This window comes from Vibrio pomeroyi (assembly GCA_041879425.1).
GTDB lineage: Bacteria > Pseudomonadota > Gammaproteobacteria > Enterobacterales > Vibrionaceae > Vibrio > Vibrio pomeroyi_A.
In genome coordinates this window covers 288,357-403,699 of the sequence record CP090855.1, presented here as the reverse complement: position 1 = coordinate 403,699, position 115,343 = coordinate 288,357, and the positions used below count along the sequence as shown (strand labels likewise).

Genomic DNA, 115,343 nt, shown 5'->3' with positions numbered 1-115,343 from the left:
AATTTCATCAAGGAATAGGGTACCGCCATCGGCTAACGCAAACTTACCTAAACGGTTTTTGTCTGCGCCAGTAAACGCGCCACGCACGTGACCAAACAGTTCACTTTCTACAAGGTTTTCAGGAATCGCAGCACAGTTCACGTAAACCAATGGATTGCGCTTACGCTGCGATTGATGGTGTAGAGTGCGTGCGACTAGTTCTTTACCTACACCCGTGTCACCGTGGATCAGGATGTTGAATTCAGACGGCGCTACCACAGCGATGTCGTTTTTAAGCGCGACCATGGTGTCACTGTTACCAATCAACTCGCCGCCGTCACGTTCCCACGCTTCAACGTTCAACTCTTCTAATAACTGCTTAGATTGTTTTGCTTGATGCTCAAGCTGAGAGAAGGTCAGTGCCATCTGCATGCTTGAAGCCGCAATCGCTGCTAGTACTTCAAGGTTACGTGCTGGAATATTAGCGAAGACATCTGGTTTCAGGCTGTCTAGCGTCAGAATCCCTAATAGCTTATCGCCGAACAGTAGAGGCAAGCCCATACAAGCGTGCATTGGCAGATCGCCATCATGGTCGATCAGCAGACCATCAAAAGGATCAGGGAGTGAGCTATCAGAATCAAAACGAACAGGAGAGCGAGATGCACATATCTCCGCAAAACGTGGGTGCTCTGAAATGATGAAACGACGACCGAACGTGTCTCGACTGAGTCCTTGCATTGCGATAGGTACTAGTGTGTCACCTTGAAGGCTTAAAAGCGCGACACAATCACACGTAATGGTTTTACGAATGGCATCGATGAGGCGATTAAAACGATCTTGATCGTTCACACCACTTGCAAGGCCAATGGTCATTTCCATGAGGGTAGATGCGGAGATATCTTGCATAAAAAACTCTAACTCTGTGTGTTTATATACATAATAGAGTCTTATTGACCTAAAAAAAAGGTCTTTTTGACATTTTTATAGGATGGGTTTTGAGAATAAAACCAGTAATGACGGGGATTGATAAACTTGGCATCGATTGTGCAAAAGAGTCATCGAAGCCCGATTATAACGCTGATTAAAAAGAGTATTCTTGATCTCAATCAATCAGGTGTCATTAATCAGGTTTTACGATTTTTTGAAACGAAAACGAGTCAAAATCACTCAGTTTCTAAAAATAACTAAGGTTTCAGAAAATCGAAAAGTCATTCTTAATTTTTCAAGTAGTCAAAATGACATATAGGTCATAAGACTCAGTGTTCGGAGTAAATTCATGCTTAACAACGCACATATCGAAATCATCAAATCTACTATCCCGCTACTTGAGAGCGCAGGCCCGGCTTTAACTCAGCACTTTTATCAACGTATGTTCACGCATAACCCTGAGTTGAAAGATATCTTCAATATGACTCACCAAAGAACAGGTCGCCAAGGCGTAGCACTGTTTGAAGCTATCGCGGCTTATGCAAAGAACATTGAAAACCTAGCAGCGTTAACAACAGCCGTTGAACGTATTGCTCAGAAACACACAAGCTTTAACATTCAACCAGAGCACTACCAAATTGTTGGTTTGCACCTGATTGAAACACTGCGTGAATTGGCAACAGAAGCATTCACTCCAGAAGTAGAAGAGGCGTGGACAGCGGCTTACCTTTTCTTAGCTCAAGTATTCATCGACCGTGAAGCAGAGCTTTACCTGCAGCGTAAGCAAGCGGTAGGTGGCTGGGAAGCAGCACGTACGTTCGTGATTGCAGATAAGATTGAAGAATCAGCTCTAGTAACTAGCTTCATCCTTCAGCCAAAAGATGGCGGTGACGTCCTGGATTACACTCCAGGTCAATACATTGGTATTGAAGTGAAACCTGAAGGTGCGCAATACAGCGAAATTCGTCAATATTCTCTATCTGACAAGCCAAACGGCAAGCAATACCGCATCTCTGTGAAACGTGAAGGTCACGGTCAAGAAACACAAGGTGTGGTTTCTAACCACCTTCACGACACCGTTGCTATCGGTGATGAAGTAAATCTTTACGCGCCAGCTGGTGACTTCATGTACCAAGAGCGCAGCAAGCCAGTAACGCTTATCTCAGCTGGTGTTGGTGTAACGCCAATGCAGTCAATGCTTGAGTTCCTAAACACTGAAGAGAAAAGCGAGCCAGTACTTTACCTTCACGCTTGTGAAAACGTAGGTCAACACTCTTTCACAACTCGTGTGAAAGACATTGTTGCTGATAAAGGTTGGGAAGCAAAAACGTGGTACATGGATAAAGGCGAATCGGCATGTGAAAACACGCACCAAGGTCAAATGAACCTAGCGTCTATCTCGGATACGAAAGGCTTTGAAGAGAGCGACTTCTACATTTGTGGCCCTGTTGGCTTCATGAAGAACATCGTAGAGCAGCTAGATGCATTGAAAGTTGACCGTTCACGCGTTTACTACGAAGTATTCGGCCCTCACGCTAACTTCTAAGATCTCCCGGCAGTTGTATTAACACTCGCCTGATCTACTAAAACCTTGCCTATTCAAAAGGCCTCACACTGTGAGTAATGCCAGTCAGTTAAGCTGACTGGCATTTTTTCTGTTCGTTGCATATTTTTTGGGTTTCAGTTTCACCCAACGAGGGTAACTTCTATCTTCTCTTCGAGGTGGCAGGGTAAACATGGATATTTGCTTGAGTAAGACTTCATAATGTTTAGGAAGTTTTCCAGGACTCGTTAAAGGTAAAGCCGCGAAGTATTGAGTCACAGCCATAGCACTACTCGTAAAGCTTAATTGATTTGGCCAGACGCTATCTAACTTAATCGCAGCCTTTGTCATAACTTGTCTTATAAGGTTATAGGCGAGCAAAATCCCCCAGAGCTCCTGCTTGACCATATCTGGGCGCTTACTTCGTAATGTATACTCACTATCAAGCAAGGTTTGCTTCATTTCCCGATAGCCTAATTCGATTTCCCAACGATAGCGATAAAGCTCTACGATGTCTTCACCAGGAAAGCGCAACCCATCACGCATTGATGTAAGCACCTGATATGTCTTTCCTTTGATAATTTTCGACACTAACCTTGCTTCTATTGTCTCAGGGAGATCACTGAACTTCTTTCTTGCCTGATGTGTCGTTTTTATATCAACGATAGCGTCACTCTGACTGTATTTATGAACGACTTCATACTGGAAGTCTTTTTTCACAGGGAGCATCCAATGCCTTTCTTTGCCTACCTTATTCCAGCGATTAAGTAGCCCTAGAGAGTAGTATCCTTTGTCAAAAATAGTCAACGAATGATCGGGGGTTTGTTCAATGAGTTCTTCTGCAAGGCGCATTTCGCTGGTGCGATAGTCAGAGAATGTACTATCGATTAGTTGATGACTTGTAAGCTCCATCAAGCAAACCATACGTACCTTAGGGTAAATATTCTCAGATGATTGATTGCTTTGTGCTTTAAACTCTTGATGATTTTCAGGTGTATCTGTCGTTCTCCAAACGACACCATCGACGGATAGAAGGTTTAGTCCACACCAAGTTTCGAAGTTAGACGATTGATAGCTATGCGCAGCCATCTTCTTAAAGACTTGCTTAACACCTTCTTCGCCTAATCTCTGTCTCGCTTGAACAACAGCACTTGGGGCAACAAAGCGCTGTTTGTCTGGCAGAACAAAATCGAGTTGGTTAGCGATATCCCAAACAGATTGTTGACGAAAGAGACTCATTCCAACAACGGACCAAAGTACAGCCTCCAAAGGTAACCGTCTTCTTCTAACGGTTGCGACGCCAGCTTGCTCAAAACCCTGCTGGATAAGCTCTGGACTAAGAATTTCAGAGTATTTTTCAAAGTGGTGAAAGGTATTACATGACTGAAAAGTATTGGCAAGTTGGCTTTCTAAAGACATAAAAAAATCCGATATTAGTTTCCTAATATCGGATTCTGAAGCCTTTTGAGGATCGGTCAAATGATCTCACAAATTTCTTAACTGATCGGCATTACTCACACTGTGAGGCCTTTTTTATCATTTTAAATGATGCTCTTTATCACTGTACGAAATACGATTCAGATAGAGTCAATGCAGCCTCAAATGTTTCGTTTCGTGTCATCTTAGGTTGATTTTACCGATTTACTTCTCTTGCGAATAACTTTTTTCTGTTCAAACCAATCATTTAAAAATCCGCGTAATTCAATGAAACAAATTTGTTTCATGAAATAAAGTGGCGGTATCTGCTTTGAATGTGCTCTTAACGTTCGATAAAAGCGTAGATATCGCCTGATTTCATTAATAAAACTGTCACACCAGTCATCTAGTCTTGCCTTCATCAATTAACGGGATGGATAGGGATAACGAGTGAATATCAAGGATGTGGCAGTTCTAGCGGGAGTTTCCCCTGCGACAGTCTCTCGATTCGTTAACACACCAGAATCTGTGGCTTCCGCTACAGCTCAAAAAATCGAGCGTGTCATCGATACGACAGGCTATCGCATTGATAGAAAGTCACAAGCCATTGAACTCAACAAAAACCCAACGATTGGCGTGCTGATTCCGAGCCTGCTGAACCCCGTATTCTCAGAAGTTGTTGCAGGTATTCAACAGCGAGCAAGGCATTTTGGCTACTCGACTTTAGTGGTGGATACCCAATATGACAGTGAACAAGAACAACAAGCTGCCATTGATCTTATTCGTCAAAGAGTAGAAGGCGTGATCCTAACGATAGCCGATGTGACTGATAATGCTGCACTCGAATTACTGCGAAGTTTTAAGTTCCCTTACTGTTTGCTTCATAACCAATCTGTTGAAAATGAACCTTGTGTGTTCGTTGATAATTACCAGGCAGGTAAGGATGTTGCGCAGAAAATTTTGGAGTATGGCCATACAAAAATAGGAATGGTTACAGGGCATTTTGCCTCATCCGACAGGGCTAAAAAACGTTATGAAGGATTTAAACAAGGTCTCAAAGATCGTGGGGTGGAGTTAAGCCAACTGCTTGAGGTCGACCAAAACAAGCTTATCCCGTTCACTACTTCTGAGATGAGGCTATTAAGTGCTGAGTGTAGCCCAACGGTTTGGTTTTGCAGCAATGACTTATTGGCGCTGAAAACAATGAATGCGTTGAAAAGTACAGGTAGACGGATTCCACAAGATGTTTCCGTCGTGGGGTTTGATGGTATGGGCCTTGGGCAATTAGTGAGTCCTAATTTGTCTACCGTGGCTGTTCCTCATTTTGATATGGGGAAAATGGCCGTCGATATCTTGTTTAACGCAAAAACAGGCTCAATCAAAAGGCGTGAATTTGCACTGAAATATGAATTACAAATGAAGGGATCGCTTGGTGCGGTTCCCGTTATCACCCAATTTAATTAACGGAAGATTCTTTGGAGAACATAATGGCATCACATCAACTATTACGAGTTAAAAAGTCATCAAAAACCAGAAAGTTAGCGGGCTTAATTCTTGGTTTTGCTGGCGTGGCGTTTCAAGCACAGGCATCTGATGCCATCTGTTACAACTGTCCACCGGAGTGGGCTAACTGGGGAGGGCAACTTCAGTTAATTAATAAAGAGTTGGGTATACGAGTTCCTATGGACAATAAGAATTCGGGTCAGTCTCTATCTCAGTTGGTAGCAGAGAAAAATAGCCCGGTAGCTGATGTCGTTTATTACGGTGTTTCTTTCGGTATCAACGCAAAAGAACAAGGCGTTGTTGATGCGTATAAGCCTAAAAACTGGGACCAGATACCAGAAGGCATGAAAGATCCTGACGGGAATTGGTTTGCTATTCACTCTGGTACGATCGGGTTCTTTGTAAATGTTGATGCTCTTGATGGCGCAGAGGTACCGACGAGCTGGGAAGATCTGCTAAAGCCTGAATATCGAGGCATGGTTGGGTATTTAGACCCAACGAGTGCTTTCGTTGGCTACGCTAGCGCAGTGGCGGTAAATGAAGCTATGGGTGGCGACATTGATAATTTCAAACCAGCCATTAAGTATTTTCAACAGTTAGCAAAGAATCGCCCAATTGTTCCTCGACAAACTTCTTATGCTCGCGTGATCTCTGGTGAAATCCCTATTTTAATTGATTACGACTTTAATGCTTATCGTGCGAAGTACAACGATTTCACTAACGCTGCCTTTGTTATTCCAAAAGAGGGTTCCATCGCAGTGCCATATGTAATGAGCAAAGTGAAGAGTTCACCAAACCCTGAAAATGCGAAACAGATATTGGATTTCGTATTGTCGGAGCAAGGCCAACAATTATGGGCAGATGCTTACTTGCGTCCGGTTATTGATGGTGTGATGAGTGAAGAAGCGGAAAGTAAGTTCTTGCCGGCTTCTGAATACCAACGCGTTGGTTCTGTTGATTTCGCAAAGATGTCTGAAAACCAGTCAGAGTTTGCTGATATGTACATTCGTGAAGTGAACTGATCGCTTTTTAACTCATTGGATGGCGAGGATCCCTCGCCAGTATTTCTATGAAAAATGACCGTATTTCTTTTTTGTTAATTTTGCCAGCCATCGTAATTAGTTGTGCATTTTTCCTGTTGCCAGTCGTACAGCTAATTACCGTATCCTTGGTTGATGGGGGAGCTGCTAGCTACTGGCAAATTTTAACTCGACCAATTTATCTCAAGAGTTTGATTTCAACCGTTGGGCTTTCTGTTTTAGTCACTTTGGTGAGCTTAGCTATCGCGACCATTAGTGGGTTGTTTTTAACCCGCTATGAGTTTCGCAGCAAGCAGCTGTTAGTAGCCATGTTGAGCTTTCCTCTAGCTTTCCCTGGTGTGGTGATTGGCTTTTTCGTCATCATGCTCGCAGGGCGACAAGGGTTATTTGCCCAACTAAGTTTACAGCTGACTGGTGAACGTTGGATGTTTGCTTACACGATGGCCGGGTTATTCTTAGGTTACCTCTATTTCTCAATTCCGCGTGTTGTATTAACCGTTATGGGGACAGCGGAAAAGCTCGACCTTAACTTAATTGAGGCGGGCCGCTCTTTAGGGGCTAACCGATGGCAAATATTCAAGGATGTTACTTTGCCCGCTTTAACTCCGGGGCTCATTTCTTCCGGGTCTATATGCTTTGCCACGTCTATGGGAGCCTTTGGTACTGCTTTCACGCTGGCGACCAACATTAATGTTCTACCTATGACGATATACACCGAATTTACGTTAAACGCCAACTTCGCGATGGCCGCTGCACTGAGCTTAATCTTAGGTTTGGTCACATGGATCTGTTTAGCGCTTGCTAAGCGTCACAGTAACGCATCAGTTGCAATGGGAGGTTAGCATGAAGAAAGATAAATACTTCTATATACAATTGATATTCACTTTGTTGGTTTGTGCATTCCTTATCGTGCCTGTGATCATGTCTGTAATGGCGGGATTGACCAATAACTATTTTGTTGGCGTTAAAAGTGGCTTTACCTTTCGATGGGTTGAACAAGTGTGGTCGCTATACTCTGATACGATTTGGCTAACACTTCAGATAGCGATTGCAACGACGCTAATCAATGTTGTGATTGGTGTACCTTGTGCTTATGTGCTCGCGAAGAGTAGGAGCCGTTGGGCATCGATATTCGATGAAATTCTAACCTTACCAATTGCGATACCAGGTATGGCTATTTCTCTGGGCTTGATATTGGCCTATGGGGGTTTTAATGATTTTCGTTCTAGCTGGATGTTCATTCTTGTTGGGCATGTAATCTTTACGCTGCCGTTCATGGTCAAATCTGTTCTTTCTATTTTGCAGAGCATTAACTTCCGTGTCTTAGAGGAGGGCGCTGCGAGTTTAGGTGCTAGCTTTTGGCAGAGGTTTTTTGACGTGATAGTACCTAACTGTAAAGCGGGCATAGTTGCTGGCATGTTGATGACACTTACGCTTTCTATTGGCGAGTTTAATCTAACTTGGATGCTACATACGCCATTAACCAAGACCTTACCCGTCGGTTTAGCGGACTCTTACGCATCCATGAGACTTGAAATCAGTTCAGCTTACACCTTGATCTTCTTATGTTTAATACTTCCACTTTTGGTTTTGGCTCAAGCCTTAAATAAAAAACCAGTTACTAATAATTAAGGCAGCACCAACATGTTAGAGCTAGAAAATGGCGTTGAGATATCGCTAAACAATATTACAAAAACTTTCCCTGATGGCACTGTGGCTCTGAAGCCAACCAACCTGAAAATTGAGGCTGGAGAAATCTTAGTTCTATTAGGACCCTCTGGATGTGGGAAGACGACAACGTTAAGGATGATTGCAGGTCTAGAGTTCGCAGATGAAAACGGTGGCAGCATAGTATTTGGCGATCACGACGTAACAGGGTTACCTATTGAACAGCGTAAAGTGGGCATGGTTTTTCAATCTTATGCGTTATTTCCAAACATGAATGTAAGTGAAAACATCACTTATGGTTTAAAAGTTCGTGGTGTCGGTGAGTCTGAACGAGCGCAAAAGCTCAAAGAAATGCTTGAGATGTTCGATTTGGAGAAATACGCCAACCGTAACATTCATCAACTTTCTGGCGGTCAGCGTCAACGTGTGGCGTTAGCAAGGGCAATTATAACGGAGCCAGATGTTCTACTGCTTGATGAGCCCTTGTCTGCATTAGATGCGTTATTGAAACAGCGACTTCGTGGCGATATTCGAAGTCTACTAAAAAAACTTGGTATTACAGCGGTATATGTGACGCACGATCAAGAGGAAGCAATGGCTATGGGCGATCGTATTGCCGTTCTCGATCATGGTGAAATTGCACAAATAGGGTCTGCGAAAGACATTTACCTAAAACCAGTAAACAACTTTGTTGCTGATTTTATTGGTCAGATGAACCGACTCGAAGGGCTGGTTAACGATGGAAAGCTGCTCCTTGATACTGAAAAGTACATTACGTTGTCCAAAGAGGCACAGTCGCAAGTGACTTCGGGCAAAGAAATCAGTGTGATGCTAAGACCGGAAGATATTTCATTACAAGATGTCTGTGGCGATGATGTCCTAACCGCAACAGTCAATAGCACCATATTTCTCGGCGATCGCACAAGAGTGCTCCTGTCTGGCGTGCAGAAAAGCAAAACGTTGATGGTTGACTGTTTTGAACGCGTGGAATATCACGTTGGCCAAGTTGTTGCTGTTACGTTTGCCCCTGAACGACTAATACCTTTAAAGAAGTAAGAATCATGCTAATTGCACAGCTGACAGACCTGCATATTAAGCAGGGGGGCAAACACGCCTACAGAAAAGTCGATACATTAAAATGTTTGCACGATGCCGTCGATCATATTAACCGTTTAAGTCCAAGGCCGGATTGCGTGGTGGTGACAGGCGATTTGGGTGACTTTGGAGTGTCGGAAGAGTACTTGTTGATTAACGAAGCTTTGTCTAAGTTCGAGATACCTTTGTATGTTATTCCGGGAAATCATGATGATAGGAATAACCTACGTGATGGTTTGTCCGATCTCGTTTCGTTTGATCATCAGGAGTATTGTAACTTCGTTGCTGAAGAACATGGGGTCGTATTAGTTGGTTTGGATTCATCCGTCATTGGTAAGCCTTACGGCTATTTAAGCAATGAAACGCTAGACTGGCTAAGGTCAGTGCTTATTGAGTATTCCGCTAAACCGAAAATGTTGTTTATACATCACCCTCCAATGAAGGTTGGGCTAAACCATATGGACGTTCAAAACCTTCAAAACAATGATGAATTTTATGATGTTCTTAAAGAGCATGAAAACATCGTCGGCATATGCGCAGGGCATTTACATAGACCCATTACCGCTGTTTGGAATTCGATCCCAGTTTGGGTCGGCCCCTCACATAGTCACTCAGTGACCTTAGATTTAGACCCTAACGCGTGCTCGTCATTTTCATTAGAGCCTAAAGCGATACAATTACTCACAGTGGAGGGTAACTCAGTTGTCTCTCATATTAGCTATATTGAAGACAGTGATGGTCCTTATCCTTTCTTTGACGAATCTGGTGCGCTGATTGATTAAGTACTAGCTATTATTTTGAGGGGGCGAGCAATTTGATATCGCCATTTTTTATAGAAAATGGCGATATTTTTGTATTAGATGAGTAGGAGATTACAGCACTTTTGAGTTAGCAAGATGTCATTAAGAGCGCTTCGTCTTTTTCGACATGTAGTGAGTATCAAAAAACTCGGGCCAGTACATCTTCACGTAACCGCCAGCGACCCAAATGACCAATATCGTAGCGATGGTCAACTCAAAGAAACCAAATTTGTGTAGCCAGTACCATTGCGGGAATTCAGCCCCGAAAAAGGTGGTTAAGCGATGCATCGCAATGGCGCTGATCACCGACGGGAAGGTAACCGCAGCAATGGATGGTTGGAACTTCAAACGCATCAAGCGGATATAACACAAGTAAATCAGCAGCGTCATGGTGATGGCGATGCCCGCCAGCGCGCCAGTAAGAATAGGATCTGGATTATCAAAGTTGACCAAGTAAGCGGCCAAAGACAAGTTTACTGGTGCGGCCATGATTGCCAGTGTTGGTCTTGCTCTGCGCGGTAGGTTGCCTTCAAATACTAAGCGGTATAGCACCACAGGCAACATGAAGAAGTAGATACCAATACATGTCGCTGCAAGCGTTTCTGAGAATACGGTGTGTCCAAACTGCGTACCCGCTAACGAACTACTGATCAAACCTACTGGGTACAGAAACCAACTCGGAACAATGTTAGACATTTTGAAGTTGATGATCTGAAAACCGAAGAACAACACCATCATCGTAAAGTGCAGTAATAACGCACAGAACCAAATCGGGTAGGCGATTATTGGCGATATCTCTGCTAAGTAGTCACACAGAATCAACAATGCCATGCTCATTGGCGCCATTAAGCTTCCGCTAAGTGGATGACGGATATCATTGATGAAAGTATTAAAGCTGGTGAGATAACGAAGTAAAACGGGCAGCAATAACAGCGCGCCGAATGCAGCAAGATAAGGGCGAATGATCTCGCCAACCCCTGGGAGGTACAATGCCCAAGCTTGCCCGAGTCCAATTACACCAAGTGCTAAAGACGCCTGAGAGGGAGGCACATTTTTTACTTGGGTTAATCTTCTCCAGTTCAACAGCTTGCTCCTATTATTTATAGAATGTGGGTTGGTTTTTAGAATGTCAGTACGTAATAGATTTTTTGCTCTAGTTAGAGCGTGCAGTTGTTCCATCAATAGATGTTGAGGGCATTCAACTAATTTTGAGTGGATGATACCAAGTTTAACGTTTGCTTTTTTGATTTTGATGCGGAATCGGGACATTAAGCACGTTGAATGTGTGCTTTTGTTTCATGAGTCATTTGTAATTAACGCACTTCCTCTTGCTGAGGTAGGTCTTGTTGTCTTAACTTCTCATTTTTCAGTGTACGGTTCAGTAGTTGGCTGTAGATCGGCTGACCACCTAACATCTGAGCAATGATTACGGCACCTAGACAAGTGATGATCAACGGCAGGATAAGGTAGTAGTTATTGGTCATTTCGATAACCAACAATATACCTGTAATTGGTGCTCGCACGGTTGCAGCGAATAAAGCACCCATTCCCGCAATCGCAAACATACCCGGTTCGATATTCAGTTCAGGAAAGAATGCCGCGGCGATAAGTCCAAATGCGTAACCAAAGAGTGTGCCGAGTGCGAGCATCGGCGCAAAGATACCGCCCGGAGCACCAGAGCCAAAGCAAAGTAGGGTGGTGATAACACGGCCTAGGAAGATCAGTAGCAATATGTTTGTGCTGTAACTGCCGTTAGTGATGTTTGGGATGATACCAATACCACCGCCAGTCAATTCAGGAATATAAAGCAGCAACAAGCCAAAGCAGCCACCAAGCAGGCTTCCAGTTATCAAGTAGCGTTTGCGGTCGTTCTTGTGTATGGCAACAAACATATCCTGCGAAAGTGTTATTAGCTTATTGAAGATCACGCCAAACAAGCCGAACAATACGCCGAGTAATAGGAATAACCAAAGCGCACTCAGCTCAGGTTGTTGGTACTGAGGCATGGTAATAACAGCAGATTGACCATTGATCGAACGAAATACAATGTTGGCTGAGATCGCAGAGATGATGACAGCTTTGATTGAAATGAGTGAATAACGAAATTGTGGTCTCATTTCTTCAACAACGAACATAATCCCAGCTAATGGTGCATTGAACGCTGCAGCCAAGCCACCAGCCGCACCTGAAGCAAGTAATGAGTGTCGAGTATCGTCATCTTTTACCCGGAATATGTCAGTGACCATTCGACCGATGCTTCCGCCCATTTGCACGGTTGGCCCTTCACGACCTAACACCATGCCAGAACCTAACGCGCCCATACCACCAAAGAATTTTACTGGTAATACTCTCCACCAACGAACAGGTCGCATACCGTCCATCGCGCCTTCTATTTCAGGGATGCCAGAACCGGCAGCTTCTGGAGCGAAACGGTGAACGAGAAAATAGCCAATGAAGGCGAATGCAGCACTGATGAGGAAAGCAGCAAGCCAAAGTGGTAAATAGCTACCGATTTCATCTTTCAGCCAATCGGTACGAGTTTCTGTGATGAAATGAACCGCAACTTCGAAATAGGTGCCCACCACGCCAGCAAGGATACCGACAATGCAAGAGAGGAAAAGTACGGAAGCGGGTGTTTTGTCTCTAGAGAGAAATTGGTTGATAGCATCCCTTGGCATTTTTGCTAAAAGGGATTGCTTAATTCTCTCTCTATTGGTCATTTAAGTTTGGTTCCTGAGTTAATGCGGGGAGGGTCTTAGTAAATTATACGCCTCCTCTGCATATCCTATAGCAGCAAAGATGCAAAGTTGAATTTCATTTATGAAAGAAGTGTATTACATAAATGGAATGTATGGACAATATAGTGGAATCGCCGTCACAGTTTTGATCGATTCTCTGGTAGCAACTTGTATTACGCCAAAAATGAACCATAGTTAAATCGTAAAGCAACATAACGAACCGCAAGGAGAAGTGAGGTTTTACACACAATTTGGATGGATTCAGAAACAAAGTTTTTAGTTCCTCGTTAAATGTTCAGGTCGATATTTAAGGCTTCCTGATTCGCGAACTCACGATTGAGTAACGAGGGTGAGGCGTACTGACAAGTACGCCTTTAGTCCGTCTGGAGCATCCAAAACTCAGCTTTCACTTCTATTATCTATTTATCTGCTCAACTCTTCACACTTCGCTAAGCGCTATATCTGTGTAAATCAGCCTCACCCTCTATTTGGTTAACCCATTCTTCTGCTCGCCAATCTGAGTATAAACAAGCGATTGGGGTCAACTTTTTGGTAATTGAGTATATACTCCCTAAAAAAGGAGAACTGATATGACCAAAAAAGTTCCTACAAACATAATTACGGGTTTCTTAGGTGTTGGTAAGACGACAGCTATTTTGAATCTGCTTAAAAACAAACCTGAGAATGAGAACTGGGCTGTTCTGGTTAATGAGTTTGGGGAGATTGGTATCGATGGCGCGTTAATGACGGACCAAGGTGCTTTGATTAAAGAAGTGCCGGGCGGATGTATGTGCTGCACAGCGGGCGTGCCTATGTCGGTAGGTATTAATGCTTTACTTCGCCAAAAGCCAGACCGCTTGCTGATTGAGCCAACAGGCCTTGGTCACCCAAAACAGGTGATCGCGACACTGACTTCAGACCAATACACGCCATACGTTGATCTAAAAGCGACATTAGGTTTGGTTGACCCACGCAATCTATCCAAAGAAAAATACACCTCTAATCAGAACTTTAATGATCAATTAGACAGCGCAGACGTGATTCTCGGCACCAAGGTCGATCTTGTGCATTCTGAAGACATCGATGTGTTTAACGATTGGGTGACGGATCAAACGCCAGCTAAAGTCTTCCACAAGCTAATTCACGATGGTGAAGTGCCATTAGAAGTGTTGGACATTGAAAGAGTACATGGCAGTGCTTCAACTCATATTGAATCGCACCATCATGATCACGCTGAACAAGAACCTCAATTCGAACTACCTCCGGGCGAAGCGTTCATACGCAAAGAGAACAAGGGGCAGGGCTACTACAGTTGTGGTTGGCTGTTTGGTGCTGAGCATAAATTCGATTTCGATGCGCTATTCTCAATGCTTTCTGATCTCACGGCTGAGCGAGTAAAAGCCGTAGTAAACACCGACCAAGGTTGCTACGCATTCAATGTGGCGAATCAAGTGGTGTCAGTGAATGAAATTTCCCTCGATGGCTTTGAATCTCGATTGGAAGTGATCGACTCGCAGTTAATGCCGTGGGGCGATCTCGAACAGATTTTACTCAAGCTGTGCGGCATCAAATAGGGTTTAATCTCTGTTTGAACTGAATAATCGGGTGTTTGCTTCGTCGATGGCGTGGTAAACACCAGATTAAATGAGAAAGTTTGCGTTATATCACGATAAATGTGAGATAAATCACTCTAATTACTTTATAGTGCTCGGCTGAAATAAGAATGTAGGCTGTCTGCTTAAGGAACCCGTAACAATGTCATTTTCCTCTCAAGGTTTTGCTCCTGAATTAGTCAAAGCGTTGACTGAGTGTGGTTATGAAAAACTCACTCCAATTCAACAAAAAGCGATTCCAATGGCTCGTAAAGGCCATGATATTTTTGCTACTGCTCAAACCGGTACGGGTAAAACAGCGGCATTCTCATTGCCTGTTATTCAGCACCTACTGAACAGCGGTAAAAAAGCATCTCGAGGAACAGCTCGCGGCCTTATTCTTGCTCCAACTCGTGAGCTTGCTGCGCAGATCGCTCAAAACATCAAAGACTACGTTAAATACACTGAACTAAGCGTTTCAGCGGTTTACGGTGGTAACAAGATGTCTTCACAGGTTCGTCAATTAGAACTGGGTGTGGATATTTTGGTTGCGACTCCAGGCCGTTTAGAAGAGCACTTAGAAGCGGGTAACGTGTCTATTGCTAACTTAGAATTCCTAGTATTTGATGAAGCTGACCGTATCCTAGATATGGGCTTCATCAATGCCGTTCGTAAGATCATGTTGGATGTAGAAACCTCTCCACAAATCATGATGTTCTCCGCGACAACATCGACTCAGTTAAACCAACTGTCAGTTGATATTTTACGTAAACCAAAACGTATCAGTGTTGAACGTGAAAACTCGACGGCTGCAACTGTCGGTCACGTGGTTTACCCAGTGGATCAAGAGCGTAAAACAGAATTGCTTTCTGAACTGATTGGTCGTAAAAACTGGCGTCAAGTGCTTGTGTTCGTGAACTACAAAGAAACAGCGAACGACGTGGTTAAAGAGCTTAAGCTAGACGGCATTAAAGCGGTATTGTGTCACGGTGATAAAGCACAAAGTGCTCGTCGTCGTGCTCTAGACGATTTTAAAGAAGGTAAAGCGCGTGTAATGGTAGCAACAGACGTTGCGGCTCGTGGTCTTGATATCGAAGACTTACCACACGTAATTAACTACGACATGCCTTTCCTAGCAGAAGACTATGTTCACCGTATTGGTCGTACAGGTCGTGCAGGTAAGCAAGGTCACGCTGTGTCTTTCGTTAACCGCGAAGAAGAGCTGACTGTGGTTCAAGTTGAAAAACTCATTCAACAGCGAATTCGCCGTGTTGAGCAACCGGGTTATGAACCGAAGAAACGTGATGCTTACATTGAAAAGCTGAACACTAAGTCGGCTTACAAAAACCGCCAAGGTCGAAAAAACAACGCGAACGAAGAGCCTCAAGATCAAGCAAGCGCAGAACGTCGTTTGACCATGATGAAGCGAATTAAAAACCGTCGTAAGTAAATTTACGGTTGGTAATGAAAAAGAGCCACTGTATTGTGGCTCTTTTTCGTTGTGTCGCTTAATACAAGGTCGCTCCTTACAAAGACAATTCAACAAGCTGAACACTCAAATAAAAATAAGTCGATAAGGTAATAATATGGATAGCGCGCTACTTTGGGCTTTTATTCCCACGTTTTTCTTTGTATCAATCACGCCCGGCATGTGTATGACCTTGGCGTTAACGTTGGGCATGAGCATCGGTTACAAGCGTACATTATGGATGATGGTCGGTGAACTGGCCGGAGTTGCTGTGGTTTCGGTCGCCGCAGTATTAGGTATCGCTTCGATTATGTTGAATTACCCATGGCTGTTTACAGGCTTCAAATTTGTGGGCGCAGGGTACTTGTTCTATTTAGGCGTTCAAATGTGGCGTTCAAGAGGCAAACTGGCAATCAGTACTGATAATCAAGAGGCTCAAGTGAACAATGATTGGGACTTGGTGGTTCAAGGCTTTGTTACTGCGATTGCTAACCCGAAAGGTTGGGCGTTTATGATCTCTCTGCTTCCTCCTTTTATTAACAGCAGTAAAGATTTAGCACCGCAGTTATTCATTCTAGTGTCGATTATTCTTGTCTCTGAATTTGTGTGCATGACTCTGTACGCGACAGGCGGTAAGAGTCTTAAACATATGCTCGGCAAGGCAGACAATGTGAAATTGATGAACCGCATTGCTGGCACGCTGATGATGGGCGTGGGTGTGTGGTTGTTCGTGAGTTAATTCTGGTTAGCCTACAACGAGAAGAGATCCCCGACTCAGTCGTTCCTCCTTCTCGAGGATGACGAGCAATTGGGATGATGAGATCGAGGGCTAGGGCTCTTGTTTCAACCTAAGATTGATAGAATAGAAAAAGAGCGATAGGGCAATTAGCCTTATCGCTCTTTTTGATTTTACTTAGCTAGCGAACAGAAGCTAGATAGCAGTGAGATTACTGGCCTAGCTAGATTTGCTTATTAAACCGCGATTTCACCACCGTCTTCACGGCGAATGACAACCGTTGATGCTCTTGGGCGAACATTGCCTTGAGTTTGCGCCGTCGCATCGTTTGATGATGGCCAGTTTGCAGGGTGTTGAATGTTCACAAATAGTGATTTGAAGTCTGGGCTGATAGTAAAGCCAGTCACTTCACATCCGTTTGGACCAACAAAGAAGCGTTTAAGCTGTGCTTGGTTGTTTGCATCAATCACCGTGCTGTTGCCTTTGTCATCCGTTAACTGAGATGGAACCACAGCAAGCATTTGGTCGTTGGTGTAGCCAGTAACTTCATCTGCGCCGTTATCAGTCTGAATCCACAGGATGCCACGAGCATCAAACGCTAAGCCATCAGGGCTCGCGAATTGGTTCATGTCTGTTAGACCAGAGCGGTTGATAGACTTGTCTTCCACTGCAGGTGAACCGAATACAAAGATATCCCAATCGAATTCGCCCGCCGTTTTGCCTTCATCCCAACGGATAACATGACCAAACTTGTTGTTTACGCGAGGGTTCGCTGAGTTCGCTTCTTTACGCTTGTTGTTATTTGTTAGCGTTAAGTAAGCGGTACCTGTCATCGGGTCAACAGAGCACCATTCAGGGCGATCCATTGGCGTTGCACCTACAAGGTCGGCTGCGCCTGCGGTATTAACGATAAGTGCCGCTTGAGAATCAAACGTATCACCTAGCTTGCCACCGTTGGTGGTCTTGCTGCTCAATGTTAATGGCAACCATGTACCTGAACCATCGTCGTTGAACTTAGCGACGTAAAGCGTGCCTTTGTCCATGTACTTGTCACCCGCGCTTAGGCGGTTTCTTGGCTCAGCGTCACGCGGGTCCCATTTCGCTTCAGAAACAAATTTGTACAGGTATTCGAAACGAGAATCGTGGCCAGAGTAGAATACGATCGGCTCGCCTTCAGTTAACTTACCAAATGTACAACCTTCATGACGGAAGCAGCCTAGAGCAGAACGCTTCTTCGCACGAGAGTTTGCTGTGTATGGGTCGATTTCAACAATGTAGCCGTGACCGTGAGCTTCGTTACGGTAATCGTCCATTGGTGAATCAGCGGTTGGTGTTACGTCAAAGCGTGCAAACTCATCCAAGCGTTCTTGTTTGTCACCAGAAAGCGTGTCCCAACCGTAACGTGTTTTATCTGTTGCGATACCGATACGCTCTTGAGCCGGTGTCGTTGTCCCTTTATTAACGAAGTAACCCGGCCAGTTCTCTTCACAAGTTAGGTAAGTGCCCCAAGGTGTGTAGCCGTTGCCACAGTTGTTTAATGTGCCGCGAGCTTGGCTGCCGTCTTGTGAGAATTTCGTTTTGGTAAACTCACTGTGAGCGACAGGGCCAGAAATATCCATTACGGTCGCGCCTGTGTAGCGGCGGTTAAGCGGATCGTTATCGACCATTACCCATTGGTTGCCTTCAAGCTTAACGCGAACCACACTCACGCCGTGAGCATTGATCTCTTTGCGTACTTCATCAATGTTAGGACGAGCGCCTTCATTGTATGTCGGGCCGTTAGCGTGCAGGGCTTTTTGGTCAATGTATTCGTGGTTGATCACCAACAAACCATCATTGCTGTTGCCAACAAGCGGGAAGAAGTGCATGCCATCGTGGTGCATTCCCAGTGCGTTGGCTTGGTCTTGTGCGTTGTTTGTACCGTCTTTTAACCAAGCATTACCTTGCTTGTTAAGTGGCGTGCCCCAAGGAACGAGCACTTGTGCTGTGTAGCCTTTCGGTACGACAACACTGTCAGTCAATGAGCCTTTAACCGATTCAAACGCTAGAGTTGCGGTGCTTTTCTGCGCGCCCGTTGCTTGCATTGTTGCGGCGTTAGCTGTGCTGTGACCCGCTAAACCAAACGCGCCAAAAGCGGTCATTGCACTGATGCCTAAACCTCCTTTTAACACGTTTCTTCTTGAAAGGTTTGCATCTAGAACTTCTTCGAAGGGTTTGTTTTTACTCTTGTTAAAACGAGTGCTATCAAATGTTTCCTTGCTCATCGCGACTGCTTCCTATTGGCTGACTTTATTATTCGTTATTTATGGCTTATCCATCTACTAACTAAATGGTTAATAAGTTGGGTAAATGTGTGACCAATCGTGAAGCAGTTAAGTGACAGATTTTTATAGTTTTTATTAAGCTTTTGTTTCTGTAGCACGATTTTTGCCATAACACTTCTCATGCAAGACAAAACACTTGGGGATTGGGTTAGAACTGTGTATAAATGCTTAATCAAATGAAAAGAGAGACAGTTATGAAATTAGATAAAATCGAAAACAAAAATCGTCGCCTACGCAAAAAGCTATACCTAGGTGAATTCGCGATTCTGGGTTTTGAAGTAAGCTGCAAGACATCGATTGCTGATTTTGACCAATACGATGTGTTCATTGATGAGTTCATCGATTTCATCGACAGCATCGGCTTATGCTTTGGTGGCGGTGGCCTAGAGCTGTTTGAAGGTTTCTTGTGTTCTATCGAGCGTTACCGTTCTGTCACTGAAGCAGAACACCTGCAAGTTGCACAATGGCTTGAAGCGCGTGCTGAAGTAACGAAAGTTGAAGTAAGCGAGCTTATTGACGCAAACTACGCGTTCTAAATTGATGTTGTGCTGTTAGCTTTGCTTAGAGGTCTACACGGCTTTTAGAACAAGCAACAATACACAAAAACAGAGGCCGAATCGGTAAATCGATTCGGCCTTTTTGCGTTTTGATTCTTTCCTATTTGCTTTTTAGTGTTTCCCTCTTGCTTTGTGATGCGACTAATTTCTATTAAATATCAGATAGCTATGGCTACTTGTCTGGGCTGTAATAAGTTTTGATAAACTTGTGAGACTTTTATGAGAATTCAATGAAGTTGCTGATAGATTTGATCGCCATTCTTAGAGTCAACAACACCACAGTTCGTGGCTGACTAGATAACACGTATTTCGATGTTATTGATTCACCGGTCACGAAAGGACTCGATAAAGGATGGAATCAAAATGAATAAACGTACTCAAATCAGCTTAGTGATTGGCTCAGCGATGTTCGCTTTTGGGGCTGTTCAAGCTCAGGCAGCCCAACTTGAGGTGACTGTCACCAATGCCACAAAAGGGATCTACTTTACGCCAATCTTGGCAGCGGCTCATGATTCAAGCTTGTTCATGTTTAGAGCGGGGGAGACAGCTTCTGCTGAGTTGGAATCCATGGCGGAAGGAGGAGACATCTCGGGGTTATCTGGTGTCATCGCCAATGCGGGTGGTGTCGTCGTTGAAAACCCTGCTAGCGGCATTCTTGACCCAGGTGTTGCGACCACATTTGATATTGATACTGGCGATCTGGCTTACTTGTCACTCGGTGCGATGTTGTTGCCGACCAACGATGGCTTTGTTGGATTAGACAGCTGGAAGATCCCAACTCAAGCAGGTACCTATAAAGCCACGCTCAATGGCTATGACGCAGGGACTGAAGCCAATGATGAGCTGGCTAGTAGTATGCCAAATCCTCCCTTTATTAGCTTTGGTGCTGGTGGTACAGGTGTAGAGACTGCCGTGTCTAACGCTAAGGTTCATATTCATCCGGGCAACATTGGTGATAGTGATGCTGCAGGCGGTATAAGTGACCTTGACAGCAGTAGCCATCGCTGGTTAAACCCTGTGGCAACCATCACGATCGTTGTGAAGTAAGGGGGATGTATGAAAGCTAGAATTTTATTTATCGCAGCTTCTGTTGCCGTATTGGCTGGTTGTCCTGATGATGACGATGATTACTACCGCTACGATGTGAGTGTTACCAACCTCACGCCCAACCAACCTATGTCACCACTTGCGGTACTGACGCACAACACCAGTTTTGATCTGTTTGAAATCGGCCAAAGTGCTTCCGTTGACCTTGAATACTTAGCTGAAGGCGGCAGTAATGCAGAACTCATCGCGCTCAGCAACAGTGACGCTAATGTTTATCAAGGCATCTCAGGCAATGGGCTGATTCTATCCGGAGAACAAGACACGGTGTCTATTCGTGTCGACCCTAATCAAGAAGGGTATATCTCTGTTGCTTCAATGTTAGTGAACACCAATGATGCGTTTGTTGGCGAATCTGGTTTATCGCTGAAATCGTTAGCGGTGGGCGACACGTTTGTTATGAATATGAACGTGTGGGATTCAGGAACGGAGCTCAATGACGAACTTGCAGCAACGATTCCTGGGCCTGCAGGCGGTGGGGAAGGTTTTAACAGTGATAGAAACGATAGCGATGTAGTGAGCTTCCACTCAGGTGTCATCAGCCAGGATGATGGTCTTGCGACCTCAACATTAAGTGGCAATCATCGTTTCCTTAATCCCGGTGCACGAATCACGATTACTCGCACAGAGTAACTGAGTGAACGCACGATGAAAGAATTCCTGCTCTGTTCCGGTCAATTGAAAGGTGGATAGACTCCGAATAGAGCAGGGATAATGAACAGTGCTGCGGTAAATTTGATGGCAAACATATTGTTGGTTGAAGACGATGATGATTTGGCTGAGCTAGTGCAGATGCACCTTAAGTTCCAAGGGCATGATGTTGTAAGAACCAACTCAATTGAAAAGGCTCAAGCGTTATATCAGGGAAGACAGTTTGATTTGATCGTGCTTGATCGAGGCTTACCTGACGGCGATGGCCTTGATTTCTGTCGATTGTTACGCCAGCAAGAAGACTGGACGCCTGTGCTAATGCTCACTGCAAGAGATACTGAGCTAGATAAGGTGTCGGGCTTAGAAGCTGGGGTTGATGACTACATTACTAAGCCTTTCAGCGTTCTCGAGTTTCAAGCTCGCGTGAGGAACGTGCTGCGTCGTTTAAGTCACTCTGAAGCGACAGTGAAAGAGTCGCAATCAACCGAACCCGTAATGAGTTTTGGCGGGCTTACCATCCAACCTGAGCGTCATCAGGTTTCATTGAACAATCAAGATGTCCCACTGACAGCAACCGAGTTTACGTTACTTCACTTTTTAGCCACCCGACCGGGGCGCGTCTATAGCAAAGATGAGCTACTGAATCACGTTTGGAATACCGATCATTCTGGTTATCACCACACGGTGTGTAGCACGGTTAACCGATTGAGAACCAAACTGGCGATGCCGAATAGCGACGATGACTTCATCAAAACCGTTTGGGGTGTGGGCTATAAGTTCGAATCGAAAGTTTAGGCCTATGTGTCGCGTCCTAAGTTTAAGAGCCATCGAGGAGAGAACATGAGTTTCAAATCGCGTTTAGTGCTATTTACCAGTTTGTGGTTTCTGCTCGTAAGTGTGGTGATTGCCTACACCTATCATTGGCAAAAAGAGACCATAGAACAAAGAACTAAACAGAGCTTACACAAAGAGCTCGCGGTTCACATGCGCGATGATAACCCGCTAATGATTGGCACGGATTACAACCCCAAAGCCCTTAAATCCATCTTTCACACCTTGATGTTGATTGGCCCAGACTTTGACATCTACTTTCTCGACAGTCAGGGCAATATCACGACGCACGCTGCGCCAGAAGGCACGGTCTTGGCAAGCCAGATAGACTTAGCACCCATTAAACAATTCTTAAACGACGAGCCTTACCCGATTCTTGGCGAAGACCCGATCAATCCTGATTCTCGTAAGGTATTTTCCGTTGCTGCGATTGAAGAGTTGGGTTCAACGGTGGGGTATCTGTATGTGTTGATTGGCAGTAACCGCCACACTGTGATTGCCAATTCACAAGTCGATACACCTTATATGGCGTTAGCAGGGCTTATGTTGATCTCTATCCTAGGTTTTGCGATTGGCGCTTATCTGTTGGTAAAACGTAGCCTGTTGAACCCTATTGAAGAGGTCACCAATAAGCTACAACAGCAAGCAGAACAAGATTTCCGTCTTGACCCTAATTTCATCCATCAAGTACCGGAGTTGGTGCCGATTGCTCGTTCTTATCAGTTGATGGCGAAACACATTCAACAGCAATTCTTACAGCTTGAGTATCAGTCTTCGCATCGTAGACAAAGCTTATTGCAGTTAAGCCATGATTTGAAAACACCGTTATCAAGTGTGTTGGGTTACCTAGAAACATGGAAGATCCAAAATCCACACTCGGATCCATTAATAGATGTGGCTTACCGCAATGGCAATAAACTGTCTGAACAATTGCATTCACTTCTCGATAGTGCCAAACATGACAATCCTGTTCCTACCTATCAATACGTGTCGATAGATTTGAATGGGTTACTGGGTGAGTGCTTAGACACGATTCAGAGTCAGTACCGCCATAAAGATGTTGAACTTAAGGTGCACATGCCTGATGGAGTAAAAGCGGCTGGTGACAGTGACTTGCTTGAAAGGTTGATTTTGAACTTATTAGATAATGCGTTGAGGCATAGCCCAAGTGGGACAGCAGTTTCACTGAGTGTTGATTTAGAACCGGATTCGAAGCGGGTGAGAGTCGTAATTCACAACGAGATAGAGCAAGAAGCACCGAATGGTTCATTGGGCATAGGAACCAAGATTGCTCAGTCGATACTGATGTTGCATCACAGTGTGCTAGAAACAACAAAAGCAGAGAACTCATTTCAACAAAGCTTTTACTTGCCTTCGATATAGTTCTTTCTGCCTGTGGTATTCGCTAGGCTGCTTTTGAATTGCAGCCAGCTAAAGGTTAAGCGAGGTTACGCGTCTTTCTTCTCTTCGTTGCCTTCATTTACTTTTGCGTAGAAGTGAAGCAACTCAGTTAACTCTTTAACCCAACCGAATGCATCTTTAGGTGCGTTCTTTAAGATCTTCTCTACTTTCTCGCAGTGCACTTCAATCGCAATAGCTTCTTCAAGGTTGAAAGAGATTGAGTAGAAGTGCCACAGCAGTAGGCGAGTCATACGCTCGATGTTTTGCTGTGAATTGTCTGACTCAGAAAACGCTAGGTTTACTTCGCCAAGTGCAATAGCCGTCATTCGTAGCATCGCATCGAATTTTGCCGACTGCATGCGCTCTTCGCTGGTCACTTCTTCTTGTTCGAACGTGAACAATTCTGTCATTGCGTCTTCAGGAACAAGGCGATGGATCATTCTTAAACTAAATTCTTCTAGTTCATGGCGAGGCATGGTGATTAAACAATTTAAGGTGTAGTCGCGTTGCATGGTGTTCTCTTGAATCTGCAAAAAGGTCGGACAGTTTAATGGAGAAGCGAGCTTAGAAAAAGAAGATTTTAGGTAAGCCTACCTTTGTAGGCTTATCTGGATGCCACGTACCTGAAAAGTCGCCATCGAATTGTTTGAAATGGTGAATATTAAAAGCGCTACGCTTTGCTATGACTTGGCGGCTGGTAATGCATGGATTGGTCGCTTCTCATGAAGATATTGCTCGCGACTAAGCTACCAATGCAAATAGAACCAAGGGCAAGCCAAGTCATTGCATCTGGTACTTCGTTAAACAATGGAATTGCCAATAGTGTTGCTACGGCAGGTGTCGCGCTTCCAAACGCAGCAGAACGCTCTGCCCCTAAGGTATTAACCGCATATAGGTAAGTGAATGCGGCAATCAAACCCGCTCCAACACCTTGTACCATTGAATGAATGGCTAGCTCTGCGAAAGGCCAGTGAGCGATAGGGGTATCCATTAAATGGCTAGGGAGCTTACCGGTGAGGATCAGAAGCATTAATAACAAAGTAGAGCAGAGAGAAATGAAACCCGCACTGACCAAAGCATTTAGGTTGGCAACACGAGCGGAGATAGTGAAGGTTGCCCACATCAAGCTCCCGCACAGGAACAGCAAGTGACCTTTGGTGTATTCAAAATTGAAGCTACTCAAACTGCTCCCCAAGAAGAACGCAATACCAAGTAACACCAAAGCTAGGCCAACGATTCGGTGGTGGCTGAGTGGTTGCTTGAAAAAGAGCACCGCAATCCCGGTAACAAACAGAGGTAGTGTTCCGGGCACTAAAGCACTGCCGTGAGAAACAGGAACAAACTGCATGGCTGTGCCTGCAACCAGCAGATAAGGCAGGCCACTACCGACAAACATACCTGCTAAGTAACGGTTAGGCACTGCAGTAATGGCACTACGCGCTTTCCACACCAAAGGTAATAGTACCAAGGCGGGAATAAGGAAGCGTGTGAGTGCGATATCTGCAGGTGTTAAAGCTGAATTCGCGCCGCCTTTTAGAGAAAGGAAAAAGCTCGCCCAGATCAGCAGAGTGACGGTAATTGATAGATAACCAAGATTCATAATAAACAATCAAAGTGAATGATGACTCATTATGAGGGAGAGTTCGTGCCTCAAGTTGGCAAGTTTCGTTCTAACTCACCCTATCGTTGAGGATTTTTGCTAATATTCTTTCAATTGTTAACGAATTTAACTAATGAATGGCTTTCACTATGGACAGAATTGATAGACATCTTCTCGAGTTGCTGCAAAAGGACGGTAGATTGACCACGGCAGAGTTAGCCGATGAAGTCGGCTTATCCCCGTCACCTTGCGCAAGACGTATCAAAAGGCTAGAAGAAAAGGGCATTATCGACGGTTATCGCGTGAGCTTGTCGCGAGAAAAGGTGGGTGTGGCGATGAGTGTGTTTGTCGAAGTGAGCCTAAACAACCACCAAGAAGTGTCGATCGATAAGTTCGAAGGTGCGATTGTCGAGATGGAGGAGGTGATTAGCTGCCATGTGGTGTCTGGCGCTTACGATTATCTGTTAGAAGTCGTTAGTCCGAACTTAATGGCCTATGAAGCGTTTACCAGAAAGCTTCAACGTCTCTCTAATGTTAAAGATATCCATACTCATCTCGCGATAAGACAAGTAAAAGGTAACGCGCCGCTTCCTGTTTATACCGACTAAGCAGAGGGAAAGGGTGAGTGTTATCGAGTAGAGTGAGCTGAAAACGAAATGGTTTGATCTTTGAATAACAATGCGAAGGTGACCAAAGATCTTTCCCAAAATGACAAACTCACGGCAATAAAAAACGGAGCACCTCGTGAAAGGTACTCCGTATATGATAGGTGCAAAACTTAGTGATACTTAAAGTGAGAGATTGAACAATCCCCAGTTTGTGCATTAATTCTGAATGAAAAAGCATGTGAATGGTAATCCACACCATCATTCCAAATTGTTTCTCCAAATATCTTACATAGCTCTAGCTCACTTACTGAACCGAACTCTTCCATGTGTTTAGCTACAGATAAAAGTTTACCTCTTATCTCTGCAGTCCATTCCGTGTTACTCAAGCAGTTGAAAGCCATAGTTTTTTGCATATTACCTAGCCAAAATGTTTCTTGTTATTAAGTTATATGAAGATTCATGATAACAATTTTCTGGCGTTTGTAAATCTATTTTGTGATGAATATCTCACATACTCGCTTGCATTGATTGGAAATTGAACTTTATTGTTGATAGTTAGCACATTAGCTTTACAACTTATTGATAAAGCATTGATTAACGATTTAGGGGAGTGTTTGGGTGAGAACGGTAGTCCGTTATCACAATAAATCCAGTCGCAAAGCAGTGAAAGTAGGGTTTGGATTTTAGTCTGGTACGTCGTTTTGGGTGGACTTTGAGTGGCGCGCTTCATCTATCATAGTGGCTTCTTGACGATACTTTGATGACAGCTGGCGGAATTTTTCGCTGAGTGTATGGAGATCTTGAGAAAGTGATTGTGAACTTGCCACATGCACCTGTGCGCTTTCTGATTGGCGCGGAAGCTTGGCCTTTGTGCAGTGCTTGGCGACAGCCTGCCATGAACGAGTGAGCGACTGAGCCCCTTCAAGCTCTGTAGATACAACGTATGCCTGCTTGAGCAAAACCTCAGACACATCATAAGCGGTATTCATGTGACTTTTGAGCTGCACATTAAACCTTTCTTCGTACTTTGCCCAAAGCTCAATGATCTGTGTTTTGGTGAAATGTTTAGAGAGTAGGGTTTGGGAGTCATAGGTGGAGAGAACTTGGTTGAATTCTTTGGTGTATTGATTGTAACGCCCTTCAAATGCCAATTGGCGATCCAACAGTATTTGCCAGTTTTCACGATCACAATGGCTTGCGAACGCGAGATTAGCACTTAAAGGTACACTCACAATTATAACCTTCACCCAAAAACGCATGACTTTCCTCTACTTACCTTGTTCTCATTAGAGAGTATAGATGAGTGACAGCATGAGTTGATGTACACTTGAACCATACCTAAAACGGAAGAGCTGGTGGATTTGATGAAAAAAGCGCTGATCGCTTTACTTGTGTTGTTAGTACTGGGCGGAGGAGGAGCTGCGTATTACTTCTTCGTTATGAAAAAAGACCCAACACCACCAGAAAAAATTGAAGAACCCGTTGCAGAAGTTGCTCCACAGTCTGACGTAGACTTAGAACCGATCATGGAACTTAAACCTGAGCCACAACAGACAGAGTTTTACGTTCAAGATAGAAAACTAGAAGTGGTAGAACAGCCAGAAGTTGATGGCTTGATAACCGATTACCTCTATAAAGGCGAAAAAGTCGAAGTATTAGAGAAGCAGGGGGAATGGGCTCGCATCTCAGATTACATCGTCTTAAAAGAAGGTGGTCCACAGACTGCTGAATGGGTTTCGATGTCTGGCTTATCTAACGATGAAGTGATTATTTCTGAGAAAGAAAACAAAGAGATACTGGACTCTTACTTGGTTAAATCCGACGACCTTAAGATCCATCAAGAGAAGTTTCGTAATACGGTCGCTAAGCTGATCTCTGAAGGCGAATGTGCCCCAAGTGATTTCGAAGAATTAGGCGGCTGGGTGAAATCGGTGAAGTACAGTGACCGAGATGTCTATTTTATCTATTGCGGTGGTTTATCTCTTGAAAATAAAATTTATTTAGATGTAAATACAAATGAAATATTTACTAAGTAAGATCCACTCCGTTATTAATATTAGATGTATTAATAGCGATTAATCTTTCTATTTATTGATTTAGACCGAAAGCCGACTCTCAACGAGAGTGGGCTTTTTTATTGCCCATATGTTTTTATCACCTAATCAAACAGTTAGTGACTATGAATTTAAGCATTAAATTATATTGAACTCGATATAGGTTAGCTTCGATAGATTTATTAATAAGAAATAATGGGCAGGTTATTATTTGCACCGTCAATTGTTTAATTTTCCAATGTTGCATTATTCTTGAAATAAGTTAGAGAACGTCATTTTATTTATGATAAACAATGGCTTATCGGCTTGGTGATATAATTGAAGTTAAATAAAAGTACATAATATCAGTAGCTTACTGATATTTACATGCTCATAACATTTCATGGGTTTTGAGATGCAAGTCAAGTTTTGAGTCATAACATCAAAATATTTTGTATTTGTAATAATACTTTTTGATTTTGAGATGTAGGGTTTAATTAAAGCAAAACGTAAAGTTTAATTATCAAATAAGACATTATCTTATTAACACCATTGTTATTTAATTGCTTGTAAGGGATGGAACCATTAATGAAAAAGCTTGCTTTAATTACAGGATCAAAAGGCGGTATCGGATCAGCAATATCTTCGAAATTAGTCGCGGATGGATATCGTGTGATCGCGACCTATTTTACTGGGAATTATCAATGTGCATTAGATTGGTTTAATGAAAAACAATTCACTGAAGATCAGGTGAGACTGTTTGAATTAGATGTAACTAACACCGCTGAATGTGCATTGAGCTTAAGCAAGTTGTTGGAAGAAGAAGGCACGGTTGATGTGTTGGTAAACAATGCTGGTATTACGCGTGACAGTGTATTCAAAAAGATGGATGCGGAAGCATGGAAAGACGTGATTGAGACTAACCTCAACAGTCTTTTCAATGTAACACAGCCTCTGTTTGCGCCTATGTGTGAAAAGGGCAACTGCCGAGTCATCAACATTTCTTCAGTGAACGGTCTTAAAGGTCAATTCGGGCAAACTAATTACTCGGCGGCTAAAGCGGGAATGATTGGTTTCTCGAAAGCCTTAGCTGCTGAAGGCGCTCGCAGTGGCGTGACTGTGAACGTGATTGCCCCTGGCTACACTGCAACACCTATGGTTGAGCAAATGAAGCCTGAAGTCCTTGATTCAATCAAGAACCAAATCCCAATGAAACGCTTGGCTACACCTGTTGAGATTGCAGATGCAGTGGGCTTTTTAGCGAGTGATTCCGGTGCGTACATTACAGGCGAGACTCTGTCTGTGAATGGCGGCTTGTACATGCACTAATCGGTGAACTTCAAGGGAATGGAATGATGGAAAAAGTATTTATTGTTGCGGCAAAACGTACACCGATTGGCGCGTTTACAGGTTCGCTCAAGAACGTGTCAGCGGGCGAATTAGCTGGGGTCGCGATTAAAGGTGCACTAGAGGCTGCAGACCTTCCGCTAGATGCGGTTGATGAAGTGATCGTCGGTAACGTGATTTCTGCAGGTCAAGGCATGGGCGTAGCGCGTCAAGCTTCAATCTACGCAGGGCTTGCAGAAGAAACACCAGCGTACGGCGTCAACATGATTTGTGGCAGTGGCATGAAGTCAGTCATGGATGCGGCGGCGCACATTAAGGCACAAGACGCTGAAGTGGTGGTTGCTGCCGGTGTCGAAGTGATGTCTCAAATCCCTTTTGTGGTTCCGCCGAGCATTCGTAACGGACACAAGATGGGCGACATTTCGATGAAAGATCTGTTGGTAGGCGATGGTTTAACGGATGCGTTTAACAACTACCACATGGGCATGACGGCTGAAAACATCGCGAATGCGTTGAACATTTCACGCCTTGCTCAAGATAACTATGCGTTAGAGAGCCAACAGAAAGCGGTCGCGGCTATCGAAGCTAGCAAGTTCACCGAGCAAATCGTGCCAGTCGAAGTGAAGCAACGTAGACAAACAGTCACTTTTGATACTGATGAGTATCCGAAATCTGACGCAACATTCGAAGGCCTACAAAAGCTTCGTCCGGCATTCGACCGTGAAGGAACCGTAACGGCGGGCAACGCTTCAGGTATCAATGACGGTGCGAGTGCAATTATCTTGGCATCAGAGAGCGCAGTCGCGAAATACGGACTAACGCCACTGGTTGAACTAAGCAGCTATGCACAATCTGGCTTAGACCCAAAAATCATGGGTTTAGGTCCTGTGGAAGCGGTATCGAAAGCGCTCGACAAAGCTGAACTAACGCTCGAAGAGATCGATTTGTTTGAACTGAATGAAGCCTTTGCAGCACAAGCGCTTGGTGTGATGTATCAGCTTTCTGAGCAGCACGACCTGCCTCTAGAGGCGTTCAAACCTAAGGTCAATGTGAATGGTGGAGCGATCGCGCTAGGCCATCCTCTTGGAGCTTCAGGCAATCGAATCATTGTTTCACTTATCCATGAGATGCTCGAACAAAAGACAACTTATGGTGTTGCTTCACTCTGTGTGGGTGGAGGAATGGGAACCGCTGTTTTGCTTAAAGGTATTGAAGGCTAAGCCCGACTTGCCTATGGCAGCTTAACAATTTATCGAAGTCGTTTATCTCAATGGTGAGCCTTCGTAGAAAGACATTACCTAAACTTGTATTACTAAACTATGTATTCATCAGGAGTTACTTATGTACACGGATATTTTCAAAACAATTACTGACCAAACTGAAAAGCAATTTGAACCGTACTTCAAGTTCAACAAGTTGGTTGCAAAGAACGTCCAAACAATGACGGAACTGCAAATGAATGCGATGCAGACTTACACGGACATGGGTCTTGCACAAATGAAAGCAGTAAGTGAAATCAAAGATGTAAACAGCCTAACTGCATTCAACAGCCAGCAGCTAGCAGCGCTAACTCAACTGTCTCAACAGATGATGAGTGATAGCTCTAAGCTTCAAGCAGTGGCTAAAGAATTCAAAGAAGATGTTGAAACACTAACAACTGAAAACTTGAAAACAGTTACACCTGCATAAATTTAATCGCCATCGAGTTAGCACAGTGTTTACTGTGAGGCTCGGTGGCGATTTTCCGATTATTGGAGTCATGTTATGTTTCAACACTTCTTTTCGGACTACCTTGTTAAACTTCAACAAACAAACCAGCAATGGTGGGATAACTTTGAACAAAACAAGGAAGCCGCGCAATCTCCCCTCAATCAAGCGATGCAAGAACTGAATTTTGATGACGCATCAAAAATCTTCGAGCAAGCCGCTAACCAACCCGCTGTTCTTCTTCAGTTACAATCCCAATGGTGGGAACAGCAACTCAAGATCTGGCAAAATGCCGCGTTGATGGGCAACACCGAGAGTGTGATAGCCGAAGATCGTAGCGACAAGCGCTTTATTGACGAGGCGTGGAAAAACGACCCGTTCTACAGCTTTATTAAGCAATCTTATTTGTTATTCAGCAAAAGCTACATCGATACCATCAACTCTATCGAAGGCATCGACGAGAAAACCAAAGAGCGTGTTGCGTTCTTTTCACGTCAGGCCATCAATGCTCTCTCTCCAAGCAACTTCATTGCGACTAACCCAGAGCTGATGAAACTGACGCTTGAGCGAAATGGTGAGAACCTGCTTGATGGGTTAGAGCAACTGCAAGCAGACGTTGAAGCGAGTGCTGATATCCTCAAGATCCGTATGACCAACAATAACGCCTTCCGATTAGGTGTTGATGTTGCGAACACGGAAGGTGATGTTGTTTTTCAAAACGATCTGTTCGAGCTTATTCAATACTATCCAAAGACACCTCAGGTGAATGCGACGCCTTTGTTGATCGTTCCGCCGTTCATCAATAAGTATTACATTCTTGACCTTCGTGAGAAGAACTCGATGGTGCGTTGGTTGCTTGAGCAAGGACACAGCGTGTTCATGATGTCTTGGCGTAATCCGGGCGAGGCACAGAAAGACCAAGAATTCGGTGACTATGTCACGGAAGGCGTAGTGAAAGCGGTCGCGGCGATTGAAGACATTACCGGTAAAGAGCAGATCAATGCTGCGGGTTATTGTATCGGTGGCACGGTATTGGCTTCTACGGTTGCTTACTATGCGGCGAAGCGCATGAAGAAGCGCATCAAAACCGCGACGTTCTTTACCACCTTGTTGGATTTCTCGCAGCCGGGTGAAGTTGGCGCGTATATCAACGAAACGATCATTAATGCGATCGAGAAACAGAACGACGCCAAAGGCTATATGGATGGTCGCTCACTGAGCGTGACGTTCAGTTTGCTTCGCGAAAACAGTTTGTACTGGAACTACTACATTGATAACTACCTAAAAGGCAGCAGCCCAATGGAGTTTGACTTGTTGTACTGGAACAGTGACAGCACAAACGTGGCTGCCAAATGCCATAACTTCTTGTTGCGTGAGCTTTACCTTGAGAACAAACTCGTTCAAGACAAAGGCGTGAAAGTAGGTGGTGTTTGGATTGATTTAAATAAAATCAAAATACCAAGCTACTTCATCTCAGCCAAAGAAGACCATATTGCCTTGTGGCAGGGGACTTATCGCGGTGCATTGAATACGGGTGGCAACAAAACCTTTGTATTGGGTGAATCCGGTCATATTGCAGGCATTGTTAATCATCCAGACAAGAAGAAGTATGGGTTTTGGTTGAATGACAACCTTGATGATTCTGCTGATGAGTGGCTATCAAATGCGAGCCATAACGAAGGTTCATGGTGGACACACTGGGATCAGTGGTTACAGGGCTTTGAAACTGACGAGAAAATAGAACCTTTCAATCAAGGTTCTGAGCTTAACCCTGTGATTGGCAAGGCACCAGGTAACTATGTAAAACAGGTGCTGCCGATTGTTGATCAAGAAGCGGTCGATAAAGAGCCTGCTGACACAGAAGCTCCGAAAAACGAAGCCTAGGTTTTGTTATAGTAAGGCTTTCTTAATTTTAGCTGCGATGTCGCTTTACTAAGGTTTCATCATCCCCCTAGCTGGAAACAGAAACGCCAGATAATAAAAAAGCCACTGAATTCAGTGGCTTTTTAGTGTCAACTTATCTCAAGCATAACTGGAAAAGTTAACGCAATCTCGATTCTTAATCGATTTCTTTGTCTTTACCCATAGATAAAATCCAAAGAGATACGGCTGCAACACCTGCGAAGCCGCCCAGAATGATAACTGGCATAGCGCTGTAACCTAGGATGTGCCAAATTACGCTTTCTAAAGTACTCATTCAATCGCTCCTTATTGCCAGCCTTCAACGCCGTGCATGTCTGGTAGTTTGTGTGCAATACCTTTGTGACAGTCTACACACGTTTTCTCACCAGAAGCTAGCGCTGTCGAGTGTTGTTTCGCACTACGAGGGCTCTGCTCTGAGAAGTCCATGTAATCGAACTGGTGACAGTTACGACACTCAAGTGAATCGTTCTTTTTCAATCGAGCCCATTCACGCTCTGCTAAGTGATGACGACGCTCTTTGAATTTCTCAGGCGTATCAATCGTCTTAGAAATAAAGTGCGCATATAGCTCTTTTGATGCTTGAACTTTACGAACGATTTTATCAGTCCACTCATGCGGTACGTGACAGTCTGAACAGATTGCACGAACGCCAGAACGGTTAGAGTAGTGAATCGTCTCTTGGATCTCTTCAACAATAGGTGCGTGACAGCCAGAACAGAATTCTTCTGTGTTGGTTGCTTCCATACCCGTGTTAAATGCACCCCAGAACAAAAGACCACCCGAAAAACCCAAGAACAAAACAACGCCTACGGCTGCTTTACTTGGTGTCGCGAGTCTTTTCCAAAACGCTTTAAGTAATTTTATCATATATAGCCTCTCTTACAGTCCGGCTACGATTAACGCAGTGAATCTACAGGTTTGAACTCGTTCTCAACTAGTGGCTTAGCATTAGCTTGAGGTACGTGACACTGTAGACAGAAGTAACGACGAGGTGATACGTCTGCAAGTACCGCATCTTCACGGTTCATGTAGTGAGTTACACTCACTTTAGTCGCACCCATTTCTTTTGCGTTTTTCCAGCTGTGGCAAGAAAGACACTTGTTAGCGTTAAGAGAAACTTCATAGCTACGGATAGTATGAGGCACTAGAGGTGGTTGGTATACGTAGTCACTCTCAAGTACTTGGTCACGAGGGAACTTTTTGAAGTCATCTGCTGCGCGAGTTGCTTCTAGTTCACTTGCACCACGTAGAGATTCTACGCCACCAATGCCGCCTGGGTTATCCAGTTCAGCTTCAGCTTGAACTGCACCAGCTAGCAAAAGACCAGCTGATAGTAGGGCAGTAATCAGTTTTTTCATGGTTAATTTCTCCGCCTAAAGGCTAATTCTTTGAGTGGACTACTTCTTTCAAAAAGTAACGAAAAAAGTAGTCGCAATATTAAATACGCTAGATCTTGTATCTAGGTTCGAAAAGCGCTTGGCTCTTAAGAAACCTTAGTGATCTTAACTGGACACTTCTTGTAATCCGTCTGTTTAGACAGAGGATCCGTTGCATCCAAGATCAACTTGTTGATCAGAATTCTTGCATCAAAGAATGGTACGAATACCAAGCCTTGTGGTGGACGGTTACGGCCGCGAGTTTCAACACGCACACGAACTTCACCACGTTTGTTTTCGATAAGAACTTCATCACCACGGCGAAGACCACGAGCTTTAGCGTCAGCAGGGTGGATGTAGCAAAGTGCATCCGGTACTGCTTTGTAAAGTTCTGGTACACGACGAGTCATAGTACCTGTGTGCCAGTGCTCAAGAACACGACCTGTACATAGCCACATATCGTATTCATCATTTGGTACTTCAGGTGGCGCTTCGTATGGAGCATTGATGATCAGTGCTTTACCATCTGGCTTGCCGTAGAAGTCCCAACCAGAACCTTTCTTAGCGTATGGATCTGAACCTTCTTTAAAGCGCCATAGTGTTTCTTTACCGTCAACTACTGGCCAACGTAGACCGCGTACTTTGTGGTAAGTATCGTATGGTGCTAGATCGTGACCGTGGTCGCGACCAAAGGCTGCGTATTCTTCGAATAGACCTTTTTGAACGTAGAAACCTTGTGCTTGTGCATCGTCGTTAAGCTCTTGAGCTTCAGACAGAGGGAAAGCATCAACATTACCGTTTTTGTAAAGCACGTCGTACATGGTTTTGCCACGGTACTCAGGCATTTTCGCAACCAGTTCTTCACCCCAAACTTCTTCAATAGTGAAGCGCTTAGAGAACTCCATGATTTGCCATAGGTCAGACTTAGCTTCACCTACCGTTTTCACTTGTTGGTACCATGCTTGTGTACGACGCTCAGCGTTACCGTAAGCACCTTCTTTCTCAATCCACATTGCTGTAGGAAGGATAAGGTCAGCTGCTTGAGCTGTTGCTGTTGGGTACGGGTCTGAACAAACAATGAAGTTATCTGGGTTACGGTAACCAGGCAGACGCTCAGTGTTGATGTTTGGACCAGCTTGCATGTTGTTGTTACACATTACCCAGTAAGCGTTGATCGTACCGTCTTTTAATGCACGGTCTTGAGCAACAGCGTGTTTACCAGGTTTTGCTGGGATAGTGCCTTCTGGAAGTTTCCAGATGTCTTCTGCAATCTTACGGTGTTTAGGGTTAGCAACCACCATATCTGCAGGTAGGCGGTGAGAGAACGTACCTACTTCACGAGCTGTACCACACGCAGATGGTTGGCCAGTTAGTGAGAATGGGCTGTTACCTGGAGTAGAAATCTTACCTGTTAGAAGGTGGATGTTGTACACAAGGCTGTTCATCCACACACCACGAGTATGTTGGTTCATACCCATTGTCCATAGAGACATTACTTTGATGTTTGGATCGGCGTATTGCTTAGCCAGCTTGATAAGGTCATCTTGAGATACGCCTGACATTTCAGACGCTTTCTCAACTGTGTACTCAGCAACAGATGCTTTGTAATCTTCAAAAGAGATAGCAGTCATTGCGCCTGAGTTAGGGTTTGCTGCTGCTTTCTGTAGAGGATCGTCGTCACGAAGACCGTAACCGATGTCTGTTGTTGCTTGCTTGAAGTTCGTGTGTTTGTTCACGAAGTCCCAGTTAACTGCATCGTTTTGGATGATGTAGTTTGCGATGAAGTTTGCAATCGCAAGGTCAGACTGAGGGTTGAAGATGTAACCAGTGTCTGCAAGCTCAAAAGAACGGTGGTAGTAAGTAGACAGTACGTTTACTTGAACGTGTGGGTGGCTTAGACGACGGTCTGTAATACGAGTCCATAGAACTGGGTGCATTTCTGCCATGTTTGAACCCCACAGTACAAATGCGTCTGCGTGTTCAAAGTCATCGTAACAACCCATTGGCTCATCGATACCGAAGGTACGCATGAATGCACCTACCGCAGAAGCCATACAGTGACGAGCGTTTGGATCGATGTTGTTTGAACGGAAACCCGCTTTCATCATCTTAACGGCTGCGTAGCCTTCCATTACTGTCCATTGACCAGAACCGAACATACCAACACCTGTTGGGCCGTTCTTCTTAAGAGATGCTTTCCACTTCTCAGCCATCACGTCGAACGCTTTGTCCCAAGATACTGGTGCAAAATCACCATCTTTATGGAACTCGCCATCTTTCATACGAAGAAGAGGCTGTTCTAGACGGTCTTTGCCGTACATGATTTTTGAAAGGAAGTAGCCTTTGATACAGTTAAGGCCTTTGTTTACCGGTGCTTCTGGGTCGCCTTGAGTCGCAACCACTTTGCCATTTTGAGTACCTACTAGTACCGAACAGCCCGTACCACAAAAACGACAAGGCGCTTTATCCCACGTGATTTTTGTTTGATCAGAGCTAGCAATCAGGTTGGTTGCTGTTGCTGGTAGTGTTACACCTGCAACGGCTGCCGCTGATGCAGCTGCGTTTGCTTTCACAAACGCACGTCTTGTCATTTTCATACTTCACCCTCAAGTTGAGAATTGTTGCTTCCAGTTTCTAAATCCGTTTCTTCTAGTCCAGTTTCGATTTGGTGATAAACCAAAGCTGTCCCTAAAACGTTCTTAATGTTGTTTATTGCTTCGATGGTGTCCGTTACAAAACCTTGGTTTTCGGTTTCTAGGACCACGATGATTTTGCCTTCAGGGCTATCTCCGTAGATCTCAGCGTTATCGAATTGCTCGATCTCTGCTTTGATCTCATTGAGATGCTCTGGGCTCACATGCACGACTAAACTTGATATATGCACTTCATTTAGTGCCATAAATTGCTCTCGTTATTTTTATTTATGCATTACTCACAAGAATAGCTGAAGTAGGGCAAACTGCTACGCAGGCTCCACAACCGTTACACTCATTTAACTCGATTTTTGGTAGAGCAACACTGCCTGCTCTAAGTTGAAATTGAATGGCCATAGGTTCACACATGTCACCACAGCTTCGGCATTCAACGTTTTGTTGCGCTAAACACTTATCAGAAATACGTGCTTTTGCTTGCCAAGGCTCTCCTTGCTTTGGCGTAAAAATGGGTTCAGGACAAACATCTGCACATTGATAGCAGAACGTACATTCATCAATTGAGAAATCGACAGTAGGAAACCCACCATCGCCTACAATGATTATCTCAGTCTCACAACTCTCGATGCATTTACCGCAGCGAGTGCAGTCATCTGCAAAGCTTTCTAGGTTTTTAATCCAAGGCAAACGAACCTGGCTTGAATCAACTTTTCGTCTAGAAAATAGACGGCGTTTTGATAGATCTACCACTAGATACCCATAGATGTTGCTAAGATGTTGTAATTGTAGGTCATTATTCCATTAATATCTTGTAATTTGTCCTCACAAGTAGTGTAGTTTTAGAAACAATTGTATAAATACCCCCTTAGGGCTAATTGGGGGCATATATTGTCTCAGATCAATAAATTACGAAGCGAGTGATCACATATTGAATGGAGCTATGATTTTTGATGTGTGACAATACGATCTTGCTGGCAAGTCATTTATCAATAGGAAGGCTCTTTTGCTTATAAAACCGGTTTCATCTGTAACGAGTACGATAGCTAAGTCACTGCTATCTATACTGCTGTTGTCGGTTGCTACGACTGGCTTTGCTATCTTTACATTGGCCTCAAGTCTGAATGATGCAGAAGCGGTGAACGTGGCCGGTTCAATGCGAATGCAAAGCTACCGTTTAGCCCATGATATTCAAATAGAATCTGTCGATTATGAATCTCATATTCGTGAATTCGAAAGTTCTCTTTACTCGCCATCCATGACCAATTTAGTCAGTTGGAATGTTCCGACAGACATCACAGAAGATTACTATTTAATTATCGGCCGTTGGCATGAGCTGAAACAGGTCTTGAATAGCGAAGAGCGCGATCACTATCTCGTGTTGGTTGAAAACTTCGTGGCTGAAATCGATGGCTTCGTTTATAAGCTGCAAGAGTTCTCCGAAGACAAGTTAATAAAGTTAGCGTGGGCTGGTGGTATCGGCCTTGGTGGAATTCTGGTCATATCTCTTTTTGTTGTTCACTTTGTACGTAAACAGGTTGTTAAACCGTTGCATGCCTTAGTTGGAGCTAGCCAGCGAATCAAGAACAGTGATTTTGAGGTAGAACTCAAAGTGACCAGTAGCAATGAAATGGGTATTTTGACGAAAACCTTCAACTCAATGGCGAAAGATCTCGGCGTGCTTTATCGCAATCTTGAAGATGTGGTGGATGCTAAGACGGTAGAGCTACAAAATGCGAACCAGTCGCTGCAGGCACTTTATAATTCGTCACAAGAGCTCACTGTGACACGTATCGCGCCTGAAAATTTCCGAGCTATCTTGCAACACCTCGTGAGCTTGGAAGGAATAGAATCACTGAGACTTGAGATCGTAGATAACTCAGGCCGTTCATTGATTATGGATGAAGGCTACGATTCGAATTTAGATTACGAAAAGTTCGAGATGAAGTTGGATGATAACGAACTTATTCTTGGCTACTTGTACTGTTCGTATCACCATGGGCATTCTACCAAGGCGCTGATCGAGAGCTTTATTCAACTGTTATCTCGAGCTATTTATTATAATCGCGCCCAAAAGAAAGCCGAACAGCTCATTATTATGGAAGAACGTGCGACGATCGCACGTGAGTTACACGATTCATTGGCTCAATCACTGTCATACTTGAAAATCCAAGTTACATTATTAAAGCGTGTGATTGGTAAACTGCCAGAGCAGCAACACAGAGAGCAGTCAGAGCAAATAGCGTCGGAAATCGGTAATGGTTTGGCTGACGCCTATACTCAATTAAGAGAGCTACTCACCACATTCAGGTTGACCATTAAAGAGGGCAACTTTGGAGATGCCTTGAGCACCATGCTTGAGGAACTCAGTGAAAGAACTGATGCGAAGATTAACCTCACCAATAATCTTTCATCGATTGAACTTGATGCACACAGTCAGGTTCACTTGCTTCAATTGATTCGTGAAGCAACAATAAACGCAATAAAACACGCCAATGCCGACTTGATAGATGTATGCTGTATCGATGAGGACGGTGAAGTGTTAGTCGTGATTAAAGATAATGGAGACGGCTTTGACTCAAGTAGTTCTAAAACGAACCACTATGGGATGAGCATTATGCAGGAGCGTGCGGCAAGACTGAATGGCGACTTAACGATTGAAGCGGCTCAAGGTGAAGGCTGTACAGTCATATTGAAATATAAAAGTTTGAAGGAAGTTAAAGTTGACGATTTGTAAAGTAATGCTGGTTGATGATCATCCATTGATGCGCAGAGGTATAAGCCAATTACTGAGCTTTGAAGACGAATTCGAAGTGATTGCAGAAGCAAGTAACGGCACTGAAGCGGTTGCTCTCGCTCATGAAGAAGAACCTGATTTGATCCTTTTGGATCTCAATATGAAAGGCATGTCTGGGTTAGATACCTTGAAAGCACTTCGTACTGACGGTTCAAGCGCAAACATTGTAATCCTGACTGTTTCTGATAGCCCTGCAGACATTGAAGCGATTGTAAAAGCGGGCGCTGATGGCTACCTGCTGAAAGACACTGAGCCTGATGAACTGATCGAACTGCTTAAGCAAGCACACAGTGGCGACAAAGCTTACAGCAGTGTGGTTGCTCGTTACCTAAACGATGCTGGTAGCCGCAACGACATCTTCGACCAACTGACTGAACGTGAAATGCAGATCCTTCAAGAAGTCGCAAAAGGTTACCGTAACAAGCAGATCGCTGACCACCTGTTCATTTCTGAATCGACAGTTAAGGTACATATGAAAAGCCTATTGAAAAAGCTACAAGTGCCTTCACGTACCGCAGCAACCGTTCTTTACCTAGAGCGTTACGGAGAAATGAAGTAGGGCTTGTTCCTTTGAAATTAAACTATTTCAAGCCGTGCTGTTTGTTCATATCTCCACAGCTTTAACGATGTTGAGAAAGTGATATTAAAAAAGGCGCTGAACTTATTAAGTTCAGCGCCTTTTTGTTTAAGCATTTTATATCTGAATTGGTGTTCTTCGTGTTCTGTTCTTGGTTAGTGGAACACAGGAACTTGAGGCTTAAGCCGTCATTGGAACCAATACAAGCGTACCGAAGATAACCGTGATAAGACCACAGATTACTGGTACTGATGTACGCTTAACAACTTCGAATGGACTGATTTTACCCATACCTGATGTTGCTACCACTACGCCAGATACTGGAGAGATAGTACGACCTAGGTTTGATGCTTGAAGCATTGGAATGATTAGGAACGCAGGGTTTAGTCCCATTTTCGCTGCTAACGATGGTGCAAGTTCTACGAAAGCATAGAAAGGTGCGTTACCAGAACCTGTCGCGATAGCTGCAGCAACCGTAAGACCTGTCAGGATAAGCATCAGTGCGATACCGCCAGCCCCCGCCGCTTCAGCAAGACCGATTAGGTTATCAATTGCGCCAATAGACATCAGGCCTTGAGCAAATACACCCGCCGCAACCAACAGCATTACTACGCCTTTGAATGCTTCTGCCATGCCTTGGTAACAAGAGTCTAGGTCTTCTAGCGTTTTCTCACCGTCGAACTTCTTCACAACGTAATCGATGATCGCGCCAACGAAGATAGAGCCAACAACGATAGTGTAGATATCAAGCTTAAGGCCTGGGATCGTACGACCGTTGAATAGGAAAACACCGATGATTGGTAGGAATGGTAGAGCAGCGTAGAAAGCTGGCGCTGTTGTTTCAATTTCAGAAACGTCTACTTTTTCCATTGGTGTGTTTTCTTTCTTATCTAGGTATTTGTTCCAGAAGAAAGCAGCTGCAGCCATTACGATGATTGCACAGATAGACACTGGCAGTACCGTTTGAACCGCAAACACATCTAGGTCTAAGCCTGATTTTTCTGCAGCAATAACAACATCACCTGATGTAGGAGAAAGAATGATTGCAGCTGGTGAAGCACATACCGCAACTGCAGCAGGGCGAGAGATACCCATTGCCGTCATCATTGGGAATAGCGTTGCCATCAATAGTACGCCAAGACCCGTCGCAGAACTTACTGCAAGAGACATTAGACACGCTACGATGTACGCAGCAACAAGCAGTGCGTATGGAGATTTGATAACAGACAGCGGCTTAGAGAACTGTTTAACTACCACGTTGTTTGCGCCGATGTGAGTCATGTAAGAAGCGAAACCACAAAGAAGCATGATTTGCATGCCTAGGCCGCCGCCACGGTACTGAAGCATGTACTTAACGAATTCTAGTGAGTCGGTAACCATGTTACCTGTTGAAGCTACCTTAGCTGGTAAAACTGTGTGACCAATAAGGCCAGTAATAAGAAGTAGGGCAAGGCCAGCAGTTAATAATACGCCCGCTGCTTTATAGCCTTTTACAATAAAGTAACCAACAGCGATGGTAATCACTAATCCGATCAAGAGCTCTAACATAGAAATCTCCACAAAGTTTAAAAAATATAAGAAAGTGTTTCAGAATATGACAATGAATGTACAGAAAACTGCACTGTGGCACGAGGCATAGTTGAGGTTGATATGATCTAAGACAAACATTTTTTGCGATGTTAATTGTGGTTGTAAATCATGCATAACTACTGTTGTTTAGATGTTAATAAACAAATTATATCGTTCATTAGAATATAGCTTGGATCACTTTTATTGTGTGAGGTTGCATATGAAGGTTTTGATTTATAAAATTATGGTTTTTCTAGCTTAGTGGTAGAAATCAAAAGGAAAGGGTCATTTCTTACATTTAGGAAGGTTTGTTGCGAATCTGAAGATTAGAAGATTAGAATCTGACGCCTACTTTATTTGGGAATTAGCAGATGCCAGAGTTAAGTCACACAAAAGTTACAGAGTTCGATTTGTGAGCTAGAGTAAGGTTAGTTGATATTTACGTCCGGCTCCGAAATCGAATAAGCGGGTAAGTCAGCACATGCCACCTTTTTACAGAAATGAATCATCCCGCGTTGGGTTACCAACAACAGTTCTTTGTCGTTCAGTGGAATGTAGGTCATCGCATCGGAAGAGAGCACCGCACCTTCACTGATCATGACTTTCTCATAAAATGACAGATCTCTATCTGGGATGATCTGTTCGTGTTGAGTCTCATCTAACGAAATATCGTGTTGAGTGACAACGTAAGTTCCAGATGAGGTGAAACCAGCCTCTTTAGTCGAAACATATAACAGCTCGTAACTATTATTCTTCTTAAACTCGATATTCACGGAAGCTTGATTATAAATTATTTTCTCAGGCGGGTTGACCACCGATGCTGTATTGGCTAAATAATGACCTTTAAGGTATTCTTTCGGGATAAAGGTTGTTAACCAGCCGACTAAAATACCCAATAGAGCCACGACAATGAATATCTGCTTTTCTTTATTCACAAGTAACTCCTTTAAATTCGCTAGGGAAGCTCAAAGATTTTCCTGAATTATCTATGATGATTTTTCGACCCTTATATTCATAAAGAGTGACGTTGTAGAGTTCTTTAAAGGTGAACTCGTCGGTTTCGATTGTACAAGAGATAAAATGTTGCCCTGTAAGATCTTCGCCTAAGCTATTTCTGTCTAAATAAGCAAACAAATAATGGGACAGACCCGCGGTTACCATAAATAAAGAAATTAGCGCTAACACATGGTTTGTCTTTTTTGTTGGGGCTGCTTTTTCTGCTGTCGAACTTTCTTTTATAGAGCTCTCTGTCGGCTGTTCAGTTTGTTGCGTGGGCTGGGCTTGAATTTTACGTAGTGCGCGTTCTTTATCTTGTGTTACTTGCCCTGCAAATCGGTAGCCTTTGCCGCGTTCAGTGACAATGATCATTCCACTCTTGTCTTCTAACGCTTTTCGGCAGATTGAGATGGTTTGCATTAAGCTGCCATCTTCAACATAGATACCTTTCGATACCCATACTTGCTCAATTAGAACTTGGCGAGTAATCACCTCATTGGGTCTAGAGATAAAAAACTTAAGGAGCTCTGATTCGTTAGAACCTATTGGGTACGTACGGCCTGTCTTAAAGTGATGGATTTCACTCTCTTCTAAATTGACCTGTATATCATCATTGATAATAAATTCAGCAGACATCTGGGTTCTCATTGTAATAAGCGTTCTAACCTAAATATAACAAATGTCGCTACAAATATAAACTTACTGATTTCGTTGTCTTTGATATTTAAGCTTATGATTTAAATTGAATTATCAACCTGATTAGATTTCCTTATATACCTTTTTGAGGTTGTTTAATGTGGTTTCAGGTGCTTGGTGTTAGTAGCTATTAGATCATTAACTGGTGACGCTGATTTAGTGGGTGTGGGTTAAGTGCTCAAATTTCTTACGTAGTTCTATCAACGTGTCATTCCAACTTCGTGTTGCCTTGCTCTCTGCGAATAAAAGTCGAACTTACCTCCGACTCAACCGGCAACTCAAATAACGATAAATCGCATGACCACACCAGTTAAATGCGAAAGCTACGAAGGAGCTGTTTTGAAAGAATTCAATAAGCCATATTTATGTGGACTAATCACGCTTGCCTTACTCGGCTGTCAGTCTGAAGACTCGACTCAAGAAGCCGTTTCAGTATTAGTTCCTTACAACATTAATGAATTACCAAAACCGAACGATGGATACGGGTATGACGACGACGGAACCATTACCGGAGTCGGTGAGCACGCTGCCGCAATGTCATCGACCAATGATGCCTATTATCAGGACTACAACAACTCATACGCCGCTTTAGACGGTTGGGGACTTTGTGCTGAGCCTATTTTGATTCCGCTACAGAGTGTTAATTCTGATAAACGTTTTCCACTGAATAATGAAACCTTAGCAGAGAACGTAGTGCTAATTGATGAAGAAACAGGTGGGGAAGTTGGCACTCAAATATCCGCTGATGGTTCCAATATTATTATTCAGTGCGAGTCAGGGTTAAAAGAAGGAACGACTTATTCGATCGTTGTGACTGATGGAGTATTAACTGAATTTGACGAACCTTTAAAAGCAGATGCTAGTTTTGAGCAATTAATATACTCCGAGGCACAATTTAATAGTGAGAAAGAACAAGACCTGCATACACAGGTAATTAGTGCCATTAACTCATATGAAGACCTATATGAGGGGAGCGCTCTTCCTGTATACGCTGCTCAATTTAAAACTCAGAGTTCATATGCACCCTTGGATGCAATGAAAAGAAACCATCTGCAATATGATAGTTCATTCACCCAAGCAGAGCCTGTAATTGTAGAGGAAAAGCGAGGATATAACCTATATACAAGAGTACTCAAAATTCCGTCGTACTTGCCTTTTACAAAAGAGAGGGAGTCGGAATGTATCGTCGATGAGTTTGATCCGAAAGAAAATTGTCCTCCACTTTATGAATGGATTACCAACATTTCTGGCACTTTTCCAACGGCAGAAAATGCGATGCCTCAAATAACAGAAGATCTTGAGATTACGGCAGATATATACGTACCGAAAGAGTTCAAGTGGAATAGTTTTGTAGAGTTACCTGTTGCGATCTTTATTCATGGTGTCACAGCAGAGCGCGGTACTGCTTCTTTGATGGCTGCTGAATATACAAAAAGAGGCTATGCCGTTGTTGCGATTGACATGCCATATCACGGGGAACGCATGCGTTATGACGCAAGTCCTGAACATGTGGAAATAAGCGCTAGAGCAAACAAAGCGTTTTTTATAAATATAGATTCACCTTTGGCGCTGCGTTCTAATCTTCAGCAGTCCGTGTCTGATTTCTTAGGGCTTCGTTATGCGCTGAGCCAAGAGGGTTGGGTTGATAACAATAACGTTCACTTAATCGGGCAGTCGTTGGGGGGAATTATGTCGGTGATGGTAAGCGAGTTCAGTCAAGTCAGCCCGGATTTTCACTCTACTTCTGTTTCTCATTTTGAATTCAACACGGTGAACTTTGTCGTACCGGGACAAGGGCTAACCAATCTAGTTTTGTCTTCTCAAACCTTAGGCCCAGAAATGTCTGAAGGTGTAAAAAAGTCTCCAGACGTTCAGCGTGGAATTGCTGAGACTGTCATTCCTGATATCTGCACCGCAGAGGCAACAAACCAGCAGTGTATTGAAGCGCTTCGTGAGTTTGTTGCACTTTCAACAGATAACGCGCTGCTTGTGAGTCAGTTGGAGAATGACATCTTTGATCTTGTGGTAACTGACCTTAAACAAGGGGTGCAAGCAACGATTGATAGTGCCGATCCTGCCAGCTTTATCTCGCGTCAAGTTAAGGCTGAGCAACCAACACTTTTGTTAGCTGCCGTCGGAGATTGTGGTGACACCTGTGATGTAGGCGTTGATTACGTGCCAGACAGCGTAATTCCAAACACTGCCCCAGATAACATTCGCACTGGCACCGAGCCGCTTATTACTGCACTTGGCTTAGACCCAATAACGGGGACAAAGCGTGATCAGAACGAACTTGGTGGAGTTATCAGAACGACCACTGGTGGCCACGGTACGTATTTGTTCCCGTACGAAGGTCCTGTTGATGAAGACGGGCTACCAGGTATGCCGGGAGAAAACATGTCTGACGTGCGTGAAGCGGTGACAACTCAACAATTAGCTGTCGCTTCTATGGTGATGACTGACGGTTCACTTGTAGTAATAAATAACGAAGATCACATCGAAACAGAGGTGCCTGAAGATGAAGAATAAACTTTTATTGGGCACTGCCGCTGCTCTGATCCCTTGTTTCACTAACGCTGCTGGTTTTCAACTTAATGCACAATCAGCAACAGGGTTAGGTCGTGCATTTGCTGGTGATGCTGTAATGGCAGATAGCGCAGCGATTGTAGCTAAGAACAGCGCTGCAATGGCATACATCGAGCAACCTATGTTGTCGGTAGGTGCTGTCTATATCGATAGTGGAATTGATGTATCGAATATCAGCTATACGCCGAATACCGGTGATACTACATCTTTGAGTGATCAAGAACTCAGTGCTGGCACCTTGGTACCAAACGTCCATTACGTCCATCCAATTCAAGATTCGAAGTTCACTTTGGGTGCTACCGTACATTCTAATTTCGTTACTGATGTTGAGTTTGATGATTCGTTTGAAGCGGAAGAGTTTGGCGGAAAAACGGCGCTCTCAAGCATCAATGTCGGCTTTGCTGTTGCTTATGAGCTCTCTGAAAAGATCAACTTGGGCGGGGGTATTGATGTTATCTACGGTGAAGGTGAGATTTCACGTCAAGGTTTGCTTGGTGTTGATGCCGACGGTTTTGGTTTAGGTGCCAATGTTGGCATGACTTATCAGGTTAATGAACACAACAGATTTGGTATTACCTACCGATATAGCCCGGATATTGAAGTTGAAGGTGATATTTGGATGACGGGGAGTGGACCAGAAGACAAAATGAATGTTCCCTTACCAGATACACTCGAGTTTTCTGGGTGGCACCAACTCAACGAACAATGGGCTTTCCACTACAGCCTGCAATGGGTGAATTGGTCTGAATTTGACTCGTTAACGTCGGATTCATATAACGATTCCATCAAAGAATACCAATGGAAAGATGCGGGACACGTTTCGGTAGGCGGCACTTACACCATGTCAAAAGACATCATTTTGCGAGCGGGTTATATGTATGACGTCTCCCCAACCGATGAACTGACGTCTTTATCTATTCCTGATGTAAACCGTCATTGGTTTACTGTCGGCGGCACTTACCATCTCACACCTGCTAGTTCAGTGGATCTTGGTATTGGCTTCATTGTTGGCGAATCGCAACACGTTGATGAAAGCCTAGATGCTTTATCGAGAACTAATGTTTCCGCTGATGTCACCGCCAATGCTTTGCTCGTTGGTGTTCAATATCAGCATCGCTTTTAGTGGGTTGTCATAAACCTTAATTACTCATTCTTATTCTTGGTTCAGCCAAGTAAACAACATCGTAAGGCTCTTTAGCGATATCGAGCCTTAATCCGAACTTATGGCTGTTGTTGGCATTGATATAAATAGCTGGATGCTTATTTAGCTAACAACGGCTGCACAGAAAAACGCTTCAAGTCAGACGATTGTAGCGACTTATGGTTATTGAACATGAAATTTAAAAAGCTTAGTAAAACCATTGCTTTGGCACTATTCGCCTTAAATACAACACCGACGCTAGCACAAGACTCACCATTGGTGCCCGTCACGGTAGAAAAAGCGCATACACAGGCTTTTACTTCATCCATTCGCGAAGTTGGCAAGATTAGAGCGACAGATTCTGCCGCGCTTACTTTCAGTGCTTCCGACAAAATTCTTACTATTCATTTCAAAGATGGCGACTCCGTCAAAAAAGGCGAATTGATTGCGCAGCTCGATAACACTAAGGCCAAGGCCGATCTCGATAAGGCACGAAGCTCACTCGCTCTAGCCAAATCGAAGCTGAAACGTGTGCGTGAGTTACTAAAGAAGCAACCTGATTCCATGTCTCAACAAGACGTAGAAGAGCTAAAAGAGCAAGCCAATCTCGCGGCTGCTGATTTTCGTCAGAAAGAAGCGCTGATGAACGACTATTTGTTGGTCGCGCCTTTTGATGGACAGCTCACTAACTTCAGTCACTCGGTAGGGAGCAAAATTGATAGTTCTACGGCACTGGTCAGCTTGATCAAGCTTGATCCTGTTGAGGTGCAATACGCGATTGGCCAGTCTGACTTGGGTAATGCAAAGCTAGGTCAAACCGTATCTATCCAAGTAGATGCTTTTCCGGGCGAATCGTTCGAAGGTGTGGTTGATTATATTGCGCCCGCTGTTGATGAAAGCTCTGGCCGTGTTGAGGTTCATGCACATGTCACGAACCCTGAACACCGTTTAGTTCCGGGTATGTTTGCCAAATTAAGTCAAATGACCAGTGAAGATTCAATGCAAATGGTGGTGTCTCAAAACTCGGTTCAAGCCAAGGACGCTAAACGTTTTGTATGGGTGGTGAATGGCAACAACATCGAACAACGAATTGTAGAGTTGGGAGTTAACACCAATGACGGCTATGTGGTGGTTAAGAAGGGACTTGAGCTAGGCGAAAGCGTCGTAGCTACCGGACAACAGAACCTCAAAGTTGAATCTCTGGTTAAAGTGATGAACCCAAATTCTGAGGTGAAACCTGCTACGCCAACCCAAGAACAGCATCCAATCGAGCCTTCTGTCGATTGGACAAAACAATCGCCAAAAGTAAAAGCTGAACTGCTTGAAGAAGCGAGTGCAGAACTTCCAAATACGACGGGCGAAAAGGCAGAACAAGCCGAAATCAAACCATCGAAGGATTCAAAAAATACCGTAAATTCAGGCAAGGAAGCAACGACCGAGGAGAACGTGAATGAAGCTTCCTGAGATTTGTATTAAACACCCTGTATTTGCATCAGTGCTGAGTATCGCCATTGTGTTGCTTGGCCTGTTGTCATTTCAGAAATTATCGATTCAGTATTTCCCTGACCACAAAACGCCTTCTGCAACGGTAACTGCTGCGATAAATGGAGCGAGTGCTGAGTTTATGTCACGTAACGTGGCAGACAAACTGATCACCGCAGCAACAGGTCTTGATAGCGTTAAGACCATGACTACGGATTGTCAGGAAGGGACGTGTAATCTCAAAATCATCTTTGAAGACGACATCGATGAAGTTGAATACACAAGCCTGATGAACAACCTGCGCAGCAGTGTCGAAGCGATTGGTGATTTTCCGCCGAGTATGACGGATAAGCCAACAGTAACGGATGACTCTTCTGACACCAGCATGCCGAGTAACATCATCACTTTTGTGAATACTGGCAAGATGTCTAAGCAAGAGATGTACGACTACATTAGTCAACAAGTCGTGCCGCAGTTTAAACATATTCAAGGTGTTGGTGGTATTTGGGGGCCGTACGGCGGCAGTGAGAAAGCGGTGCGTGTTTGGTTACAACCCGACCGAATGATGGCGCTCAATATGAGTGCTTCTGATGTAGTCGGCACATTGAGCTCATATAATGCGACGTTTACTGCGGGTACGATTAAAGGCCAGGTAAGAGACTTCTCTATCAACCCAGTCAATCAAGTGACGAGTGTTGATGATGTAAGAGACTTGGTGGTTCGTGTCGATAACGGCAAGATCATTCGAATCGGCGATATTGCTGAAGTCAAAATGGGTGAAGAAAGCCTAACGCCAAGTATTCTCCGTGTAGACGACAACCTAGTGATGTCGATTCAGGTACTGCCACTGAAAAGTGAAAACCCAGTCACGGTCGCTAATAAAGTGAAGAAGCAAATCGATCTGATTCAACCTCAGTTGCCAGAAGGCATTGAGATGAAAATGGTCTATAACCAAGCGGACTTTATCAAAACGGCGATTGATGAAGGCTTCATGACTTTGGTTGAAGCGATTGTTCTCGTTTCTGCTGTTGTGGTTCTGTTCTTGGGCTCTGTTCGTGTGGCTTCGATTCCGATTATCACCATTCCCGTGTGTGTGATTGGCGTGTTCGCCGTGATGCATGTACTTGGTTTTAGCATCAATGTACTGACGATTTTGGCGATCATCCTCGCGATTGGTTTGGTGGTCGACGATGCGATTGTTGTTGCTGAGAACTGTTACCGTCATATCGAAGAGGGTGAGACTCCGTTTAATGCAGCAATTAAAGGGTGTCGAGAGATCGTCTTCCCTGTGATTGCAATGACGCTTACTTTAGCTGTTGTGTATTTACCGATTGGCCTGATGGCGGGTTTAACCGCAGATCTGTTTAGACAATTTGCTTTCACGCTAGCGGCAGCTGTGATTATCTCTGGTTTTGTTGCATTAACGCTCTCGCCAATGATGAGCGCCTATTTGATGAAGCCCGTTTCAACACCAGCTAAGTGGTATCAAAAGGTTGATGCGAAGCTTAACGTTCTGTCTGACGTGTACACCAAGGAACTAGGTAAGTGGTTTGAGCGTAAAGCCCTGATGAGCGGAATTGCCTTGGTTCTAATTGCTTTGTCTGCGTTAGCGGTTTGGAAGATGCCTCAAGTGCTGCTTCCAACGGAAGACACGGGTTTTGTTGAGGTGACGTCAACGCCTCCAACGGGAGTAGGCCGCCAGTACCACCTTGATAACAACGAACAATTGAACAGCGTGTTCAAAGGTGATGAATCGGTTGAAGCTAATTTGTCTTACATCGAAGGCACACCGACCAATCACGTGTTGCTAAAACCATGGGGAGAGCGTGACCAATCTGCAGATGAATTGGTGAATGAGTTTATTGCCAAAGCGCAAAGTTCAGTTTCTGCGTATGGTATGTCTTTCAAGGTTCGCTCAGCGGATAACCTTAACATTGCCACCAATATGATCTTAGAACTAACGACAGTAAACCGCGATACGACAGTGTTGTCTGAAACGGCGAGCAAAGTGGTAGAGGCACTTGATAATTACGAGGGTGTGACCAACATTAAAAACTCGATGTTGCGTGACCAGTTACGCTATGACTTATCGATTGACCGCAATGCGATTGTGTTGTCTGGCGTGGATTACGGCAATGTCACCAATGCCTTATCGACATTCCTTGGTTCAGTGAAAGCCGCGGATTTACAAGCGGATGATGGCTATACATACCCAATCCAAGTTCAGGTAAATCTGAGTGATCTTGGTGATTTCAAGGTATTGGATAAGCTGTATGTGGATTCACAGTCGGGTCAAAGGCTTCCTTTGTCTCAGTTTGTATCGATTAAACAAGTCACATCGGAATCGAACTTCAAGACATTCATGGGTAAAGACAGCGCTGAAATTACGGCTGACTTAATGCCCGGATATACGGCAAGTGATGTGAAAGCGTATATTGATGACACAGTACCAAGCTTATTGAAACCGGCACAAAGCTACGAATTCAACGGCATTGTAAAAGACCTCGTTGATTCAACAGCTGGTGCACAGGTGCTGTTCGTATTGGCGTTGATTTTCATCTTCCTGATTTTGGCGGCGCAGTTTGAAAGCTTCGTAGACCCTATGATCATCTTGCTAACGGTTCCATTGTGTATCGTCGGTGCGATTTTAACGCTGTCGGTATTTGGTCAAAGCCTTAATATCTACTCAAAAATCGGTTTGCTGACTTTGGTTGGCCTTGTCACCAAACACGGTATTTTGCTGGTGGAGTTTGCGAACGAGAAACGTAAGTCTGGTGCCAGTGCACAAGAAGCGGCGATCAGCAGTGCACGTTCAAGATTACGTCCTATCTTGATGACGTCACTCACGATGATCCTCGGTTCACTACCGCTAGCGCTGGCTGATGGTCCGGGTTCATTAGGTCGTATTAATATTGGTTTGGTACTGGTCGGTGGCTTGTCTGTCGGAACTTTCTTCTCATTGTTCTTAGTGCCTGTCGCGTATGTCGGTATGGCGAACCTAAAGCAAATGGATGTGTTGACTCGATTAAGAACGAAACCAGCCTAATCTAGCTAATCGATTACGATTTACGTAATCGAAGGTACAAAAAAGCGCCCACCAATATTATGGTGGGCGCTTTGTTATTTACGATACTAGTCGCTTGAACAAGCTAATCCGAATCGAACCGATTAAAATGAAGCGTACTTATCTAGAATGGAGCAAAGCTGTCAGGCACAACCGTAGGGACAGTCCAACGCTGATGAGCGTCTACCGGTTCCAACCCTGAGTTGTGCTGTGGGATTTGTCCACGGTCGCCATACAACCACAATACGAAGTTAGAGCGCTCACCACTGGTAATTGGTAACGCGGCGTGTGCTACGTTTCCTCGGTGGATCATTGCCATGCCGGGTGTAAATGTCGCCTCATTCATTTTGCCTGTAGCCGGGTCATAAAAGTTGAGTGCAGAGCCTGAAAACGCTTCATCGGGCAGATTCAAATTGATATTGAGCGTGACAGAAGATGCATCAGTATGAAGGCGCAAAGATGTGTCTTTGTTCTCTTGATACTGAATAGAGAATCCAAAAGTTTGCGTATCGTAGCCCATGATTTCTGGGAACAACAAACGTGCAATTGGACGCATGTAACTGTCGAGCAGATCTCGATAAAACGCTTGGAAACTCGGTGCTGCTAAGTAGCCTTCAGATCGGCTGTCCAACATCGCACCACCTCGGTTGAGCACTATGCCATAAGGCGGACGCAACGGGATTTGAGCCTTAGATACTTCTTCTAAGTAACCGCGCAGTCCGGCTAAACGCTCAGGGTCAAAAAATTGGAATTTAAACACACCAGGTGAGACTTCTTCGAGCAAGTCTTGCACTGCAACTTCTTTCGTTGGATCTTGCCACGCCTGTCTAACGGCTTCACGCAGACGAGCGTCCAGTAATGAATCATCGAAATTTAGCTGGCTGCCTTCTGCACTCACTTCCCACTCTTTCCAAGCTTCACTGAACAGACTTTTATTGTTGTCCCAAAACTGTTGCACAGAAGGAGCTCGTTGAAGCATCGCTTCGCGTGTTGGTAAATCGATGGCGCGTGCACGCTCTAGTTGATTAGATAACATAATGTATTCGCTCCTTTTGTTTGCTTGAGTTCAATCTATTACACCAAGGTTTGTAGATAAACGGGGTGTAAAGCAAAACAGAATTAACGTTTTCTATATAATCAACAGGAAATTGAGAAGAAGGGAGGCGAACAAGAAGACTTTACATTGGTGGCTCAAAACAAAATAGCGCATGACTGAAGGAATCAATGCGCTGCTTGAAATAGAGCGGGAGCTGAGCCTGCTGTTCGTTGTATCTGAGACTTAGTTAAGCGTGATTAGTTATGATCAATATTGATCTTCGAGAAACTGACCGAGAATACTTGCCCTGCAAACTCTCTTGAAGGTTTTATTTGAGCGTAAAGACCGGCTTTGAAGTAGTACTCTTCCTCTAACCATGCCTTTGAAAGGGTAACTTTGTTGCCATCGCGGTCTTCTGTTTCGACACCCCAAGGTAAGAATTGCTCTGTTAATTCATCATTAATGAGTGTTGAAAGGTAAATACCCTGGTCATTGAGACGAATTGTGTAATCCCAATCAAGGTTCGCAGGCGCGTAGCCTAAGTTGACACTAAAAGGCTTACAGTCGCTACAAACTTGGTTTCCTGACAAAAAGGAATCATTTAGAACGACACGTACTGGTTTGTTTTCACCATCCCACTGCAATTTCACGAGCGCTTGTTTAATGTCTTTACCATGGATTTGGCCAAGAACCACTTTTGGGTCACTACCCGTTACTTCTTTATCCGGAAATTGATCAACGCTCAGTGTTGCTTTTAATTCATGTGTTCCTGTTACTGCCCAGTTTTGCTCTTTAGTGCTGCAACGATTTTCGGAATCATAGTTGTAGAGCTCACGAAGCTCTGAGCGAACGTATTTAGTGTTTGGTGTTGTAGAAACTTGGCCGCCAAGATCGACTGTAAATTTGAGACGCTCTTCGTCGTTAACTGATTCACGAGAGAACCAAGGTAGATTGGTGCCGTTGGTTAAGTACTCTTTACCATTACATTCTTGGGGGATGAGCTCGGCAGCGCTGCTACGACCATTGTTGTAGTAATCGTCGCCACTGACAGGAAGGGTGATTTTCCATTGCTCTATGTTCCAGTTACAGTCGGTACATGCTGTAAGCTTTGATTGGTCGCTTTTAGCGTTGGCTTCACACCCTGTGAGTAATAAACCGCTAGAAATAAGTGCAGCAATCTTGAAGTATTTTACAGTTTGTTGAGAATTTAGCATAAAAAGTAATTTGTAATACAAAAGGTAGGCGGACTTTAGCGATAAATTACGGGATTTTCATTGGTCCAAGAGTGGTTTTACATTTAGCTGACAGAGCTTTGAGCGATCGATTCCAAAAACACATCTCAATACAATTTTTCTAAGTAATGGAAGTAGGTGCTGGCTCAATGAAGCGAGTATTTGTATAGGTCTTAGTAATGATTTGCTGGACGATCACGCAAATCCTTTTGCATGTTCGATGGGGGAAATCTTTCTTAGAAGTCGTAGTTTAGGTTCATTGAGCTGTAGATCTCGCTGTTGCTTTGGTCTGAGGCGACAGTGGTGTTGTAAATGTATTCGGTATCAAACGTCAGTGCTAAATTGCCCATCAGAATGTTCTTTAGATAGCCCTTTAGGTTGTAGTTTGTGTTCTCTTCACCGTAGGCCATGTTTGCAGTTGCACCCATAGAGAACGTTTCTGTAAGCGTTAGCGAGCCATCAATACTGGCATTAACGATCAGTTCGTAGTTCTCTTTGTTTGGGAGCTCTTCGTCGGAGGATTGTCGTCTACTGATTCGATAACCCGGACCCGCAGAGCCTTGAAGCTTGATTCTTTCGGTATCGTAAAAGTGACGACCCAAACCGGTCGCGGTAATGAATTGCTTACGATAGGTACCATAGTGGTCGTGTTCAAAACGGGTTGTCGCGACTAAGTAAGTCACCTCGTTCAAGTAATAACTAATGCCATAGTTGGTGGTATAGCGATTAGTACCATCTTCATCATTTTCTGCATCGGTATAATAGGTGTCGAACTGGACTCGTTGCCCCCAGTTTTCCTTTTTGTAGCCTACGGATATTCCAGAATTAATAGACAAAGATGAACTGGTGTTTTGAGAGTAGATAAAACCCAATTTGGTTAACGTCGTGAAGGGCGATTCAACTTCTGGTTCCGCCTTTTCTTCCAATATGGCTTCATCTTGTAAGGCTTGTTCTTCTGTAAGTTCAAGTTGCTTTGTAAGCTCTAGTGGTTCCGTAGGTATCGGCTTTTCGGTCGGTACCATTTCTTCAGCGAAAAGTGGCATGGATAAGACCATTATGACCAAAGGTAACGGGTTGAAATGGAGTTTATTTAGAGCTGTGTTTTGTATTGGACATGTTGTTCTTGAGATAGCGTAGGTCGACATAATGGTTAGGTACATAAGTGATTGAACACGACCAACTAACAGTTAGTCGTGATGATTAGTCTGTGTTCGAGTCGAAACATGAACTGAGTTACGACGCGATAGGCAAAGGGGAGAAGATAGTTTTAATCTCAGAGAACCCGTTGCCACGATGAGGGTTGAAATCTTCAATGTGGACAAAGAATTCAAGCATTTCAGAAGGTTTGTCGTCTTCAATCAATAAGAACTCCAGCAAGCCTTTCTCGACATGGCATGAAAGAATGGTCTCATTGAAATGATCAGCCGAAACCTGCTCAACATTGATCACAACGCTTGTCTCAGGTAATACATTGAAAGAGTCCTGAGCGCATTTAATAACGCAACTGCACACATACTCTCGATACAGTGCATTACTTTCAGATAGGGATAGCGTCTCTAGCTTTACTTCGCCTTGGCACAATACCTTTTTCTCTTTAGGGATGACGTTGTGCTTATTCACCTGAATATTGACTTCTAACAGGTGGCCGTTCTTATAGGTATTAAAGTTATGATTGATCAGCTTAGTGTCGACCACTGCGGCGTTCATCGTGTTTTGTTGAGCTTCAGAAAGGGCAGACAGCTTCGCTTGGCTATCGTTATTCAAAACACCTTTCGACAATTGATTGCCTTTCGCCCAGTAGCTGTAGTTCTGTACCCAATGTACAAATTCAGTTTTGTATTGTTCGATATCTTTCTCAGCCGCTCGCTCAATATTGGCAGTGAGAGAATACAATTTAGATTTGTTACCTAGCAGCATGTCGAGCCAGTTGGGTTTGTACTCGTCGAGCGCTTCCATGGCTTTGACTTTATGGTCGAAGCGAACCGTTGGCATTACGGGTGCCGGTTCCATGGCTATCGACTCCCAATTCACTTTTGGTGTAGGAATGGTATGGACGGATTGGATTAAGTGCAGGTGTTGATTGAACAAGGTCACTTCATTGACCGCGTCCTCAAGTTGTTTGGTATTCATCTACATTCCTGTCGACGGTTGCTCTTGTCATTGGGCGTTCATTTTATGGTCAAAGCGCGCGAACAGTATTTAAATGAAGGTGAATGATCTTTCGTGAGGTTGTTTGATATCGGTTTAGGAATATTTGGGGAGGATGAAACTGGTGTTATGAGCAGGAAGTGCGCATTTACACAGAGAACAGGCGTCCTCTGTGTTGGTTATATGCAGTGCTAGATTAAGTCTTACCTTTGGCGTCTGGCGACCAAAGTGAATCGATAATCGTTAGATGTGAAGTAGTTGCGGCTGTATTCAAATACGGTGTTATTGGCTAGGTAACCACGAGTACGTTTTTCAATAATCGGTTGAGCAGGGTCGATTCCTAACTGATGAGCCACATCTTCTGGCGGAAGGATAGGTACCAGTTCTTGCTCACTTCGATCAATCACCATACCTTTGGTATTTTCAATAAAGTCATATTTTGATGTTTGCATCACTTGATAAGTGAGGTCTGGGAACAAAGCAACAGGCAACCAGGTTTCTTCAACCGTAATTGGGTTGTTGTCGATGAAACGGACACGCTTTACGTAGAACACCAATTCGCCTTCTTTGATATCTAAGTGTTCAGACATCGCTAGAGAGCAGGGCTTCATTTCAAAAGCCAGAACCTCACTGTGGGTAACCACATCCAAATGCGCCCACTTTTCCTGAAAGCTAGACTGCTTATAGATGTCGTAATTGATTTTGTTCTCTTTAACGTAAGTGCCGCTGCCTTGCACGCTTTCAAGTTCATCATTTTCGATCAGTAGCTTCAGCGCTTGTCTAACCGTTACGCGGCTGACAGAAAATACTTCGCGTAACTGCGCTTCTGTTGGAAGTGCTTCTCCAACCTTATATTCACCAGAACTGATCTTTTCTCGTATTGCATCTGCGATTTGGCGATACATCGGGAGTCTTGCCATTTTTGCCTCATTTGTGCGCTAGAACAACTAGACTTTGTTTAACAACCTGTACCTTAAATACGTAAATTTGCTCTATATAAGCCTTGCTCTCAAGGTTAGTGTGAGCATCGTATCGGTGTTTTGTAGTACATATAATACAAATTAAACGATACATAACAAGCTTTCTTAAAGGATTTACCAATACGATTTAAATACAAATTAAATACAAATGTGTATTGGTGAGATCGTGATCACGGATTAAATGTCTTGAAGTTGTATTATTCCCATCGTCGACAGGGACGACTGTCGTACTAATCCGTGACTATGGGACAAAGGTTATGAAACTTACTACTCTAACGAATAAGTCGCTCGTAAATCTGCAAACTACGTTTAGCAGTCGAGAAGAAGCGATTTACGCACTTGCTGACCAACTGGATCAGCAAGGCAAACTGCACAACAAGCAAGAGTATCTTGATGCAGTATTTGCTCGTGAAGAGCAAGGCCCGACAGCGCTTGGTGAAGGTCTAGCAGTACCGCACGGCAAGACTGACGCGGTTAAAGAAGCTGGCTTCGCTGTGGCAACACTAAAAGAAGACATGAAATGGAAAGGCCTAGATGAAGACGAAGATGTGAATCTTATCTTCCTAATTGCCATTCCAAATGCAGAGGCGGGTTCTACCCACATGCACCTGCTGACCGAACTGACAACCACGCTGGTTGACGACGATGTGCGTGAAGCTGTATTAAAAGCGACAACCGCTGATGAAATCTTCGCACTTCTTGATGGCGATAATCAGCAAGAAGAAAAACAAGACAACTTAGATACAAATGCACCGACAATTGTATGTGTTACTGCTTGCCCAGCAGGCATCGCTCACACTTATATGGCGGCTGAGTACCTAGAAAAAGCGGGCAAAAAGCTTGGCTACAAGGTTCATGTTGAAAAGCAGGGCGCAAACGGTATTGAAGATCGCTTAACGGCTGAACAACTTAACAATGCTGTAGCGTGTGTTTTTGCTGCTGAAGTCGCGATTAAAGAAGTGGATCGTTTTAACGGAATCCCTCGTGTTGAAACGCCAGTTGCAGAACCGATTAAACACGGTGAACGCATTCTAAATGAAGCGATTGAAGAGTCGAAAAAAGGTAACGGTGCAGAGCGTACAGTCGCTACTGACGACAAACCTAAGAAATTGCCACTGAAAACTGAGCTTAAACAAGCGTTGCTTTCTGGTATTTCTTACGCAGTTCCTCTTATCGTTGCTGGTGGTACTGTTCTTGCGGTTGCTGTTCTTATCGCGCAAATTTTTGACCTGCAAGAGCTTTACGCAACAAAAGATTCTTGGCTATGGATGTATCGCAAATTAGGTGGCGGCCTATTAGGTACATTAATGGTGCCAGTATTGGCAGCTTACACAGCTTACTCATTAGCCGACAAACCGGCACTTGGTCCTGGTTTTGCTGCAGGTATTGCTGCAAACATCATTGGTTCAGGTTTCCTAGGCGGTGTTGTTGGTGGTTTGATTGCTGGTTACGTAATGCGTTGGGTAAAAGAGCATGTTCGCTTGGGTCCTGCGTTCAACGGCTTCCTTACGTTCTACCTTTATCCTGTAATTGGTACTTTGGTGGCAGGTAGCTTGATGCTGTTTGTTATCGGTAAACCTGTCGCGTTCCTAAACCAAGGTCTAACGGACTGGTTGAACGGTATGTCAGGCACTAACGCATTGTTATTGGGTGCGATTCTAGGTCTGTTTGTATCATTCGATTTAGGTGGCCCGGTAAACAAAGCTGCTTACGCATTCTGTTTAGGTGCAATGGCGAACGGTGTTTATGGTCCTTACGCCATCTTTGGCTCAGTAAAAATGGTATCGGCGTTCACTGTAACGGCTTCAACCATGATTGCTCCACGCCTATTCAAAGACTTTGAGATTGAAACCGGTAAATCTACATGGCTACTTGGCCTCGCGGGGATTACTGAAGGTGCAATCCCAATGGCGATTGAAGATCCAATCCGTGTAATCGGTTCATTCTTACTAGGCTCTGTAGTGACAGGTGCAATGGTGGGTGCGGCAGGTATTGGTCTATCAACTCCGGGCGCTGGTATCTTCTCTATCTTCTTGTTACACGATTCAGGTTTGGGCGCATTCTCTGCTGCTGCAATCTGGTTCGGTGCTGCCATTGTCGGCACGGTGATTTCAACCATTACTCTTCTGATGTGGCGTGGTCACGCTGTAAAAAAGGGTAAGTTTGAAGCAAGTACTGCAACACAGAACTAATTGAATTTTGAGCTAACTTATAGCTCGTCATTAAAAACACCATATAAAAAATAACGAACAACTTGGCTGTCCTAAATTCCTGTGCTCCTAACGGTTTTATTCACACAGAATCTGGGCGTGGTTTTCTGCACCCTAAATTTAGTGGCAGCCAATTTTAACCCCTTGAAAAACTTTAATTTAGTCGTATTTGAGTTCGAATTTAAGATCTACTCGAATCGACACATTTAGGTAAATGATTATGACTACATCACGCGTACATATTACTCCACACATGCACTGGGATCGTGAATGGTATTTCACAACAGAAGAGTCTCGTATTCTTCTAGTGAACAACATGGAAGAAATCATGAACCGTCTGGAGAGCGATCCAGAATACAAATACTACGTTCTAGATGGTCAAACCGCCGTTCTAGAAGATTACTTCGCGATCAAACCAGAGAACACAGAACGCGTAAAAGCATTGGTTGAAGCGGGCAAGCTAATTATTGGCCCTTGGTACTCTCAAACCGACACAATGCAAGTTTCTGGTGAGTCAATTGTACGTAACATGATGTATGGCATTCGCGACTGTATGAAATTTGGCGATGCAATGAAGATCGGTTACCTACCAGATTCATTCAGCATGAGCTCTCAGCTGCCGATGATCTACAACGGCTTCGATATCACGCGTGCAATGTTCTGGCGTGGTTGTTCAGAGCGTCACGGCACCAACAAAACAGAATTCTTATGGCAGTCAAACGACGGCAGTGAAGTGACTGCACAAGTGCTTCCACTGGGTTACGCAATTGGTAAATATCTTCCACAAGACGAAGAAGGTCTGCGAGCTCGTCTAGATAAGTACTTCCCAGTGCTAGAAAAGCCATCGGTGACTAAAGATATCTTGCTACCGAACGGCCACGACCAAATGCCGATTCAAAAAGACATCTTTGAAGTAATGGACAAGCTTCGCGAAATCTACCCAGATCGTGAATTCTCAATGAGCCGTTACGAAGAAGTGTTCGAGAAAGTAGAAGCGGCGCGCGACCAACTCGACACAATCAAAGGCGAGTTCAACGACGGTAAATACATGCGTGTTCACCGTACGATCTCTTCTACGCGTATGGACATCAAACTGATCCACGCAGAAATCGAAAACAAGATTGTAAATATCTTAGAACCGCTAACGTCTATCGCTTGGACATTAGGCTTTGAATACCACCACGGTTTGATTGAGAAAATGTGGAAAGAGAGCATGAAGAACCACGCTCATGACTCTATTGGTTGCTGCTGTTCAGACAAGGTACACGCTGAAATCTTAAACCGTTACATCCTTGCGGACGACATGGCGACAAACCTAATTCACTTCTATAAGCGTAAAATCGTTGACCATATGCCGGATCGCGAAGGGTGCGACAAACTGGCGATGTTCAACCTTTCACCGTATGAGCGTGAAGAAGTGGTGAATACAACCATCACTATCCGTGCTCAAGAATTCTCTATCTTTGATGAAAATGAAAACCCAGTTGAATACTTCATCCAAGACAAGCGCCAAATCGACCCAGGTAAAGTAGACCGTCAAATCGTTCACTACGGCAACTACGACCCGTTCATGGAGTTTGATATTCAAATCAAACGCACTGTGCCAGCGATGGGCTTCACCACGTTACACATCCAAGGTAACGAGAAGGGCGCAGTTAAAGTCGCTGAGCAGAAAGACTACTTGCTAGAGAACGAATACTACCGAATCAATGTAAACGACAACGGTACTCTGACTATTTTCGATAAAGAGACAGAGCAAGTGTTCGATCAAGTACTTCGTTTAGAAGACGGTTCTGATGACGGCGATGAGTACGATTACTCTCCATCTCGTCAAGAGTGGTTACTGTACTCAGACGAATTCCCAGTCGAAACATCGATTGATCACCAAGGCTTCCAATCGGTAGCGAACATCGCTTTCCGCATGAACGTGCCTGAAAACCTGGCAGAGCGTGAAGAACGTACGGGTCAAAACGGATTCGTTGAAGCGCAATGCCAAGTGGTATTGAAGCAAGGTTCTCGCCGCATTGAAGTACGCATGGAACTAGACAACCAAGCCGACGACCACCGTGTACGTGTGCTAGTACCAACGCCATTCGTTTCTGAAACTGTGGTTGCAGATAACCAGTTCGGTTGCATTACTCGCCCGACCAACGACCCTGCTATGGCGGTTTGGGAAGAAGAAAAGTGGAAAGAAGCGCCAGTTCCTGTGTATCAATTAATGAACTTTGCAGCGCTAGAAAACGGCAAAGCGGGCATGGCGATCATGTCGAATGGCCTGCGTGAATTTGAAGTGATTGCATCTCAAGGTGACGAAAACAGAGATACCTTCGCACTGACACTCTTCCGTGGTATCGGCGTGTTGGGTAAAGAAGAGCTATTGCTTCGTCCGGGTCGTCCTTCTGGTATCAAGATCCCGACTCCAGATTCACAAGTGCGCGGCAAGTTGGTTTGTGAATTCACACTGTGTGGCTTCTCGGGTAACCACATTGACGCGAACATCATGGCGCAAGCACGTGACAATGTCACTAAAATCGAATGTTACAACAAGATCCCTTACAACGCGATGAAGCTGAATGTGGGCGAACAAAACCTACCGATGAGCTTTAGCTTGCTATCGAAGCAACAAGCAGGTGCGGTATTAAGTGTGCTTAAGAAAGCTGAAGACGAAGATGCGTTGATCATGCGTGTCTACAACCCATCAGAAACGGGTTCAGTATCGGATTCAATCTCTTTCACTCAAGCGGTTTCAAGCTGGAAACAGACGAGCATGGACGAGCGTGTACGCGAAGGTGATGTAGCAACTGAAACCTTTGGCGACTTATCTTTTGGCGAATTAGCATCTTGCCAAGCAAAAACATTCCAAATCAAATTCTAATTTCAATAACCCGCTCACCTTGGTGGGCGGGAATGGTGAACGACAATGAAAATTGTAATTGCCCCTGATTCATTTAAAGAATCACTCGACGCTCATCAAGTTGCGTCTTGCATTGAGCGTGGATTTGCCGATGTTTTCCCTTACGCAGAGTTCGTAAAACTGCCTCTCGCTGATGGTGGTGAAGGTACCGTAGACGTGCTGCTAACCGCGCTTAACGGTAAGAAACAGCTGCTACAAACAACAGACGCACTAGGTCGAGAATGTACGGCTTATTGGGCTTCGTTAGAACAGACTGTTGATGGCGCTAACGTAAAAACTGCCTTAGTGGAATTTGCTCAAGCATCGGGTTTAGACCGATTAACCGTAGAAGAAAGAGCACCGTTAATCGCATCTTCGTTTGGTACAGGGTTATTGATTAAAGGTGCATTAGATCAAGGTGTTGAACAAATCATTATCGGCTTGGGCGGTAGCGCAACCAACGATGCAGGTTCAGGCATTTTACAAGCGTTGGGAGGCAGGTTATTAGACAAGCAAGGCAACGAGTTATCTGGTGGCGGCGCAGAGTTAAGTCAGCTAGCAAGCATCGATCTTGATGGGCTGCACCCGAGATGCAATGAGGTCACGTTCGTTGTCGCATGTGATGTGAATAATCCGTTGTGCGGCGAAAGCGGAGCAAGTGCCGTGTTTGGTCCGCAAAAAGGCGCATCACAAATTCACGTTCAACAACTTGATGCTGCAATTGGGCACTTTGCAGACATTGCTCACGCGCAGACAGGTATTAATCATCGCAACAGCGCGGGCTTTGGTGCTGCTGGTGGTGCGCCGTTAGGACTAAGCCTAGCGTTCAATATCCAAATTAAAGCGGGTATCGAGATGGTACTGGATGCGTTGGATGCGGATAAGGTACTTGAAGGTGCTTCATTGGTCGTGACAGGTGAAGGGCAGATGGATAACCAAACCCTGCAAGGTAAGACTCCATTTGGTATCGCCCAGCGTGCTCAAAAACTGAATATTCCGACCATTGGTATCGCTGGCTCTTTGGGTACAGACGTTGAAAAGCTTTACGACTCAATGTCTAGCCTGTTTGGAACCGTGCGTTCACCTCAGTCCTTAGAACAAGTTTTATCAGAAGCGAGCCAAAATCTGACTCGTAGTGCCCGTAATATCGCTGCCACGCTCAAGCTTGGCGGCCAGATTTTTAATGAGAAGTAATTATGTCTCTATTTAAACTCGACAACGTTATTCAAAACTACGCATGGGGAAGCAAAGACTCCATCAACCAACTGTTTGGTATTGTGAACCCAAACCAAGAACCGCAAGCTGAGATCTGGATGGGTGCTCATCCAAATGGTTGCTCAAAAGTAGGTGATACCGGTGAATCGCTTTCTCACATGATTGATGAAAACAAAATCGATGTCTTAGGCGGGTACACGGCGGCACGTTTCGGTGAATTACCTTTCTTGTTTAAGGTGTTGGCCGCTGAAACACCGTTATCGATTCAGGTTCACCCGAACAAGCGTAAATCTGAATTAGGTTTTGAGCGTGAGAATGCACTCGGCATCCCTTTGAATGCGTCAAATCGTAACTACAAAGATCCAAACCACAAGCCTGAGCTGGTTTATGCATTGACCTTCTACAAAGCGATGAATGGTTTTCGTCCAATCAACGATATTATAGCTTTGTTCGAAGAAGCGGATATTCCTTCGTTAGCGATTGAGCTTAATGTACTAAAAGCCAATGCCGACAGTGATTCTTTGAAGTCTTTTTTTAGCGCCATTATGTCTCTTGAAGGTGACCGCAAAGCGTCTGCGCTTAATGAGCTTTATGCTGCACATGCGCGACCAGCCAAAACGGTCATGGGGCGTGAAGCTCTTCAATACAGCATTGAGTTCAAGCAGCATTATCCAGGTGATATTGGCTTATTTTCGCCATTAATGCTTAACACGGTTGAGCTGGCGCCCGGTGAAGCGATGTTCCTGTTCGCAGAAACCCCACATGCTTATGTTCAAGGTACGGGTTTAGAGATTATGGCAAACTCAGACAATGTGCTGCGTGCCGGTCTCACTCCCAAATATATCGATGTCCCTGAGCTTATCGACAACACAATCTTTGAGCCGATTAAGCCAGAAGATATCCGCCTTAAGCCTGTATTGAAAGAGGGCAAGATGAGCTATCCAATTCCAGTGGATGACTTTGGCTTTGATATCTTGTCTGCGACTGATGAGAGCAAGTCACAGTATCTACGTAGCGCGGAGATCTTGTTTTGTGTGGAAGGAGAGGCGACCATCACTTCAGAAGGACGGTCAGTTTCTCTTAAGCCCGGAGAATCGGTCTTTGTAAGTAGTAATTCAAGTGTTTACCAATATCAAGGGAATGGCATTTTGGCTCGTGCTTTTAACTAGTGCCCCCGTGCTAGCGATCAGCAAAAGAAATGTCAGAGTGCCACTGTAAAGTGGTACTCAATATTGGATTGATGGTTGTTACCTATCTGTCTTTGACAGTCATGATTATTGACCATACCCGCTACTCTGGCGGGTTTTTTCATTATTAGAATGAGCAAATATAAGCTGATAGAAAAGACAAACCCTGCAATTAGAGCAGGGTTTTTATTGAATCAGTATTGAATGACTGGCTAAGCAATATGCGTCATTTTGTTAAGTATAAAGGTTTCAATACAACCTTCAGTCGCAGCCATGTAGTCAGCGATGTGTTGGCTCGCTAAGTGTTTCTCTAGATGAGCTTCAGACTCCCAGTTCTCATGAAAAACAAAGTGAGCAGGGTTACTGTTATCTTGGTGCAGATCGTAGTTAATACAGCCGTCTTCAACACGGGTTTTATCGATCAATTTAATCATCTCTGATTTAACTAGCTCAGTTTTGTCTTCTTTAGAGACGATCGTTGCAATAATAGTCAGTTTACTCATTTTCAATTCCTCGGCTTTAAACTCGATAAGTTCCAGTAATATAGCCATATTTTAGTTTGAAGAAAGAGCTCGGGAATCCAATAACTATGGTTCTTGGCATCCACAATTCAAACTCGAGAGCATAGATCTAGAGCCGAGTAGGTTATGCTAATAAAAAGCCCTCATAGTAATATGAGGGCTTTCGAATAATAAGCAAACAGCTTTGTTATTGGTGTGTTAAGCGTATTGTTTTAACTTAAGCATATTGCTCAACCGTCATCGCCCAATTTTTCTTCTGCTGTTCGAAGTTCATTTTGATTTGCTGGTAACGAACTTTAAGTACAGAATGTTCGTATTTTTTCACCACGTCTTCGCGTTTGCTTTCAAGTAGTTGCTTTTTGACTTCGTAGTACTCGTTCATGTTTGACACTAGAGCATCAAACTCTTGTTGAAGCTTATCTGCGATTTGTTGCTTGTCGGCACGGTGCATGATCTTTTGCTGTGTGCGCTTAAGCAGCATTGTCGCTTCAGCTTTTTCAATGCGAGCTTGAGGCGTTTTCTTTAGTTTACTTGCTAAGCCCATCAATGAAGCACTCTTAATCAACCATTTCGTTGGATCGTATTGCCACCAGTAAATACCATTACGGTAGTCATTCTCAAAGATGTGGTGGAAGTTGTGGTAGCCTTCGCCGAAAGTGAGTACTGCTAGCACACCGTTATCACGCGCTGTGTTTTTGTCAGTAAAAGGTTGGCTACCCCAGATGTGAGCAAGAGAGTTGATGAAGAATGTTGTGTGGTGGTTAAGGACCAAACGAACTGCACCGACGATTAACAACATGCCAATCACATCACCGTAAATCACGCCTAAGGCGATAGGAACACCGAAGTTCATGATCAACGCCAGAAGAACGTAGTGCTTGTGCTGCCACATTACGATCTTGTCTTTCTTCAGGTCACGACAGTTTTCATAGTTTTCATACATTGAGGTGCTGTAGTTACGAATCATCCAACCAATGTGCGAGTACCAAAAGCCGCGTTTTGCAGAGTACGGGTCTTTGTCGTTGTTATCGACATGCTTGTGATGCACACGGTGATCAGAAGACCAATGGAGAGCGCTGTTCTGCAGGGCAAAGGCACCACCTAAAGCAAATAGGAATCTTAGGCTTGAATGTGCTTCAAATGCCTTGTGAGACCATAAACGGTGATAGCCCGTCGTGATCGACAGATTACAAAACGTAAAACAGATCGCTAGCCATATCCAGTGCTCCATTCCATAGCCAAAAAAATAGCCATAAACGGGAGCTGCAACAACAGCAAGCAGCATACTAAAAGAGAATACAAAAATATTAAGCCAGATTAACGGCGGCTTTTTTGTTGATGGTTTGTCAGCACTATTCATTAGCAAATTTCCATTGAGCTTACATCTGTGCGCTAGAATATCAGCGTACACGTGTAAGTCAATATTGAAAGTGTAAACGTGTATTAGTATGTTTTGCTTAAATATTGTATAAAGGTAGTGTGAAATGTAGTAGCAAGTCATAAATGGAAGTACTAAGGGCTAATAAATGGAAATTAAGGTAGCTGAATATAAAGATTATGAGCGGATTGCCCAATTACACGCGGATAGCTGGAAGCTATATTACCGTGGCATTCTTGCTGATGATTACCTAGAACATGATGTTTTGGAGGACAGATCTGTTATTTGGCAGACTCGTTTGATAAATCCTCCTTTCAACCAACATGTTTTATTGCTTGAAGAAGGCGGTTTACTGGTTGGTTTTGTCTGCGCGTTTGGTAATCACAACTTTGAGCGTGGCACGTTCATTGATGCGTTACATGTAGATAATAATTACCGTGGTCGCGGCGTAGGCAAGCGCTTATTGTCTGAACTGTCGAAGTGGTTGCAACAATATTACTCGGATTCAGGGCTTTACCTAGAGGTGATGTCTGAAAACCATCAAGCCATTGCATTCTATGAAGCGATTGGTGGTAAAGAAGAGCTAGAACAAGTTTGGAACGCACCGTGTGGCAGCCAAGTGAACGAAAAAGTGATCTCTTGGGGCTCTCCGGTCGAACTTGAACAGAAGACAGCCAGCACAGCCTATTCTTAATAGCTTCTTATTGACTAAGAGTTGGCTGACTCAGAGCTTGCTGAATAAGAGTTTTTTGAACATAGGTTTGTTGCTTTAACGTAGTTTTTCTGAAGACACGTTAAAACTGAAACCGAAAAGTCAAAGCCCCGAGCATTTAATTGCTCGGGGCTTTTTAATAGCTGTAATCATTATGAGAGGGAATAGTAGAGCTTGATAAAAACGGCTAATCACACCAAGTAACTTGGTTCCTGCCGTTTTTCTTAGAAATGTAGAGCGCTTGGTCGGCATCATCGATGAGTTGCTCGACAGAGCCAATCGCCATTGGCGCATGCTTTACTCCTATCGAAATGGTTACTTCTAACCTAAGACGAGATGGAGACTCTAGAAGGGAGTCGACCAATAATTTTATTGATGCTTCCGTCTCGCCTTGTACCATCACGAGAAACTCTTCACCGCCATATCGAAAACAGTTGCTACTGCTTGGCAATCTCTTTTGAATCTCCGCCGCCAATTCTTTGATTACCATATCACCCATTTGATGACCGTAGGTATCGTTAATCGATTTGAAATGGTCGATATCGATCATGATTGAAGTGATCGATAGCTGACGATTGATACTCGGTTCTATCACTTGATGAAGGTACAGGCGGTTGTAGCAACTCGTAAGTGCATCTTGATAGGAAAGGGCTTCGAACATATTAGACTGTTTACGCAACTGTATAGCTTGTTTGCGCAGTTGTTCTGATTGCGCAAAACGCTTATGCACTTCTAAATCACGTCTAATACAAGCCGCCGAGATTAGGATATAGGCAGAAAGGTAGACTGAAATAGTCTCTATCTCGTGTTTAGGTTCTGCGTCATAGAGCAAGGGAGCAAGGCCGATAAGATAGGAGGAAAAGATAAAGGAAAGTGTTGTGATGCTGTACTTGGCAGATAACCTTGAAAAGGTACCGATGTAGATCATGACGAGAATGATGCCACCTTGGTAATCGAAATTGTTCAGCTCAACAGCGAGTCGACCAACATAGATCAAAAACAGTGAGCTAATAACAAGGAATATGCTCTCGACGAGTTCTAAAACGTTGGGTTTGTTTTTTATGCAATATCTGGCGACAACCATCATCAATATAAAGAGTATGAATCGTGAAATGATGGGGCCAAGGCACTCTGTACCAAAATGGATGTAGTCGGTGACAATAAAAGCACAGAATATTGAGATCGGGATGTAGATGAAATTTATGTACGGCAAATAAATTTCATTATCGAAATAGGTTTTAAATCTCTGATTTTTGAACCCAGAATAGGAGCGCATTGAAAAGCTAGCCGTAATTGATACACAATAATTTGCGTAGTATGTCACAGTGTTTGTGATTGTAAACGGCAGTTTCTATAGATTTGTCAGTATGTTAGCTAGATCAACAAACCATGGGGACAATATTCACGTTCTAAAGTATATAGAACGCGAATATCTTAGTAGTAGGTGCGAGAGTGGTTAATAAGAACGCTTAGAAAGCTAATCGCGATTAACGCTTATTCTTCAAGTAACGCTTACGGCGCTCTTCTTTCTTCTTCGCTTGCTGCTCAGCTTTCAGTGCCGCAGCTTCTTCCACTTCAACCAATTCTTTAGTGATCATTTCCGGTAGCTCTAGAGTGACTTTACCTAGAGTACCGTTACGCAGTTCGTGAAGTAGAATCTCAGAACATTTGTGAAGGTCGATATGACCACCTGCACGAAGTGCACCACGCTTGCGGCCAATCGCTTCCATCAACTCGATGTCTGACTCTGGCAACTCTTCGATTTGGTAACGTTCTTGCAATAGGTGAGGGTATTGCTTTGCTAGATACTCAACGGTGTAGAATGCCACTTCATCATATTCCATCGCCGTATCTTTCACAGCGCCCGTTGCTGCTAGGCGGAAACCACTGTGTGGGTTTTCCACTTTAGGCCAAAGGATTCCTGGAGTATCTGAAAGAATCACGCCGTTCTGCAGGTTGATACGTTGTTGGCGACGAGTTACCGCTGGTTGGTTACCGGTTACCGCAATCGTACGTCCAGCCAAGCAGTTGATGATGGTTGATTTACCTACGTTAGGGATACCCATGATCATCGTACGAATGTTTTTGCCCATCTGTTCACGGTGCGGTGCAAGTTTGCGGACCAACTCCATGACGTGGTTAACTTCTTCTTTAACGCTGGTGGTGATTGCAATCGCTTTAACGCCTTGCTCTTTCTCGAAGTGCTCAATCCAACGTTGGGTCAGTTCAGGATCGGCAAGGTCGCGTTTGTTCAACACTTTTACACAAGGCTTATCGCCGCGCAGTGAAGAGATCATTGGGTTTTCACTACTGAACGGAATACGAGCGTCCAGTACTTCGATGATCACATCAACCTGTGGGATAACTTCTTCGATTTCTTTGCGGGCTTTATGCATGTGACCCGGAAACCATTGAATAGACATAGAGATAAACCTTGATAAATATATTTGCTGCACATTGTAAAGGTTGGATAGGGCGTGTAAAGCCATATCTATAAAGGGACGATAAAGATTTAAGTTTATCGTCACATCACTATGATTTTAGCTGATGTTAGATGAGCTGGGAGGTGCGATTAGGAAAGGATTAGTAACAAAGCTAATCACCTACTCTCTACGCTTAAGAACAACCCCCATTTTCTCACCGAATGCGAGGGTTAGGTACATGAAGATTTCATCATCATCGACTGCCCATGATTTGCCTGAGACTAGGCTACCTGTTTGTGGTAACTGGCGGTTCAAATAGGCTTCAAGTGCTTCTTTGTTGGTGTAATTTAATTCGGTTAAAGAGAAGGTGATCTTTGAGTCGACTCGCCCTTGAACTTGTATGTTACTGGTGACGCTGGTTTGAAAAGGCGCAGCAGTGCTAGATTTTGGTTCGAACGTGGTAATTAACCGCGCACTCTCAGATTCGGGGCCATCAATGATGAGTTGAGTGCTGATGTTTAGTGAGCGCTCGCCATAGTCAACAGTCGTGTGACCGCTCCAAAACCCAGTAAATGGTTTAGTTGGTGTGTAGTTCAGCTGGAATAGCAGATAACCAAGCACGACACATATCGTCCACATGGAGAGCACTTTATAGTGCTTCGACTTTAATTGCATAACGTAACTTGCTCTTGATAAGCACAATGAACGGATTCTTCATCGTCTTTTAAATAGATCGCCACAACTTGTTGATTGTTGTCGATAACCACTGTTGGTGTTTGGGATAATGTGTCTATGTGTTGAGCTTCTGCTTCGACCACTGAAACTTGTTCTAGATAACGTGCCGATGGAGCGAACCAAGAACCCAGTCCATAACCTATGACTACTGCTAATAAACAGCCTATCACGGTCGCAGCGCCAAAACGTTGTAGGCGGCTTTCATCTTTCGGTTGAATAGAATGGGTGTTTACACGGTTCAGTTCTTCAACTTTGACATCAACAGGGTCGAAGTCTCCATGCTCTACAGCTAAATATTTTGCAGGTATTTCTGGTGAAGAATGAGGGTGTTTTTCGACTAATTTAGGTGCTATGGCTAACAAGTAGCCTTGCTTTGGGATTGTTCTAATCAGCGAGCGCTGGTCGTCTCCCATGGCCTTTCTTAAACGTTTGACCAGTTGATTGATCGTCGCATCTGTCGCATAGGTGTTTTCATACAGCTCTTGAACGATGTTCTCACGAGATAGAACGTCAGGAACTCGCTTGATCAATGCATTCAGCAAAGCCGATTCTTTTGCTCTTAAACGAGTAAGGTTATCGTCCTTAGACAATACCCCTGATGTTGATGAATATAAGTATTCACCAATCAGGTAAACAGGCGGTTCTAAAGTGAGTTTGGCCATAGGTAAATAACTGAATAGAAACTGAATTTATTATCGCATTTTAGTTACGTTATCGCCACCCATCGCCACTAAGTCGAAATGTATCGCTGTAGCCCTTGTTTGAAGTATTAGCCCACTATTTGTGCTCAAACAACAAGCAAGTAATAAAAAGCCGCTAGCTATGGAAGCTAACGGCTTGTTTAGTTTCAGCGGTGTTTCTTTGGCTTAAAAGGTTATTGCTGCGAACTAGGTTAGAAAGCGTAGTTCAGTGACGCTGACAGTAGCCATTCACGGTGCGTGAAGAAATCGATATTAGATTCATTCTTTCGTGTGCCGGTAAAGGTCGCGACGCTCCAGTTTTCCCAACTGCCGAGGTCTTTGTATTCGTAGGCGATAAACAACTTGTAGCTGTTATCTGCTCGGCTGCGTTCGAATACTGGATTGTCTGCACGGTAATCGCTGTGCGCATAATTGCCTGTCACTGCTAAAGCATAAGTAGAAGAAACAAAAAAATATGAGGCTTCAACGGCATATCGATTATGTTGGTTTGCTTTACCTTCAGCATCATGAAAGGTGTAGCTTACTCCGTAGTTGATGCCAGATTGAGGGCTTAACATCGAGAGATATTGGGTTTTGATGAAATAAGCTTTGCTATCACGCTCTAGAAGCTCATCAGGAACATGATCTTCTTCGACATCTGCGAAGGCATAGGCCATATCCAAAGAAATGTTGGTTTCTGCAAGGTTACTCAATTTTACTCGTATTGCCCCTCCATCAACATCGGTCTTTTGCCTAGCTTCGTCAACGTCGTAAGGGTTTGTCCAAACTTCACCTGGAATAACGGTTGGTAGGTAAGCTAGATCAAAGGTGGTACCGGAATCCAACTTTTTTTGGTAACCGAACTCGAATGCTAATGTACCGACGGATAAGTCATCACGAGAGGTACCCATATATAAGCGGTGTGCGCGGTCTTCGCCGAAATCAAAGTTAACGATACCAAGGGGAAACAACAGGGTTTTATCACCATTATCACCGCGCTTGGAATCTTCGCCTAGGTTTGGGTTGCCCTCTGTGTAGAGGTTTGAATCAGAATGAGTATAGAGGGTAGCAAAAAGAATCTCGCCACTGAATTGGTCCCACTCTACAGCGTACGCGCTGTTTACTGTCGCTACAGAAATCAGGGAAATTACAGACAATTTTATCGCGTTCATAACAATCTCAATAGTAGTCTTACTTTAATCGTCCTTGTTGGTGCTCATAAGCATGCGGTCCTTGAAATCGACTCTTTATACATGTCACACGGTATTCTCGAAATCTCACGTCGATATTCATATACGTGACGAAACTCAACAGTATTGGTGTGAATGCACATGTTGGCTGTGCATTATTCATAGATGACGCAGGCAAAGCTAACAACAAAAAATGACCTTATAATTCACGATTAAGTAATTGAAATAATGAAGTTATTATTTTTTGTCACTTTTGTTTATTGGTCGCTCAGGGGGGGGGGTTAGGTGATTGAGGTATTTTTAGATGCTTGAGAAAGAGAAAAGGTGCAGGCAGAGAAACTCCAACAAATGCTGAGCGTCGTGCGGTGACTAGTGAAGGGGCTATTTAGGTACAGTGCAGTTATCGTTGAAAGAATCTAATATTCTACCACTTTCTATGTATATTGTTAGCATGTGATATAAGTTTAATATACTTTGGTTTTGCTAATTGGTAATTATTCTGACAAGTTCTAACAAATGCGGTTAGACAGATAACCCAAGAAAGAGCAAGTATGGTTTTGTACCTGAATGGTTTAAGGAAAATAGTAGTTAAATATTCTTTGTTATTTTAATTTGTGCCGATTTATACAGCATTGTTGCTTTTGTCCGTTTTCGTTTTTGTAACAACACCGCACCAATTATGGTGTAGTAGATTGTCGTTACCAATGATGAAATCTTAATAAAATTGTATAATTACATATATTTTATTAATGAGTTTTTGAGTGCTGCTTTAATAGTATTGTTCCATGTCAAATCCCTACAATCTAATTCGTAGTCCTTAGCGGAAAAGGTTGTGAGAATTTTCCTACTTATTCATATTAAGTTTTAAATAACAGTAACTTATTTTCAAATACGGGTTATTGCCTAATTTGACAAATTAGATGTCAAGTTTAGGATGTCCGACCTGTTTTGTAGGAAAGTTACATGTTGAACTATAGAAATACAATTGCTTTTATTGCCATTGCTTTGGTCTGTTTTGTCATTCCAGAGACCTCTGTCGCATCTGAAGAAAGGGGCGACAAAATCGTTGTTGGTGTGCTCTCAAATAATAACAATGCTGAACGCGGAAAGTTTGAGGCAATCTATGGTATCAGCTTAGATTACTTATCGAATATCAGTCAGTTTTTGAATTCGAAATTAGAAATTAAGCCGTATGACAATATTCCAGAACTTCTGAACGACGTTGAAAGCGATAGAATTGACGGCGCATTAGGATTCAGTGAAACAGAAGACCGAAAGCGAAGGTTCTTGTTCTCTGAACCGATCTTTTCGACCACCTTAGCGGTATGGTATCGAGATTCGTACTTAAAAAGTAAGCCTATAGAGTCACTAACGTGGGCTTGCATAGATAAAAGCGTTTACTGCGAACAGGTTGAGCAGCAAGGTGCAAAGAAGATGTATAAGGCTAAGTCTCGTGATGACGCCTTTGATGCAGTGTTAGTAGGTAAAGCAGATGCACTTATGACTACTTACGTATCAATAAACGAATATCTCGATCATAAAGATGTGATGAGAGGAGCAGTTGATGTTCCTGATTGGTTACCAGAAGAAAGTATTAGTTTTATATCTAGCAAACAGAACGTTGATCTTATTGAAGACATCAATTCGATTCTTTTGTGGGAAGTGAAAGGGCGAGGAATTCGCTCAGTCGCCTCAAAGAACCCTTATCACGTTAGTGACAAACTCATATCGAAATACAAATTACATCAAAACGGTAAAGACGTGATTACCTATAGCTCGAGTGGTGAGGCATATCCCTTTCTATTTGAAAACGAAAAACAGCAACTCGACGGTATGTTGGTTGAATATCTTTCACTGCTTTCATCAAGAACTGGGCTTGGCTTTGACTATGTAGTGCCGGAACTTAATCTTGAGTCGAGCTACAATTCCTACAGCGCAGATATTGTCCCGGTGCTATACCGAGACAGCACAAAGACTCGGGCTGCCCAGTGGTTACTGACGAAACCATTTATGAGCGCGAGCTTTTCTAAAGTGACGCTCGATAAAGCCCAACTTGAGTCTCATACAGAAAAAAAGGGTATTTTACTTAGCGTTAGTAAGCAGGGGATCATCAACGTTAGTGAGTATGAAGACAGGAACATCATCCGTTACCGTAATATGAAGCAGATTCTTGATGATCTGAGAGCGGGCAAGATCTCTGCGGCTTATGTACCCAATGATATTACCTATTCAATGATCTTAAACGATTCGTCAGAAGGATTCGTGATAGATAAAGAAGAGGGGATCACTTACTCCATCGCGTTTGCCGTATCCAAGAAGAACATCGAGTTAAAGAATGTACTCAACAGTATCATTGATACTGTGAGTGATGAAGAGATTGAAAAGCTTCGCCGAAATTACCGCCAGTTCGATTTAGTCTATGGGTACGATAGCGGTAACGTAAATAAGTTGATTGCCTTGGTATTGGTTGTGTTTATTACGCTGTCGTATCTTGCGTATCTGTTGTTGGTGAACTTACGTTACAAAGTTAGGCTAGCGGAGTTGAATGCTGGCAACGAAGAAAAAGAAAAAATTTGGCTCTCTGAAATTATTCAAGAGATCAACAATATCGTTTTTATTCATAATGATAAGAACGAGATATTACTGAGTAACTGTCCTAAGTTTCAATCGAACGAATGTCAGATTTGTACCATGAAGTCTCAAGTGAGCGGAGCTTCATTGGTCGGAAATCAGATTGAAATCAAAACCATTATCGACGGTGAAAGCCTTAACGATACGCACTTAGCTAAAGATTGTCGTCTAGATATCTCTCATGTTCACCGAGAGAGTAAAACGATCTCATCGTCGAATAGTGATAAGCGCTTTATCCTGACATCTCTGCTTGATGTATCTGCACAAAAGAAACGTGAAAATGCGTTAATCAAGGCTGAGAAAGAGGCCAAACTTGCCGTAGAAGCAAGAGAAAACCTGCTCACTACCATGAGCCATGAACTTCGCACGCCTTTATCTGCTGTGCATGGGTTGCTCGACATCATTAAGATCAATGCAGTTAACGCTAAAGACAGTCATTTAGTCGACCAAGCTATTCGCTCTCTCGATCACTTAAACAAGCTGGTGGATGGTGTACTTGATTTGTCGAAGATCGAATCGGGCGTGCTATCTGTCAAAGCTGAAAAGGTCGAACTATTACCGCTTCTTTGTGATGTATTCAGAACCTTTGAACCGATCTCTAAGAGCAAGAACCTTAATTACCGTGTTGAGATTCATTCCTTTAGTTATCGATGGGTGATGGTTGATGGCATTCGTGTGTCTCAAATACTCACAAATTTGTTGTCGAATGCCGTGAAGTTTACCTCAGAAGGTGAGATCAGTGTTGTGGTTGCAGTTGTCGATAATCAGTTAGTTGTCGAGATAACTGATACCGGCATTGGCATGACTCCAACACAACAACAGCAAGTCCTGAAACCCTTCGTACAAGCTGATGACAGCATAACAAGACACTATGGCGGAACAGGGCTAGGGCTCAGCATTGTTGATCAGCTCTTGCAATGCATGGATGGCGAACTGCAGATTGAGTCTGAGTTTAATCGCGGTACCACAATCAATGTCTCTATCCCGTTCGTACCATGTGACGATGATGAGGGCTATTCCATCAGGAGCCTAACGTATTCGCGAGATCTCCCTGACAACTTAAAAGGTTGGTGCCATGAGTGGAAGCTAACAGAATCTGTGAATACACCTGATCTTTATATCACGCAGAGTTCGCAATCCAATCTTGTCAGCATGACGGTTCGCCGAAACTTGAATGACTCAATGACGATTGAACAAGATCAGTTGAAGTACCCAGACAGCTTGTTGAATTTGATCGTGAGACCAGATCAGCACACCGTTAATTTACTGACTCCAGACTCTGTGAGTGATTGGCAATATGGCGATGTTCTTATCGCAGAAGATAATCCAATTAACCAGAGTGTGATGACATTACAAATGAATGAACTCGGCATCAAACCTGTATTTGTGGATACCGGACTTCAAGCATGGGATTACATCAATCACAACTCGATTAAGGTATTGCTTACTGATTTCCACATGCCTGAAATGGATGGTTATGAGTTAGCAAGCAAGATCAAAAGCAGCGAACAATTTAAAGATATTGTCGTGATTGGTATCACGGCGGAAGACTCACGAGTAGCGCGTGAGAAAACCAAAGATATCGCGATCGATGACATTCTTTACAAGCCATACAGTGTGTCTAAGTTATTGGATATTTTGGAGAAGCACGCAACGCCTGTTGGCCTGACTCCCAGCTGGTTAGAACGATTCGAACCAAATGACGCCATCGCGGTTGCCAAGGTGTTTATCGATACTATGAGTGAGGACGTCGCGAATTTCGATTTCAATTCACCAACCATCAATCGAACAATTCATCGTGTAAAAGGAGCGTTAAACGCCGTCGGCGCAACGGAAATATCACAATTGTGCGAAGACGTTGAGTGTTGTGAACCAAAAGCGAATAAAGAAAAGTTAGAAAAATTGGTCGGGGCTATTGAGTCAGAAATTGAATTTACAAAAGCGTGGTTAAAAGCCAATGAACACTAATCTTAATATCATGATTGTCGACGATCACCCGATCCATCTGATCTTATTAGAACAGCTGCTAACCAAGTTAAGCTGCAAGGTTACCGTTTTCGATAACGCGTTAGAGGCTTGTGAAAGCGTTACTGATACAAATTACGACATCATCTTTTGTGATATTCAAATGCCAGTCCATGACGGAATCGACATGATGTTTATGTTGGACGAAGCGAATTACCAAGGCAATGTTGTCTTGATAAGCTCCGTTGAACTGACGGTGATTTCGGCTATTCGTGCCATGTGTGAAGGCTTTCCATTTGATGTGTTAGACATCATTGAGAAACCCTATACACAGAAGTCGATTGAAGATGTGCTAGCAATGAGGCTCAAGTCAGCCAACAAAGCTTGTCCTGCGAGAAAGAAGATCGAGGTCACCGACGAAGAGTTTCTGGTGGCATTAGCCAATGGGCAAATACAAAACTACTACCAGCCTAAAGTGGACTTTGTCACGGAGCATTTGTCTGGTTATGAAGCGCTCGCTCGATGGGTACACCCTGAATACGGCGTGCTAACCCCAGATGTGTTTTTGCCTATTGTGACTCGATGTAAATTGTCAGCAGAGCTGTTTGATACCGTTCTCAGCAACGCGCTAGATGACATCAAAATTCGAAATCTGGACAAGAAAATCGCCATTAATGTTGATCAGTTCAATTTAGAAGACAGCGACTTTGCGCAAACTTTTATTACTCGATGTCTAGAACGAGAGGTGAACCCTTCGGCGTTCATTATCGAGATCACCGAGCGTGACACTTACCGTAACAGTGTCTCTTTGTACAAGAACCTCACTAAGCTGAGGGTGAATGATGTGACTGTATCGATCGATGATTTTGGAACGGGTAATTCGACCTTGGAAAAGTTGGCTCAACTGCCGTTCAACGAAATGAAAATTGACCGTTCGTTTGTCTTTGAAATCAAAGATGACCAAAAGAAAAAGAATATCGTTTTATCAATATGTGGCTTAGCGAAAAACCTTGGCATTAAGCTTGTCGCTGAAGGGGTGGAAGACCACGAAACTTGGTCTTTGCTAAAGGAATACGGTGTAGAAGTGTGTCAGGGGTATTTTGTCTCTAAGCCGTTGCCGTTAGAACTTGTCAAAAAAATAGATATAGATATCAAATGAACTGTTTAATTTTCGATGATCATCCTTTGGTTTGTGTTGCGATTAAATCACTTGTTGAATCTTCACCTCATATTACTCAAGTCAACGTGGCTTCAGAGTTGAAAACGGCCAATGAGTTTGTTCGTAAATCAAACATCGACTTACTGATCTTGGATGTGAATTTGAATGATTGCGATGGCTTCGACTTTTATCGTCGCATTAGAGCACATGGATTCAAAGGGCGAGTTGTGTTCTATTCAGCTGAGACCAGTGCGTACTACAGCGAAATGGCGTTCAAAGTAGGAGCACATGGTTATGTGTGTAAATCGGAGCATTACAACGTACTCAAAGACGCAATTGAAGCCATTGCAAAAGGTTACTCGTTTTTTAAAGAGATTAATGACCCACAAAAGGTAAAACGAACACTTAAGCTCTCTGCTCGTGAAGCGACGGTCGCTAAGTTACTGCTTAAGGGAATGACGAATAAAGATGCCGCCGAATTTCTCTCTATCAGTGAGAAAACAATCAGTACTTACAAAAGAAGGATGCTTACCAAGTACAGCGTTGACAGTATTGTCGAGTTGTCGAGAGTGATTGAATTATGACGACTAAACGAATCATCAAATTAATGCCAAAATTTAAAGTGGCGACGATCTCACTGACATTTTCTTCAATGTCATTTCTCTTGTTTGTCATCAGTTTTGGCACGGTAGCGATCAACAATGACATCAAAGAGTTTGATTTAAGCACGTTGCAGTTAGATAGACATAAAGACAACTTAGTTCTGCTGGGCTTGTTTACGGAATCTCAGATTAATCAAACGTCAGATGTGGGTAGCCACGACTTCGACAGTGTTGATGAGATTAACTTTGTTGATAGCATTTATCCTCTTGGTGATCCTGAACTGAACAAGGCCGAAATCGCTGTTAGGCATTTAATGCATCAAATTTCGTTATACAAAAATCTCGGTGGTATCGACGATAATTTTGTCTATTTTTATCGTTCTTATTCGGGTTCAAAATACATATTCCCAAACAAGTTTGAGAATTTTACGCCCTCGGAAGCGCATCTTTCACGAGACACTTGTCTTGGAAGTGAGGTGTGTTCGATTACCGCGAAAGAATACCAATTGACGGATAGGGTGATCATATCGCCGCCTCACATTGGGCTGATAAGCCAAAAGGAAATCATTTCGATTGTGACCCCAGTGTATGACCAGGGGAACATCATTGGTGACTATGTGTTGAACGTGAATATAGACCTTTATATAAGCGGTGGTTTAGGTGTGGGTTACGAGACGAAGAATAACACCAACAACTTAATAGTAACGTATCCAGGTTACCCGTACTCCTACCTCAATTACAGTAAGACGACGGTTGCGGATAACCAGACTACTTACACGTATCGCTACCCATATTCCAAATTGGTTATTGATTACTTTTGGGTATTTGTTGTTTTATTGCTCACTAGCCTTAATTATCTTTTTTATGTCAATAAGGCCAGGATCGCCAAAGACGAATTAGTGGATGCGAAACACTCGGCACTAAAGGACGAGCTGACAGGTTTGTACAATCGACGAATTTATAACGAGACATCTTTCAATCAAGCGGTGCAAGGAAAAGCGTGTTCGGTTATCGCCATCGATGGCGACCGAATTAAAAAGATCAACGATAACCTAGGGCACAGTTGGGGGGATGAAGTGATTCGACACATCGCTCATTCAATGAAAGACGTTTTTCGCCGTGATGACTTCTTGATAAGAGTTGGTGGCGATGAATTTATCGTTATTATGCCGAATTGCAGTTTTGAAAATGCTAAGAAAGCTTCAGAGGTCCTACAAAAGCAAGTGACAGAGTCTAAAGTCGCTTCATTGGGCTTTGATGTTTCCGTTAGTGTTGGTGTCGCCTTCAAAGGTGCGACTGAGTCATTGGAAAGTGTGCTTCACAAAGCCGATGAAAAGCTATATGAGCAAAAAGCACAACGCTAATTGGGTGCTTACTTTAGCTAACTTATCGATTTGATGTTTTGTTATGTTAGATGAACGTCAGATCTAGCGGCTGGTGGAAAGGATAGCGTCAGCAATGGCTCGCTCCCTTGTATTGACTAAACTTAGATACTAACGTGTACATGTTAGCTAAGTTTATGAATTTACGATGAAGGGTTATTGCTGTGAATAAAGATTTAGACCTAAATCTTCTGCGTATCTTGGTGTTGTTGGATAAACACCAACAACTTAAGCCAGTAGCTAAGATTCTTGGCAAGAGTGAGGCTTCCATCAGTAAGTACCTTGCTCGCTTAAGAGAGCAGCTTGGTGATGAATTGTTTATTCGACATGCACACCATTTTGAAAGCACAGATTTCCTTAAGAAGCAGCTTCCCGTGATCCAGGCTGGATTAGATCGCCTTGAGTCTTGTATGGGGGTGAGTGCTTTTGATCCGCAGACTTATGATAAACCCATCACTATCTCGATGCCCCAAGTTGCGCAGTATTTTTTGGGTGAAGTGATATTGAATGACCTGTTTGAACTGTTTCCGAACGCCCCCATTAGTATCGTGAGTCCCAATGACAGGCCGTTCGAAAGCATCTTAGATGGCAATGTCGATGTGTACATGCACAATTTTAATGAAGAGTGCCCTAAGAGTATCTATCAACTACCTGTTGGTTCATTACCTGTCGGCATCGTGCTTCCTGATGACATGGATGCAGACTCGTTAGAAGCGGCATTGTCATTACCTTTTATCTTCTTGGAGCTAAAAGGCTGGAAGGGCTCCAAACAAGTGGTGCGAATGATTTTAGAGAAGAAAGGGTTTGAAATTGAATCTAAGGTCACCGTTGGGGATGTAGGTCTATTACTCGGACTATTAAAGCGTCAAAGATGCGCCACCATCATGATGAATTTTGGTCGTTCAATTGAAGGCTTTAAATCGATTGAAATACCAGAATCATATTATGCGACAGGTCGCCCCAAAATTGCGGCTTACATCAAGCAAACCCACCGCAACAACGCGCTACATCGATTGCTCATTGATGTGATGGAGAAGTATTTAAACTAGGCTCACTGGCTCAACTAGATAAGTAAATAGATCAATAGGGCTGTAGGTGACGAAAAGCCAGCTATTCCAGCCAAGTGAACAAAGAGACTAAAGTGTATCGTTTAGTTGGACCAGTTCAACGATTGAATTGGCTCTGTACTTGTTTAGGATTCGTGTTTTATAAGTACTAATAGTCTTGGCACTTAACGACAGTTTTTCTGAAATAAGCTTGTTTGAGTGTCCTTGAATCAGATACTCAAACACAATCGCTTCTTTATTAGAGAGTTTAGTACTCTTGCAACAGTTCTTTTGGTCTGATTTGAATAACGAATAACCTTTCATAATGCTGGATAGGGCGAAGCGAATGGATTCATGGCTCTCGCTCTTACTCAGGAATCCATTCGCACCTAATGACTGAGCCGCCTCTGACAAGCTTGAGCTATCTAATGAAGAAACAAACAGTAACTTTCCTTCATAACCGTGCGCTTTGATTATTTTAGCGAGGTTCATACCATCGTTGTTTACCAAGGCCACATCAAGAACAATCAAGTCAATACTCTGGTTTTTCACTAGCTTTAAAATTGTTTCGGTATCGGTGGTTTTATGCAGATCGTCCACCTCTAACGAGTCCATCACCAACTCAGCAAGAGCTTCTCGATAAAGTGGTTGCTCATCTATGATTAGAACGTTCTGATTTTTCATAAGTCACCTAAAATATTGCTGTGTGACATCCTGTCTCTTTGAGTTCTAAGATTGTAATAAGCAATAATTCTATGTAAAAACATAGTAGTTAGGGTGAAAATGACATTTTAATATTTTGAAAATCAGATGGTCTAAGAGGGTTTTACCTTACTGCTCTTCCAAAACCAGTGTTACTAATAGGTGGCTCTACCGCGGGCTTTATACAAGATTTGATTGTAATTGATACTGTTTAGCTCATCTTTTGTGTGTAAGTTAACCAATACATCATTGCACTTGTTAATTTTGATACGAATATCGTGTTTGCCTTCATAGGGCGTGTTAAGCAGCGCTGAAAGCTTGATTATTGCTAGACATGTATTTTTTGAGTGTGGCAAAAGGTCGTGAATGTCTAAATAATAATCAAGGTGCTTGTCTTTCGTTAAACGATCCGATGATTTCATTAACACCATCTCTTTGCGGATATTACTCAAGTGCTGCTGTGAGGTTTGTAGACGTTCCTTAAAACCATTAAGCATATGAATTTGGCTACGAATAATACTTGGGTGTTGGTCTTGATTAATGCTGTCTTCCAACCTTTTCACGAACGTTGGCGTTTCGCTCAAGAAAGAGCACTGTTCCAATAAGAAGCACAGGTGGTAGAAGTCATAAAAGTGAAAATCGGAAGTATAATTCAACGCTTGTTTTATACTCAGTGTTGCCGTCTTTAGGTCGCCTTTGATCAAAGCAATATGAGCAGAAATCAGTTTGTCCTGAAGAATAAGCTCTGGCGTTTTGCTGATATCGTTGAGAATTGAGTTGTACGAAGCAAGCTGCCTTTCAAAGAGGTTTATTGAGCCACCAAGCGGTTGCTTGTAAAGAAAAGTACGCATGTAGTTAATCTTGGTATAAAACCCACCACGGAACGTATTAATGTTTTTTTCGTAGTACCTTTTCATATAGGTGAAAGCGTCTTGATACGCTTCTGCAGCGATAGATAAATTCGCGATCACCAATTCACGGTGCGCCCCCGCATCGAGTAACATCGCTGACTGTTTCAAGTGGTCGATCGCGTTGGGTAGGTCGTCTTCGATCGAATATATGTTCGACATTTCATCGTGAAAGTAGGGGTTATTTTTCTTTGATTTAACTAGGCTGAGTATCTCTTTTGCTTCATCCACTTGGTCTGTTTCAATGAGCGTGCTTGCAAGGCCAGTTTTGATCCAATCTAAGTCATCTTCTTCGAGAAGGCTTTCATACTCTTCCTGAGCTTTATTAAATTGCTTACTTTTCAATAAGGCAGAGGCTTTGTATTTTCGGATAAGCTTTGAGTATTCAGGATGAAACGGTTGAAGCTCATCGCACTCACGTACAACGCCAGCAAAATCGAATTCAGTTAACTTTTCAAAGATAGGTGCAAGAACCAATTTTCGATTGAGGGCAGAAAATATCCGTTTGATAAAGAACTGCTTGTTAAACGGTTTAAGTAGGTAGTCGTCAGGGTCAGAGTCCACGATTGAGCGCACGACGCTATAATCATTTTCGCCCGTGAGGAACATAAAAACCGTGGTCGACTTTAAGATTTGAGCGTGCTTTAGCTCTTCCAAAAGCTGATAGCCAGTCAATTGGGTTTGGAAGTTATAGTCACAGATAATAATATCAAACGCGTTCTGACGGCATTGATTAATCACGTCGAAAGGTTTGTATGCATAAGATATGGACTCAAAGCCGATTTGGCGCAAGATTGTGGTTACACTGCTTGTAACCAAACGCGAGTCGTCTGCAACCAATACCGTATATTTTTTAATATCTTTATTCATTATTTTAACTGTTGACCAAATTTAGCTAATTGTAACAAAACGGAAATAGCTAAAATCGATACTGAGTTAAAATAAGAAAAGTCCTACATCGATTCGATTAATTTCCTACGTCATTAATCTCTAGCCATTCCTCAACTAAATTAACGCTATGTGAAATTAATTTAATAGTGTTGAGGTTAGTTTCTTCAACACTATTATTTCCTAATTTCAATTCTGTCTCTTCCGCTTTGATTTGTTGCTCTAGTGAAAAATGTCCGATTGATGAAAGACCACCTTTCATACGGTGTATGACTTGCAAGGTGGTTGTGCGCTCAGGCCTTGCGTTCATTAGTTGCTCTAAGTCTTCGTTCATTACGCTCACGTAAACCTCCGCAAGGTAAGATCTTTGATCGTCAGGGTAGTTACTTAGCCAGTTAACTTCATGACCAATGTTAAGTTTGTTTTCCATGAAAAGGGGTGTTGGTGAGTGATTTATTTATAGTAACGACAGGGTGGTATGAATAAAAATATCACTCACCTATTGGAGTTGGTTAATTCATATATATAGTGAACGTAGAGAGCTGGTTAATTAACATAAAGGTGATAGGTTTTATTTATTGCTTCGATATAGAATAGTTCGCTATTTCGACAATGAAGCGTAATAGGCCGCAATATCTTTTATATCTTGTTCAGAAAGTCGGCTTAATTGAGCCTTCATCATGTCAGCATAGGCACCTTCACGTTGGTCGTTCTTATACATTTTCATAGCATTGAACAAATAGAGCGGATCTTGCCCTTTAAGGTCAGGGTAATTTTGATTCGTGTTGTCGCCGGTGACTGAATGACAAAAAACACAGCTCGGGGATTTCAGTTTACCAAGTTCTGGATCACCAAAGTCATTTGCGTGAAGGGTGAAAGAGATAGTCGCAATGAGTAAAGCTAGGGACTTGATGTACACGTATATACTCCTGTGAAAACAAGAGTATAAAGCTTCCCCTTAGGGGAAGCTCAAGTATTAATAGCGATAGATGAGAATTTTGTTGAGAGTTACAGCGCTTTTTCCAATTCCGTTAGGAATCGAGAAATGTCTTCTGAGCTAATGTCGCGGTGAGTAACAAAGCGCACAGGGTTACCTGGCGACAGAGTAATGCCTTTTTCACCTAACTCTTGTGCGATGCGGTTGATATCAACAGACTCATCTAACTTAGCGAACACGATGTTCGTTTGAATGAAGTCAGGGTTAACCGAAAAGCCCTCAAGCTTGCTTAGGCCAATCGCTAGGTTTTTCGCGTTTTCGTGGTCAGCTTTAAGCTGAGTAACGTTCTCAGTCAGCGCCATTTTACCTGCTGCGGCAAGGATGCCTGCTTGACGCATACCGCCACCGACCATTTTACGTAGTCGACGCGCTTTAGCGATGTACTCTTTACCACCAAGTAGCAGAGAGCCAATCGGAGCACCCAAACCTTTTGATAAACAAATCGTCATCGAATCGAAGTGTTGTGCGATCTCTTTAATGTCAACGTCGAGAGCGACTGCTGCATTATATACGCGTGCGCCGTCTAAGTGCATTTGCAAACCGTGTTGGTTTACGAACTCACGAGCTTCCGCTAGGTAAGACATTGGCAGTACTTTGCCATTGATCGTGTTTTCTAGGCTTAAAAGTTTAGTGCGGGCGAAGTGGCTGTCGTCTGGCTTAATAGCAGCAGCAAGCTTTTTGAAATCAAGAGTGCCATCTGGGTTGTTCTCGATTGGTTGAGGTTGAATTGAACCCAGTACCGCAGCGCCGCCAGCTTCATATTTGTAGTTGTGTGCTTGTTGACCACAAAGGTATTCGTCTCCACGTTCACAATGCGCCATTAAGCCGAGAAGGTTGGCTTGCGTGCCTGAAGAGGTGAACATCGCGGCTTCAAAGCCTGTTTCGTTGGCTGCCCACTGCTCAAGTTCGTTTACTGTTGGGTCGTCACCATATACATCATCACCGACTTCTGCGTTTGCCATTACATCGCGCATTGCTTGTGAGGGTTTAGTTACGGTATCAGAACGAAAGTCCATGTTTCTCTCCTAGAGTATTATAGGTAGCCGCAGAGTTGGGCTTTACTTAAACAAGCGATAGTTTTTGTATCGGTGATTTGATCGTGTCGTATTTTGTCGTGCAGTTCTTCTAAGCTTAGCTCGATCACTTCTATGACTTCATCTTCGTCACATTCAAAGCGGGTAGTGAGGCTAAGGTCTTTTGCAACGAATAGATACTGTATCTCATCGCAGAAGCCAGCTAAAGGCGTAACTTGCCCCAAGCTTTGATAAGAAGTTGCACTGTAACCTGTTTCTTCTTCCAATTCGCGCTGTGCGCATTCAAGAGGTGTCTCATCAATTTCCATGGTGCCCGCAGGTAACTCTAGAAGCCACTTTTTGAGAGAAGGGCGAAATTGGTTAATGAGGATAATCTTTCCAGACGAAGTGATAGGAAGAATAACAGCCGCGCCAGGGTGGTTGATTGTTGTATGTTTTACCACGACGTTCGTAGGGAGCGTCACGTTCTCTTCTATAAGAGAAATACTTTTCCATTGATGGATAACTTTACTCATGCAGTCTGGCCACATTCCTTGCCAATTTGTCGATAACTGAAGACGTGCACCACCATAACGTCTATGGTGTCGAAAATAAAAGAAAAATTGGGTTTAGTTTTAGATTTCGTTTTACGCCGTTCGTGATGTTACTCTCATATTTGGAATCTATGATTACATGAAAATTACGACCCTAACCATCTGATATAAATGCAACTCAATAATAAAATACACTTGTAACAAAGTACTAACAAATGTATAAAAACATATCTACACTCTCAACAGTTAAAAGATTTCCGGAGTAACGCATGAACCCTTCTATTTCCTCACATGCTGACAAAGCGCTACTCTCTGAAAGAATCAATAAATTAGCGCATGCTCTATCCGATGGTGTCTATGAAAGAGAAGACACGATTAAGCTCTGTTTACTGGCGGCTCTCGCCGGCGAAAGTGTATTCCTATTAGGCCCTCCGGGCATCGCAAAAAGTCTTATCGCTAAGCGCCTAATCCAAGCTTTTGACAACAGCAGCTATTTCGAATATCTGATGACACGTTTCTCTACGCCAGAGGAAGTGTTCGGCCCGCTAAGTATCCAAGAATTAAAAGACAACGGTCGCTATGTAAGACTGACCGAAGGCTACCTACCAACAGCACAAGTTGTTTTCCTTGATGAGATCTGGAAAGCAGGCCCTGCAATCCTAAACACACTTCTAACTGTGGTTAACGAGAAAACCTTCAAAAACGGCAGCGATATCGAACGTGTACCAATGCGTTTGTTAGTTTCTGCATCGAATGAACTTCCAGACGAAGACAGCGGCCTAGAAGCGCTTTATGACCGTATGTTGGTTCGCGTGTTTGTAAACCGTATTCAAAACAAACAAAACTTCAAATCGATGCTGACGACTGGGACATCTCAAGAAGCTGTGATTCCAAAAGGTTTGGCGATCACTGATATTGAATACCATCAATGGCAGAAAGAGCTCGACAAGCTAGAGCTGACCGATAACTCGTTTAACAAGCTGTATGAACTGAAAACCATGCTTGAGGAAACAGTTAAGAAGCAAGGTTCAGCATCGGAGTCTGACTTGTACGTATCAGATAGACGCTGGAAGAAAGCCGTTAAGCTATTGAAAGCGAGTGCCTTCTTTAGCGGTCGAGACAGTGTGAACCCTCTGGATATCATGCTTCTACAAGACTGTTTATGGCACAGCCCAGAATCACGCGATGTGGTTCGTAGCGTGGTTAAAGACTTTGCATTGAACCGTGCGTTCGATCAGCAAGAGTCAAAAGCGCAAATCGAAATGTCTCGTGAAGAGCTTGAAGAAATTCAGGACGACGTTGAATCGACGCTGTCTGTGTCTTTATCGATGGAGTCTACCAGTGGCTTGCTACGTAAAGACGTTTACCAGAACGATATCAAGAACGCGAAGATGTACAGCGTGGGTAGCGCATACAACTTAGTAAAACTGGTTCTACTGCAAAGCAACATGTCAGTGTCTGAATCTGAAAAAGGCGATAGCCGCTGGGTATACGTAGCCAAAGACGATTTTGACCGTGTGCTTAAAGAAGGCCATGGCGACATTTACGGCTACGTGAACGAAAACAAAAACCTCTGTCGCTTAAAGCTGGATCTTGATGCTTCAAACCAATTGGTTATCAAAGATATCGCGAATCGCTCGGTATTAGTCAGTGTCGTGACAACCGACGGTTTGGACCAAGAGCTTTACAACAAGTGGCTAACTGGCGCAGAGAGAGCGTTAGAGCAGCTCACAGAGGCCGAGTTTAAGTTGAAACGAGTTCGTACTGAATTCCATGATGCGTTGCCACATAACTATATTGACCCAGAGCTCCCTAAAGCGATGGAATCAAGCTTACAAGCAGTTACACAAGACTTGGAAACCACAAAGGTGAAGAGCAGCAAGATCGCACAGCGCATTAAGTTTATGAGCCAGTACTTCGAGTAAGGGGAGACAAGTATGTTAGGAGCAGACGGCTTAAACCTTGCTTTAATGGTTGCTGACTCAGGCATCATAGATACAGCGATGAATGATCTCATCGCTCGTTCTCAGGTCATGATGGCTGCTGAGAACAAAGGCGTGAAAACGTCGGTAAAAAATCACTTGGTGAAATGGCGCGGTAAAGTGAAAAAACGCGTCACCAAGGTATGTGAGACCGACCGATTCCAAGAAGAAATCGCACTTTACCAAGAAGTCATTCACTGGGATGAGCCCCAGTTTTTTGATGAGATTGACAGTGTCATCAAAAAATTGGAGTGGCACTCAGCGTTTTACCTTCAAGCAAGACGTCTGATGGAACACAACAAAGGCGTTTACAATGCGATGTTCCCACACTATTTCTGCGATCAGTGGTATCAATCACTGTCTGACGCAATCAAGCAAGCGCAAGTTACCGAACTTGAAACCAGCAAAGAGAAAGTCTTAGCCGATCTATACCAACGCATGGAAACCATGAAAAACATGGATAAAGTGACTGAATCTGGTGATGAAGGCAGCGTAGGGCGCTTGTGGGATATGGCATCGGCTAAGTTAAGTAAAACTGACTTAACCGTAATGAAGCGTCATGCTGAATTCTTAAATAAGCATAAAGGCCTACAAGAAATCGCCGAAAAACTTGGCCGCATGGCGGGTGAAGAAGATGATCCTTCGCTACACAAAGCCCCTGTAGAAGAGCTGCAGATGGTCGAAGAGAAAAGCGATGAAGCGGTTGATGACATTGTCGGGATTCACGAAAGTGATGACCTCAACAAGATGTTGCCAAACGAGACTATGTTCCTAGCTTATCCTGAACTCGAAGTTATCTTCTACAAGCATTTGGCTGACAAGCGCTTACTCAGTTACCGTTCGCAAGGTAAATCTCGTACGTTACGCAAAGTGAAGGCGCAAAAGCCGGATAGCAAGAACGTTGATATCGAAAAAGGCCCATTTATCGTTTGTGTGGACGCGTCTGGCTCGATGAGTGGCTTCCCAGAGCAATCTGCCAAAGCAATGGCTTATGCTTTGATGCAAATCGCTCTTGCGGAAGAACGAGACTGCTACGTGATTCTGTTCTCTTCTGAGCAGATCACCTATGAGCTAACACGACAAGATGGCCTGCGTGAGGCAAGTGATTTCTTAAGTTACTCATTCCACGGTGGTACGGATTTAGAACCTGTGCTGATGAAGTCGATTGATTTGATGACGGGTGATAAGTACAAAAACGCAGATTTGATTGTGCTTTCTGATTTTATTGCGCCTAAGCAGTCAGACGAGATGATCGCTCAAGTCGAAAAGCTGAAAGAACACAAAAACCGTTTCCATGCAGTGAGCTTATCTAAGTACGGTAACCCTCAACTCATGACCATGTTTGACCATTGTTGGGCATATCACCCAAGCTTAGTTGGTCGTTTCATGAAGAAGTGGTAACGCTAGAACATCTTATATAACTCGATTTTGCTGTGTGTTTTTTGATTGAAGAGATCGAACATGCAGCAATTTGATTTAAATGTCAGCAAACGGAATTTAAATTCACTTTTTTGTTTGACTATCTCCTCTCAATCCGTAAAGTAGGCACCCGAACACAGCGGTGCGGCTTACTTAAGTCCCTAAAGTGTTGAATTAAAAAGGCGCCTTGGCAGAGTGGCTATGCAGCGGATTGCAAATCCGTGGACCTCGGTTCGACTCCGGGAGGCGCCTCCATTATCTCTCTAATTTCTAGAGTTGAATAATGAAATGCGATACTAGCTCAGTTGGTAGAGCGCAACCTTGCCAAGGTTGAGGTCATCGGTTCGAACCCGATGTATCGCTCCAAATTTTGTAATGTTGATTTATTTCAACATGAAGATGGTGTTTTACTTTTCAGTAATCGGCATCGCAATAAAGAATTGCGTGCCCTGGTGGTGGAATTGGTAGACACAAGGGATTTAAAATCCCTCGACGTTCGCGTTGTGCCGGTTCAAGTCCGGCCCGGGGCACCATCTATTTGGTTGTTACCTCTCTAGGTAGCATTCAGAAGAGTTGTTCTCTTAAAACACTATTGAGGCGCCTTGGCAGAGTGGCTATGCAGCGGATTGCAAATCCGTGGACCTCGGTTCGACTCCGGGAGGCGCCTCCATCATTCAGAAAAAACCAGTCCTAGTGGCTGGTTTTTTCGTTTCTGGCTTTCCTATCTTTGAGTCACTATTTTTTTTAACAACTTGCTTCACCATTTCATTATCTTTTCCATCCTGAGTTATCTTCGATTAAATCTACAATTCATGTGTCGTTGATAAACCCGTAAATAAATAGAAGTCACAATTAAACATAATGCTCAATTTGTTTCATGGTTTTTTGGGATAACCCTAATTAAAACATGACTATGAGTGATAGTGTTCCTCTTTATATTTCTTTAATCGTTCTATAAGAGGTTCTTAATATGCAATTTAGTCTAAAGAGAAAGATGGTTTTCTCCGTAGTTTTAGCGATTGCAGTGACATCTGCCATTCTTCTTTTCATGGGTTATAAAACCTTTCAAAACAACAGCTGGCAAGCAATAGAAAGCGAGAGTCGTAACACACTGCATGCACACGCGAAAGGGATCAGTGATTGGTTTCACGATAAGAAACAAGCAGTGCATGGCTTACAGCAACAGGTACAGCTAAACCCTTCCTTAGATATCGTACCTCATTTGCGTCAAACTCTTGTATCTGGTGGCTTTGGGTTAAGTTATTACGGTAATAAAGAGGGGGAGATGTTCCGTCATGACCCTTCGCTTAATAAAGCGGGCTATGACCCAAGAGTCCGAGGTTGGTACAAAGAGACTTTAGCTCAGAATAAAGCCGTCACTACAAAGCCGTATGTTAGCGTCACAATGCAAGCGTTAGTGGTAACACTTACTGATCCTGTCACGGAGAATGGCTCGATCATCGGTGTTGTTGCGTCTAATTTAGCATTAGACAAACTGATCGAGGACGTATTGGCGATTCAGGTTCCGGGTAATGGACGTGCGATTCTCATTGATAAGGAAGGCACGGTCGTTGCGCACCAAAACACTGAGTTCATTCTCAAACAAGTGACTGAGATTGCGCCTGAACTCAGTGTTTCTGGTTTGAACAGTGCCGCACAAAATCTAACGACGATCTTTACTCAAGTTGATGGTAGCGAACGAGTGCTAATGGCCGAACCTATTAAAGGCACGGACTGGCTACTTGTGATTGAAATGGACAAAGAGGTTTTAGAACAGCCGTTGTTCGACATGTTGATCAGCCAAATTACTACTGGTTTGATTGTCTTGATCGTGATGGCAGTGGCAACGTCTTGGTTTGTTGCTCGACAGCTGGTGGAGTTAGGACGAGTGAGCGAAGCGCTGGCGGATATTGCTGAAGGCGAAGGAGATTTAACGCAGCGCCTTCAAGTATCGAGCAAAGATGAAGTAGGGCAACTCGCTGATAAGTTTAATGTGTTCGTAGACCGACTTCATGGAATGATGACGAACGTCACACAAGTTTCAACTGCAATGAACAATGGTGCAGAGCACGCCAATAGCAGCGCGTTGAAGCGCAGTGATAGTGTAAGCAGGCAGCAAGACGAAATAACCATGGTGGCAACCGCTGTGACAGAAATGGCGACAGCGACCTCTGAAATTGCCGCTAACGCTGATAACACAGCCAAAAGCGCGACTCACTCGGTTGAATTGAGCGAGCAAGGCTTCCAGCAGATGGCAAAAAGCCAATCATCAATTAATGAACTAGCAACCGAGCTCACAAGTGCCGTGTCTATCATTAGTGAGTTGGAAGAACATGGTCAGCAAATTGCCTCTATCTTAGCGACAATACGTGAAATAGCCGAGCAAACTAACTTGTTAGCGCTTAATGCAGCGATTGAAGCCGCCAGGGCTGGCGAACAAGGTCGTGGCTTTGCTGTGGTTGCTGATGAGGTTCGAGTGCTGTCTCAGCGAACTCATGCTTCAACAGAAGAAATTGAAGACAAAATCAAGCGATTGCAACAAGCGACCAATGGTGCGGTGAAAGTCATGACACAAAGCCATGATATGGCGAAGACAAGCGTGCACGATGTGGACATGGCGGAAGAGAGCTTGGCGCAAATCCGTGAAGCGATTCAGATGATCAGCGACATGGCGACTCAGATCGCTTCTGCTGCTGAAGAGCAATCACTGGTTACTGCGGAAATTAATGCTAATACTGAGTCTGTACGTGAAGTGAGTGATGTTATGGCACTCGACGCAACAGACGCTGTTTCACAAGCGGATCAGCTCAGTCACTTAGCCAGCGATTTGAAGCAAGAGTTGTCACGATTCAAGCTTTAATAGATAAACAGACACCAACATAAGTTAGAGACTAAAAAGAGCACAGGCCGTAATAAGTCTGCGCTCTTTCTTTATTAAATTATACGTTCAATGTTTATCAAAGAAATCTGTGTTGCGGATATACTTGCTCATCAAGTGGTAAGAGAAAGGTCTTATTAACCAACTAAAAATAGAACGTCCAAGGCGAATAAACGTTGGAGTGTTTTCATAGATTCTGCCGTTGTAGAGCCAAAGTACCTTTCCTACATGCCAATACAGTAAAGGCACGGGCGGCATGAAGGTCACGATGTCGATATCACAACAGATGCGGTAGGTCTTCTTACTCAAGCGATAGTGCTTTCGAAAACTCCAATCACCAATCGCAGGTTGCCCAAAGGTGACGATTCGCTTAATGCAGCCTGGATACTTTTGCTCAAAGTAGTCAGCAAACACACAACCAATAGCACCACCGGATGAGTGACCAGTAATAGAGATTCTTTTGCCTTGTTCTAAAAGCGGGATGAGCGTCGCTTCCAAGCGTTCAATTACCGTTAAGCCAAGCTTATCTTCATTACGGTTTGGTTGGCTTTCCTGAAACATCAGATGATAGAAGCCAGCATGTACGCGGTAATTGAGTCCAATCCTTTTGCAGCTTCTTGTCCATAGGGCGAAGTTAAGCAGCCAGTCTGACACGCTGTGTGATCCTTTAATAACCACAACCACTTCATCTTTGTCGCTGCTCCAAAGCACTCGAATCATGGTTTTACCAAACTGGTTCTTTATGATGCGCTGTCCATTAGGGTCGAAACCATATCGAGTTTGCTTAAAAACTCTAGGGTAGGCTAGGTTACATAGAACGGCGTAGCGCTCATATTGGTATCGTTTTAGTGGCTTCACATGTTTGCTTCTTAATAAGAGTTACTTAGAACTCTAGTCGTTGAATATGAAAAGCACATGAAAACACCATTTACTTGATTCGTTAGAGAAAAATCCAAATAGGCTGCTGTAACCTAAGTTAATCCTAGTTAGTAAATAGCGTTATAAAACTAGAGATCAACGTATAAGAACCGTACAAGCTGCACTAAATTTATTCTTTGGAGAGTGATAATTAATCACTTGAATTAAAAGATAAAATTTATGGTTGACGAATTTTATCCATCCGTTAAAGTACACCTCGTTCTCACGGCTTAGGTCGCTGAGGGATGGTGTTTTACTTTTCAGTAATCAGCATCGCAAGATTGCGTTGCCCTGGTGGTGGAATTGGTAGACACAAGGGATTTAAAATCCCTCGGCGTTCGCGCTGTGCCGGTTCAAGTCCGGCCCGGGGCACCATCTATCTTGCTTCTACTTTTTGAGTAGAGTGATGAACAAAGAGTTGTTCTCTTAAATCACTATAAAGGCGCCTTGGCAGAGTGGCTATGCAGCGGATTGCAAATCCGTGGACCTCGGTTCGACTCCGGGAGGCGCCTCCATTCTCTCTTTCATTTTAGGAAGCTGATGAATGAAAATGCGATACTAGCTCAGTTGGTAGAGCGCAACCTTGCCAAGGTTGAGGTCATCGGTTCGAACCCGATGTATCGCTCCAAATTTTGTAATGTTGATTCATTTCGACATTAAGATGGTGTTTTACTTTTCAGTAATCGGCATCGCAATAAAGAATTGCGTGCCCTGGTGGTGGAATTGGTAGACACAAGGGATTTAAAATCCCTCGGCGTTCGCGCTGTGCCGGTTCAAGTCCGGCCCGGGGCACCATCTATCTTGCTTCTACTTTTTAAGTAGAGTGATGAACAAAGAGTTGTTCTCTTAAATCACTACAAAGGCGCCTTGGCAGAGTGGCTATGCAGCGGATTGCAAATCCGTGGACCTCGGTTCGACTCCGGGAAGCGCCTCCACGATTCAACGTTGAAAGGCCAGCAGAAATGCTGGCCTTTTTGCTATCTGAAATTCCATTTCTTCGCGCTTTCCTAATTTCTAACGCTGTCCATTCATTGAATCGCACTTCTGGTTAGATGACTCAATCTGATTGCTCTGCTTTACGGAGTTCTACGCTATCAAGGCGCTTTATTGCATTGGTTGTATAAGTTGCCCCAAACGTATTTTTGAGAAAGTCGTTTAAAGAAAACTGCTAGTAGTTCATCAAGACAGCCCAAGTTAATCGAGTGTGCGATTTGTAAATGGAATCGATGGGGAGGGGAGCGGGACGGCTGTGTTTTGGTCATCCAGTTCTTCACATTTATACACAGTTGCTCATGAACTTGTAACGCTTTCATGAGTTATTACACTTCTTATGACTGCAAATGAAAATGATTGTCATTTACTTGCGTTGTTGCTAGTCTATTATGAAATATTACAACAAGCATGCTTGTGTGTGAAATTGCCTATAAAACGCTTCTAAACCTTATCAAGTCTATGGTTATTCGTTTGCTATGGCGTAAAACTAGCCACTTCTACCTCTTTTGTTCTACCCCTTTTGGGTAGTTCGATTTCGTAATTGATTTACATCATATTTTCATTTTCTTTCATAATTCATTATTCGCTCAGTTAAGAAATATATAACCTTCAGGAATTCTTATGAGCAAGATGAAGCTAGTCGTAATCGGTAACGGGATGGTCGGTCATCGCTATATCGAAGATTTAGTCGAGAAGACAGATGTTGCTAACATGGACATTACGGTGTTCTGTGAAGAGCCTCGCGTAGCCTATGATCGTGTACACCTTTCTTCTTATTTTTCACACCATACTGCGGACGAACTTTCTTTAGTTAAAGAAGGCTTCTACGAGAAACACGGCATCAACATGCTGATCGGCGAACGTGCTATTAACGTTAACCGTGAAAAGAAAACAGTTTACTCGAGCACTGGTCGTGAAATTCAATACGACAAACTTATCCTTGCTACAGGTTCATTCCCATTCGTTCCGCCAATCAAAGGTAACGAAGGTAAAGACTGTTTTGTTTACCGTACAATTGAAGATCTGAAAGCGATCGAAGCAACGGCTAAGAACTCTAAGTCTGGTGTTGTTGTTGGTGGTGGTCTACTTGGCCTTGAAGCGGCAGGCGCACTTAAAGCACTTGGCGTAACGACACACGTTGTTGAGTTTGCTCCTAAGCTAATGGCTGAGCAGCTTGACCAAGCGGGTGGTAACCAACTTCGTCAAAAAATCGAACGTATGGGCGTTAACGTACATACAAGCAAGAACACGCTTGAGATTGCTCCTGAAGGCACTGAAGCTCGTAACGTAATGCGCTTTGCAGACGGTACTGAGCTAGAAACTGATTTCATCGTATTTTCTGCTGGTATTCGCCCTCAAGACAAACTTGCTCGTCAAATGGGTCTAGGTATTGCACCTCGTGGCGGTATCGAGATTAACGATCACTGTCAAACGACAGACAAAGATATCTACGCAATCGGTGAGTGTGCGTCTTGGAACCAAACGTTCTACGGCTTAGTAGCTCCAGGCTACAAAATGGCGACGGTAGCGGTTGACCACGTTGTTGGTAACGAAAGCACATTCGAAGGTGCTGACATGTCTGCGAAGCTTAAGCTTCTAGGCGTGAAAGTAGGTTCTATCGGTGATGCAAACGGTCGTACTCCTGGCTGTAAGAGCTACGTTTACCAAAACGAAGAGCAAGAAGTTTACAAGCGCCTAATCGTTTCTGAAGACAACAAGAAGCTTCTTGGTGCGGTAATGGTCGGTGATACGTCTGACTACGGCGATCTTCTACAGCTTATGCTGAACGAAATCGACCTACCAGAACACCCAGATGCTCTAATTCTTCCTGCACACGCTGGCGCTGAAAAGCCAACACTTGGCGCAGACTCGCTTCCTGAATCAGCAGTTATCTGTTCTTGTTTCGATGTGACTAAAGGCAAAATCGCTCAAGCGGTTGCTGAAGGTCACCACACCATTGGTGATATCAAAGCAGTAACAGGCGCAGGTACTGGTTGTGGTGGTTGTATTCCACTAGTGACTTCGGTACTAAACGCTGAACTAGCTAAAGCTGGTGTTGAAGTGAAGAACGACGTGTGTGAGCACTTTGCGTACTCTCGCCAAGAGCTTTTCCACTTAATTCGCATCGAAGAAATCAAAACGTTCGATGAGCTACTAGAGAAATACGGTAAAGGCTACGGCTGTGAAGTATGTAAGCCTCTAGCGGGTTCTATCCTTGCTTCTTGCTGGGGTGAACACATCCTTAAGCCTGAGTTAGTGAAGTTGCACGATACCAACGATAACTTCCTAGGTAACATGCAAAAAGACGGTACTTACTCTGTTATCCCTCGTATGGCGGGTGGTGAAGTAACGCCTCAAGCACTAAGCGTTCTTGCTGATGTTGCTGCAGAATACAACCTGTACACCAAGATTACGGGTGCACAACGTATTGGTCTATTCGGTGCCCAGAAAGATGACCTTCCAGCTATCTGGAAGAAGTTAATCGCTGCGGGTTACGAGACTGGCCAAGCTTACGCAAAAGCACTTCGTATGGCTAAGACATGTGTTGGTTCAACTTGGTGTCGTTACGGCGTTCAAGATTCAGTTGGCCTAGGCGTGATGATCGAGAACCGTTACAAAGGCATCCGTACTCCTCATAAAATGAAGTTTGGTGTGTCGGGCTGTACTCGTGAGTGTGCTGAAGCTCAAGGTAAAGATTTAGGTATTATCGCGACTGACGCGGGTTGGAACATGTACGTGTGTGGTAACGGTGGTATGAAGCCTCGTCACGCAGACCTACTGGCAAGCGACCTAGACCAAGAAACACTGTTGAAATACATCGACCGTTTCATGATGTTCTACATCCGCACGGCTGCGCCACTGCAACGTACTTCGGTATGGATGGACAACCTAGAAGGTGGTGTTGACTACCTACGTGAAGTGATTGTTGATAACAAACTTGGCATCAACGACCAGCTTGAAGCTGACGTGGCTGGCCTAGTGGGTAACTTCGCTTGTGAGTGGAGTGACACTATCAACGATGAAGCTCAACTTAAGCGATTCTCACACTTCATCAATGCTGATGACCGTGATGAAAACGTTGTGTTTGTTGACGATGGCCGTGAACAACACCGCCCTGCGACATTCACAGAGAAACACCCTGAAGCGAAGGGCGATATCCTTCACGTTGAACTGGTTTAAATGGGAGACGACATCATGGCATTTACCAAAGTTTGTAAGATCGAAGACATTATCCCAGGTACAGGTGTTTGTGCATTGGTTGGTGGTGAGCAAGTAGCTGTTTTCCGCCCAACGAAAGCTGAAGAAGTATTCGCGATTAGCAACACAGACCCTTACTTCCAATCTAACGTGTTATCACGTGGCCTGATTGTAGAGCACAAAGAAGAGCTTTGGGTGGCAAGCCCGCTTAAGAAGCAACGCTTTAACCTGACAACAGGTGCGTGCATGGAAGACGAGAACTTCAACGTGAAAGCGTACAAAACTCGTGTTACCAAAGGTGCTGTAGAAATCTCTGCTTAATCTTTGGATGAGTAAGATTTGATAGTTCAAGGGTTCTAGTTCTCGATATTGCCTTAACTCGGCAACTAGAGTCTTTTCCTATCCAATTTTAACTTTTAATTTTACTTTTTTAAGGACAACATTATGTCTCCTGATTACAAACCAGCTGAATTCGTTCAAACGATGATTGATGTGGGTGAAGCGAAAACTAAAACAAGTACTCGCGATCTTCTGATTCGAAGTACTATGGCTGGTATCATCCTGTCTCTAGCGGTTGTTGTGGCTATTACAGCAATGGTACAAACAGGCATTGGCCTTGTTGGCGCACTAGTGTTCCCAGTTGGTTTCGTTATTCTAAGTGTTATGGGTTACGACCTAGTAACTGGCGTTTTCGGCCTTGCTCCTTTAGCTAAATTCGACAACCGCCCAGGCATTACTTGGGGCCGTATCCTACGTTGTTGGGGTATTGTTGGTCTTGGTAACCTTATCGGTTCTTTGATTGTTGCTTTCCTAGTTGCTGTGTCATTAACAGGTAACTTCTCTCTAGAGCCAAACGCTGTTGCTCAAAAATTCATTGCTGTTTCTACAGGCCGTAGCTTAGGTTTTGAAAACATGGGTATGGACGGATGGATCACGTGTTTCGTACGCGGTATCTTCTGTAACCTAATGGTATGTCTAGGTGTGATTGGTAACATGACAGCGCGCACTGTATCTGGCCGTGTAGCAATGATGTGGTTCCCAATCTTCATCTTCTTCGCACTAGTATTTGAGCACACAGTAGTAAACATGTTCCTATTCCCACTGGGTATGATTCTTGGCGCTGACTTCGGTATCGCGACATGGTTGAACTTCAACCTTATCCCAACAATCCTAGGTAACATCGTTGGTGGTCTACTAATGACATGTGTTCCTCTATACCTAACTCACGCTAAAACAGCTCCTTCTCTAGGCGCTAAGTAATTCTGAATACGGTCAAACGTAATTTAGTATGAGATTGAAAGCCCCAACGAAATGTTTGGGGCTTTTTTAGTTCAAATGCCTTAAGCATCATCAAGGTGTTGATTGGTATTGAGTAAAATACCTGCAATAGATCGTTTTGTTATAATTACTTCTATCTTCGTTAGTATTTAAACTGAATATTTATATCAACACCTGATAGTCTAAGGGTTAAGGATTTGGATAAGTCATCATGAATACAGTGACTTATCACATAGATTGAAGCTTGAGATAAAACAAGCAAACCTTCGGAGCACAGCATGTCAGAAGTATCGTCATCGAATGTTAAAGAAGTACACAACGGATTTGTTTCATTGGTAGGTGCAGGTCCAGGCGACCCAGACTTACTTACGTTAAAAGCGGCACGCGTGATTCAGCAAGCAGACGTTTTGGTTTATGACCGCTTGGTATCAAAAGATATCTTAGCGATGGCTAACCCAGACGCAGAAATGCTGTATGTGGGCAAAAAGCTTGATCATCATTGTGTACCGCAAGATCAGATCAACCAATTATTGGTCACTAAAGCAAAAGAGAATAAACATGTAGTACGCCTGAAAGGTGGTGACTCGTTTATCTTTGGACGTGGCGGGGAAGAGTGTGAAACTCTGGCTGAGAATGACGTGAGATTTGAAGTCATTCCTGGTATCACTGCAGCTGCTGGTGCTACGGCTTATGCGGGCATCCCGTTGACTCACCGTGACCACGCGCAAAGCGTCCAGTTTATTACCGGCCACTTAAAGAAAGATGGCGAAGATATCGACTGGCAATCTCTTGCTCAACACAATCACACGATCGTGTTCTACATGGGTTTAAAAGAGAGTCCGAATATTCAGAAGAATCTACTCGATAATGGTATGCGAGCTGACATGCCGGTTGCGATAATCGAAAATGGAACACGCCAGGAGCAGAAGGTGTATCGAGGTGGGTTGAGTGACTTAGCTAACCTTGCAAGCGTCGCTAAAAGCCCGGCTTTGATCGTTGTTGGCAGCGTGGCTCAGCTTCATGAAAAACTTGATTGGTTTAACAAGTAACCAAGTCACGCTTAATCGATTTGTATAGAGTTAAATACTGCAGCGGCTACTTTGTCGCTGCATTTCTTGTTGACGCATTGGCATTTCGTCGATGATATTGGTGATTTTCTGCCAGTCTGTCTTACCATTCCATCTGTGTTTCTCTTTTCCGTCTTTACCAATCAATACCGCAGTGTGTGACCCTTTAGGGATCTCATAAACGCTGGTTACTGCCTCTAGGTTAAACTCTTCTTCTAACCAAGTGGGTACGGTGTAGCCACTCTCTGCAATCACCATGATAACCACATCACGTTCGTCCAATTGGCAGTTGTTGATCAACACTTCGTTTAGAAATTCTTTGACCACTGAGTCCTCTTTTGGCGCGAAATAAATGACGCTTCGGTGTGGGAGTGGACTGGAATGAGAATAAGCTGGGTAGGCAAGCACTGAGTTGATGGTTAAGCTCATGATTAACACCGTACTGATAGTTAGAACCTTTAAAACATTAGACCAAACGTTCGAGCGATTGACTGCTTGTGCCGCTTTGGATGTTTCCATGCTTATGCACGATTTGTGTGTTTGTCGGTGTAGCATAGCCAACCTCCTTTTAATACGCTAAGCCTGAGTACGATTCAGTTGTGACGTCAATGAAGCCCACGAAACAGTGCGTCATCTAACAGCAGAACAAATCGACTTACTTTAAGCATAGTTAGGTTTACGCCAAAGGTGCTTAGGTCACCACTAAATATAATCAGATTTACGTTAACGATAGCCAGTAGGTTCATTTTTATTGAGTAAAGCGACTCGCATTTTACAATTGAATAGAATAGGGTATACGGAAAATCTAAAGGTATGAATTTATGGAAAACATAGCAATTTTGGTCGACGTTCAGAACGTTTACTACACGACACGCGATAAATACCGTTCTAACTTCGACTATAACCAGTTTTGGTATGTTGCCACGGAAGGGCGTAACGTTGTTGCCGCTAATGCTTACGCAATCTCTAGCCAAGATCCTAAACAGCGCCAATTTCACCATATCCTTCGAGGTGTCGGCTTTAACGTGAAACTGAAACCATTTATCCAGCGCCGAGACGGCAGTGCAAAAGGTGACTGGGATGTCGGTATTGCTTTAGATGCTATAGAACTCGCTGAAACGGTTGATACGATCGTTCTGGTATCTGGAGACGGTGACTTTGAAATCCTCGTAGAACGAATCAAGGAACGTTTTGGTAAGCCTGTCGAGGTGTACGGTGTTCCGGGATTAACTGCTCAAAATCTTATCGATTCTGCCTCAAAATTTGTACCGATTGAAAAAGATTTCCTTCTTTAGGGTTAATCTCTCATTTTATAATTGAAATCAATAATAACGATAATTAAAATGCAAACTATTATTATTTATCGGTTTGTATGATGTCGCGCGTTTTAGTTGTTGATGATGATATTCAGTTGTGTGAATTATTGGGTGAAGTGTTGGAAAATGAGGGGTATCACGTTGATACAGTTCATTGCGGTGAGTCCGCGCTTGAGTTTATTCAATCGAACCCTGTCGATTTGGTTTTACTCGATGTAATGCTTCCAAACCTAAGCGGTATTCAAGTGGCAAGACGCATTTGTCAGCGTTTTGCTACTCCCATTCTTATGTTGACCGCGCTTAATGATGACGCTTCAATGCTCGATGGCTACCAAGCGGGCGCTGACCAGTACATCGCCAAACCTTTCAATGTTCCTGAGCTCCTGACGCGTATAAAGGTGATTTTACGCCGAGTGGGCTTTGAGCGTCAGAGACAATCTTTAGCGTCATCAAATCATGGCTTGTGTGAACAGCTCTCTCGTTTACCGTTAACGGGCACTGAAAAAGACCTGCTTGATTATCTAATCAAAAATGACGGTATCGTTGTCTCTAAATCCGATCTGCAAATACATGTTTTGAAGAAAGAGCTTTGCCCCTTCGACCGTAATTTAGACATGCACATTAGTAATATCCGTCGAAAATTGGTGCAAGCAGGCTTATCTAAACAACACATCAAAACCGTTCGTGGTAAAGGTTACAGCTACCTAGAGTCGGTCGGCGCATGAGTGCCAAGCTGATACGCTGCCCGGACTTTATCGCTAAGCGTAAAGATGGCTTAACATTCCAACTTTTCTCGTACTTGACGATTATCATTATCAGCATTTTTATTTTTCAAGCTGTAGCTGAGAAGGCCTTGATGAAGGCATTACTGAAAGTCCCAGATTCTGTGAAGCACGAGATGCTAGACCTCGCGTATCAAGCTAATGTGTTAATCGAAGAAGGGGACATGGATGAACTTGCCGACTGGGCCAACGCTCAGCAGTATTACCTATTTGTTTTGGGAAAAGACAATCACCCGATCACACATAGGCACATGCACCCACACTTTGAATTTAAGTTGCGTTTCTTAAGAACGTTAGACCATCAATTGGATGCTGTTGTGAATCGGCCGATATTTGGCCTACCTTTAAATGGCGGCAAAAGCCTAGTTATCCAATTACCGCACCGGTTCCATCCTGCAAAGTCGTTTGGTTTGTACTCGACCTTGATGAAGGTCTTTATCGCTTTCATCATCCTGTCTTTATTCTCTTTAATTATGGCGCGTAGGCTACAACAACCTTTGGATCGTTTGCGAGAAGCGAGTCGACGTTTAGCGGAAGGTGACTTCTCGGTGCAAGTCGTCTCTGAATTGAAATCAAATACACGAGAATTTAATGAACTAGCGGTGGATTTTGATCATATGACGTTTGAAATCAAATCATTGGCCGAAAAGCAGCGTCGTTTGATTCGTGATGTCTCTCATGAACTTAGAACGCCATTAGCAAGACAAAACCTCGCTTTACACTTATTACGAAGTAAGGTCGATGACAAGAGCATTGGATTACTCGAACGGATGGAAAATGAAACAGCAGAGATGAATAAGCTGGTGGGGGAGATCCTCGAATTCAGCAGACTAGAAACGTCTCGTTATGATTCCAAATTAGCTTTAATGCACCTTGAGCACTACTGTTCGATGCTGATTGCCCAAATGCAAAGTGATTTAAAAACCAATCAAACTTTAATCGGAGATTTAGATACTCCGACTTCAATGGTAAATATTGATGAGCGACTGTTGCTAAGGGTTATCGGCAATTTGGTGGGTAACGCCATTAAATACGCTGGTGATAGTGCGCATGTTGTCGTCACTACATATGAACAGGTCATAGACAAACGTTACAGCGTCATATCTGTAGAAGATGACGGAGATGGTATTCCTGATAACAAAATAGCAGGGATTTTCGATCCCTTTACACGAATTGAGTCAGCCCGTGATAAACAGTCTGGTGGTTATGGTCTTGGGCTTGCGATTGTTAAAGAAGCAATGGGTGTGATGAATGGGCACGTTACTGCTGAGAATAGAGAAGGTGGGGGACTCAGGGTCAATCTTATGTTCCCAATCGACGATTAATTTAAGTACTTTTTCTAGAGATAGTTAATACCGAATACGAATTCAAAAAACGATACCCAATAAAAAACGCCACTGCATCTGCAGTGGCGTTTCTGTTTATGCGCTTTTTGTGAGTTAAGGTGTAGCCATTAATTACACCTTAGCTCGAAGGCAAGAGCGTCAGAGAAACTAGATTATGCCTGTTGGCGTGCTAGCTTAACTTCTTCTTCTTTCTCGCCAGCAGCTGGGTCGTTGAAGCGAGACTCATCAAGAGCACCTTCAGACTTCGCCACGATGATAGATACGGCACTATCACCTGTGATGTTTACAGCGGTACGAATCATATCAAGAAGACGGTCAACACCCATGATTAGAGCGATACCTTCAAGTGGTAGACCAACTTGGTTCAATACCATCGCTAGCATAACAAGACCAACACCAGGAACACCTGCAGTACCTACAGACGCCAGTGTTGCCGTTAGGATAACCATTAGGTAATCACCCATTGATAGGTCAATGTTGTACGCTTGCGCGATAAACGCTGTCGCAACACCTTGCATGATAGCAGTACCGTCCATGTTCACAGTCGCACCTAGTGGTACTGTGAAAGACGCCACTTTGTTGTCTACGCCCATGCGGTTTTTCGCGGTTTCCATTGTTACTGGAATCGTTGCGTTTGAAGATGCTGTTGAGAATGCAAACATGATTGCATCTTCCATCTTACGTAGGAACGTAATTGGGCTAAGGCCTGTGAATCCTTTAAGCATTGCGCTGTAAGTAACCAAACCGTGTAACAGTAGGGTACCTGCAAGTACTAGGAAGTATTCTGCTAGGTTCCAAATCGCACCCAAGCCAAGGCCAGAGAACAGTTTTGCCATTAAGAAGAACACGCCGTAAGGAGCAAGGTTCATTAGTAGCGCAACTAGCTTCATGATCACTTCGTTTAGATCAGAGAAAACTGCAGCGATACGTTCACCGGGTTTGCCCGCCGCACTGATTGCGATACCAAACAACACTGCAAATACGATAACTTGTAACGTTTTGCCCTCAGCCATCGCCTGAATAGGGTTGGTTGGGAACATGTCGATGATTACTTGGCCCAGAGAAGGGGCATCAGCTGATTTGAAAGAGCTCGCAGCAGTAAGATCCGCACCAGCTCCAGGTTGGAACAGGTTACCGATAGTAAGTGCTAGAGTGATAGCAACGGCTGTAGTACCGATATAAAGTGCAAGCGTTTTGCCACCCATACGGCCAAGAGTTGATAAGTCTTTAAGAGAACTTGTACCACACACTAGTGAAACGAAGACTAGTGGGACAACAAGCATTTTCAAACTGGCGACAAAAATTTGTCCGCCTACTTCAAAGAGTCCGTTAACGATGTAGTTGTTAACAAATCCACTTTCTGCAAACAGGGATTGAATGGCAAATCCCGTGAATATACCTACGACCATACCGAGGATTACTCGACCAGTCAGAGACATAGGTTTCTTGGTATTCATTTAGAACACTCCTTATTATTTATAACTTTGATACCTTTTCAAAGTGAGCAGGAGATTAGCAGTCGGATAATCAATTCGAAAAACAAAAAATGAGTTTGGAATTATAGATGTGATCAAAATCACTGATAATTGTGTAAATTAAACAAATAAAAACAAAACAATTCACCATTAATTTACATTTATCGAGGTTTTTATACATAAATTTGTCGTTTCAAAGGTAGTAAATAAGAAGAGATGATTTTCTTATCAATCTTCACGTCTTCAATTGACTGAACAAATACCGTTGTTTCAAAAAATTCGGTGAAGATAACCACTCGATTTACGTCCATGAGTCTTAACTATTTGTATTGAATTGGTTTTGTTGACATCTCCAAATATGGCTCGCGGATAGGCCTTTACAAAAATTTACGAATGCAAAGAATGTAAATTTAATGCAAATGGTAATAGTTATCACTTATATTCACTCCCGAAATAATTCAGTGGTACCGGCAACGGTTCAGCGAACACATCGAATAAATAACAAAGTGTTCGTCTAAAAGAATAAAAGCGGAGTAAAGGACATGTTTTCAAAGAGCCCATTGGCTTTAGTGATCGGCGCAGTATTAGCTTCACCAGCAGTATTGGCAGAAACAGTAAAAACAGACGAGCACATGGTTGTTGAAGGTCGTGACTACGGTTACAAAGCCGACACGAACACAACAGCAATGCGCATGGAGGCGACTCAATTAGAGACTCCGGGACAAGTTTCAGTAATCGATGAGCAAATCATCGATGAACAGCGTGCAACAACGCTAGGTGACGTTCTTAAGAATGACGCAAGTGTGAGTGCGGGTGGTACAAGCCGTAACCGTGAGCGTTTCTCTCTACGTGGTTTCTCGGTAGAAAGCTCTTCGGGCTTCCTTAAGAATGGCCAGCAACATTGGTCTCACTACCGTCAACCAATCGAGCTTCTAGAACGTGTTGAAGTACTTAAAGGACCTTCTGGTCTTCTTTACGGTATTTCTGCACCAGGTGGCTTGATCAACATGGTAAGCAAGAAGCCTACTTATGATACACAAGTAAGCCTAAGCCAAGACATCGGCTCGAACGACCATACTCGTACCACTCTAGACGTAAGTGGCGCCCTGAACGATGCAGAAACGCTACGTGGTCGTGCAATTCTGTCTAAAGAAAGCTACGGCTCTTGGAGAACATACGGCGACGGTACTGAACCACAAACAGAGCGTTTTGTTGGCGGTGTATTCGTCGATTACGATGTAACTGAAGACGTAATGGTTTCTGTTCATTACGATAAGACTAACGACGAAGGCAGCGTAGATTCTGGTGCACTATACACACTAGATGGTAACCGAGTGGGTAGCGATAAGCACATCTGGGATGCGCAGTGGTCTCAGATTGAAAACGATGTTGAGAACGTAGGTTTTGATATTGCTGCTAACCTGACTGATACATGGTCTTTAAAAACAGGTTTCAACTACCAAGATTTTGAACGTATCGATATGGAAAGCTACCCAAGCTTTCAAAATATGAACCCTGATGGTACCGGTACGGTAACTCAAGGTGGTAACTACCGTCACGATAAATGGCGTTTCAGAACGGCTTATGTCGATCTAACAACAACTGCTGATCTTGCTGGCACAGAGCACCAACTATTATTCGGCGCTAACTGGTTAGGTTACAGCTATTACCGTGGTATGGATCGTTTCAGCAGCGGCGAATACGCACCAGATGCAACGGTACCAGCACCGTCAGTGGGTCCAACATCGCTAGGTAAGATGAGCACCTACGATACTTGGGGCTTCTACATTCAAGATCTGATTACTATCAATGACGAATGGCAAGTTCTTGCGGGCGCTCGTTTCGACCGTAAAGTAAGTGATGGCGTTGCAGAAGAAAACGTTGCACCTAAGCTTGGCGTGATTTACCACCCGGCATCAAACGGTAGCATTTACGCTTCTTACTCTGAAAGCTTTGAACCACAAGGTGTTGTCTCTAGCGGTAGCCGTAACTACACCAACGATGGCGAACTTCTTGATGCCGCGACGGGTGTTTCTTACGAAGTCGGTACTAAGTGGGAACTGATGGACGAACGTCTATTCGTTTCTGGTGCGGTATTCGATATTACCCAAGAAAACATCTCAATGGATGTAGAAGACACTTCATCAGGCGATTGGACGAAGACACAAGGTGGCGAACAAGTTCACCGTGGTGCTGAGTTAGCGGCGCAAGGTTTTATCTCTGAAAAATTCTCTATGTCTGGCTCAGCAATGTACTTAGATGCTGAAATCACTAACCATGAAACATATGAAGGTAACCGCCCAGTTGACGTACCTGAGTTTGCAGCAAGCGTTTGGTCTACTTACGCAGCAACAAACGAAGTTGATGTTAACCTAGGCCTTATCTACGAAGGTTCTCGTTACGGTGATAGCGCGAATACGTTCAAGAAAGATGGCTATGCTCGTGTCGATATGGGTGCAGCGTACACGCTTAAGTACGATGACTCTCTAGACTTCGTTGCTCGTCTAACAGTAGAGAACGTATTTGACAAAGAATACCTAGCGGGTGGTGGTTCAACTTCTTCAAAACACCAATTTGCAGAAGACGTAGTAATCGGCGAAGGCCGCAACTACATGGCGACTTTGCAGGTAAAATACTAATTTGTTAGTAGGGTGCTATTGGTAGCCTAAATGCTAAGGGGAAAGTTTCGACTTTCCCCTTTCGTGATTCTGCTATTTGGTAAAATATCCCTAGTAATGTGAGTGACTTTTAATGATAATGAGAGTGCTTATCAATAAAATTCATTTGACCTTCTTCTATAGTAAATGACTACAATTATGAATCTTTTAAAAACTAGCCTAGCGCTTGCCATCAGTTTGGTTGCAACGTCTTCGATGGCAAACAGCTTGGATCAAGCTCAATCAATTCAAAACAAGACCAATAACGCGTCGGCTTCGAGCCAAAAGGTTATTGATAAAAGCTCACAAGCGACTTTAATGCTGCAAGCTGAGATTGAGCGTCTGCAAGAAGAAGTTAAAAACCTAGAAATCTATCACGATCACCTTGCTGCATTAGTTGAGAGCCAAAACCAAGAAGCTCAAAGCATTGAAGAGCAGATCGAAGAAATCAAATACACACGCCAAGGTGTTGTGCCATTGATGTATCAAATGATCGATGGCCTTGAACAGTTGGTAGAGAAAGACGTGCCGATTAAGAAAGATCAACGTCTAGATCGTGTAGAAAGGCTTAGAGCAATGATGACTCGCGCTGACGTGAGTGATGCAGAAAAATACCGCCGTATTCTAGATGCTTATCAGATTGAAGTTGATTACGGCATCAAACTGAACTCTTACACTGACCGCGTTACTCTTAATAAAGACCAAACCATTGAGGTAGAAGTGTTACACCTTGGTCGTATTTCTCTGGTAGCTCGCACATTAACTGGTACTCGTTACTGGTCATGGAACCAAACCCAAGAACAGTGGCAAGAACTTGATTCTTCAATGAAACCCGAATTAGATAAAGCTTACGATATTGCTAACCAACAAACGGCGCCAAGCTTGATCACTTTACCTGTTTCTTTAACTGTTGCGGAGGTTAAGTAATGAACTTAAAACCATTAGCAGCATTGCTTTGCATTACATCACTTTCGTTTTCTGCTTTCTCAGCTTCAGACTCAACGGCTCAGCTCGTCAACAAAGCAAAATCAGAGAACCGTACTCAAGCTTCTCACAATGTAGCTCGTGAAGCTGACTTCAAAAAGACAGAACAAGAGCTGAACACGATCAAAGCGCAGCTTGAAGTTAAGCGCGCTTCAATTCAAGGTGCAACAGACGCTCTCACTAAGACTTTCAGTGATAACGAAAATAAGCTTGCTCGTATGGAAGAGAAATTGCGCTTAGAAACAGGTAGCTTAGGTGAACTTTTCGGTGTGGTACGACAGCATGCTAAAGAGATCGATCGCGAGTTGTTTGAATCAGTCACTAATATAGATCGCTCAAAGCACACCGAAACTGTTTATGACATTGTCGATGCTAAATCTCTACCTTCTATGCCTCAATTAGCCGGCTTGTGGAAGAGTTTGGTTGAGCAGATTCAAGCAAGCTCAGAAATATCAAAACCGTCGATCTTATTAGTAAACGATGAAGGTGTGAGTAAAACTGTTGATGCGTATCGACTTGGTGCAATTGGTTTAGTGACCGAGCAAGGTTATGCATGGTGGGATTCTAAGCTCCAAGATGCCGTTGTTTACCTTAAACAACCACAAAATGGTCCAACGTTAGCATCACTTTCTTCGTTAGCGAATGGTGAAGTATCTAACGTGGTTGTCGATCCTTCTCGCGGATTTATGCTTGAGCAATTAGCACTTACGCCAAGCCTAACTGACCGTCTACAAGCGGGTGGTGTGGTTGGTAAAGTGATTCTTGGCCTACTAGCTATTGGTCTAATCATCGCATTGGTTCGTGGTGTTTCTCTTGCTATCGCTCGTCAGAAAATTCGCGCGCAACTTAAGAACCCAGAGCAAGCGGGTGATAACCCACTAGGCCGTGTTCTTGCGGTGTACAACAAAGAACAAAACCAAACGGTTGAAGCGTTAGAGCTGCGACTTTTAGAAGCGGTCGTTGATGAGCAGACTCACTTAGAGAAAGGTTTATCGATGCTTAAGCTATTGGCGGCACTAGCACCAATGTTGGGTCTTTTAGGTACAGTAACCGGCATGATCGAAACATTCCAAGTGATCACTCAGTTTGGTAATGGCGACCCTAAAGTAATGGCGGGTGGTATTTCGATGGCGCTTGTCACTACGGTACTTGGTCTGGTTGCGGCAATGCCTCTTCTACTGGCACACAATATTCTTAGTACTCAAGCAGAAAACATTCGCAATATTCTTGAGAAACAGGGCATTGGCCTTGTTGCTGAGCAGGCTGAAAAGACCGTTGAATCAAACGCTGTTGTTTCACCAGTTGGGACTGCTGCGTAATGGATATTTTGTCGGGTTCTCTATTACCAGCGAGTTGGTTAACGAGTGACTGGCTGCTGTCTTTATCAAGCTTTATGGAGCAGGGCGGTTTCGTCCTGTGGTGGCTAGCGGCTGTGGTCCTAGTGTATTGGGTGCTTGTGGTAGAACGTGTGCTTTATCTTGCGTTCTACTTTCCCAAGCAACGCCAAGCTTGGATAGCGAAATGGCATGAAAGAGAAGATCACTCATCTTGGCATGCCAAAGCCATTCGTGAAGGTTGGTTAGGGCAAGCGAGCATCTTGCTTAACCAAAACTTGAATTTTATTAAGCTGTTAGTCGCTATTTGTCCGATGTTGGGCTTGTTAGGTACCGTAACCGGTATGATCTCTGTTTTTGATGTCATGGCGACACAAGGCAGCAGTGACCCTAAATTGATGGCTTCAGGTATCTCGTTAGCAACACTGCCTACCATGGCAGGCATGGTTGCAGCGTTAGCGGGCATGTTCGTTCACGCTCGCTTAGCGAAAGTATGTAACCGCTTAGAATTGAAATTAGAAAAATCTTTAAGGAGTCAACGATGAGACTCGGTCGACGTCATTCTAAAAACGAAGAAGCTCAAATAGACCTTACTTCGATGCTTGATATTGTCTTTATCATGCTTATTTTCTTTATTGTGACCAGTTCATTTGTTCGTGAATCGGGGGTTGAAGTTAATCGCCCACAAGCTTCTAACGTAGTAAGCCAAAAGGATGCGGGCATCTTTGTTGCTATCACATCAGCAAACGACATCTATATTGATAAACGTGTCGTTGACGTTGAGCGTGTTCAAGCGGCATTGGAACACCTTTTATTAGAGCAACCAGAAGCTTCATTGGTTATTCAAGCGGACGAACACTCTTATAATGGTACTGTTGTAAAAGTAATGGATGCAGCTAAGGCGGCGGGCGTCAAGAATATTGCTCTTGCGGCAGATAAACCTTAGGTGGGGGAGATTCGCACATGATTCGCTTATTTCTCTCTTTGCCTATAGCTTGTGCTTTGGGTTTGACCTTGTTCTCCTTGATGGCTTGGATGGTAGATAACGGTCACAAAGCGACACCGGAGCCTAGTGAAGGCGTGTCATTCAATATGGTGATGGTAGAACAAGAGCAAGAAGTACAAAGAAGACAGCGTGCCGTTCCGGAACAGCCAGAAATGCCAGAGCCGCCACCGGAAGCACAAACATCTCAGTCACAAGCTGAAGTTACGCCTTTGAATTCGATGTCTTCTTTGCCTTCATTGGATTTGAATACATCCATTGATGGCTTAGCGATTAACGCACCGACATTCTCTGATTTTGGGTCGAACCAACAAGCAATGCCTTTGTATCGAGTAGAGCCTCGTTACCCTGCGAAAGCGCTTAAGCGCGGAGCTGAAGGCCATGTGATTATGTCTTTTACCATCGATGAAACGGGGCGCCCAATTGATATTCAAGTCACTGACGCAAACCCACGTCGTATGTTTGAACGTGAAGCGATGAGAGCACTTAAAAAATGGAAATATCAACCGAAAGTCGTCGATGGAAAAGCGATAGCTCAGGTTGGTCAAACCGTGAAACTAGAGTTTAAGTTGGCAAAATGATGAAACAGATATGGATATTAGTGGGCTTGTTGTTAATGCCCCTTACAACACAGGCACAAGAGCTAACCCAATATACTGCTATTCGTGTTCAAAAGGCGCATAAGCTTGCTCAAGATGAACAGGTTAAACAGGCCATTGACGTACTTGCAGGTTTAGATCTTTCTAAGGGCTACGACAAAGCGTACGTGGCTCGTATGCTGGGTGTGTTTTACTGGCAAGACGGCAAAACGGATAAGGCAATTAAGCAGCTTACTTATGCCGTAGACACTAATTTGCTGGTGGATGAACAAGCTTGGATAACGAAGCGTATGCTTGCTGATTTGTTATTAAACGATCAGCAGTTCAAAAACGCGCTTCCACATTACTATGAGCTAGTCAAAACAGCGCCAGAGGCAGAAAAGAAAGACGTACTTTGGATGCGAATTGCACAAGCGGAATACCAAATCGAAAACTGGTCAAAAGTACTGGTTGCTATTGGTAATCGTGACAAGTTCAATGCAAAATCAGAACTGTCGCCTCTTTCGCTAAAACTGGGTGCACAACTTCAGTTAAAGCAATGGAAGCAATCTATTCCAACACTGGAAAGCCTGATTGAACTTCAGCCAGAAAAAGACAACTGGTGGCGTCAACTTGTGGGTATTCAGTTAAGACTAGAACGTAACCGCGATGCATTGAACACGTTAGCACTAGCTGATCTTCAAGGTGTTGATCTGAAAAACTCAGACCGCAGATTACTGGCTCAGCTTTATGCTAAACGTGGTATTCCAGAGCGTGCAGCGCAGGAGATCGCTAAGTTAGATGATGCGAACAGCGATGTTCAACTTCTGGCTGAGCAAGCAACCTACTGGCAGTTAGCGAAAGAGTGGGACAGTGCTATTGAAGTGTGGACGTTGGCGTCTAAAAAAGACACGCAATATCATTGGAATGTGGCTCAGTTACTGGTTCAACAAGGTTACTACGATCGTGCTCTGGTTGTTTTGGATAAAGTGAAAGACAAGAACAAGCAAGCCGATGTTGCTTTAGCGAAAGTGCGTTCATGGTACAAGCTAAAGAATCTTGATAATGCTCTTGCTCAAGCAAAACGAGCGAACAACATTGAACCTTCTTCTGAAGCAAAAGGTTGGATTAAATATCTGACTCAGCTAAGAACAGTGAGTGACAACGGCAACGTTTAACTGCTAATAGCACAACAGAAGACAAGAGAAAGTGATATAGAGAAAAGGGTGTCATTTGATGGTTTAAATGACACCCTTTTTAATTTTGGCGGTTAAAGCTTTGTAAACTTTATTGCCCAATGCGTCAATTAAGGCTCGCACATCGTGCCGCTGGACGTTGCACTTTGAATCACACCACTAGTATCAGCGACCCAATTAATGGTGCAGTCACGATAAGGGTTTTTGAAGGCGTGTACTGTATAACCATTGTCTAACGGCTTCTTTGTCTCAATCCAAGCATAGTTTCGAGACGCCCAAAAACTGATAGGGCGTGACCGTTCGGTGAGATAACGTTCTTGTACATCGGTTATGCCTGAACCGATGTATTCTTGAATATGTTCTTCCGTGCTGGCTATTTGGCTGGTACACGCCGTTGTTAGCGCAGCAAAAGCCAAAACAATAATACGCATTTCAAATCCTTTTAAGCTTCATTAGCTATCATAAAACCAGTGATCAAACAGTCCCAACTTTCTATCCTTAAAGCTACGACTGTTACCTTAAACCCATCTCAATCAAGCATGTTGAGATTGAGCTTTTTTGAGCTTTGACCCTGTTATCGATAACCTCTAATAGAACGAATCAAATCCCTCTAGTACACGTTAGCAAGAATATGCATACAGTTCGATTACTTCCCATGTAATGTTATGTAAATTTCCTTACGCCACTCGGCAAACGTAAACAATGTAAATTGAATGCCAATACGAATGATTATCAACTAAATTGTCGCCATAAAATTTATAGGTATTGGTTTGTATGTCGTTAAAAAGTAGGGCGGTTCAGTCATGGGCTCGTCGACTTCATGTTTATATTTCTATGGCGCTTCTGTTCGTGGTTCTTTTTTTCTCAGTGACAGGTATCACCCTGAACCGACCTGAGTTATTTGAATCAAGCCAACCCAATATCCAACGCTCTACGCTAACGCTTCCTACAAGTTTATTTACGGTTCAAGACGGACGTTTAAAAGCTGACGAGACAGCCTTTGAAACGTTTCTGTTCGAAGAAGCCAACCTCTCCGGCGTTCCTTCTGGTTTGGAAATCTACGCAGAGATTGAAGACGATGAGTTGCTCATCGGTGAAGTGTCTATGGACTTCAAAGGGCCTGGCTACAACGCTTCCGTGTTTGTTGACGTTACGTCTGAGTTTGTAGAGGTCGAAACCACTAACTACGGCGTTATCGCATTGTTGAACGATCTACATAAAGGTCGTAACAGCGGTGAAGTATGGAAATGGTTTATCGATATCATTGCGCTACTGATGATCTTCTTTGTGCTTACTGGCGTGTGCTTACTGTTACCTAAGAAAAAGACGCTTAATACCTCCATCAAATGGACGGTGTTTGGGTCTGCAATCTCACTTGTTATCTATTTTGTCGCCGTGCCTTAACGCTTGGTTCGATTTATGAATCGGATTGAAGAACGAACTTAAGGTAAAACGGATTTAAAAGGTTGTTAAACATGAAAAAAATGAACTGGAGCAAGGCGCTTCTTGCTTTGTCTCTTTTACCAAGTTTAGGAATGGCTGAGGCTCTTCCTGATAAAGCAAAACTCGACGTGCATTTTGAGTTGCCACGAATTGAGGCTTCTCCATACAAACGCCCTTATGTGGCTGTGTGGGTAGAGGATAGCGAACGAAAGTCAGTGAAAACCATTGAGCTTTGGGTCGGTAAAGACGAATGGCTTAAGGATCTGCGTAGCTGGTGGAGAAAGGTTGGTCGTTACGATCGTGAACTGGTTGATGCTGTAACGTCTGCAACGCGTCCTGCTGGTCAGTACCGTTTCGTTTGGGATGGTAAGAGCGACAGCGGTGAAAGCCTAGAGCAGGGCGAGTACACGGTTCATATCGAAGTGGTTCGCGAACACGGTGGCCGTAACTACCTTCGCCAAAAAGTATCACTCACAGATTCAAACGCATCTTACGAATTAAAAGCAACGGAAGAGACGGGTGAAATCACCCTGAACTACATCGCTAAATAGTAAGTACGGACAGTAAAACCAAGCTGAACAGAATAGACAGTCGTCATCGTAGGCTCAGATAGAGCGACACGGCAAACAATTATAAATAATGGAATTGAACATGATGAAACAGACAAAAATCAAAGCACTTGCTCTAGCGGGTGTGATGGCATTCGGCCTAGCAGCAACGACAACGGCACAAGCTCACCCACGTTGGATTTTGCCATCTCACTTCACTGTATCTAAAGAAGGTGGTGATTGGCTAACGTTCGACGTTACTGCGTCTCACGGTACGTTTGTTTTTGATAAGCCTGCGGGCAGCGAAAATGCTCATGTCATCATGCCTGATGGTCGCAGCGAGCGCCCTAACTTTGTTATTCGTGGCAAGCGTCGTTCAATCTTCGACTTCTATTTTGAAGAAGAAGGTACACACAAAGTGGCGATCAACAACCAGCCGTCTTACTACACGCAATACAAAGCAGGTCGCCGTGACACTGTGAAATGGATTAAAGCAAACAAAGCAGAGCGTGACTCTGTTCTGCCTGAAAAGTCACGTGACGTGGTAACACAAATCAGCTTCACTCGCGCAGAAAGCTACATCACCGTAGGTAAGCCAACGGATTCAGTGTTCAAAATTGAAGGCAAGCTTCTTGAAATGAAGCCTGTGACACACCCTTCAGACATCGTTGAAGGCGAACCTGTGACATTCCAGTTCTTCTACAACGGTGAAATCCAGAAAGACGTGAAAGCGGAGATCACTCGTGAAGGTACGCTTTACCGCAACCACCAAGAGCAGATCGATGTGGTGAGTGATGAGAACGGTGAAATTACGTTTACTCCAGACGTAGCAGGCCGCTACGTAATGAAAGCGAACTACAAAGGTGAGTTGATTGACAACCCACTGGCAGACAAAGCAAGCGCGAACGTTCACCTAACGTTCGAAGCACTGCTTCAATAGTTTGTGATATCAGGGCTAGAACCCTGATTAAGAACCAAAAAACTTAAGGGCTCATTTGAGCCCTTTATCGCTCAGTTTACTTCTGAGAATTTGCACTG

At 43.7% G+C, this 115,343-nt stretch carries 97 protein-coding genes and 9 tRNA genes (1 of these 106 only partly in view); 66 read left to right on the top strand and 40 right to left on the bottom strand.

Features of this window, described 5'->3' with window-relative positions:
* A protein-coding gene (norR, locus tag L0992_17840) for a nitric oxide reductase transcriptional regulator NorR (GenBank protein XGB69892.1) crosses the window boundary here: on the bottom strand, positions 1–885 show its 5' portion. It extends 708 nt beyond the left edge of the window; only the first 885 of its 1,593 coding nucleotides appear in the window; the start codon lies at positions 883–885; its stop codon lies off the left edge, out of view.
* A gap of 370 nt (positions 886–1,255) precedes the next feature.
* Here norR and hmpA point away from each other — a divergent pair, with 370 nt between their 5' ends.
* Positions 1,256–2,452, top strand: a complete 1,197-nt coding sequence (gene hmpA, locus L0992_17835) for an NO-inducible flavohemoprotein (GenBank protein ID XGB69891.1) — start codon at positions 1,256–1,258, stop codon at positions 2,450–2,452.
* An 84-nt stretch (positions 2,453–2,536) separates the two neighbouring features.
* On the opposite strand, the gene L0992_17830 is transcribed toward hmpA, so the two are convergent.
* Positions 2,537–3,868, bottom strand: a complete 1,332-nt coding sequence (locus L0992_17830) for an IS4 family transposase (protein XGB69890.1) — start codon at positions 3,866–3,868, stop codon at positions 2,537–2,539.
* A 447-nt stretch (positions 3,869–4,315) separates the two neighbouring features.
* Here L0992_17830 and L0992_17825 point away from each other — a divergent pair, with 447 nt between their 5' ends.
* Genes L0992_17825 through L0992_17800 form a run of 6 tightly spaced genes read left to right on the top strand, consistent with a single transcriptional unit; the run spans position 4,316 to position 9,953 of the window.
* Positions 4,316–5,329, top strand: coding sequence for a substrate-binding domain-containing protein (locus L0992_17825; GenBank protein ID XGB69889.1), 1,014 nt, complete (start codon positions 4,316–4,318; stop codon positions 5,327–5,329).
* A gap of 23 nt (positions 5,330–5,352) precedes the next feature.
* A complete protein-coding gene (locus L0992_17820; GenBank protein ID XGB69888.1) occupies positions 5,353–6,390 on the top strand; it encodes an ABC transporter substrate-binding protein in 1,038 nt (345 codons plus the stop codon).
* 47 nt (positions 6,391–6,437) lie between these two features.
* Positions 6,438–7,250: an ABC transporter permease gene (locus L0992_17815; protein XGB69887.1), complete on the top strand. Its 813-nt coding sequence runs from the start codon at positions 6,438–6,440 to the stop codon at positions 7,248–7,250.
* Position 7,251: 1 nt separating this feature from the next.
* Entirely contained in the window at positions 7,252–8,040 is a 789-nt protein-coding gene (locus L0992_17810) for an ABC transporter permease subunit (protein ID XGB69886.1), read from the top strand.
* Positions 8,041–8,052: 12 nt separating this feature from the next.
* Positions 8,053–9,132 (top strand): ABC transporter ATP-binding protein, encoded by a 1,080-nt coding sequence (locus tag L0992_17805; GenBank protein ID XGB69885.1) that lies wholly within the window; start codon positions 8,053–8,055, stop codon positions 9,130–9,132.
* Between the two features lie 5 nt (positions 9,133–9,137).
* Positions 9,138–9,953, top strand: coding sequence for a phosphodiesterase (locus tag L0992_17800; GenBank protein XGB69884.1), 816 nt, complete (start codon positions 9,138–9,140; stop codon positions 9,951–9,953).
* A gap of 120 nt (positions 9,954–10,073) precedes the next feature.
* Here L0992_17800 and L0992_17795 read toward each other — a convergent pair whose 3' ends face one another.
* Positions 10,074–11,021 carry a TDT family transporter gene (locus L0992_17795; protein XGB69883.1) on the bottom strand — a complete coding sequence of 316 codons (948 nt, stop codon included), beginning with the start codon at positions 11,019–11,021 and terminating at the stop codon, positions 10,074–10,076.
* 263 nt (positions 11,022–11,284) lie between these two features.
* A complete protein-coding gene (gene clcA / locus L0992_17790) occupies positions 11,285–12,691 on the bottom strand; it encodes a H(+)/Cl(-) exchange transporter ClcA (protein ID XGB69882.1) in 1,407 nt (468 codons plus the stop codon).
* Positions 12,692–13,299: 608 nt separating this feature from the next.
* Between clcA and L0992_17785 the strand changes: the two genes are divergently transcribed.
* From L0992_17785 to L0992_17775, 3 genes are all read left to right on the top strand, one after another.
* The gene (locus L0992_17785; GenBank protein ID XGB69881.1) at positions 13,300–14,283 is read left to right on the top strand and encodes a GTP-binding protein; all 984 of its coding nucleotides are present in this window, start codon (positions 13,300–13,302) and stop codon (positions 14,281–14,283) included.
* Positions 14,284–14,464: 181 nt separating this feature from the next.
* Positions 14,465–15,751, top strand: a complete 1,287-nt coding sequence (locus tag L0992_17780) for a DEAD/DEAH box helicase (GenBank protein ID XGB69880.1) — start codon at positions 14,465–14,467, stop codon at positions 15,749–15,751.
* Between the two features lie 136 nt (positions 15,752–15,887).
* A complete protein-coding gene (locus L0992_17775; protein ID XGB69879.1) occupies positions 15,888–16,508 on the top strand; it encodes a LysE family translocator in 621 nt (206 codons plus the stop codon).
* Between the two features lie 233 nt (positions 16,509–16,741).
* Here L0992_17775 and L0992_17770 read toward each other — a convergent pair whose 3' ends face one another.
* A complete protein-coding gene (locus L0992_17770) occupies positions 16,742–18,769 on the bottom strand; it encodes a PhoX family phosphatase (GenBank protein XGB69878.1) in 2,028 nt (675 codons plus the stop codon).
* 254 nt (positions 18,770–19,023) lie between these two features.
* Here L0992_17770 and L0992_17765 point away from each other — a divergent pair, with 254 nt between their 5' ends.
* From L0992_17765 to L0992_17745, 5 genes are all read left to right on the top strand, one after another.
* Complete coding sequence (locus tag L0992_17765) at positions 19,024–19,365, top strand: YggL family protein (GenBank protein XGB69877.1); 342 nt, start codon at positions 19,024–19,026, stop codon at positions 19,363–19,365.
* Between the two features lie 384 nt (positions 19,366–19,749).
* Entirely contained in the window at positions 19,750–20,433 is a 684-nt protein-coding gene (locus tag L0992_17760; GenBank protein XGB69876.1) for a spondin domain-containing protein, read from the top strand.
* 9 nt (positions 20,434–20,442) lie between these two features.
* Positions 20,443–21,123: a spondin domain-containing protein gene (locus L0992_17755; GenBank protein ID XGB69875.1), complete on the top strand. Its 681-nt coding sequence runs from the start codon at positions 20,443–20,445 to the stop codon at positions 21,121–21,123.
* A gap of 81 nt (positions 21,124–21,204) precedes the next feature.
* Complete coding sequence (locus tag L0992_17750; GenBank protein XGB69874.1) at positions 21,205–21,936, top strand: response regulator transcription factor; 732 nt, start codon at positions 21,205–21,207, stop codon at positions 21,934–21,936.
* Between the two features lie 45 nt (positions 21,937–21,981).
* Positions 21,982–23,355 (top strand): HAMP domain-containing histidine kinase, encoded by a 1,374-nt coding sequence (locus tag L0992_17745; GenBank protein ID XGB69873.1) that lies wholly within the window; start codon positions 21,982–21,984, stop codon positions 23,353–23,355.
* Between the two features lie 65 nt (positions 23,356–23,420).
* Here L0992_17745 and L0992_17740 read toward each other — a convergent pair whose 3' ends face one another.
* Together L0992_17740 and L0992_17735 are read right to left on the bottom strand one after the other, a co-directional pair.
* The gene (locus L0992_17740; protein XGB69872.1) at positions 23,421–23,885 is read right to left on the bottom strand and encodes an exoribonuclease R; all 465 of its coding nucleotides are present in this window, start codon (positions 23,883–23,885) and stop codon (positions 23,421–23,423) included.
* Positions 23,886–24,043: 158 nt separating this feature from the next.
* The gene (locus tag L0992_17735) at positions 24,044–24,973 is read right to left on the bottom strand and encodes a DMT family transporter (GenBank protein ID XGB69871.1); all 930 of its coding nucleotides are present in this window, start codon (positions 24,971–24,973) and stop codon (positions 24,044–24,046) included.
* Between the two features lie 149 nt (positions 24,974–25,122).
* Here L0992_17735 and L0992_17730 point away from each other — a divergent pair, with 149 nt between their 5' ends.
* On the top strand, positions 25,123–25,581 hold the full coding sequence (locus L0992_17730) for an Lrp/AsnC family transcriptional regulator (protein ID XGB69870.1): 459 nt from the start codon (positions 25,123–25,125) through the stop codon (positions 25,579–25,581).
* Positions 25,582–25,751: 170 nt separating this feature from the next.
* Here the strand turns inward: L0992_17730 and L0992_17725 are convergent, their stop codons facing one another.
* Both L0992_17725 and L0992_17720 read right to left on the bottom strand, forming a co-directional pair.
* Positions 25,752–25,994: a hypothetical protein gene (locus L0992_17725; protein ID XGB69869.1), complete on the bottom strand. Its 243-nt coding sequence runs from the start codon at positions 25,992–25,994 to the stop codon at positions 25,752–25,754.
* Positions 25,995–26,264: 270 nt separating this feature from the next.
* Positions 26,265–26,840 carry a hypothetical protein gene (locus L0992_17720; GenBank protein XGB69868.1) on the bottom strand — a complete coding sequence of 192 codons (576 nt, stop codon included), beginning with the start codon at positions 26,838–26,840 and terminating at the stop codon, positions 26,265–26,267.
* Positions 26,841–26,936: 96 nt separating this feature from the next.
* Between L0992_17720 and L0992_17715 the strand changes: the two genes are divergently transcribed.
* The 5 genes from L0992_17715 to phaC all read left to right on the top strand — a co-directional run bounded on the left by L0992_17715 (position 26,937) and on the right by phaC (position 32,552).
* Entirely contained in the window at positions 26,937–27,617 is a 681-nt protein-coding gene (locus L0992_17715; GenBank protein ID XGB69867.1) for an SH3 domain-containing protein, read from the top strand.
* 585 nt (positions 27,618–28,202) lie between these two features.
* Positions 28,203–28,943, top strand: a complete 741-nt coding sequence (locus L0992_17710; protein ID XGB69866.1) for an SDR family oxidoreductase — start codon at positions 28,203–28,205, stop codon at positions 28,941–28,943.
* Positions 28,944–28,969: 26 nt separating this feature from the next.
* Positions 28,970–30,181, top strand: coding sequence for an acetyl-CoA C-acetyltransferase (locus L0992_17705; GenBank protein XGB69865.1), 1,212 nt, complete (start codon positions 28,970–28,972; stop codon positions 30,179–30,181).
* 121 nt (positions 30,182–30,302) lie between these two features.
* A complete protein-coding gene (locus L0992_17700) occupies positions 30,303–30,650 on the top strand; it encodes a phasin family protein (GenBank protein XGB69864.1) in 348 nt (115 codons plus the stop codon).
* Positions 30,651–30,725: 75 nt separating this feature from the next.
* Positions 30,726–32,552: a class I poly(R)-hydroxyalkanoic acid synthase gene (gene phaC / locus L0992_17695; GenBank protein ID XGB69863.1), complete on the top strand. Its 1,827-nt coding sequence runs from the start codon at positions 30,726–30,728 to the stop codon at positions 32,550–32,552.
* A gap of 175 nt (positions 32,553–32,727) precedes the next feature.
* On the opposite strand, the gene L0992_17690 is transcribed toward phaC, so the two are convergent.
* From L0992_17690 to napF, 6 genes are all read right to left on the bottom strand, one after another.
* Positions 32,728–32,865: a TIGR02808 family protein gene (locus L0992_17690; GenBank protein XGB69862.1), complete on the bottom strand. Its 138-nt coding sequence runs from the start codon at positions 32,863–32,865 to the stop codon at positions 32,728–32,730.
* 11 nt (positions 32,866–32,876) lie between these two features.
* Positions 32,877–33,458 carry a NapC/NirT family cytochrome c gene (locus L0992_17685; GenBank protein ID XGB69861.1) on the bottom strand — a complete coding sequence of 194 codons (582 nt, stop codon included), beginning with the start codon at positions 33,456–33,458 and terminating at the stop codon, positions 32,877–32,879.
* A 29-nt stretch (positions 33,459–33,487) separates the two neighbouring features.
* The gene (locus L0992_17680) at positions 33,488–33,949 is read right to left on the bottom strand and encodes a nitrate reductase cytochrome c-type subunit (protein XGB69860.1); all 462 of its coding nucleotides are present in this window, start codon (positions 33,947–33,949) and stop codon (positions 33,488–33,490) included.
* Between the two features lie 125 nt (positions 33,950–34,074).
* Positions 34,075–36,564 (bottom strand): periplasmic nitrate reductase subunit alpha, encoded by a 2,490-nt coding sequence (gene napA, locus L0992_17675; protein ID XGB69859.1) that lies wholly within the window; start codon positions 36,562–36,564, stop codon positions 34,075–34,077.
* Entirely contained in the window at positions 36,561–36,866 is a 306-nt protein-coding gene (locus tag L0992_17670) for a chaperone NapD (GenBank protein ID XGB69858.1), read from the bottom strand. The genes napA and L0992_17670 overlap by 4 nt, the downstream gene beginning before the upstream one ends.
* Positions 36,867–36,888: 22 nt before the next feature.
* Positions 36,889–37,368, bottom strand: coding sequence for a ferredoxin-type protein NapF (gene napF / locus L0992_17665; protein ID XGB69857.1), 480 nt, complete (start codon positions 37,366–37,368; stop codon positions 36,889–36,891).
* A gap of 253 nt (positions 37,369–37,621) precedes the next feature.
* Between napF and narQ the strand changes: the two genes are divergently transcribed.
* Both narQ and L0992_17655 read left to right on the top strand, forming a co-directional pair.
* A complete protein-coding gene (narQ, locus tag L0992_17660) occupies positions 37,622–39,352 on the top strand; it encodes a nitrate/nitrite two-component system sensor histidine kinase NarQ (GenBank protein ID XGB69856.1) in 1,731 nt (576 codons plus the stop codon).
* Entirely contained in the window at positions 39,339–39,971 is a 633-nt protein-coding gene (locus tag L0992_17655; protein XGB69855.1) for a response regulator, read from the top strand. The genes narQ and L0992_17655 overlap by 14 nt, the downstream gene beginning before the upstream one ends.
* Before the next feature lie 198 nt (positions 39,972–40,169).
* Here the strand turns inward: L0992_17655 and dcuC are convergent, their stop codons facing one another.
* From dcuC to L0992_17640, 3 genes are all read right to left on the bottom strand, one after another.
* Complete coding sequence (dcuC, locus tag L0992_17650; GenBank protein XGB69854.1) at positions 40,170–41,537, bottom strand: anaerobic C4-dicarboxylate transporter DcuC; 1,368 nt, start codon at positions 41,535–41,537, stop codon at positions 40,170–40,172.
* A gap of 449 nt (positions 41,538–41,986) precedes the next feature.
* Entirely contained in the window at positions 41,987–42,493 is a 507-nt protein-coding gene (locus L0992_17645; protein ID XGB69853.1) for a hypothetical protein, read from the bottom strand.
* Complete coding sequence (locus L0992_17640; protein ID XGB69852.1) at positions 42,486–43,190, bottom strand: winged helix-turn-helix domain-containing protein; 705 nt, start codon at positions 43,188–43,190, stop codon at positions 42,486–42,488. The genes L0992_17645 and L0992_17640 overlap by 8 nt, the downstream gene beginning before the upstream one ends.
* 357 nt (positions 43,191–43,547) lie before the next feature.
* Here L0992_17640 and L0992_17635 point away from each other — a divergent pair, with 357 nt between their 5' ends.
* The 4 genes from L0992_17635 to L0992_17620 all read left to right on the top strand — a co-directional run bounded on the left by L0992_17635 (position 43,548) and on the right by L0992_17620 (position 51,505).
* Entirely contained in the window at positions 43,548–45,779 is a 2,232-nt protein-coding gene (locus L0992_17635) for a lipase (GenBank protein ID XGB69851.1), read from the top strand.
* Positions 45,769–46,959 carry an outer membrane protein transport protein gene (locus L0992_17630; protein XGB69850.1) on the top strand — a complete coding sequence of 397 codons (1,191 nt, stop codon included), beginning with the start codon at positions 45,769–45,771 and terminating at the stop codon, positions 46,957–46,959. Before L0992_17635 ends, L0992_17630 begins: the two co-directional genes overlap by 11 nt.
* 210 nt (positions 46,960–47,169) lie before the next feature.
* On the top strand, positions 47,170–48,441 hold the full coding sequence (locus tag L0992_17625) for an efflux RND transporter periplasmic adaptor subunit (GenBank protein ID XGB69849.1): 1,272 nt from the start codon (positions 47,170–47,172) through the stop codon (positions 48,439–48,441).
* Positions 48,428–51,505 carry an efflux RND transporter permease subunit gene (locus L0992_17620; GenBank protein ID XGB69848.1) on the top strand — a complete coding sequence of 1,026 codons (3,078 nt, stop codon included), beginning with the start codon at positions 48,428–48,430 and terminating at the stop codon, positions 51,503–51,505. The genes L0992_17625 and L0992_17620 overlap by 14 nt, the downstream gene beginning before the upstream one ends.
* Before the next feature lie 142 nt (positions 51,506–51,647).
* On the opposite strand, the gene L0992_17615 is transcribed toward L0992_17620, so the two are convergent.
* The 5 genes from L0992_17615 to L0992_17595 form a co-directional block, all read right to left on the bottom strand.
* The gene (locus L0992_17615) at positions 51,648–52,559 is read right to left on the bottom strand and encodes a 2OG-Fe(II) oxygenase (GenBank protein ID XGB69847.1); all 912 of its coding nucleotides are present in this window, start codon (positions 52,557–52,559) and stop codon (positions 51,648–51,650) included.
* Between the two features lie 257 nt (positions 52,560–52,816).
* Positions 52,817–53,773 carry a polysaccharide lyase family 7 protein gene (locus L0992_17610; protein ID XGB69846.1) on the bottom strand — a complete coding sequence of 319 codons (957 nt, stop codon included), beginning with the start codon at positions 53,771–53,773 and terminating at the stop codon, positions 52,817–52,819.
* Positions 53,774–54,027: 254 nt separating this feature from the next.
* On the bottom strand, positions 54,028–54,846 hold the full coding sequence (locus tag L0992_17605; protein ID XGB69845.1) for a DUF481 domain-containing protein: 819 nt from the start codon (positions 54,844–54,846) through the stop codon (positions 54,028–54,030).
* Positions 54,847–55,024: 178 nt separating this feature from the next.
* Positions 55,025–55,921, bottom strand: a complete 897-nt coding sequence (locus L0992_17600; protein XGB69844.1) for a hypothetical protein — start codon at positions 55,919–55,921, stop codon at positions 55,025–55,027.
* 221 nt (positions 55,922–56,142) lie between these two features.
* Complete coding sequence (locus L0992_17595; GenBank protein XGB69843.1) at positions 56,143–56,859, bottom strand: GntR family transcriptional regulator; 717 nt, start codon at positions 56,857–56,859, stop codon at positions 56,143–56,145.
* A gap of 317 nt (positions 56,860–57,176) precedes the next feature.
* Between L0992_17595 and mngA the strand changes: the two genes are divergently transcribed.
* From mngA to manA, 4 genes are all read left to right on the top strand, one after another.
* The gene (gene mngA, locus L0992_17590) at positions 57,177–59,111 is read left to right on the top strand and encodes a PTS 2-O-a-mannosyl-D-glycerate transporter subunit IIABC (GenBank protein ID XGB69842.1); all 1,935 of its coding nucleotides are present in this window, start codon (positions 57,177–57,179) and stop codon (positions 59,109–59,111) included.
* A gap of 238 nt (positions 59,112–59,349) precedes the next feature.
* The gene (mngB, locus tag L0992_17585) at positions 59,350–62,004 is read left to right on the top strand and encodes a mannosylglycerate hydrolase (protein XGB69841.1); all 2,655 of its coding nucleotides are present in this window, start codon (positions 59,350–59,352) and stop codon (positions 62,002–62,004) included.
* 45 nt (positions 62,005–62,049) lie between these two features.
* A complete protein-coding gene (locus tag L0992_17580; protein ID XGB69840.1) occupies positions 62,050–63,216 on the top strand; it encodes a glycerate kinase in 1,167 nt (388 codons plus the stop codon).
* A gap of 2 nt (positions 63,217–63,218) precedes the next feature.
* Positions 63,219–64,406, top strand: a complete 1,188-nt coding sequence (manA, locus tag L0992_17575; protein ID XGB69839.1) for a mannose-6-phosphate isomerase, class I — start codon at positions 63,219–63,221, stop codon at positions 64,404–64,406.
* A 230-nt stretch (positions 64,407–64,636) separates the two neighbouring features.
* On the opposite strand, the gene L0992_17570 is transcribed toward manA, so the two are convergent.
* Both L0992_17570 and L0992_17565 read right to left on the bottom strand, forming a co-directional pair.
* Positions 64,637–64,927 (bottom strand): antibiotic biosynthesis monooxygenase, encoded by a 291-nt coding sequence (locus L0992_17570; GenBank protein XGB69838.1) that lies wholly within the window; start codon positions 64,925–64,927, stop codon positions 64,637–64,639.
* Between the two features lie 235 nt (positions 64,928–65,162).
* Positions 65,163–66,305 carry a fatty acid desaturase gene (locus L0992_17565; protein ID XGB69837.1) on the bottom strand — a complete coding sequence of 381 codons (1,143 nt, stop codon included), beginning with the start codon at positions 66,303–66,305 and terminating at the stop codon, positions 65,163–65,165.
* 166 nt (positions 66,306–66,471) lie between these two features.
* Here L0992_17565 and L0992_17560 point away from each other — a divergent pair, with 166 nt between their 5' ends.
* A complete protein-coding gene (locus tag L0992_17560) occupies positions 66,472–67,017 on the top strand; it encodes a GNAT family N-acetyltransferase (protein ID XGB69836.1) in 546 nt (181 codons plus the stop codon).
* A gap of 205 nt (positions 67,018–67,222) precedes the next feature.
* On the opposite strand, the gene L0992_17555 is transcribed toward L0992_17560, so the two are convergent.
* From L0992_17555 to L0992_17535, 5 genes are all read right to left on the bottom strand, one after another.
* Entirely contained in the window at positions 67,223–68,248 is a 1,026-nt protein-coding gene (locus tag L0992_17555) for a GGDEF domain-containing protein (GenBank protein XGB69835.1), read from the bottom strand.
* A 274-nt stretch (positions 68,249–68,522) separates the two neighbouring features.
* The gene (gene ylqF / locus L0992_17550; protein ID XGB69834.1) at positions 68,523–69,458 is read right to left on the bottom strand and encodes a ribosome biogenesis GTPase YlqF; all 936 of its coding nucleotides are present in this window, start codon (positions 69,456–69,458) and stop codon (positions 68,523–68,525) included.
* A 180-nt stretch (positions 69,459–69,638) separates the two neighbouring features.
* Entirely contained in the window at positions 69,639–70,097 is a 459-nt protein-coding gene (locus L0992_17545; GenBank protein ID XGB69833.1) for a hypothetical protein, read from the bottom strand.
* A 26-nt stretch (positions 70,098–70,123) separates the two neighbouring features.
* A complete protein-coding gene (locus tag L0992_17540) occupies positions 70,124–70,855 on the bottom strand; it encodes a winged helix-turn-helix domain-containing protein (GenBank protein XGB69832.1) in 732 nt (243 codons plus the stop codon).
* 230 nt (positions 70,856–71,085) lie between these two features.
* Entirely contained in the window at positions 71,086–72,045 is a 960-nt protein-coding gene (locus L0992_17535) for a DUF2860 domain-containing protein (GenBank protein XGB69831.1), read from the bottom strand.
* Positions 72,046–73,026: 981 nt separating this feature from the next.
* Here L0992_17535 and L0992_17530 point away from each other — a divergent pair.
* The 5 genes from L0992_17530 to L0992_17510 all read left to right on the top strand — a co-directional run bounded on the left by L0992_17530 (position 73,027) and on the right by L0992_17510 (position 80,851).
* Positions 73,027–76,662 carry a transporter substrate-binding domain-containing protein gene (locus L0992_17530; protein XGB69830.1) on the top strand — a complete coding sequence of 1,212 codons (3,636 nt, stop codon included), beginning with the start codon at positions 73,027–73,029 and terminating at the stop codon, positions 76,660–76,662.
* Positions 76,652–77,818, top strand: a complete 1,167-nt coding sequence (locus L0992_17525) for an EAL domain-containing protein (protein XGB69829.1) — start codon at positions 76,652–76,654, stop codon at positions 77,816–77,818. The genes L0992_17530 and L0992_17525 overlap by 11 nt, the downstream gene beginning before the upstream one ends.
* Complete coding sequence (locus tag L0992_17520) at positions 77,815–78,402, top strand: response regulator transcription factor (GenBank protein XGB69828.1); 588 nt, start codon at positions 77,815–77,817, stop codon at positions 78,400–78,402. Before L0992_17525 ends, L0992_17520 begins: the two co-directional genes overlap by 4 nt.
* A complete protein-coding gene (locus L0992_17515) occupies positions 78,399–79,784 on the top strand; it encodes a diguanylate cyclase (GenBank protein XGB69827.1) in 1,386 nt (461 codons plus the stop codon). The genes L0992_17520 and L0992_17515 overlap by 4 nt, the downstream gene beginning before the upstream one ends.
* Positions 79,785–79,966: 182 nt before the next feature.
* Positions 79,967–80,851, top strand: coding sequence for a LysR family transcriptional regulator (locus L0992_17510; GenBank protein XGB69826.1), 885 nt, complete (start codon positions 79,967–79,969; stop codon positions 80,849–80,851).
* 87 nt (positions 80,852–80,938) lie between these two features.
* Here the strand turns inward: L0992_17510 and L0992_17505 are convergent, their stop codons facing one another.
* From L0992_17505 to L0992_17480, 6 genes are all read right to left on the bottom strand, one after another.
* A complete protein-coding gene (locus L0992_17505) occupies positions 80,939–81,532 on the bottom strand; it encodes a response regulator transcription factor (protein XGB69825.1) in 594 nt (197 codons plus the stop codon).
* A gap of 173 nt (positions 81,533–81,705) precedes the next feature.
* Positions 81,706–83,328, bottom strand: a complete 1,623-nt coding sequence (locus L0992_17500) for a response regulator (protein XGB69824.1) — start codon at positions 83,326–83,328, stop codon at positions 81,706–81,708.
* Between the two features lie 97 nt (positions 83,329–83,425).
* The gene (locus tag L0992_17495) at positions 83,426–83,680 is read right to left on the bottom strand and encodes a hypothetical protein (protein ID XGB69823.1); all 255 of its coding nucleotides are present in this window, start codon (positions 83,678–83,680) and stop codon (positions 83,426–83,428) included.
* 267 nt (positions 83,681–83,947) lie between these two features.
* Complete coding sequence (locus L0992_17490; GenBank protein XGB69822.1) at positions 83,948–84,265, bottom strand: cytochrome c; 318 nt, start codon at positions 84,263–84,265, stop codon at positions 83,948–83,950.
* Positions 84,266–84,354: 89 nt separating this feature from the next.
* Positions 84,355–85,359 (bottom strand): low-specificity L-threonine aldolase, encoded by a 1,005-nt coding sequence (gene ltaE / locus L0992_17485; protein ID XGB69821.1) that lies wholly within the window; start codon positions 85,357–85,359, stop codon positions 84,355–84,357.
* Positions 85,360–85,376: 17 nt separating this feature from the next.
* Positions 85,377–85,892 carry an NUDIX hydrolase gene (locus L0992_17480; GenBank protein XGB69820.1) on the bottom strand — a complete coding sequence of 172 codons (516 nt, stop codon included), beginning with the start codon at positions 85,890–85,892 and terminating at the stop codon, positions 85,377–85,379.
* A 287-nt stretch (positions 85,893–86,179) separates the two neighbouring features.
* Here L0992_17480 and L0992_17475 point away from each other — a divergent pair, with 287 nt between their 5' ends.
* From L0992_17475 to L0992_17445, 7 genes are all read left to right on the top strand, one after another.
* Positions 86,180–87,835, top strand: a complete 1,656-nt coding sequence (locus tag L0992_17475) for a DUF3763 domain-containing protein (protein ID XGB69819.1) — start codon at positions 86,180–86,182, stop codon at positions 87,833–87,835.
* Between the two features lie 12 nt (positions 87,836–87,847).
* A complete protein-coding gene (viaA, locus tag L0992_17470) occupies positions 87,848–89,293 on the top strand; it encodes an ATPase RavA stimulator ViaA (GenBank protein XGB69818.1) in 1,446 nt (481 codons plus the stop codon).
* Between the two features lie 199 nt (positions 89,294–89,492).
* A tRNA-Cys gene (locus tag L0992_17465) sits at positions 89,493–89,566 on the top strand.
* A gap of 35 nt (positions 89,567–89,601) precedes the next feature.
* Positions 89,602–89,677: transfer RNA gene (locus tag L0992_17460), tRNA-Gly, on the top strand.
* 80 nt (positions 89,678–89,757) lie between these two features.
* Positions 89,758–89,844, top strand: a tRNA-Leu gene (locus L0992_17455).
* Positions 89,845–89,907: 63 nt separating this feature from the next.
* Positions 89,908–89,981: transfer RNA gene (locus L0992_17450), tRNA-Cys, on the top strand.
* A 324-nt stretch (positions 89,982–90,305) separates the two neighbouring features.
* Positions 90,306–92,171, top strand: coding sequence for a methyl-accepting chemotaxis protein (locus L0992_17445; GenBank protein XGB70372.1), 1,866 nt, complete (start codon positions 90,306–90,308; stop codon positions 92,169–92,171).
* A gap of 87 nt (positions 92,172–92,258) precedes the next feature.
* Here L0992_17445 and L0992_17440 read toward each other — a convergent pair whose 3' ends face one another.
* Positions 92,259–93,047: a lipase gene (locus L0992_17440; GenBank protein ID XGB69817.1), complete on the bottom strand. Its 789-nt coding sequence runs from the start codon at positions 93,045–93,047 to the stop codon at positions 92,259–92,261.
* Between the two features lie 348 nt (positions 93,048–93,395).
* On the opposite strand from L0992_17440, the gene L0992_17435 reads away from it, so the two are divergent.
* The 9 genes from L0992_17435 to cobA all read left to right on the top strand — a co-directional run bounded on the left by L0992_17435 (position 93,396) and on the right by cobA (position 99,625).
* Positions 93,396–93,482, top strand: a tRNA-Leu gene (locus L0992_17435).
* A gap of 66 nt (positions 93,483–93,548) precedes the next feature.
* Positions 93,549–93,622: transfer RNA gene (locus L0992_17430), tRNA-Cys, on the top strand.
* A gap of 37 nt (positions 93,623–93,659) precedes the next feature.
* Positions 93,660–93,735, top strand: a tRNA-Gly gene (locus L0992_17425).
* Positions 93,736–93,815: 80 nt separating this feature from the next.
* A tRNA-Leu gene (locus L0992_17420) sits at positions 93,816–93,902 on the top strand.
* A 66-nt stretch (positions 93,903–93,968) separates the two neighbouring features.
* Positions 93,969–94,042: transfer RNA gene (locus L0992_17415), tRNA-Cys, on the top strand.
* Between the two features lie 679 nt (positions 94,043–94,721).
* Entirely contained in the window at positions 94,722–97,280 is a 2,559-nt protein-coding gene (nirB, locus tag L0992_17410) for a nitrite reductase large subunit NirB (GenBank protein ID XGB69816.1), read from the top strand.
* Between the two features lie 15 nt (positions 97,281–97,295).
* Positions 97,296–97,619 (top strand): nitrite reductase small subunit NirD, encoded by a 324-nt coding sequence (gene nirD / locus L0992_17405; protein ID XGB69815.1) that lies wholly within the window; start codon positions 97,296–97,298, stop codon positions 97,617–97,619.
* Positions 97,620–97,742: 123 nt separating this feature from the next.
* Complete coding sequence (locus L0992_17400) at positions 97,743–98,558, top strand: formate/nitrite transporter family protein (protein ID XGB69814.1); 816 nt, start codon at positions 97,743–97,745, stop codon at positions 98,556–98,558.
* A gap of 296 nt (positions 98,559–98,854) precedes the next feature.
* A complete protein-coding gene (cobA, locus tag L0992_17395) occupies positions 98,855–99,625 on the top strand; it encodes a uroporphyrinogen-III C-methyltransferase (protein ID XGB69813.1) in 771 nt (256 codons plus the stop codon).
* Positions 99,626–99,655: 30 nt separating this feature from the next.
* Here the strand turns inward: cobA and L0992_17390 are convergent, their stop codons facing one another.
* Positions 99,656–100,162, bottom strand: a complete 507-nt coding sequence (locus tag L0992_17390; protein ID XGB70371.1) for a DUF4174 domain-containing protein — start codon at positions 100,160–100,162, stop codon at positions 99,656–99,658.
* Positions 100,163–100,464: 302 nt separating this feature from the next.
* Between L0992_17390 and L0992_17385 the strand changes: the two genes are divergently transcribed.
* The 3 genes from L0992_17385 (at position 100,465) to L0992_17375 (ending at position 103,066) form a co-directional block, all read left to right on the top strand.
* Positions 100,465–100,938, top strand: a complete 474-nt coding sequence (locus L0992_17385; GenBank protein XGB69812.1) for an NYN domain-containing protein — start codon at positions 100,465–100,467, stop codon at positions 100,936–100,938.
* Positions 100,939–101,018: 80 nt separating this feature from the next.
* Positions 101,019–101,684, top strand: coding sequence for a response regulator transcription factor (locus L0992_17380; protein ID XGB69811.1), 666 nt, complete (start codon positions 101,019–101,021; stop codon positions 101,682–101,684).
* Positions 101,681–103,066 (top strand): histidine kinase sensor domain-containing protein, encoded by a 1,386-nt coding sequence (locus tag L0992_17375; GenBank protein ID XGB69810.1) that lies wholly within the window; start codon positions 101,681–101,683, stop codon positions 103,064–103,066. Before L0992_17380 ends, L0992_17375 begins: the two co-directional genes overlap by 4 nt.
* A 173-nt stretch (positions 103,067–103,239) precedes the next feature.
* Here L0992_17375 and L0992_17370 read toward each other — a convergent pair whose 3' ends face one another.
* Complete coding sequence (locus L0992_17370; protein ID XGB69809.1) at positions 103,240–104,544, bottom strand: dicarboxylate/amino acid:cation symporter; 1,305 nt, start codon at positions 104,542–104,544, stop codon at positions 103,240–103,242.
* 560 nt (positions 104,545–105,104) lie between these two features.
* Between L0992_17370 and L0992_17365 the strand changes: the two genes are divergently transcribed.
* The 7 genes from L0992_17365 to L0992_17335 all read left to right on the top strand — a co-directional run bounded on the left by L0992_17365 (position 105,105) and on the right by L0992_17335 (position 112,296).
* Complete coding sequence (locus L0992_17365; GenBank protein ID XGB69808.1) at positions 105,105–107,201, top strand: TonB-dependent siderophore receptor; 2,097 nt, start codon at positions 105,105–105,107, stop codon at positions 107,199–107,201.
* A gap of 177 nt (positions 107,202–107,378) precedes the next feature.
* On the top strand, positions 107,379–108,146 hold the full coding sequence (locus tag L0992_17360; GenBank protein ID XGB69807.1) for a DUF3450 domain-containing protein: 768 nt from the start codon (positions 107,379–107,381) through the stop codon (positions 108,144–108,146).
* On the top strand, positions 108,146–109,522 hold the full coding sequence (locus L0992_17355; GenBank protein XGB69806.1) for a MotA/TolQ/ExbB proton channel family protein: 1,377 nt from the start codon (positions 108,146–108,148) through the stop codon (positions 109,520–109,522). Before L0992_17360 ends, L0992_17355 begins: the two co-directional genes overlap by 1 nt.
* On the top strand, positions 109,522–110,082 hold the full coding sequence (locus tag L0992_17350; GenBank protein ID XGB69805.1) for a MotA/TolQ/ExbB proton channel family protein: 561 nt from the start codon (positions 109,522–109,524) through the stop codon (positions 110,080–110,082). Before L0992_17355 ends, L0992_17350 begins: the two co-directional genes overlap by 1 nt.
* Positions 110,079–110,483 carry a biopolymer transporter ExbD gene (locus L0992_17345; GenBank protein XGB69804.1) on the top strand — a complete coding sequence of 135 codons (405 nt, stop codon included), beginning with the start codon at positions 110,079–110,081 and terminating at the stop codon, positions 110,481–110,483. Before L0992_17350 ends, L0992_17345 begins: the two co-directional genes overlap by 4 nt.
* 17 nt (positions 110,484–110,500) lie before the next feature.
* Positions 110,501–111,121: an energy transducer TonB gene (locus L0992_17340; protein ID XGB69803.1), complete on the top strand. Its 621-nt coding sequence runs from the start codon at positions 110,501–110,503 to the stop codon at positions 111,119–111,121.
* Positions 111,118–112,296, top strand: a complete 1,179-nt coding sequence (locus L0992_17335) for a hypothetical protein (GenBank protein XGB69802.1) — start codon at positions 111,118–111,120, stop codon at positions 112,294–112,296. Before L0992_17340 ends, L0992_17335 begins: the two co-directional genes overlap by 4 nt.
* A gap of 128 nt (positions 112,297–112,424) precedes the next feature.
* On the opposite strand, the gene L0992_17330 is transcribed toward L0992_17335, so the two are convergent.
* Entirely contained in the window at positions 112,425–112,745 is a 321-nt protein-coding gene (locus L0992_17330) for a hypothetical protein (GenBank protein XGB69801.1), read from the bottom strand.
* A 343-nt stretch (positions 112,746–113,088) separates the two neighbouring features.
* Between L0992_17330 and L0992_17325 the strand changes: the two genes are divergently transcribed.
* From L0992_17325 to L0992_17315, 3 genes are all read left to right on the top strand, one after another.
* Positions 113,089–113,718: a PepSY-associated TM helix domain-containing protein gene (locus L0992_17325; protein XGB69800.1), complete on the top strand. Its 630-nt coding sequence runs from the start codon at positions 113,089–113,091 to the stop codon at positions 113,716–113,718.
* Between the two features lie 71 nt (positions 113,719–113,789).
* Positions 113,790–114,308 carry a DUF2271 domain-containing protein gene (locus L0992_17320; protein ID XGB69799.1) on the top strand — a complete coding sequence of 173 codons (519 nt, stop codon included), beginning with the start codon at positions 113,790–113,792 and terminating at the stop codon, positions 114,306–114,308.
* A 100-nt stretch (positions 114,309–114,408) separates the two neighbouring features.
* Entirely contained in the window at positions 114,409–115,245 is an 837-nt protein-coding gene (locus L0992_17315) for a DUF4198 domain-containing protein (GenBank protein XGB69798.1), read from the top strand.
* Positions 115,246–115,343 lie beyond the last annotated feature (98 nt).

Coding starts and splice junctions, on each gene's coding strand:
- hmpA (XGB69891.1), top strand. CDS start 1,256: ATGCTTAACAACGCACATATCGAAATCATCAAATCTACTATCCCGCTA.
- L0992_17830 (XGB69890.1), bottom strand. CDS start 3,868: ATGTCTTTAGAAAGCCAACTTGCCAATACTTTTCAGTCATGTAATACC.
- L0992_17820 (XGB69888.1), top strand. CDS start 5,353: ATGGCATCACATCAACTATTACGAGTTAAAAAGTCATCAAAAACCAGA.
- L0992_17815 (XGB69887.1), top strand. CDS start 6,438: ATGAAAAATGACCGTATTTCTTTTTTGTTAATTTTGCCAGCCATCGTA.
- L0992_17810 (XGB69886.1), top strand. CDS start 7,252: ATGAAGAAAGATAAATACTTCTATATACAATTGATATTCACTTTGTTG.
- L0992_17805 (XGB69885.1), top strand. CDS start 8,053: ATGTTAGAGCTAGAAAATGGCGTTGAGATATCGCTAAACAATATTACA.
- L0992_17800 (XGB69884.1), top strand. CDS start 9,138: ATGCTAATTGCACAGCTGACAGACCTGCATATTAAGCAGGGGGGCAAA.
- clcA (XGB69882.1), bottom strand. CDS start 12,691: ATGACCAATAGAGAGAGAATTAAGCAATCCCTTTTAGCAAAAATGCCA.
- L0992_17785 (XGB69881.1), top strand. CDS start 13,300: ATGACCAAAAAAGTTCCTACAAACATAATTACGGGTTTCTTAGGTGTT.
- L0992_17780 (XGB69880.1), top strand. CDS start 14,465: ATGTCATTTTCCTCTCAAGGTTTTGCTCCTGAATTAGTCAAAGCGTTG.
- L0992_17775 (XGB69879.1), top strand. CDS start 15,888: ATGGATAGCGCGCTACTTTGGGCTTTTATTCCCACGTTTTTCTTTGTA.
- L0992_17770 (XGB69878.1), bottom strand. CDS start 18,769: ATGAGCAAGGAAACATTTGATAGCACTCGTTTTAACAAGAGTAAAAAC.
- L0992_17765 (XGB69877.1), top strand. CDS start 19,024: ATGAAATTAGATAAAATCGAAAACAAAAATCGTCGCCTACGCAAAAAG.
- L0992_17760 (XGB69876.1), top strand. CDS start 19,750: ATGAATAAACGTACTCAAATCAGCTTAGTGATTGGCTCAGCGATGTTC.
- L0992_17755 (XGB69875.1), top strand. CDS start 20,443: ATGAAAGCTAGAATTTTATTTATCGCAGCTTCTGTTGCCGTATTGGCT.
- L0992_17750 (XGB69874.1), top strand. CDS start 21,205: ATGAACAGTGCTGCGGTAAATTTGATGGCAAACATATTGTTGGTTGAA.
- L0992_17745 (XGB69873.1), top strand. CDS start 21,982: ATGAGTTTCAAATCGCGTTTAGTGCTATTTACCAGTTTGTGGTTTCTG.
- L0992_17740 (XGB69872.1), bottom strand. CDS start 23,885: ATGCAACGCGACTACACCTTAAATTGTTTAATCACCATGCCTCGCCAT.
- L0992_17735 (XGB69871.1), bottom strand. CDS start 24,973: ATGAATCTTGGTTATCTATCAATTACCGTCACTCTGCTGATCTGGGCG.
- L0992_17730 (XGB69870.1), top strand. CDS start 25,123: ATGGACAGAATTGATAGACATCTTCTCGAGTTGCTGCAAAAGGACGGT.
- L0992_17725 (XGB69869.1), bottom strand. CDS start 25,994: ATGCAAAAAACTATGGCTTTCAACTGCTTGAGTAACACGGAATGGACT.
- L0992_17720 (XGB69868.1), bottom strand. CDS start 26,840: ATGCGTTTTTGGGTGAAGGTTATAATTGTGAGTGTACCTTTAAGTGCT.
- L0992_17710 (XGB69866.1), top strand. CDS start 28,203: ATGAAAAAGCTTGCTTTAATTACAGGATCAAAAGGCGGTATCGGATCA.
- L0992_17705 (XGB69865.1), top strand. CDS start 28,970: ATGGAAAAAGTATTTATTGTTGCGGCAAAACGTACACCGATTGGCGCG.
- L0992_17700 (XGB69864.1), top strand. CDS start 30,303: ATGTACACGGATATTTTCAAAACAATTACTGACCAAACTGAAAAGCAA.
- phaC (XGB69863.1), top strand. CDS start 30,726: ATGTTTCAACACTTCTTTTCGGACTACCTTGTTAAACTTCAACAAACA.
- L0992_17690 (XGB69862.1), bottom strand. CDS start 32,865: ATGAGTACTTTAGAAAGCGTAATTTGGCACATCCTAGGTTACAGCGCT.
- L0992_17685 (XGB69861.1), bottom strand. CDS start 33,458: ATGATAAAATTACTTAAAGCGTTTTGGAAAAGACTCGCGACACCAAGT.
- L0992_17680 (XGB69860.1), bottom strand. CDS start 33,949: ATGAAAAAACTGATTACTGCCCTACTATCAGCTGGTCTTTTGCTAGCT.
- napA (XGB69859.1), bottom strand. CDS start 36,564: ATGAAAATGACAAGACGTGCGTTTGTGAAAGCAAACGCAGCTGCATCA.
- L0992_17670 (XGB69858.1), bottom strand. CDS start 36,866: ATGGCACTAAATGAAGTGCATATATCAAGTTTAGTCGTGCATGTGAGC.
- dcuC (XGB69854.1), bottom strand. CDS start 41,537: ATGTTAGAGCTCTTGATCGGATTAGTGATTACCATCGCTGTTGGTTAC.
- L0992_17640 (XGB69852.1), bottom strand. CDS start 43,190: ATGTCTGCTGAATTTATTATCAATGATGATATACAGGTCAATTTAGAA.
- L0992_17635 (XGB69851.1), top strand. CDS start 43,548: ATGACCACACCAGTTAAATGCGAAAGCTACGAAGGAGCTGTTTTGAAA.
- L0992_17630 (XGB69850.1), top strand. CDS start 45,769: ATGAAGAATAAACTTTTATTGGGCACTGCCGCTGCTCTGATCCCTTGT.
- L0992_17625 (XGB69849.1), top strand. CDS start 47,170: ATGAAATTTAAAAAGCTTAGTAAAACCATTGCTTTGGCACTATTCGCC.
- L0992_17620 (XGB69848.1), top strand. CDS start 48,428: ATGAAGCTTCCTGAGATTTGTATTAAACACCCTGTATTTGCATCAGTG.
- L0992_17615 (XGB69847.1), bottom strand. CDS start 52,559: ATGTTATCTAATCAACTAGAGCGTGCACGCGCCATCGATTTACCAACA.
- L0992_17610 (XGB69846.1), bottom strand. CDS start 53,773: ATGCTAAATTCTCAACAAACTGTAAAATACTTCAAGATTGCTGCACTT.
- L0992_17605 (XGB69845.1), bottom strand. CDS start 54,846: ATGGTCTTATCCATGCCACTTTTCGCTGAAGAAATGGTACCGACCGAA.
- L0992_17600 (XGB69844.1), bottom strand. CDS start 55,921: ATGAATACCAAACAACTTGAGGACGCGGTCAATGAAGTGACCTTGTTC.
- L0992_17595 (XGB69843.1), bottom strand. CDS start 56,859: ATGGCAAGACTCCCGATGTATCGCCAAATCGCAGATGCAATACGAGAA.
- mngA (XGB69842.1), top strand. CDS start 57,177: ATGAAACTTACTACTCTAACGAATAAGTCGCTCGTAAATCTGCAAACT.
- mngB (XGB69841.1), top strand. CDS start 59,350: ATGACTACATCACGCGTACATATTACTCCACACATGCACTGGGATCGT.
- L0992_17580 (XGB69840.1), top strand. CDS start 62,050: ATGAAAATTGTAATTGCCCCTGATTCATTTAAAGAATCACTCGACGCT.
- manA (XGB69839.1), top strand. CDS start 63,219: ATGTCTCTATTTAAACTCGACAACGTTATTCAAAACTACGCATGGGGA.
- L0992_17570 (XGB69838.1), bottom strand. CDS start 64,927: ATGAGTAAACTGACTATTATTGCAACGATCGTCTCTAAAGAAGACAAA.
- L0992_17565 (XGB69837.1), bottom strand. CDS start 66,305: ATGAATAGTGCTGACAAACCATCAACAAAAAAGCCGCCGTTAATCTGG.
- L0992_17560 (XGB69836.1), top strand. CDS start 66,472: ATGGAAATTAAGGTAGCTGAATATAAAGATTATGAGCGGATTGCCCAA.
- ylqF (XGB69834.1), bottom strand. CDS start 69,458: ATGTCTATTCAATGGTTTCCGGGTCACATGCATAAAGCCCGCAAAGAA.
- L0992_17545 (XGB69833.1), bottom strand. CDS start 70,097: ATGTGGACGATATGTGTCGTGCTTGGTTATCTGCTATTCCAGCTGAAC.
- L0992_17540 (XGB69832.1), bottom strand. CDS start 70,855: ATGGCCAAACTCACTTTAGAACCGCCTGTTTACCTGATTGGTGAATAC.
- L0992_17535 (XGB69831.1), bottom strand. CDS start 72,045: ATGAACGCGATAAAATTGTCTGTAATTTCCCTGATTTCTGTAGCGACA.
- L0992_17530 (XGB69830.1), top strand. CDS start 73,027: ATGTTGAACTATAGAAATACAATTGCTTTTATTGCCATTGCTTTGGTC.
- L0992_17525 (XGB69829.1), top strand. CDS start 76,652: ATGAACACTAATCTTAATATCATGATTGTCGACGATCACCCGATCCAT.
- L0992_17520 (XGB69828.1), top strand. CDS start 77,815: ATGAACTGTTTAATTTTCGATGATCATCCTTTGGTTTGTGTTGCGATT.
- L0992_17515 (XGB69827.1), top strand. CDS start 78,399: ATGACGACTAAACGAATCATCAAATTAATGCCAAAATTTAAAGTGGCG.
- L0992_17505 (XGB69825.1), bottom strand. CDS start 81,532: ATGAAAAATCAGAACGTTCTAATCATAGATGAGCAACCACTTTATCGA.
- L0992_17500 (XGB69824.1), bottom strand. CDS start 83,328: ATGAATAAAGATATTAAAAAATATACGGTATTGGTTGCAGACGACTCG.
- L0992_17495 (XGB69823.1), bottom strand. CDS start 83,680: ATGAACGAAGACTTAGAGCAACTAATGAACGCAAGGCCTGAGCGCACA.
- ltaE (XGB69821.1), bottom strand. CDS start 85,359: ATGGACTTTCGTTCTGATACCGTAACTAAACCCTCACAAGCAATGCGC.
- L0992_17480 (XGB69820.1), bottom strand. CDS start 85,892: ATGAGTAAAGTTATCCATCAATGGAAAAGTATTTCTCTTATAGAAGAG.
- L0992_17475 (XGB69819.1), top strand. CDS start 86,180: ATGAACCCTTCTATTTCCTCACATGCTGACAAAGCGCTACTCTCTGAA.
- viaA (XGB69818.1), top strand. CDS start 87,848: ATGTTAGGAGCAGACGGCTTAAACCTTGCTTTAATGGTTGCTGACTCA.
- L0992_17445 (XGB70372.1), top strand. CDS start 90,306: ATGGTTTTCTCCGTAGTTTTAGCGATTGCAGTGACATCTGCCATTCTT.
- nirB (XGB69816.1), top strand. CDS start 94,722: ATGAGCAAGATGAAGCTAGTCGTAATCGGTAACGGGATGGTCGGTCAT.
- nirD (XGB69815.1), top strand. CDS start 97,296: ATGGCATTTACCAAAGTTTGTAAGATCGAAGACATTATCCCAGGTACA.
- L0992_17400 (XGB69814.1), top strand. CDS start 97,743: ATGTCTCCTGATTACAAACCAGCTGAATTCGTTCAAACGATGATTGAT.
- cobA (XGB69813.1), top strand. CDS start 98,855: ATGTCAGAAGTATCGTCATCGAATGTTAAAGAAGTACACAACGGATTT.
- L0992_17390 (XGB70371.1), bottom strand. CDS start 100,162: ATGGAAACATCCAAAGCGGCACAAGCAGTCAATCGCTCGAACGTTTGG.
- L0992_17385 (XGB69812.1), top strand. CDS start 100,465: ATGGAAAACATAGCAATTTTGGTCGACGTTCAGAACGTTTACTACACG.
- L0992_17380 (XGB69811.1), top strand. CDS start 101,019: ATGTCGCGCGTTTTAGTTGTTGATGATGATATTCAGTTGTGTGAATTA.
- L0992_17375 (XGB69810.1), top strand. CDS start 101,681: ATGAGTGCCAAGCTGATACGCTGCCCGGACTTTATCGCTAAGCGTAAA.
- L0992_17370 (XGB69809.1), bottom strand. CDS start 104,544: ATGAATACCAAGAAACCTATGTCTCTGACTGGTCGAGTAATCCTCGGT.
- L0992_17365 (XGB69808.1), top strand. CDS start 105,105: ATGTTTTCAAAGAGCCCATTGGCTTTAGTGATCGGCGCAGTATTAGCT.
- L0992_17360 (XGB69807.1), top strand. CDS start 107,379: ATGAATCTTTTAAAAACTAGCCTAGCGCTTGCCATCAGTTTGGTTGCA.
- L0992_17355 (XGB69806.1), top strand. CDS start 108,146: ATGAACTTAAAACCATTAGCAGCATTGCTTTGCATTACATCACTTTCG.
- L0992_17350 (XGB69805.1), top strand. CDS start 109,522: ATGGATATTTTGTCGGGTTCTCTATTACCAGCGAGTTGGTTAACGAGT.
- L0992_17345 (XGB69804.1), top strand. CDS start 110,079: ATGAGACTCGGTCGACGTCATTCTAAAAACGAAGAAGCTCAAATAGAC.
- L0992_17340 (XGB69803.1), top strand. CDS start 110,501: ATGATTCGCTTATTTCTCTCTTTGCCTATAGCTTGTGCTTTGGGTTTG.
- L0992_17335 (XGB69802.1), top strand. CDS start 111,118: ATGATGAAACAGATATGGATATTAGTGGGCTTGTTGTTAATGCCCCTT.
- L0992_17330 (XGB69801.1), bottom strand. CDS start 112,745: ATGCGTATTATTGTTTTGGCTTTTGCTGCGCTAACAACGGCGTGTACC.
- L0992_17325 (XGB69800.1), top strand. CDS start 113,089: ATGTCGTTAAAAAGTAGGGCGGTTCAGTCATGGGCTCGTCGACTTCAT.
- L0992_17320 (XGB69799.1), top strand. CDS start 113,790: ATGAAAAAAATGAACTGGAGCAAGGCGCTTCTTGCTTTGTCTCTTTTA.
- L0992_17315 (XGB69798.1), top strand. CDS start 114,409: ATGATGAAACAGACAAAAATCAAAGCACTTGCTCTAGCGGGTGTGATG.